The organism is Natroniella sulfidigena, assembly GCF_023223645.1.
Classification (GTDB): domain Bacteria; phylum Bacillota; class Halanaerobiia; order Halobacteroidales; family Halobacteroidaceae; genus Natroniella; species Natroniella sulfidigena.
Genome location: NZ_JALKBY010000010.1, coordinates 1 through 115,343, shown reverse-complemented (window position 1 = coordinate 115,343; position 115,343 = coordinate 1). Strand labels below are relative to the sequence as shown.

Below are 115,343 nucleotides of genomic sequence, written 5' to 3'. Positions count from 1 at the left end.
TCCGATGGGACTTTCGTGCCCGTGTCGGTTCGAGTCCGACCCCCGGCACCATCTTTAAGAGCAGTGTATAGTTGATAATTGATAGTTGATAGTTGCTAATTAAAGTTCAAAAGCATAAAAAGAATTTGACTTTAACTATAAATTATACACTATAAACTATCAACTGAATTACTGTCGCGGGGTAGAGCAGCTGGTAGCTCGTCGGGCTCATAACCCGGAGGTCGTTGGTTCGAATCCATCCCCCGCAACCAATAAAAAAACAAATTGACAATTTACAATTGATAATTGACAATTAAAGGTCAAAGTCTTAAAAGATCTTAATTGTAAACTGTACATTATCAATTGTCAATTGAATTTATATGGCGGTGTAGCTCAGCTGGCTAGAGCATGCGGTTCATACCCGCAGAGTCGGGGGTTCAAGTCCCTCCGCCGCTACCAATTAAAATATAATAGTTATTAGTTACTTCCATTCCATTAAGAATGGATTTTTTTTATTTAATTAAAAAAATATACAGGAAAAAAGATAGTTAACCTTGAATTGTTATAATATACTAGATGATAAAAAATAATGATAAACAGAAAGGGGTGGTTAAGATTTCTTTTTATTTACAATTATTGGCTGAAGATTACAATTACCTACTGTTAGTTGCAGGTGGTATAGTTATTATTATAAGTTTGCTTTTATTATTAAAAAAGAAGAAAACAACAGAAAGTAATGATATAGATAAAGATTATAAGAATTTAATTCATTTGATTGAAACTGACTTTAAACAAGCATTGAATAAATTAGATCAAATAGAAGATATTGAGTTTAAAGAAGAGTTAATCTTAAAAGGTAAAAAAGATTTAAAAAAGAATTCTTATCGACAGATAAAAAGCTACTTTGTCAATCATGCTTTTTTAAAAGAGTTATTAGAAGAAACTTTTGCTCAAGATGTAGAACGAAGAAAAAAAGCAGCTTTTGTCTTATTAGAAATTGGAACAACTCAAGCTATTGATTATTTAATACCTCTCTTATATGATGAGGAGAGTGAAATTAGAAATTTAGTGATTCAAAACTTATCAAAACTTGATAACCCTAAAGTAATTACTACTTTGATTAACTACTTAGATTCTTGTGATGACTTAGCAACTTTAAATGTTTTAAAAGAATCTTTTCTAGAGCTTGGTTCTGTTAGTGTATCACAACTATTAACTTTACTAAAATCAAGGGATAAGTCCTATCTAAATTGGGTTGTAGAAATATTAGGGGACATTGGTGATAAGCAAGCTATTGATCCATTAATAAACTTGCTATATCAGCATCCTGATCCACAAATTAGAGTTATGGCAGCTAAGAGTTTAGCAAAGTTTGAGGATGAAAAGGTATTTAAAGCATTACTTCATAAAATTGAAGATGATAACTGTAATGTAAGAGCACAAATAGCTAAACTATTAGGGGAGTTTGATCAAAAAGAGGTTATTCCTTATTTATGTAAAATGTTGACTGATGATAGTGGGATTGTCAGAAACAATGCCTGTCAATCTTTACTTAAATCAGGAGATGAAGGGATTAAGTATCTGATTTTAGCAATTGAAACCAATGATTTAAAGCCTGATGTTATAAATAAAGTAAGAGGCTTAGATTCATTGAAATTATTAAAAGTTGCTAAAGAAATTTATCAAACTTCTAATAATGACGAAACTAATAAACTAAAATTAATCAAACAAAAACAAGAACAAGAAGATGAAGAACAAGAAGAACTAACCGGATAATTATCCAGTTAGTTCTTTTTTGTTTACAGAATAAATAAAATTTATTCTATTTTTTGAAGGAATTTACATATGGATCAAGAAAGATAAACTAAGAACAAATTCCTAAATTTTTTTAATAAAATATTAAATAATTGGGGCATAATAAGCAATTGTAAGAGTTTTAAACTAGATTAATTGGGAGGAATATGTAGGATGAAAAAATTAAAGGTATTATTTATATCTTCAGAAGTAGACCCTTTTGCTAAAACGGGTGGCTTAGCAGATGTAGCAGGTTCTTTACCGCAGGCAATTAAAGAATTAGGTCATGATATTAGAGTAGTTATGCCAGAGTATAGTCAAATCTCTGATGAATATCTTGAAAATTTAGAACATATACTTCATTTTAGGACTAAGGTTGGTTGGAGGGATAATTATGTAGGAGTTAATCAATTAAATAATAATGGAGTAACTACATACTTCATAGATAATAAAAACTATTTTGATCGTGAATCTCTCTATGAAAATCCCGATCAGCATATTCAATTTACTTACTTTTGTAGAGCTATTTTAGAGATGTTACCTAAGATTGGGTTTAAACCAGATATTATTCATTGTAATGATTGGCAAACAGGGCCACTAAGTATTATGTTAAAGGATAATTATCAACTGTATGATTTCTATAAAGATGTTAAAACAGTCTATACTATTCATAATTTGCGTTATCAAGGTCGTTTTGGAAAAGAGATCTTAAGTGATGTACTTTGCTTAGATAGTAAGCATTGGGATTCAGGGGTTCTAAAGCATGATAATTGTGTCAATTATATGAAAATGGGAATTAATATGTCAGATATTGTGACTACAGTCAGCAAAACTTATGCTGAGGAGATTAAAACTTATTATTTTGGTGAAGGGTTAGATTATGTAATGCGAATGAATGGTGATGATTTATATGGGATAGTGAATGGGATTGATTATGATACTTATGATCCAGCAACTGATCAAAGAATTTATGTTAATTATAGTGTTGATAATTTAAATGGTAAATATGAAAATAAAAAAAGGTTGCAAGAAGAGATGGATTTGCCAGTTAGAGATGATATTCCAGTGATTGGATTGGTATCTAGGTTGGTTGATCAAAAAGGACTTGATTTAATCGAAGAGATAATTTATGATCTGTTGCAAGAAAATGAACTTCAATTCATAATGCTCGGTACTGGCCAAACTAAGTATGAAGAGATGTTTAGTAGAGTAGCTCAAGAATTTCCTGATAAAATGGCAGCAAATATTAAATATGATGTTGCAATAGCCCAAAAGATCTATGCAGGCAGTGATATGTTTTTAATGCCTTCAAAATACGAACCATGTGGTTTAGGGCAACTATTCAGTTTAAGGTATGGTACCATTCCAATTGTAAGAGAAACTGGTGGTTTAAATGATACTATTCAGTCTTATAACGAAATTACTGGTGAGGGTAATGGATTCAGTTTTAGCAATTATGATGCTGACGATTTATTATATACCATTAGGCAAGCTATGTTAATTTATCATCAGCCAAAAATTTGGAATAAGCTTGTTAAAAGAGCAATGAGATCTGATTATAGTTGGCAAAATTCAGCTCAAGAATATGTGGAACTTTATTATAAATTAGTTGGAACTGATTCTAATTTTGATTAATTAGAACTAAGAATATAAGTGGAATGAGAAATTAATTTTAAGGAGGGAGTTGGAAATGTCAAAAATGGAAGGATTAAATTTAGATAAAATGCAGAACCAAGAAGAATGCTTAACAAGCTCTAGTGGGAATTTAAAGGAGTCAATTGAAGAGATTGAGGAAAGTAATATTTGGAGTCAATATCAACTAGCAGAAGAGTATGGTGAAAATAAAATAGTGATGCAGGTTAAAAACCCTACTTCAGCTCATATTTATTGGGAATTTACTACTGAACAGGCTAATCATATCTTAGCTAAATTAGGTTATCAGGACTTATCCCAGGTAGCGCTGATTTTAAGGTTGTACGATTTAACAATTAGTAAAGAGTATGATATTAATACTACGTTAGAGCATAGAGACTGGTATATTAATGAGTTGAATCCTGGACATAACTACCTAGTTAAATTAGGAATCATTGATAATGAAACAAAATTTCATCCTATAGTTGAATCTAATCCAATTAAAACACCTCGTAATACAGTCAGTGATAACTTAGATGAAGAGTGGATGATTGTAGAAGATAAATTAGAGAAGATTTATCTCCTCTCTGGAAAAGAAGAGTTAGCAGAAAGAGGATATAGTTCTCCAGAAGTTATCAAAAAAGAAGAGAGAGTGTTTAATTTATCAAGATTAGAGGAAGGATATAGTTCTTTTTCAATATTAAAAGGTAGTTCAGAAATAATCGAATAAATTAGATTCATGATTAATAAATCTAGATAATTAATTTGAGGAGTGATGACTATGTCGGAGGAGAAAGGTTATTTATCTTTAGTTTTACATGCTCATTTGCCTTTTGTACGCCATCCTGAAGAAAAAGATTTTTTGGAAGAAAGGTGGTTATTTGAGGCAATTACAGAAACTTATATTCCATTGTTAAATCATTTTGAAGGTTTACATCGAGACAGGGTAGATTATAGATTAACAATGTCTTTAACGCCCCCATTAATTTCGATGTTAACCGATTCATTATTACAAGAACGTTATATCAATTATCTTGATAAATCAATAGAACTTGCTTATAAAGAAATAGAACGAACTGCTAATCAGTCTAAAATTAATCGAACTGCAAAGATGTATTTAAATCAATTTGAAAAAAGTAAAGAAATTTTTATTAGCCAATATAATAAAAATCTAGTTAATGGTTTTAAGAAGTTTCAAGATTTGGGTTATTTAGAGTTGATTACTTGTGGAGCGACTCATGGGTACCTTCCTTTAATGCAAGAATATCCAGAGGCAGTTAGAGCTCAAATAGAGGTGGCAATACAGACCCATCAAAAGCATTTAGGAAGAAAACCTAGAGGTATTTGGTTACCGGAGTGTGCTTATTATCCAGGAGTGGAAAAGATATTAAAAGAGTATGATCTAAGATTTTTCATTGTAGATACACACGGTATTTTACATGCTGAACCACGACCTAAATATGGAATTTTTGCTCCTATTTATACCGAATCAGGAGTGGCTGCTTTTGGAAGAGATCAGGAGTCTTCTAAACAAGTTTGGAGCTCACAAGAAGGGTATCCTGGTGATTATAATTATCGGGAGTATTATCGTGATATTGGTTTTGAACTACCACTAGATTATATTCAACCATATATTCATGAAGATGGGATTAGAATTGATACAGGTATGAAATATTATAAAATCACAGGAGAAGATTGTGAAAAAGAACCTTATGATCATCAAGTAGCTAGAGAAAAAGCAGCACTTCATGCTGGTAATTTTATGGATAATAGAATTAAGCAGATTGAGAATTTAAGTAGTTTGATTGATCGTAAACCATTGATTGTATCTCCTTATGATGCTGAGTTATTTGGACATTGGTGGTACGAAGGGCCAAACTTTTTAAATTTCTTAATCAGAAAGATTGCTTATGATCAAGATAGTATAAAGTTGATCTCGCCAATTGATTATTTAGAAAAATATCCTAAAAATCAGATTTGTCAACCTCCAATGTGTAGTTGGGGAGCGAAAGGATATAATGATGTTTGGTTAGATGGCAGTAATGATTGGATTTATCGCCATTTACATCAAGCTACAGAAAAAATGATTGAGTTAGCTACAGAAATTAATGAGCCAGATGAATTAACTACAAGAGCTCTTGATCAAGCGGCTCGAGAATTATTGTTGGCTCAAAGTAGTGATTGGGCATTTATTATGAAGACTGGTACTATGGTTGAATATGCTGTAAATCGAACTAAAGCTCATATACATCACTTTTTTGATTTATTTAATCAGATCAAAGGTGAAAGTATTGATCAAGAATGGTTAAATAAATTAGAACATAATAATAATATCTTTCCTGAAATTAATTATAAAGTATATAGTGAGTTGTATATGCCTCAAATTAAGGGGCAAGGCGAAGAAATAGAGGTTCTTAGTTGAAAATTGTTTAAATCTATAAGGAATTATACAAATAGATGGAGGGGTAGAAATGAAAACTTTAGCATTAATTTTAGCTGGCGGAAGGGGAACAAGACTTGATATTTTATCTGATCATAGAGCAAAGCCTAGTGTGCCTTTTGCTGGAAAATATAGAATCATAGACTTTACTTTAAGCAATTGTGTTAATTCTGAAATTTATAATATTGGAATTCTAACACAATATTTGCCGATGTCATTAAATAATCATATTGGGATTGGAAAACCTTGGGATCTTGATCGTAGGATTGGAGGTGCAACCCTATTACAGCCATATACAGGAAAAGAAGGTGGTTGGTATGAGGGGACTGCTCACGCAGTCTCTAGAAATATTAATTTTATTAAGAATCAAAATCCAGACTATGTCATTATTTTATCAGGCGATCATGTTTATAAAATGAATTATAATAAATTAATATCTTATCATGAAGAAAAGCAAGCTGATTTAACTATTGCTGCCCAAAGGGTTCCTATAGAGGAAGCAAATCGCTTTGGAATTTTAGAACCAGATACCGAGATGAAGATCATTGATTTTCAAGAAAAACCAGATAACCCCCCAAGTAATTTAGCTTCAATGGGGATTTATGTCTTTTCTACTGATGTCTTAATTTCAAAGTTAAAAGAATATTGTAGTCGGGAATGTTCTGATTTTGGACATCATATTATTCCTAAAATAATTGAGCAGGATGATGCTTATTTATATGAATTTGAAGGTTACTGGAAGGATGTTGGTACTTTAGAATCATTTTGGGAGACAAATCTTGGCTTATTGAATTCTAATGAAAATATTAATCTATATGATGAAAATTGGAAAATTCATACAAGGAGTGAAGGGAAACCTCCTGTTAAATTTGGGAAAAATGGCTTAGCAATTAATAGTTTAGTATCAAATGGTTCTATAGTTAAAGGGGAAGTAAAAAATTCTGTTATTTCACCGGGAGTAGTTGTTGAAGAAGGAACTGTAGTTAAAGATTCTATAATCTTTAACGATACTGTAATTAAGAAAAATGCTATTATAGATCAAGCTATCATTGATAAAAATGTTACTGTCGGAGAAAAATCTCAGATAGGATTTGGAGATGATTTAACATCCAATTTTGAAAAACCTGAGTTGCTTAATAATGGCTTGAATGTGATAGCTAAAGGGGCTAAAATTCCTTCTGGTGTTAGAATTGGTCGTAACTGTAGGGTTGTTTCATATGTCAAGAAGAGTGATTTTAACAGTAAGAATGTAGCAAGCGGTAGTACTATTAGACCTCGTTACTAACTTTTATAAGTTTTTTAGTTAAAACTATATTCTTTTCTTGAATTGACTGAACTTTAATAGGTTATAATAATCATTAATAATGCAAAAAGAAAATAATTAAGACAGAAGAATAAAAATTAAGTTAATAAGATGGAGGGGTATAATGAAATTTTATGGTAGCTTTTCTATTACTCCAGAAATACCAATTGAGATTCAAGGATTAAAAAGGCTAGCTTATAATCTGTGGTGGTGTTGGAATCCAGAAGCAGAAGAATTATTTAAAATTATTGACTCTAAATTATGGGAAGAGGTCAATAAAAATCCAGTTGTATTTTTATCAAAAGTTGATTATGAGCGTTTAAAAGAAGTAACTAATAAAAAAGAGTTTATTAGAAATTATAAACAGGTTATAAATAACTTTGATAATTATTTAAAAGAAGAAGATACATGGTTTAATAGTAATTTTTCTTCGCTGATCAATGATGAGCAAAAAGTAATTGCTTATTTTTCAACTGAATTTGGTTTTCATGAGTCATTACCAATCTATTCTGGAGGATTAGGTGTTTTAGCTGGTGATCATTGTAAATCTGCAAGTGATTTGGGATTGCCTTTTATTGGGGTTGGATTGTTATATAGACATGGTTATTTCCGACAAAAAATTAATAATAAAGGATGGCAAGAAGCATTACATCCTAATTTGAATTTTAATAGGTTGCCAATTACTACAGTAAAAGATGAAGCTGGAGAGGAGTTATTAATCGAAGTAGATTTATTAGACAGAAAAGTTTATGCTAAAGTATGGGAGGTAAAGGTAGGGCGAATTTCTGTTTATTTATTGGATACTGATTTGGAAGCTAATCAAGGTCATGATCGCCAAATAACTTCTAGATTATATGAAGGAGATCAAGAAAAAAGAATTTGTCAAGAAATAATTTTAGGTATTGGTGGGGTTAAGGCATTATCTAAAATGGGATATGAACCCGTTGTCTGGCATATGAACGAAGGACATTCTGCTTATTTAGGACTAGAGAGAATAAGGGAATTAATTCATGAAAAAGGTTTGAATTTTGAGCAAGCTTTGGAAAAAGTAGCATCAAATACAGTTTTTACAACACATACACCGGTTCCAGCTGGAAATGAAACATTTCCTTTTGAACTTAAAGAGAAGTATTTTTCAAAGTACTGGAATCAATTAGGGATTAGTAAAGAAGATTTTATGCAATTAGGTTGTGTAGATTATCAGAAGTGTGAAGATTTTGGTTTGACTGTTCTAGCCTTAAAGTTAGCTAGGTTTAATAATGGAGTTAGTAGATTACATGGGAAGGTAGCTAGTGAAATGTGGGAGTCATTATGGCCTAATGTTCCAGTGACTGAAAATCCAATAACGTATATTACTAATGGAATCCACACATTGACTTGGTTAGCACCTGAGTGGAAGAAGCTCTTAGATCATTATTTACCGATTGATTGGAAGAATAGAATTAAGCATTCAGAAATTTGGAAGAAGGCTAAGGAGATTCCTGATAATAAATTTTGGCAAGTCCATCAAGATTTAAAGGTTAAGATGATTGATTATATTCATAAGAGTAATTTAGAACGAAAAAGAAGGTATGAAGTTGTGGAAGATGAAGATGAAATAAAATTAAACAAAGATAAATTAACTATCGGTTTTGCACGTAGATTTGCTACGTATAAAAGGGCCAACTTGATCTTTAGTGATTTGGAGCGATTAAAAAAGATTTGTAATCAAGAAGGAAAAGAAGTGCAAATTATCTTTGCAGGGAAAGCTCATCCGGCTGATGTTCCAGGACAGGAACTAATTAAAGAAATTCATGATATTGCAGAAAGTGATGATTTCAAAGGCAAAGTAATTATTTTAGAAGATTATGATATGAATTTAGCGAGATACTTAGTTCAAGGGGTTGATGTCTGGCTGAATAATCCACGTAGACCATTAGAAGCAAGTGGTACTAGTGGTCAGAAAGCAGCAGCAAATGGTGGTCTTAATTTTAGTGTATTAGATGGATGGTGGTGTGAAGGATATAATGGTAAGAATGGCTGGGCGATTGGGCATAAATCTGAATATAGTAATAATCAAGAACAAGATTTGATTGACAGCAATTCTATTTATAAAATATTAGAAGAAGAGATAATTCCATTATATTATGATCATAATGAAGATGGTATTCCTGAAAGATGGATCAAAAGAATGAAAGAAGCAATGGTTACTAATGCCCCTGAATATAGTACAGATCGAATGGTAGAAGAGTATACTGAAAGGTTATATATTCCAGCATTAAAACGCGGTAAAGAGTTATGGAAACATGATTATCAACAAGCTAAAGAATTAGCTGAATGGAAAGCTAAATTAAGAAATAATTGGCATGAAATAAACCTTTCAGTTCAAAAACAAGCAGATCATAATTATAATATTAATGAAAATATTAACTTGAGTGTTCAAGTTAAATTAGGATCTTTAAAGCCAACTGATGTAAAAGTTGAGGTTTATCTAGCAACTGCTAAAGATGATGAGAAAATAGAAAGTATTCCTATGAAATTGAAGGAAGAAAGGAAAAATGGGATCTATATTTATAATGCTAAAGTCAGATTATGCCAGAGTGGAACTTATAATTATACATTTAGAATAACTCCAAACCATAAAAGATTAACCCAAAAGCATGAACTTGGTTTAATTAAATGGCTTTAAAAAACACTGGTCTTCCAGTGTTTTTTTTATGGCAAAACAATTTCACATTTTCAGTGTATAAAATTGTTCAATTTGTAAAAAATATTAGGGTAGAGTTATTTTAGGGAGCGATAAAATGTTTCAATTATTTTTAAGAACAGTCTTTATATATTTTTTGACTTTATTTGCTATTAGATTGATGGGTAAAAGAGAGATTGGAGAATTATCACCTTTTGATTTAGTAGTTTCCATTATGATAGCTGAATTAGCTGTAATTGTAATAGAAAATAGAGGCTCATCATTATGGGATGGAGTTATTCCACTTTTAACTTTGGTAGGAATAGAGATTGTTGTTTCCTATTTATCATTAAAGAGTGAATTTATTAGAAAGACAGTCAATGGAACCCCTAATATTATAATCAAAAATGGAGAAATCATGAAAGAAGAATTAAAAAAATCAAGATATACAATTCATGATTTGTTAGCACAGTTGCGGCAAAAAGATATTTTTAGGATTAATGATGTCGAATTTGCTATTTTAGAAACTTCTGGTGACTTAAGCATTATTCCTAAATCTCAAAAGAGAATGGTAACTCCTGAAGATTTAGATTTAGATACTAAATATGAAGGGTTACCAATAGTATTAATTGCAGATGGAGTGATTAATTATAAGAGCTTAGAAGAAGTAGAACTTAATGAAGAGTGGTTATTAAATAAATTAAGAGAACATAATATTAATCATCCATCTGATGTATTGTTAGCTACTTTAGAAACTAATGGACAGTTTCATGTTACTGAAAAATAGTTTATTTTTAACTTATTCCCAGTTATATTATTTCTTCAAAGTGTAAAGCTAAAGGTATAAGGGGGAATAATTAAATGGCTAAAGATTCTAAGCGTAATCAAGAGCAAGAGAATTTAAAGAGGCTTGAAAATAAGGAAGGAAGTAGATTTGAAGGAACAAGAGATTTGAACCCAGATGATTTTGAAGACTTTGAGGCTAGAGAAAAAGGAGTTACAGCTGAAAGTGAATTTGAAAGAATAAGAAATTTGAACCCAGATGATTTTGAGGATTTTGAAGCAGCGAAGGACTTTAAGACAGAAAAAAGGGCCAACAAAGATTCAAATAAAAAGTAATTTTAAACAGTGATTCTTCTGCTAAAGAAAGAGTCGGCACTTTAAATGCCGGCTCTTTTATAATCTATAACAATCAATTCTAGTGAGTGGAATTATTAATCTAATTGAAATTGAAGGAATTTATTATTAATTCTTGAATAAAGTAAGTGATTATTTTAAATTCAGGAGGAATGATAAAATGAAAACATCCGAAAGAAGAGAGGAACTTTTAAACAGGTTAATTCAAGAACCCAATTCAATTACTGGGTCTAAATTAGCTGAGATATTTGATGTTAGTCGCCAGGTAATTGTACAAGATATAGCTTTATTAAGGGCCAAAGGCCATAAAATAGTAGCTACCTCTCAAGGTTATGTTATGTCTCAGACTACAAATAATATGGTACAAAAGACGATTGCTTGCAAACATAAAGAAAAAGAAATAAGAGCTGAGTTAGAAACAATTATTAAGTATGGTGGAAGAGTCAAAGATGTAATTGTTGAACATCCAATCTATGGCGAATTAAAAGGGTTATTAATGATTCAAAGTAAAGCTGAATTAGAAGAGTTTTTGGAAAAAAGCAGAAATGAATCTAGTAAACCATTATCTTTTTTAACTGAAGGAGTTCACTTACATACAATTGAAGCTTTAAATCAAGAAGTTCTAGATCTAATTGAAAGTAAGTTGCAAGAAAAAGGGTTTTTATTAAGTGAAGATGAGTGATTAAGGATTTATTAAGTTTGTACAGTTGGAACATGGTCACTTATGAATATATAAAAACATAAAGGTGTCTTTACACTTGACATAACAACAATTAAAGTATAAAATTAGTAATTGAAAAAGCACTAAATATTACTTAAGGAGGCTATTATGAAATCAAAATTAATTGAAAAAATTAAAAGATTAAAACAAGAGAAAAATGCGGTAATTTTGGCCCATAACTATCAAATAGAAGAAGTTCAAGCTATAGCAGATTATACTGGAGACTCTTTAGGATTGAGTCAGAAAGCAGCAGATATAGAAGAAGATGTGATTGTATTTTGTGGAGTGGATTTTATGGCTGAAAGTGCAGCTATATTAGCACCAGATAAAACAGTCTTATTACCAGAAATAAATGCCGGTTGTCCGATGGCAGAAATGATAACAGCTGAAAAGCTAAAAGAAAAGAAAAAAGAGTATCCTGATGCTGCCGTTGTTTGTTATGTTAACTCTTCAGCGGCAGTTAAAGCTGAAAGTGATATCTGTTGTACGTCATCTAATGCATTAGAGGTTGTTGAAGCAGTTGATAAGCAACAGGTTTTATTTGTACCAGATCAAAATCTAGGCCATTATGTAAGTCAACAAACTGACAAAGAGGTCATTTTATGGGATGGATACTGTATTACTCATCATCGAATGTTACCGGAGTATATTACTGAGGTTAGAGAGGCTCATCCCGAAGCTCCAGTCATTGTTCACCCTGAATGTAGACCAGAAGTAGTAGAACTAGCTGATTTTGTAGGGAGCACAGGACAATTAACCAAATATGCTAAAGAATCGACTGCTGAAACAATTATTATTGGTACTGAAATGGGGATTTTATATAAATTAAAACAACAGAATCCAGATCAAGATTTTTATCTCTTAAATCAAGGATTAATCTGTCAAAACATGAAATTAACTTCACTGGAAAATGTAGCAGAAGCCCTAGAAAAGATGCAATATAAAATTGAAGTTGATTCTCAAACTAGAATTAAGGCTCGAGAAGCACTGGATAAAATGTTAAAAATCAGTGGATAATTATGGGGGTGAATAATATGATCCCAAGATATTTGACTAATTTTAATTTACAACAAATTGAGCAGATAAAGACTGATTTTTTAGTAATTGGTAGTGGAATCGCTGGTTTATATAGTGGATTAAAATTAGCTAACAGAGGAAAAGTAAGATTATTAACTAAAGGAAAGCTTAAGGATTGTAATACCGAGTATGCTCAGGGAGGGATTGCTGCTGCAATTGCAACTAATGATAATCCTAAGCTACATTATCTAGATACTTTAAGAGCGGGAGCAGGCCTAACTAATTCAGAAGCTGTAAGTACTTTAACTGATGAAAGTCAAGAAAGAATTGAAGAGTTAATTGAAATTGGAGTTGAATTTGATCAAGCCAATGGAGAGTTGGCTTTGACTAAAGAAGGAGCTCATAGCTGTTGTCGGGTTTTACATGCAGGTGGTGATGCTACTGGTGCTGAAATTAGAAAGGTTTTGGGCCAACAAGTTCAAAAAAATAAAAGAATTAAAGTTGACAGTGAGATCTTTGCCATAGATTTATTGACAGAAAATAATAGATGCTATGGTATTTTAGCTTATGATCAAAAGCAAGAAAAATATCTAGCTTATTTGGCCCAAGCAGTGATCCTAGCTACTGGAGGAGCAGGACAGTTATATGCTAAGACTTCTAACCCTGCTATAGCTACTGGAGATGGGATTGCTATGGCCTATCGAGCCGGGGTAGAGGTGATGGATCTAGAGTTTATTCAATTCCATCCAACTACGCTAGAATTAGCAGAAAGAGAGAACTTTTTGATTTCAGAAGCAGTTAGAGGGGAAGGTGCTATTTTACGTAATCAAGCTGGAAAGGCTTTCATGACTGATTATCATCATTTGGCTGAGTTGGCCCCTCGAGATATAGTAGCAAGGGCTATCTATCAAGAGATAAAAAATAGCTCAGATGATCATCTCTATTTAGATGTGACCGAATTAGACCCTAACTATATTAAAGAAAGATTTCCAACAATTTATCGAACTTGCTTAGAGGCTGGAGTTGATATTAGTAAAGATTACATCCCTATAGCTCCTGCTGCTCATTATCTGATGGGGGGAGTTAAGGTCAATTTGAATGGAGAAAGCAGTCTAGCAGGTTTATTTGTCTGTGGCGAAGCTGCTGCTATGGGATTACATGGGGCCAACCGACTTGCCAGCAATTCATTATTAGAAGCTTTGGTATATGGGAAAAAAGTAGCTGATCGAGCAGCTACCTTTTTAGATGAGCCTAAAATGGACTTTAATTGGTTACAATTTAATTATGATCAACAAGTAAGAGGAGATATCCCAGCTGAAAAGATTAAAAATCAGATTCAGAGTTTGATGATGGAGCAGGCAGGAATTGTTCGTAATGAATTAGGATTAAAAAAAGCACTAGCCCAATTAAGTAAAATGACTGACTATTTAAAAATGACACTTTTACAGATAGAAGAGGTTGAGGTACAGAATTTAATTATCGTAGCTTATTTGGCCGTTAAAGCAGCCTTAATCAGAACGGAGAGTAGAGGAGCACATTATCGATCCGATTTTCCTGAGAAAAATTCTAAATGGAATAAGCATATTTGTTTAAAAAAAGAGAATAGACAGGAGGAGTTTAGAGTTGAGGTTAACTAAAAGAAACATTTTAAAGATAATCAAGAATGCACTTACAGAGGATATCGGTAGAGGGGATATTACTACAGAAGCATTGATTGGAGAGGATAAAGAAGGGGTAGGTCAGATAATTGCTAAGGATTGTGGAGTAATTGCTGGTCTAGATGTTGCTAGTTGGGTTTATAAGGAGTTAGATTCTGATCTTAAATTTGAAGCTTTAGTAGCTGATGGGGAGCGAGTTGAACCAGGTCAAGTAATAGCTAAAATTTCTGGTTTCGTTGGCCCGATCTTAACTGGTGAACGGGTAGCACTCAACTTTTTACAGCGAATGTCTGGAATAGCTACTAAGACTGCTAAGTATCAAGAACAAGTAGCAGATTATGATCTAAAAATCGTTGACACACGTAAGACAACACCAGGGTTGAGGGTTTTAGAAAAGTATGCTGTAAAGGTAGGCGGAGGTGCTAATCATCGTTTTGGATTATATGATGCTGTAATGATTAAGGATAATCATATTCAGGCAGCTGGTAGTATTAAAAAGGCAGTTACACAGATTAAAGAAAACCTTTCTCATACCACAAAGATTGAAGTAGAAGTAGAGAACTTAACAGAAGTTGAAGAAGCTTTAGCAGAAGATGTTGATATTATTATGTTAGATAATATGTCCTTTGAGTTAATGGAAGAAGCAGTGGAGTTGATTGCTGGAAAAGCAATTGTGGAAGCTTCAGGAGGAATTACAATAGATGATCTAGTTAATGTAGCTGAAACAGGAGTCGATATTATTTCTTTAGGAACTTTAACCCATACAATAAAATCATTGGATATTAGTTTGGATTTAAAGGGGGAATAATTTGATGGCTCAAAGCATTAAGAATTATTTAGAACGCAAAAATATTGAATTTTCATTAAAGCGGTATGGTATTGAAGCATTAGCTGCTATGACTAAAGGGTTGTTTGCTTCTTTAATTATTGGGTTGATTCTGGAAGTTTTAGGAGAACAGTTAGGTTTATCATTACTAGTAGAGTTTAGTGAAGTAGCAATGGATATGATGGGGCCAGCAATTGGTGTTTCTGTAGCTTATGGATTACAAGCACCACCACTGGTCATCTTTACTTCAGTTATTACAGGAGCAGCAGGGGCCGAGTTAGGAGGACCCGTAGGAGCTTTTCTAGCAGCTGTAATTGGAGCAGAGTTTGGTAAGTTAATCTCTAAAGAGACTAAGCTTGATATAGTACTAACTCCAATGACAGTAATTATTACCGGATTATTAGTAGCTGATTTTGTTGGCCCGGTAATTGATACCTTAATGACTGGACTAGGTCAATTGATTGTTCAAACAACAGAGTTACATCCAATTCCAATGGGGATTTTAGTTTCAGTATTGATGGGTATGGCTTTAACTTTACCAATCAGTAGTGCTGCTATTGGATTGATGTTAAATTTAAGTGGTTTAGCAGCTGGAGCAGCAACAATTGGTTGTAGTGCTCAAATGATTGGTTTTGCTGTAATCAGTTTTCGTGAAAATGGGTGGGGTGGATTGATAAGCCAAGGATTAGGTACTTCTATGTTACAGATGCCTAATATAGTTAAGAACCCTTATATCTGGGTACCACCGACTTTAACAGGTGCTATTTTAGGGCCAATAGCCACTACAATTATTCCTTTAGAGAATATTCCAATCGGTTCTGGAATGGGAACTGCTGGATTAGTAGGACAGTTTGGAACTATTGAAGCAATGGGAACTGAAGTGATCGGAGCAATTATTTTATTACACTTTATTTTACCTGCAGTTTTAAGTTTAATAATTTATAAAATTATGTATAAGTTTAATTTAATTAAAGATAATGATTTATTATTAGATATTTAGCTAATTTAAAATTAAAATATCTATAATCAATTTTTAGTAATATTTTCCCTTTCTAAGAATATTATGTATTAAAGAGCAGTAAAGAAAGGGTGAATATTAATGAAAACTTTAGCATTAATTTTAGCTGGAGGTAAAGGAACTAGACTGGATATTCTTTCAGGACATAGAGCAAAGCCGAGTGTTCCGTTTGCAGGAAAGTATAGGTTAATCGATTTTACTTTAAGCAATTGTGTTAATTCTGGCATCTATAACATTGGAATTCTAACTCAATATTTGCCATTAGCTTTAAATACTCATATTGGAATAGGAAGACCTTGGGATCTTGATCGTAAAATAGGTGGTATAACCTTATTACAACCATATACTGGAGAAAAAAACAACTGGTACCAAGGTACAGCACATGCTGTTTATCAAAATATAAATTATATTAAGAAAAAAGATCCAGACTATACAATTATATTATCTGGAGATCACGTTTATAAAATGGATTATAGTAAATTGATTTCATTTCATCAAGAACAAGGAGCTGATTTGACTATTGCAGCTCAGCGTGTTCCAGAACAAGATGCAAGTAGATTTGGAATCTTAAAACCAGATAGTACAATGAAGATCTTAGATTTTAAAGAAAAGCCTCAAAACCCTCCTAGTAATTTAGCATCAATGGGCATTTATGTTTTTTCTACTAAGGCATTAGTCAAAAAATTAGAAAAGATTTGTGATCAAAAACATTCTGATTTTGGGCACCATATTATTCCGGAGATGATTGAAGAAGATCAAGTTTATGCTTATGAGTTTGAAGGTTTTTGGAGAGATGTAGGTACGTTAGAATCATTCTGGAAGACTAATTTAGATTTAATAAAAACAGAACTTGAAATTGATTTATATGATCAGGAATGGAAGATTTATACTCGAGATCGTGAAGAACCACCTGTTAATTTTGGAGAGCAGGGAATAGCAACTGAAAGTTTAGTTTCTAATGGAGCAGTAATTAATGGTAAAGTTGAAAATTCAGTTATTTCTCCAGGAGTAATTATTGAAGAGGGAGCTGTAGTAAAAGATTCGATCATTTTTCATAATACTAAAATCCAAAAGAATACAGTAATTAATAAATCGATAATTGATAAGAATGTAACTGTTGGCCCTGATGCTCAAGTAGGATTTGGAGATGATTTAACTCCAAACCAAGAAAAACCTGATATTCTTAGACATGGCTTAAATATAATTGCTAAAGGCATTCAAATTCCACCAGAGATAAAAATAGAACGAAACTGTAGAATACTCTCTAAGATAAAGTTAAATGATCTAAAAGAAAATATTATTTCAAGTGGTACTACTATTAAATAATAAAAAAAGAACAGTAAAGCTGTTCTTTTTTTATTAACCATAGTAACTTTATGATTAGTCATTTATGAACAAAGAATAATATATCATAAAAACAGAAAAACTATAATTAATAAATAAACTCTAGGAGGATTACTTTGACTCAAAAATCTCATGTTCATTGTACAGTAGATAATTGTCATTGGTGGGAAGAACCTAATTTATGTATAGCAGAAAAGGTATTAGTTGTTAGTGATGATTTTGCAAAAAAGCTACCAAATGAGATGGATGTAGAAGAGACTAATGAAATAGTCAACCAACAAGGTATGTCTCCTGTAACAGAATGTTATCAAAGCTGTTGTAAGACATTTGTACCTCATGATAAATATGAGGCAGGCTTAGGAGGAACTAACCCTAACAATCCTAATTAATAAGAAAGCAACTGGTTTTAAAACCAGTTGCTTTCTTATTTCCTTTATATAAAAATCCATTATTTACTAATTGATTTCAGTTGCAAAAACTTAACCTTTAACATAAATATAATATTGTTGAATAAATAGATTAAAAGGAGGAAAAATATGAGTGAATCAGAAGAAAAATTAGAAAAAATAGCTGAGTTAGCTGGAGTGAGTCCTGATTTAATTAATGATTTAGGAGTTGGAAATCTAACTGAAGACCAAATAGCAATAATAGAGCAAATTTTTGATTTATATCTAACTGATCAAGAATCTTTTGCAGAATTTATTGCTAATAGCGGCTTAGATAACATCGCTAATAATTTAGATGAAGATATGAAAAAAGGCATTGAAAATAAAGATGACTTAGAAACCCTCAAAGAAAAATTAGGAGATATGGTAAAAGAAGAAGATCTAGATTTGGATTTAGACTCTTAAAAATTAATTATATATAAATATACGAGGAGGTAAAGAATGAAAGATTCCATTATTGCCTTACAAGTTGATGAACGAGATAATTTTGCATCAGATGTTCAGAACATATTAACTAAATACGGAACAAATATAAAAACAAGGTTAGGTTTGCATAATAATGAAAAAAATCAAGGTTTAATTTTGATTGAATTTGCTGGTAAAGATAAAGAATTAAATAACTTTAAAGATGAGTTAAAAGATATTAAACCATTAAACTTTAAAGCAATGAATTTAAACTTTAAGCAATAAAGCACATGTGGAAACCACATGTGCTTTATTTTTTTATCAATTATTACAAAAAAATCAGTTTTTTCGCTTAAATATTTAAGTTTGTCATAATTTCGTAAAATTTATCTATTATAATTTTAGTAAGAACTTAAATAAGGAGTGATTGTTTATGGATAGAAATTCAATTAATATATATTTTAAAGAGACAAGCCATCGTTTACTTTCTAAAGAAGAAGAGGTCGAATTAGGAAAAAGAATTGCACAAGGAGATCAAGAAGCTAGAGAAAAACTAATTAATTCTAATTTAAGATTAGTAATCAGCATTGCTAAAAAATATAATAATCAGGGCTTAGATTTCTCAGATTTAATCCAAGAAGGAAATATTGGATTAATTAAAGCAGTCGAAAAGTTTAAATATCAAAAAGGATATAGATTCAGTACTTATGCTACTTGGTGGATTGAACAAAAAATTAGAAGAGCAATTAAACGACAAGGACGAACTATCAGACTATCTTTTCAAGTTCAAAATAATATTAATCAACTTAAAAGAATTCAAGAACATCTACGAGCTCAACTACAACGTGAACCGACTTTAGAAGAGTTAGCAGAAGATATGGATTTAACTGTACAAAAAGTAAGTGAGTTAATTGAATTAAGTCAAGATATATCTTCATTAAATAATAAAATTGGAGAAAATAAAGATAGTGACCTCTTTTCATTAATACCTAGTGAATTTGATTTAATTAAAGTGATTCTTGAAGATGATTTAAAAACAATGATTAATAAGTTATTAAGTTATCTTACTATTCGAGAAGAAAGAATCATTAAGTTAAGATTTGGCTTAGAAGATGGAAGAGAAAGAACATTCAAAGAAATAGCTAAACAATTGGATCTTTCGCGTGAAAGAATTAGACAACTATTAAATAGAGCATTAGAAAAATTAGAACGGCTTAATTATAACAGAAATCTAGATACATATTTGGGTGTAGTTAGCTAATCAGAAACCATAGAATAAAAAACAATATTTCTAAAATATTTACCCTAAAAAAGAACATACTATAAGAAGTACTATTAATTACTTTTGTAGTTTTTGTAAAAAAATGATAACATTTGTTTATAACTTAAGAAAGGGGGCAGCAAATGCAGAAAAAATCCAAAGGTTTTTTAAACACATTAGCCAAAATACATGATGAAGATTTTATTGAAGCACCAACTCAAGATTTAATTTCACTTAAATCTAATTATTTAAAATTACTTAAGTGTATTACATCGAAAGAACCCCTTGTCAAGGAGAGTAGGTTTGAAAGCATAGTAAGCTACATTAATAATTTATTTGGTTTTTCAAATAATACAACCATAAAAGATTTTTTTATCATTAAATTTATTTTGAATTTCTTAAGTAAAGAACCTCAAAATTAAAAAAATAGAATAATTAACAAAGGAATGCTCTCTTAAGAGAGCATTCCTTTTTCTTTAAGTTAATCATTATCTATTTGACTCTTATACTTCTCAACATCTTCATGTTGTTGAACCATACGTCTAACCATTTGACCACCAGCAGAACCACAGGGGCGAGAATCTATATTTTCCCAATAACTAGACTTATATTCATCAGAGATATTAAAATCTTGAGCTGCTTCTAATTTAAATTTATCCAGTGCTTGTTTGGCTGTTGGATCTTCTAATTGCTTGTGACTCAATTTAATACCTCCCTATTTAACTTTTGGAAGTGATCAGTACCAGGTGGGGAGTTTTAGTTAGTTATTGAGATTGTTCTTGGTTAGCCACTTGATTTTCATATTGTTCAATCATACGCTTGACCATCTGACCACCAACAGAGCCACATTCTCTAGAAGTCATATTTCCCCAATAACCAGACTTATATTCATCAGAGATATTAAGTTCTTGAGCTACCTCTAATTTAAACTTATCCATTGCTTGTTTAGCCATTGGGTTGGCCAACTGATTATTATTATTTCTAATACTCATCTCTTTCACCTCCTTATCTTTATTCGTTATTATATTTCCCTAAAAGAAAAGTTGAATACAGTTAACTTTTAGAATAAAAACTTAAATTTTTAAGTTAGAAAAGATAAATTTGTTTAGTACAAAAAAAGGTATTAATAAAAACAACCAAGAACTAGTAAAGAATAAAGGTATTAAAATTCAAATTAACTATTATTTGAATGAACTATAAAAAGTAGGGATATTAATGAAAGAAAAATTAAAATATAATTCAAAAATTGATTATATAATGGAATATTTACAAAGTAAATACTTGAAATGGTATTGGGGAGTAGGCTTATTATTAGGCGGTTATTTTAATACTTTATTGATGTTAATTGGCTTAATTATTCTTTCTGGATGGGAATTTAGAAGTATTTTAGGTTATAACCCTGAACTAATGTTAGCTTTTGCTAGAATAGATCTACAAAACAAAAAACTAGAAAAAAGTAAAGAAAGATTATTTTTTTTAATTAATAGATATCCTAAATTATTAGATGCTTATTTTATTGCTGGTAAAATATTTATTCAGGAAAATAATTATACTGAATCAGAAAAATTATTTAAACATATTATCAATTATGAGAATAAAAAATATGATTTATTGAACTATAATCAAGAAGACGTCTTTAAAAAATCTTATAATTATCTTTGTGACAGCTTTATTAAGTTAGAAAAGTATGAAAAAGCTATTAATTATTTGGAGAAGATGAAAGATAAAGAAATGTTAGATGCCAAAGTTTATATTAAACTCGGCGATCTTTATGATAAATTAAATAATTCTAAAGCATATATTAATTACTCTTATGCTTATAAGTTAACCCAAGATTATACCACTTTAAAAAAATTAGCTGATTATTGTTATAAAAAAGATAAATTTGAGGAAGCACAAAAATATTATCAACATTTAATTGAACTGAAAGAGAAGGAAGAAGACATCTATAAATTATCTAAGATTTCTTTTAAACAAAGAAATTATCACACAGCAGAGAAGTATTTGAAAAAATTGAGTAAGCAAAAAGAAGATGATCCTTATATTTATTTATATTTAGCTTATTGTAAATTTAAACAAGAAGACTATAATAATAGCATTACATACTTAAATAAAAGTTGGAAAAAAAATAAATTAAATGAAAAGAATGATAAAAAAGTTTTAAATAAAACTGATAGGAAAGATCTTTTTTATAAGTTAGGTGCAGCCCATCTAGAAGTAGGTAATTATGAAAAAGCTAAACAGAATTATAGACAAGTTCTTGGATACGATCATAATAATTTTGAAGCCAGTGTTAAAGTTGGAATCTGTTTAGAAAAAGAGGGCCAATATAATAAGGCAATTGAAATTTATAAAGAAGTACTGGAACTAAAACCAAATCTGTTGACAACTTATTATGGAATTATAATCAGCAACTATCAGTTGGGCAATTATCATGAGGTTATTAAATTCTTAAAAGAATTAATTAGAAAGACTAGAAAACCAAAGATCTATCAATTATATAACCAATTAGGTCGAGAGGAAGAATTAATTTCTTGTTTAAAAGAGCTTAAGGAAGAATTTCCTAAAAATTATTTTATTTATATTAATCTAGCTTTAGCTTATGAAAGATTAAATAACCCACAAGCTGCTCAAAATTATCTGGAAGCTTATCGCTTAAAGACTAAAGAAAGAGTCCTAAAAAGATTGGCTATCTTTTATGCTAATAATGAGAAATTTGAAGAAGCTAAGACTTATTTTGCAGAATTATTAGATATTAATTATAAAAATTTTGAGTATATCTTTAATTTTGGAATAGTATGTTATCGTCTTGGGGATTTAAGAGAAGCTATTAATAAATTTAAAACAGCTTTAGATCTTCGAGGAGATAAATATGTTGAATTTTATCTTCACTTAGCTGCAGTTAAATATAGGGATTTACCACTTTCTCCTGATACGGTTGAAGAATATTTAGAGAAGTTAGGGGGTTCTATATCAACTTATATCGAATTAGGAGATTTAGCTTTAGAAAAAACGAAATATGAATTAGCAGAGCTTATATTTAAGCAAGGTATTGAACAATTTGAAGATGATTTTCGATTATACTATAAGTTGGCTCGGCTTTATGCAATTCAAGAAGATTATAATCACTCTTTAAAAGAATTGAAAAGAGCAATTATATTAAATCGAAATCTAAAAAATGAAATTTTAAAAGATGAAACCTTTGCAGAAGTTTCATCTAGTCGACAATTTAAAAAGATATTTAACTAAGGGTCTAGAGATATTTCTGGACCCTTAGTTATTTTAATAAGTAATATAATACCAAATTAAAGTTAACATATTAAAATTATCTAGTGAATAATATTATAAAAGTAGTACATAAAGGAGGACAAATCAAAATGAAGTTACAACAGAATTTAATCTTGATTTTCTTGATCTTTATTCTACTTTCAGCTATTTTAAGTCTTAATACTTTAAATATTATTTCAACAAGTCCTATTAATGAAGAGAATGCGGAATTAGGAAGAGAAATAAAGGTGAATAGTGATTATATTTCAAACAATAGAGTTAATGTTAAAATTATTTGGGATGTTATCTCTGAAGAAGAAGAATATATTGAAACCTCTAAAGAGGTACTAACTACAATTATTAATGATTTTCCTGAAGATGTATATCTAGGTATGAGAGTCTTTGGTACTATTAATCAAATAACAGATAATTCTCTATTGAGATTTCCTTTGACAATAGATAATCAAGAAAATTTAATAAATTTCATTAAAGAGGTTGAACCAGCTAATGCTAATACTTCTACAAGTAAATTGAATTTGATTAAAACTGCTGATAGTTTAATTGATAGGCAAGGCAAGAAACATATTTTATTAATTACAAATAATAATGACAATCAACAGAAAGAACTTATAAACACAGTAGAGAAGTTAACAAGAAAGGGCATTAGGACTCATGTTATACACACTGGGAATATAAATGACTCTAATCAGCCTCAATTAAAATCATTAGCCGAGAGTGGAAACGGAAAATATTTCACATACTTCGAAAAAGATAGAGTTGTCCCTACAATAAATCTAAACTGATTTATTCTTAATTAATTTTTAATGAATGAAGGAAGAAATAGTGCTTTACAGAATATATATAATAGTCATTAACAGCAGAGGAGAGGTTTTAATGTTTATATCTTATATTGATATGTTGCAAGAAATTAACTTTTTTTATTTTTTAATTATCGGTGCCGGAATAATCAGTCTTTTTTTAATTAAGTATTTCAAATCTAACTCTAAACTTGATTACGAATTAGTAGTTGAAAACTTAAAAAAGAATGATTTAAGTATTTTAGAACAAATTGAAGAAAGTAAGATTAAAAAAAGAGTTTTTTTAGATGGAAAAAAGGATTTAGAACCTAAAATTTATTTGGATGTCAAGAAATATCTTTTAGATAATGGCTTGATTAAAGATTGTTTTAAAGACTTAGTATTTGTTGAACAAAAAGAAGAGAAGATTTTAGCTTGTAAGGTATTATCTAAAGTTGGCACCTCCCAAACTATTGATTATTGTGTTACTGCTTTATATGATCAGGATAGTGAAGTAAAAAATAGTGCTATTAAAGCTTTAACTGATAATGCTAATCCTAAAGTGGTTGATACTTTTATTGATTATATAGACCATTGTAATGATGAAGTATTATTGTCAATGTTGACAAATGCATTTGAAAAGATAGGTTATCAGGCTTTTGAACAGTTAAAAAGGGTTGCCTTTGAAGGAGAAGAGATGCATAGAGTATGGGCAACTAAATTATTACGAGATATTGAAGATGATGAGACCAATGATTTATTATTAAGATTATTGGATGATCATTCTGAACAAGTTAGGATTGAAGCTATCAGGGGGTTGGCCCGACATATAAATCAAGAAAAAGTCTTTAATGCCTTAATTGAAAAGCTAAATGATAGTAATTGGAAGGTTAGAAATCAAGTGGTTACAATATTAGGTGAACTCTCTGATCGGCAAGTTTGCTCTCACTTATTTCAATTAATTGATGATGAACAGCGTATGATTAGAGTTAATGTTTGTCATGCTTTAATTAAGTCAGGTTATGAAGGAATTAAGTATTTAATTAAAGCTACTGAAATTAAAGAAAGTAAACAGGAAGCATTGCAAGCTTTAGATGAATTAGATATAGAATTTTTAATGAAAGCAGTTCAAAATATTTATGAAGAAGATGAAGTAACTACTACAGAAATTACTAAACAATTAGCTGGAATCAAAGGGACTAACGAAACTAATGAATCATTGAAATTAATGGAGAGTTAATAATAGTAGAAATTGTTTTATAATTGAAAGGATGGTTTAGTTGAAAAAAAGTTTCAGTTTTATCTTATTTGCATTTACTTTGGCTATAATTTTAAGCAGTAACTTTTTAGAATTAATTGTTAATTTTTATACTGATTGGCTGTGGTTTGAAAGCTTAGAGTTAGCAAGTGTCTTTTGGACTATTTTTGGGACAAGGTTGGGGCTTAGATTGGGGCTTTTGATTTTATTTACTGCAATTACTTTTGTTAATTTATCATTTACTAAAGATAAAATTTTATCTTTTATAAATAATTTAAAAAAGAAAATGCAAAAGAAAGAAGATGTTATTGAATTAAACCCTATATCTTCTAATAATTGGCTTAATTTAATCAACTCCAACAGAATCAGCCTGGTATATTTAGTAGTCAGTCTTTTAATTGGATTTTTATTTAGTGGTGTTGGGACAACTAGTTGGCAGTTGGTACTTAAATTTATTAATCGAACCCCTTTTGAAATTGTAGATCCTATTTTTAGTAAGGATCTTTCCTTTTATATTTTTCAACTCCCAGTATATGAATTGATTTATCAAATGTTAACTGTTTTAGTTATTCTAAATTTAATTATTGTAGGAGCTATTTATCTGTTTATAGGAACTGGAAATTCTAAATTTAAATTTAGTACTAATAACAAAGCAAAATATCATATTTCAATTTTGCTTAGTGCTTTTTTCTTTTTAAAAGCATGGGGGTATAGACTTGATATGTTCGATTTATTATATTCTGAAGCAGGAGTTGCCTTTGGAGCTAGTTATACAGATGTTAATGCTCAGTTGTTAGCTTTAAGAATACTATTAATTATATCGCTGCTATTAGGAATTGTTACGTTAATTAATAGTTACTTTAAACAGACGAAACTAATTATTGGAGGAGTAGGAGCATTAATTTTAGCTTCTATTTTATTAAATGGTATTTATCCATCTTTAGTTCAAAGATATCGAGTAGAACCAAATGAGTTAGCGATGGAGTCTCCTTATATTGAACACAATATCGATTTTACTCAACAAGCTTATAATTTAGACCAAATTGAGCGGAGGGATTATCCGTTAGAGGAAGACATTTCATATAATGATCTTCGCAACAATCAAGAGACGATCGATAATATCAGATTATGGGATCATAGGGCTTTAAAGGATACTTATAGTCAGTTACAGGAGATTAGATCATATTACACCTTTACTGATATTGATGTAGATAGGTATTCAATTGATGAAAACTTACAACAAGTAATGCTTTCAGCTCGAGAATTAGATCAAGACTTATTACCAGAACGAGCTCAAACTTGGGTTAATAAAAGATTGGTCTATACTCATGGTTTTGGGGCAGCTATGAGTCCTGCCAATAAAGTAACAAGTGGTGGCCTACCTGAGTTTTTAATTAGGGATATTCCACCTCAGAGTGATCTATTTGAGATAACAGAACCTAGAATTTATTATGGAGAAGCAACTAATGATTATGTAATTGTTAATACTGAGGCAAATGAATTCGATTATCCTGAAGGGGATCAGAATAAATTTTATAATTATAAAGGCACAGGAGGAGTCAAACTTGATTCTCCAGTTAAGAGATTAGCTTTTGCGTTTAAGTATCGAACACTAAACATGCTATTGAATGATGACTTAACCACTGATAGTCGATTAATGTTTGATCGTAATATTCAGGATAGAGTTCGTAAGGTTGCTCCTTTTTTAAGGTATGATCAGGATCCTTATTTGGTCATTGGTGATGATGGCAATATGTATTGGATTCAAGATGCTTATACAACGACAGATATGTACCCTTATTCTGAGCCTCATAATTGGGGAAATTATATTAGAAACTCAGTTAAGGTTGTCATTAATGCTTATACGGGGGATATGGACTTTTATATTGTTGATGAGGAGCCTATTATTGAGACCTACCAGAGTATTTTCCCCGACTTATTTAAGTCGTTTGAGGAGATGCCTGAGGGAATTAAAAATCATATCAGATACCCTCAAGACTTATTTAATGTTCAAGCTCAATTATATAGTACTTATCATATGAGTAATCCTAATGTCTTTTATAATAAAGAAGATGTCTGGAATATACCTCGTGAACATTATGATGGGAGCTCGATTATGATGGAGCCTTATTATACAGTAATGAGCTTACCAGAAGAGGATGAAGAAGACTTTATCTTAATGCTACCTTTTACACCAGCTAACAGAAATAATATAATCTCTTGGTTAGGGGCCAAATCTAATCCTGCTAATTATGGAGAACTAGTTTTATACGATTTCCCAAAAGGAGAACAAGTTTACGGGCCAATGCAGATTGAATCAAGAATTGATCAGCATGAAGATATATCCCAACAACTAAGCTTATGGGATCAACGCGGTTCTAGAGTAATTAGAGGAAATCTATTAGTAATTCCAGTTGGTCAATCATTACTTTATGTAGAGCCGATCTTTTTACAATCTGAAGATGATCAAATCCCAGAATTGAGAAGGGTTATTGCTTCATTTGGAGATGAGATTGTAATGGAGTCAACTTTAGAGTTAGCTTTATTACGTTTAGTTGGTGATGAAGAATTAAAAGAGGAACTAGAGGATGGCTTAGAAGACGAGCCAACAAAAACAAGAGAAGCTTTTCCAGAAGTGGATATCAATCTTCAAGAAAAGATCAGTGAAGTTACAAGCTTATATAATGAGGCTCAAGAAGAATTGAAAGACGGTAATTGGCAAAAATATGGTGAGTTGGTAACAAAATTAGAGGAGAAGTTATTACAACTGGAAGAAGAGTTGAATTAATTAAAGTTATCAATAGGGGGAGCAGTTATTTAGCTCTCTCTTTTCTACTTTAAATTTATATCAAAGGGTGAGCTGACATGGATGAAAAAAAGCTTGAAATTATTCAAGAAACAATGGAAGTAAAGCGAAATGAGGCTGAAATGGCTCTTGAATTAGCTGAAGGAGATCTAGACCGAGCATTAGTAATGATTGATTATGTTGATAAAAACTTTATTGTTGTTCATGGAAAATTTAATTATGGTAGCTCAAATAATAGAGTTTATGGCTTGTTTAGTCTAATTGCTGATGGAAAACAAGGTGAGTTTATTAAACATGAATTAGCCTTAAGTAAGCAACGAAAAATATTAAATATATCTTTAAATGTAAATAATAAGGTATTCATGAAGACTTTAAATAATCTTGATCCAGAACAGGTTATTAAAGATCAAGCTGTTAGTTTAAACTTTTTTTCTAGCTTTAATCCGACAGAAATCTTTAATTTATTGAATCTGGTTAAGGATAAACAGCAAGATAAGATAAAAAATTTATTTACAGAAAAATTAGAGGATGTTATTGAAGAAGCGGTTGATTTAGAAATCTACACTGATTTAACTACTAAAGCTCAATTAAAAAATTTTTACTCCGATTTATTTCCAACACCAGATTCTTCTCCAGAAAAAGAAGAAGAGGAAGAGGAAAAGGAAAAAGAGCAGAATAAATTGGAAATGGAGATCCGCTTAGGTTGTACTCCAATTGTTTCTCCAACCCAAGGGCAGAAGGTGTCTCAGCTAAAGATTGGAGATAAGCTAGCAGTTAAAATCACTGATGATAGAGAGATTGGACAATACTTAGCTAAATTGTTACATAATTCTGAAGGGATTACTGTAGGAGAAATAAAGAGTATTAGCTTTAATGAAGATTCTGAGCGTTATTTGATCTTAATTCAATTTGGCCCGAGTATTTATGGACAAGTTCTAATAGAACCTGAAATTAAATTGGCAATCATTACAAATAAAGATAAGGGAGTCAATGCTAACCAAGAGAAAAATAAAGGCGAAACTAGAGTTGATCTGAATATAAATAAGGAAACTATAATTATTGGAAGCTTAATTGTTTTAATAATTTTACTATTAATTATGATTTTAAGAATTTATTAAGTCTTTTGTAATTGAATTAAATAAATAACTACATAGCGATCAATAAGATCAGTTAGAATCATTAATTCACTCTCTTTATTATTTACAAAACGAAAATCTTTTACTGGAGGAAAGACAGTAGCATCTTGTCCCGTCGGAACATAGTTTACTGGCTTACTATGGTGATGATGTTCTGTAACTTTTAATTGAGCTTGATCAACTGCATTATAAAGAGTCGAACTAACTTGACAGATTCCTCCTCCTATTGCTGATGAATACTCTCCTGAATCGATAATTGGAGCTTCTTTATATCCTTTACTAGCAGTAGGAGAACCTACTAGTTGATTAAAGGAAAATTCTTCTGCCTTATTTAGTTGGTATTGATCGATTTCTTGTAAAGAAAGTTCAATATTTTTTCTACGATTAGTCTGATTATTTTCCAAGTACGTAGTATAATTACTTAAAACCTTTCCTGTAATGATTTCATCTTCAACTTCAATTTCAAAATATTGCTTCTCTTTTAATTTTTCTGCAGTAATTGTTGGGGGAATCTTTTTGGTTACAAATTGGACATCTGTTCCTGGTTCAGCCGTTAATACTCTTTTTATCGTGGCAGGAATATCTATTTTTTGGCCAAATTGTTCAGAAATAATTACTTCCTTAAAAATGAAAGAATTTTTTGGTTTAGTCTTTTCTTTTTGGGCCAATTGAGTTATAATATTAGCGAGTTCTTCTTTTGTTTTACCACTTATTTCTTCTCCTTGTAGAGTAACTCCAGTATTAACTTGTTGTTGCTCAGGAGGGTTAGCCTGATCATTAGGAGGTTCATTAGATTGATCAATTAAGTTATTATTTCTAATTAAAACGGTAAATAAGCCACTGATTAGAATAAGTGCAATCAAAATTGGAATATATCTTGCTTTATCTTTTAGATCCATCTTGCATCTCCTTTTTAATATTTTAAAGCCTTTAATTTTAGTTTATATCATCTATTTAATATTATGTATCCTAGATTTTGCTTTTTATCTAATTATTAACTGCAATAAATCATCACATTTAATTACCTTAATCATATAATGTAAATAAGGGGGATGAAGATGTCACTAAACTCCGCATTGGTAAGTACTGAACAGACTTTAAGTAAGTTGATTAATCAGTTAGAAGTATTAGATAGTATAAATTTTAAAGATTGTAAAGTTAAAAAGATTACAAACAATTCAAAAGAAATTAGTCCTGGCTCTTTATTTGTGGCAGTAAGTGGCTTTAATACTGATGGACATAAATACATACCTGAAGCTGTTAAGCAGGGAGCAGTAGCTATTATAGGAGAAAAAAAAGTAACTATTCCACAACAGATTCCATATTTAAGAGTTGAAGATTCTAGAAAAGCTTTAGCCCAACTTTCTAGAGAATTTTATAATTTTCCCAGTCAGAGACTGAAGTTAGTTGGGGTTACTGGGACTTCAGGTAAAACAACAATTACAATGATGCTTGATCATATTATTGATCAATTAGAAGAAAAGACTGGATTAATCGGTACTTTACATACTAAGATTGGAGATGAATATTACTCTAACCCCAATCACTGTACAACACCTGAATCTATAGTCTTAAATCAAAGGTTGGCCCGGATGGAACAGCAAGGAGTTAACTACGTAAATATGGAGGTATCTTCTCATGCTTTGAAATTAAATCGAGTTTGGGGATTAGATTTTGATTTAGCTATCTTCACTAATTTATCCTATGATCACTTAAATTTTCATCAAACATTAGAAGATTACTTTCAAAGTAAAGAACAACTATTTTCTACTTTAAATGAAGATAGAATTGCCATTTGTAATTCAGATGATATTTATACGGAAAGAATCATTAAAAATACTCCAGCTATTAGTTATACTTATGGAATTAAGAGTAATGCTGACCTCACTGCTTGTGATATAAAAATTACTAAGCAAGGAATTAAATTTAAGCTAAAAGTCAATAATAACCTTGTAACTATGGCCGGCAAACTAATTAAACCTACTTCTTTAGAAATTACCATTCCTATAATTGGTTATCATAACATATATAATGCATTAGCAAGTTTTTTAGCTTGCTTGTTATTAGGGTTTCCAATGACTAAAATCAAGTCTGGTTTAGAAAGCTTTACTGGAGTTAAAAGAAGAATGGAATTAACTTATGATCAAGACTTTTTAATTATTGATGATTTTGCTCATAACCCTTCTAGTTTAAGTTCTAACTTTAAGACTATACAAGAACTTAATTATAAGAATTTAGTAATTGTTCACTTTTTGAAAGGGAAGAGAGGGGTTGAAGCTAATCAATATAATGCCCAATTGATAAGTAATTGGGCCAACAGATTAAATTTAAAAGAGATTATTACTACTAGAGCAGAGGAAGAAGTGATTGACAAAAATAAGGTATTACCAGCAGAAGAAGCTGCATTTGTCAAGACTATTAAGGAAGAAGATATTAAAATTACAACTACTGCTAACTTAAAACCTGCCTTACAACTAGCTTTAAATCAGATTGAATCAGATGATCTCTTACTGTTATTAGGAGGGCCAGGTTTAAATAAAGGGCAACAATTTTTAACTGAATTAATGAATTAAATTAAGTGGATATATCGTAAAGGAGGCAATAATGAAGAAAATAAAGATTATTACCACAGGTGGAACAATAGCTATGGGAAAAGATCAACAGACTGGACAGATTGTACCTAAATTATCCGGTCTTGATTTATTAAAACAAGTACCACAATTAACAAAAATGGCTGATTTAGAATTGGTTCAATATGCTAATTTAGATAGTTCACAATTAACTGCTCCAATGTTATTAGAATTAGCTGAATTAGTTGAAGAAGCATTACTTGAAGAAGAAATAGATGGTGTCTTAATTACACATGGAACTGATACTTTAGAAGAGACAGCTTATTTATTAGATCTAGTCTTGGATATAAAAAAACCCGTAGTAATTACTGGCGCATTAAGAAGCTTTAGTCAGCTCAACTCAGATGGGGCAGCTAACTTGGTTCAATCAATTCAGACAATATTAAATCCACAAAGTAAAAATAAAGGGGTTTTAGCAGTTATAAATGAAGAGATACATGCAGCTAGATTTTTATCTAAAATGCATACAAACAATCTAAATGCTTTCTCTTCACTAAATTGCGGGCCAATAGGTACTATCGACCACTCTGGAATCCATTACTCATATGATTTACCTGCTCAAATTACAATTCACCCTGAAGAATTAGAGGAGCGAGTGGAGATTATTAAGTTAGCAATTGGTAGTGATGATCGATTAATTCAAGCAGCACTTGATTATGACTGTCAAGGATTAGTACTTGAGGCTTTTGGGTTAGGTACTTTGCCTGAAAAGATAATACCTGGTCTAACTAGGGCCAAAAAAGAAGGAGTTCCGGTTGTGATTACTTCCCGTTCTTATGAAGGAAGGGTCTATAATCTATATGGTGCTTCTGGCGGAAATGCTGATATTAGAGATTTAGATCTAATCTTTGCTGGGAGTTTAACAAGTACTAAAGCACGGCTTTTGTTAATGCTATTGTTAGGAAAAAATCTCTCTCAAACAAAGATTCGGGAATATTATCTCAAATTGAAATCATAATATATAGTATGGTGATGGTTAACAGCTACTGATTATTAAATCGGTAGCTGTTTTTTTATCGTTATTACAAAACAGCTTAAGTCTAAGGCTGAGTTTGAGGTTAAGTCAACCATTAAAACCATAAGGTCTTAGGTTTTACTTAAACTTAGACTTAGCCTTAAACTTAATATCAATTATTCAATATCAACTATACACTACTTTTACCGAGGGGGATAATCGTTGAAAAAATTCAAACCTAAGCGAGTCTTAATAGAACATGATGCTTTAGATTATAAATTAGGCCAAGAACTTGAGAAGAAATTCAAAGCTGAAGAAATACCAATCGATTATATCAAGTCCCATAACCGAGTCAGGGCAGAAAAGGAAATGAGCCCCATTGAACTATTTAACTGGAATAAGCAAACTCTGGTTGTAGGAGTGAAAAAGACATTAAAATTTAAATCATGTCAACCTTCTGCCGATTACAGATTAGTAACCAGTACTAGTTGTCCGGCAAAGTGTGAGTATTGTTATTTAGCTAAAAATCTCGGTTCAGCTGCTTATCTTAGAATTTATGTCAATCTTAAAGAAATACTGAAGGCAGTCAAGAAACATATCAGAAAAGGCCGAGGGGAGATTATTACTTTTGAGGCAAGTAGCTCTTCGGATCCAGTAGCTGTTGAGCACTTTACTGGTTCTTTAGCTAAAATCATAGAGTATTTTGCTAAACAAGATAAAGGTCGTTTGAGAGTAGTTACCAAATTTGCTAATGTTGATAATTTATTAGACCTTACACATAATAATCATACAAGATTTAGATTTAGCCTTAATTCTAGTTATGTAATTAAAAATTTCGAGCATTTGACTGCCTCTTTAGATGAAAGAATTACAGCAGCAAGTAAGATCCAACAAGCAGGTTATCCAGTCGGTTTTATCTTGGCTCCATTAATGATTTATGATGGCTGGCAAGATGATTATTTAGATTTATTAACTGAATTAAAGGAAAGATTAGTCAATCCGACATCCAATAATCTGACCTTTGAGTTGATCATGCACCGTTTCAGTACTAGATCAAAAAACTTGATTGAAGCTAGATTTCCTAATACTAAATTAAAATTAGATAAAGAAGCTTATCATCATAAAGGGTTTGGTAAGTATGTCTATCCACCTCAACAAGCAAAAGAGTTAAAAGAATATTTAACTAAACAGATTAACGATCTCTTTCCTAAGGCTGAAGTGGAATATTTCACCTAATAAAAGGAGGGTCACAAGTGAGTGAGAATTATAAAGCATTACGAATTATCTCTATCGCTTTTAAAGTCTTAGCTGTATTGGTTTTTTTAGGAACAAATTTAATTACAGTTTTAAATTTTATGCAAGGACCACCAGGAGGGCCAAATCAACATATGGCCTTTAACATCTTTAATCTTTTATTTCCCATCTTTATTGGACTATTTAAAACCTTATTTTTATATGCTTTAGGAGAGTTAATTATTTTATTTATTGAAGTAAAAAGCGATTTAGCAAAGATTAATCATTCTTTAAGGAAATAAAAAAAGGAAATAAAAAAGTTGCCTCCAGCAACTTAATTTAAGTCTAAGGTTGAGTTTAAGTAAAACCAACAAATATAATCAACCTTGCTAATTTCCCCATAAATAACAAGTGCTTAGGAATTTTAATCCTAAGCACTTGTTATTTAAACTTATTCTGCAAAAAATCTGTCAATTTCTGCTTCAATCTCTAACCAATTACTAACGCGGATAACATCTCCCTTATAATGTCGATTATGATGCATATCCATTAATAATGCTTCAACACCAGCATCTTTAACAGCAAGAACATTAGCTAACATATCATCAATAAAGAGCTCAATGCCTTTTTGTTGACAAGCTTCAGCTTTATCTTCATTATGAATCAACTCATCATAATGGATTTGATGTTTTTCTAACCAATTTAATGTCAATTGATTACGCTTATCAATTCTAGCTGTAACTAAAATAATTGTAAATCCTTTTTCTTGCAATCTCTTCAAGACCTCTTTAGCATGAGGTCGAGAATCAGCACTTTCATATATTTTAGGACTATGAATTTCCATAAATTCTTCAACCTGTTTATCTGTCAAGCCATAAGCATCTCCAAAATGATAAACATCCTCTTTTCTTTCTGTTAAATTAAAATGATTGCAGATTGTTTGATGCCAAATGTTGTCTTCTCCTTCACCTTCTGCAGTTAAAACTCCATCAATATCAACACCAATTATTTTTTCCATAATTACCACCTCATTATATAAAGTTATAAATTAAGCAATCGGTCTTTCCTGTTCTTTGGATTCTACTCTAAGCAGAACTTCTAATGCTTTCTGAGCTGCTATTAGATGTTTTGAATCAGGTTCAATTGTAGTAAACTTTTGCACCAAATAAGGAAGATATAAGATCACCTTAGGAGCAATTAAGAGAATCTCATAAGCAATTCCGATAGCCACTAAACTCATTAGATAAGCATTAAAACTTAGTCCAAGTCGCTCAAAGGAAGTAACAATGATTAGATAAAATACAACTAAATTGGTTCCACATCTACGGGCCAACCTAGAATAACCAGTTAATTCTCCTTGAGAATCTCCTTGATAATAATTAACCGCCTTATGTTCAGCCCCATGAAATTTGAAAATTTCCTTTAAAATAGTCATTCTTAATACTATTAATATTCCTCCAACTAAAATTAAATAAGTCAGTAGGTTAAATCTTGCAAAAAAACCGAATAATTGAGCACTTTGGGTAGGAAAGAATCTATATTGAACCTGAAGACCAATCTCTAAAAAAACAAGCAAAATTACGGGCCAAAACTTCTTGGGACTTCCACTGGCTTCTTTAAAAAAAGCAATTAAGGCAAAGATAATACTGACAATCCCTCTTAGAAAAGGGATCTTTTTTAAGAATAGAAATAACTTATTATCTGCTATTTTATTTTTACTGATCGTATATTTTAATCTGTTATTTTCATAGTAAGCTTTAACAGAATAACGTTTACCAAATAATCTAACTCCATTTTTGTAAGCTCTGCCACCGATCTTCATAGTTAAACACCCCCAACTATCTAATAGTTTACGTTTTTTTTACTTAGATGTCAACTTTAATTCTTGGAAAAAACTACTTATAATTAGCTAAGAAATCTGTTATAATGAATTTAGTTAATTTTAAAGAGTAGGTGATAGTAATGACTAAAAAAGAAGAAGGTAGTACATTATCGCGACGTGATTTTTTAACAAAAACTGGACAGATAATGACTGGGTTGTTACTTACTGGAGTTGGTTCTAGTTGGAATAACTCTGCTAAAGCTTTAAATTCTCAAAGAACAAATAAAAACAAGTATCTTTTATTTCATGTAGATGGAATCTCTTCTAAAGTTTTTCAAGAAGAGTTGACTGCTGGAAATTTAAAGAATCTAGAAAGTTTCTTTTCAGATGGGAGAATAATCAAGCACGGAATTACCTATTATCCTCCTTTTACTCAAGTAGTTGTCTCTAGAATTAGAGAAGGTAAGGGGATTGAGGAAGGAAAATTAATAGATTGGTATCGATATGATCCTAAAACTGAAGAAGCAAGAGACAAATTAGGAGTCTTTAGAGATATGGTATCTACAGTTCAAAGACGCTCTAAAAGTAATTTTATCTATGGAGTACCAATGGCATCAACCTTTGGCGGACTAGCAATGTTAAATTTACCTGATTTAATAAAAAAATATGGTGCAATAGAATACTATTGGTTTGCTACAGATACTTATGGTCATATGTTAGGAGAGCAGGCCTTAAAAGAAAGTTTACGAAAGTTTGATACCTTTTTTGGGTTGTTGACCAATAATTTGAGTGATGATATAAATGTTATTGTTTATTCTGATCATGGTATGAGTCATGATGATAGTACTATAGATATCAATAAGAAAGTAAATGCAGTAGTTAAAGATAAAATCTTAAAATCTGCTCATCCCAATCTTTATCTAAAAGATCCTCAGGATAAAAAAATAGTTGCTGAAAAACTAGTAGCTGAAACTCCACTTGATTATGCCTTCTTTAAAAAAGAGGATAAAATAATTGGAATTCATCAAGAGAGCATTGTTATTTTCAAAATTAAAGAAGGAAAAATTAGTTATTCTTATCAGGGCCAAGATACATTTAATTACTATACAGCAGGTTATCAGGGGGAATTTTTAACTGAAGAAGAATGGTTAGATTTTAGTTATGATCTAAAATATCCTTTAGCACCAGTCAATATCTATAAGTTATTTAATAACCTCTATGCTGGAGAAATAATTACTGTTTTAAATCCTCCTCCAATCATAGGTGGAGGCTATGTTAGAAAAGGAAATCATCATGGATTGACTGCTGAAAATATGACTGTCCCTATTCTACTTAAAGGGCCAAATCTAAAACATCTTTATGGGCGAAAGTATATGCGATTAGATAATTTATTTAATGAAATACCAAAGGTAGATTTTGAAGATGTAAAACCAGAAAGAAATAAGCATTCTATTAATTTAAATCAACAGTTTAATTTTACTTATTCTCCGAAATATCGCTTCAAATTAGGTACTGATGTCACAAACGATGATGATTACAGATTCTGGGGTTTATATGAACTTTATAGTGGGCACCTATCTAAATTCTGGTTAGGTGGTGGAGCAAGTAATCAAGCTGGAGAAGATCTGGAGGCAATGGCTAAATGGAAGTATCAGCTTAAAGTCAATAACTTAGGTTTGAAACACAGTAATTCCACTGTAGATAACTCTACATTAAACTTGTTTTATAAACTGAATCAAAATCTTGAACTTAATTTTATTGATTTTGAATCTCTTGGAGTTAGGTATAGGTGGTAGGTCGCTTTTAATTTTAACTCTAACTTGGTATAATAAGACTGCTAGAACAATAGAGAATCTACATAACTATTTATAAAATTAGAGATAATAAAATTAGGAGGGATAAAATGGCTATTGTAGAGGTAACTGTAGTGCCAATAGGTACAGAACAGCCTAGTTTGAGCAAGTATGTAGCTGGCTGTCAACAGATTTTGGAGCAAGAAGAACGAATTGAATATCAACTTACACCAATGGGGACGATTATTGAAGGGGATTTAGATGATATTTTTGATTTAATCAAAAAATTACATCAACATCCTTTTGAAAAAGGAGCATTGAGGGTAACTACTTCAATTAAGATTGATGAACGATCTGATAAAGAAGCTAGTATGGAACAGAAATTAAATTCTGTAGAAGATAAATTAAACTCTTAAGTAGATAAGAAATAATTATTATGGAGGATCTGATTATGGAAGAGATATATTTAGATAATGCTGCAACAACCAAACCCTATCCTGAAGTCATAACTAAAATGAATCATACTTTAACTAAAGCATATGGCAATCCTTCTTCACTACATGGCAAAGGATTAGAAGCTGAAAAGTTAATCAAGACAGCTCGCAAAGAGATTGCTAATAAGTTAAAGATCAAAACTGATGAAATCTATTTTACTTCTGGTGGTACAGAAGCAAACAATTTAGCAATTAAGGGTACAGTTAATGCCTTACATAGATATGGAAATAGAATTATTACCAGCTCAATTGAACATCCATCGGTCTTAAATGTCTTTAAAAGGTTAGAAGAGCAGGGCTATGATGTTAAATATCTTGATGTAGATCAAAATGGAGTAGTTGATTTAGAGCAGTTAGAAGAATACTTAACTGCAGAAACTATTTTAGTCAGCATTATGGGGGTCAACAACGAACTAGGCTCTATTCAACCATTAGCTAAGATAGGAAAGTTAGTAGCTTCTTTTGACAATCTCTATTTTCATGTTGATGGAGTACAAGCTTTTACTAAATTAGATCTATTTCCAGCTAAATTAGGAGTCGATCTCTATTCAATCAGTGCTCATAAGGTTCACGGGCCAAAAGGAGTAGGAGCTTTATATATTAAGGATGGTACTAGAGTTGATAATTTAATCTCAGGTAGCAAGCAAGAATCAGGGGTCAGGCCTGGTACAGAGAATGTTCCAGGTATAGTTGGTTTTGGAGAAGCAGTAAAAGAGATTGAGCAAGAAGATTTTACAACTAAGATGTACCGTTTAAAAAAGCTTTTGGTTACTAGAATATTAAATGAAATCGAAGATAGTTTTTTAAACGGGCCAACCATCGAGCAGGGAGTTCCTCATATAGCAAATATCTCATTTGCTGGAATTAAAGGTGAAATCTTAGTTCATAGTTTAGAAAGGGATAATATTTATCTTTCGACTGGAGCTGCTTGCTCTTCTCGATTGGATACGCCCAGTTATGTATTAGAGGGGATTGGAGTAGAAGGTGATCTGATTGAAGGAGCAATTAGATTCAGCCTATCTTCCCAAACAACCAAACAAGAGATCAACCATACAGTCAATAAATTAAAAAAGCATGTTACTGTTTTAAAACAAATTATACAGAGGTGATAAAAAATGGAACAGTTATATTTGATTCGTTATGGAGAAATAGGGATTAAAGGAAAGAATAGACCACTTTTTGAAGATAAATTAGTCGATAATATTCGAGAACAGTTAAAGAGAGGAGAACCTAAACAATTAGATGTTTATAAAACGTATGGTCGCATCTATGTTAGAACAGACCTTGCCCAAGAAGAGGTAACTACAAGATTACAGCGGGTATTTGGTATCGTAGGGATCTGTCCTACTAGAAGAGTACCTTTGGATATGGAAGAGATTAAGGCTACTTGTTTAGAACTGGTCAATGAACAGTTGGCTACTAAGGAAGGCAAAACTTCCTTTAAGATAATTGCTAGACGTTCTAATAAGGGTTTTGAATTGGATAGTATGGAATTGAATCGAGAATTAGGAGCCCATGTTCTAATTAATACTGAGGATGGTCGCTTAGAAGTTGATGTCCATGAACCTGAGATTCCAGTCAATGTCGAAATTAGATCAAAATATGCTTTCATCTATACTCAAGATCTTAAAGGATCAGGAGGTCTGCCATTAGGTGTGACAGGTAAAGCAGGCTTATTGCTGTCAGGAGGAATTGACAGTCCAGTAGCAGGCTGGATGACTATGAAACGGGGTGTAGAGATTGTACCAATTTATTTTCATAGTTTCCCTTTTACAAGTGATCGGGCCAAAGAGAAGGTCATTGATTTGGCTGAAGTGTTGGCCCGCTATCAAGGTGAGATCGACTTGCATGTAGTTGATTTTACTGCTATTCAGACTGAAATGAATGATAAATGTCCTGCTGATTTAATTACGATCATTATGCGAAGAATAATGATGGATATAGCTGAAAGAATTACTGCTAAGCAAGGTGGAAAGGCTTTAATTACAGGCGAGAGCATGGGCCAAGTTGCTAGTCAGACCTTAGATTCAATGTCTGTAACCAATCTTGTTCCTGAAATGCCTATCTTTAGACCATTAATCGGTTTGGATAAGCTGGAGATAGAAGAGAAAGCTAAAATGATTGGTACTTATCAGACTTCAATTCAGCCTTATGAAGATTGTTGTACTGTCTTTGTTCCTAAGACTCCAGAGACCCATCCAACTAAAGAACAGGTTCTCGCTGGAGAAGAGGATCTAGAGATTGAAGATTTGATTCAAGAAGCAGTGGAGAGTGTTGAAGTGATTTCTATTGTCGGAGAGTAATTAGTGTAGGGATTAGAGCGAAGCTTTATTACAATAATGTGTCAGTTATGTGTGTGAGTGTGTGAGGTCAAAACCATAAGATCTAAGATTTTACTTTTACTCAAACACACTACTCACACTGACACTAAAAATCAAAAAAGAGGAATCTTTATCATCTGATAAAGATTCCTCTTTTTTGATTTTACTTAGCCTAAAACTTAAGCATCGTATAATCTTAGTTGATTAAACATATTTTTAGATAGGATTATTACTTATAAAGGAGCTTATTAATGTCAAAGAAGATTATATTTTTAGCGATCATTATCATGTTCATGTTGATGACTACGAGTCCTATTTATCTTGAAGCTACTGTTGGCCCGGATTATAATTGTTTAGGTACTCGTCAATTATGGCTGCGGGAACCAAAGATGGAAGGCTATGATATTTTAGAGTTGCAGCGTGAACTGAAAGCATTAGGCTTTTATGAAGGAGAATTGAGTTCAATCTATGACCAGACAACTCACCAAGCTGTTAGAAGGTTTCAACTTGCTAATGGATTGCCGGCTACTGGAATGGTTAAAGACCAGACGTGGGCCCAGATTACCCAAGTAGCCAGTCAATCATTACTACAGACAACAGCTCAACATCTAAAGGAACCAGAAGGAGAGGTTTCCTTACTGATAGATGGTTATAGAAAAGAAATGATCGTCTACTCTGATGGAAAGATTCATCATAAATTCCCGGTAGCAGTCGGCAAGTCTTCGACTAAATCTCCAATTGGTGAATGGGCAATTATTACTAAGGATGCAGATTGGGGAGGAGGCTTTGGAGATCGATGGATGAGATTAAATGTCCCCTGGGGAATTTATGGTATTCATGGTACTAATAAGCCCCATTCGATTGGGACGGCAGCTAGTCATGGCTGTATTAGAATGTTTAATCGAGATGTTAAGGTTCTTTATAATTGGGTTGAAGTGGGTACTCGAGTCAAAATTATTGGTAATAGAGATCCAATTGAGATCACCCATAACTTAAGACCGGGTCAGACAGGTAGAGATGTTCTATTGTTCCAAGAAAAATTAAGGGAACATGGTTTTGATCCTGGTTATACCGATGGAAGATTTGGTGAAGGTACTCAAGAAGCAATCAAGGACTTTAAATATATCTATGGTTTAGAAGATAACCTGATTGCAGATGATAATACCTTCTATATTTTAGGGATTAAATAAGAAAAGAGGGGTTTTAAGAATGTGGGAGAAATTGAAATTTAACCTTAGTTGGGCAGTCATAATTGCGATTATGCTCTTAATAACAGTTATTAGTGGAACTGTCACCCTTTTTGTCAAGTTTAGAACAGAGAGCGAGTTTAGTATTGATCCCACTATAGAGCTTGCTCCTAATCAAGTATATCAAATAACTTACTGGGATTATCCACTTTTTTTCGGCTTAGAAGATGACTATCAAGAGTTTCTAGAAGGTGCAATCAAAGAATTTAATAAGTTTTATCCTAATATTGAGGTCACTTATGAGCTTTTATCATTTTCGGAAGGTGAAGCTAAATTGAAAAATGCTCTAGCTGAAGATAGAGGTCCTGATCTTTATCATGATATCTTTGGAGCTAAATTAATCTCTCAAGAGTTACAACTTCCTGTCAGCCCTTTTTTAAATCTAGAGGATGAAGCTGGGGCCAAAGAATTAGATGATTATGATCCTTTAGCTTTACAAGCATTGTCGGGGAAAGAAGAGATCTGGGGCTTGCCTACTTGGCTAGTTCCCCAGGTCTGGGTAGGTAATAAAGAGTTGTTGGCCCAAACTGATCTAGAGTTAAATAAAGTAGTAGGAGAGGGTTGGAGTTGGCAGGAGTTGATAGAGGTTAGTCAAAGGCTTGTTGAAGAAGATAAAGATATAATATTCAATCCTCATAATCCAGAGTTGTTTTATCAATTATTAATCACAGCAGGTAAGGGGGAATGGCTTTCAGCTGAAGGAGAGTTACTCTTAACAGAAAAAGATCTAACAAAAGCCTTTCAATTTTTAGAAGAGTTACGTGCTAGTGATGCCTTCCCTAGAGAAGAAAAGAGGATGAATGAGAAGTTATTGCCATATTTTTGGGAGAATCAAGCAGCAATAATCGCTCCAGTTAACCTGTGGCTATTAAACAATCTTTATCAACGAGAGCTTAAAGAAGGAGTTGAATTAACCTTATTACCACCACCTTCACCTTCTAAATTAGGCAAAGAAAGTGTTCCTGTAGAGATAAAATCTTTGCTTTTGTTTAGACAAGAAGAGTACCAAGGTGATGACCATACTAAAGCTGTTTATAAATTTGCTCAATTTATTACTCAAAGGAAGAATCAATTTTTGGCCCAAAAATTAAATGTAATGCCAGCCTATTTACCATTACAAGAGGAGTGGTCAACTGAAGTTCGGTTGAAAGAAGAGCTTAAGGTTCAACTCTTAGATTATCTGCAGCGAGGTACTTCTCAAGAAATAGATAGCTTTATCAAATTTGATTTAGAAAAGGGGTTTAAGGAAATAATTGAGCAAGGATACTACAATTTTTGGTTTGAAGATAGAGCAATTTCTGAGATTGTTACTGAAATGATGGTCGCTTTTGAAAGAATTATAGCTGAAAGTGAACAGAGAATGTCAGAAAACTAAAAAGTTTGACATAATTCATATGTTATGTTAGAATTAAATAAATATGTGAATTGTCTTATCAAGAGTGGCTGAGGGATCTGGTCCGCTGAAGCCCAGCAACCTCCTAGATTATAGGAAAGGTGCTACTTCCAGCAATACCTAACTTGGTATTGAAAGATAAGAAGAAAGCTTGACAACAACCTCTTCTTATCAGAAGAGGCTTTTTAATTTTATAAGGGAGGAATTTAAAAAGATGAGTAGTAGAGAAGATTATTCATTTGATACTATTGCTTTACATGGAGGATATGAGCCTAAAAATGATCCGAGTGGCTCTAGAGCAGTACCAATTCATCAAACGACCTCTTATGTCTTTGATGATGCAGATCATGCAGCGAGATTATTTGCTTTAGAAGAAGCCGGTAATATCTATACGAGAATTACTAATCCAACCAATGCTGTCTTAGAACAAAGAATTGCAGCTTTAGAAGGAGGAGAAGCAGGATTAGCTACTTCTTCAGGGATGGCTGCAATCAATTTAACGGCACTTACATTAGCAGAAGGGGGCGGGGAGATTCTATCTTCTAAATATATCTATGGAGGTACATATAATTTATTCGCTACCACTTTACCTAACTATGGTATAGAAACTAAGTTTGTTGATCCTCATGATCTAACTGCTTGGGAAGAAGGGATTACAGAGGATACAAAGTTCTTATATTTAGAATCACCAGGCAATCCAACTTTGGATATTGTTGATATTGAAGCAGTTGCCGAAATTGCCCATCAAAATGACTTGAAATTAGTTGTAGATAATACCTTTAATACACCTTATTTATCCCAACCACTTAACTTTGGAGCAGACGTAGTAATTCATTCAGCTACTAAGTATATTGGTGGACATGGTAGTTCAATTGGTGGTGTGATTGTTGGCCCGGAAGAACTACTCTTTAAGATGAGAACTGAAGGTTATCGTGATACAGGGCCAGCCTTAAGTCCAATGAATGCTTGGTTATTTATTCAAGGGTTAGAGACCTTATCTTTAAGAATGGAAAAACACTCTAGCAATGCTTTACAAGTTGCTCAATGGTTAGAAGAGCATCCTCAGGTAGAATGGGTTAAGTATCCAGGTCTAGAAAGCCACCCGCAACATCAATTAGCTCAAAAACAGCAGAAGCACTTCGGAGGAATGGTCTGTTTTGGAATTAAAGGTGGTTTTGATGCTGGTAAGAAGTTAATCAATAGTGTTGAGCTATGTTCATTGTTAGCTAATGTTGGAGATACTAGAACATTAATTATTCATCCTGCTTCAACTACTCATGAACAATTATCAGCTGAAGAACAACAAGAAGCTGGTATCAGTGAAAACTTAATCAGACTATCAATTGGAATTGAAAATGTAGATGATATTATTGCTGATCTAGGACAAGCTTTTGAAAAAGCAACAAAATAGACTGATTTCTATAACGAGCCTCAAATTTGGGGCTCGTTATTTTAATTTGAGAATGAAATTTTTTTCATGCAATTTATTGCAAAAAGAGTTTAACTCTGCAAAATTTAGCATACTTAAGTTGCTTAGCTTATAACTAAACTTTATTCTTTTTGAATTTAATTTAATTAATCCTTACTGTTATAGCAAGGATCACGGATTGAAAGTTAATAATTTTTTGAAAATTTAGAAGAATGGAACATTAATTGCAATAGTTAAGTCCTACATAGTCTATTAGCTATTAAGGAGGGAGAAGAAATGAAGAAGTTTAGAATTTTAACAATTAATCCTGGTTCAACTTCTACTAAATTAGCAATTTATCATCATCAAGAATCTGAATTAGAGTTTAATCTTGAACATGATCCTATTCAACTTAAGAACTTTGATAAAACAATAGAACAATTTAGATTTAGAAAAGAAGTGATCTTAACTGCTTTACAAAAAGAGGGAATAGATCTTGAAAATATAGATGCAATTTCAGCTCGCGGTGGCTTATTAAAACCACTTGTTGGAGGGACTTATATAATTAATCAACAGATGTTAACAGATTTAAAGGCTGGAAGTTATGGCGAGCATGCTTCAAATTTAGGGGCATTGATTGCTCAAGAGATCGCAAAGGAGTATGATATTCCAGCTTATATTGTAGACCCAGTAGTCGTTGATGAGTTTGAAGATATTGCTAGAGTTTCAGGTCATCCTGAATTCGAACGCAAGTCAGTCTTTCATGCCTTAAATCAAAAGGCTATGGCCAGAAAAGCAGCTGATGAATTAAGGGCCAACTACCAAGAGCTTAACTTGATTGTAGCTCATCTTGGAGGAGGTATTTCCATTGGTGCTCATAAGCAAGGTCGAGTAGTCGATGTCAATAATGCTTTAGATGGCGAAGGGCCTTTTACTCCAGCTAGAAGTGGTACTCTACCAACCGGAGATTTAATGAGATTATCTTCTTCTGGAGAATATAGCCCAACTGAACTATATAAAATGATTGTGGGCCAAGGGGGATTAACAGCATATTGTGGTACTTCTAATGTTAAAGAGATAGAAGAGATGATTGACAATGGAGATCAAGAAGCTGATCTTTATTATCGAGCAATGGCTTATCAGGTTGCTAAATGGATTGGAGCTGCTAGTACTGTTTTAAAGGGGCAGATAGATTCAATTGTGATTACTGGAGGGATTGCTTATTCTAAAAAGTTTACAGTATTGATTAAAGAAAGGGTTGAGTTTTTGGCCCCAGTTAAGATTTATCCTGGCGAAAATGAATTAAAAGCTTTAGCGGAAGGTGCTTGGCGAGTTTTAAGTGGTAGAGAGGAAGCAAAGATTTATAAGTAAGTTTAAGGTTGAGATTAAGGCTAAGTCTACCATTAAAGCAACATTTACAAAAAGGAGGAGGGATTTTAATGATTAAGAATTTTGAAGAATTAATTAAACAGGCAAAAGAAGGTCCACCTTTGAAATTAACTGTAGCTGCTGCAGAAAATAAGACGGTTTTAGAAAGTGTTAGGCATGCAGTAGAGTTAGGGATAGTTGAACCAATCTTGATTGGAGATGAAGATAAGATCAAAGCAGAAGCTAAACGGATTAATTATAAACCGCAACAGATAATTGCTACTAACTCTAAAAATGAATCGGCCCACCGGGCAATCGAGTTAATTGCACAAGGAGAAGCTGATTTTCCAATGAAAGGTTTGATAAGTTCTAAGGTCATGTTAAGGGCTTTATTAAATAAGAAATATGATATGTGCCAAAATCGATTGTTCAGTACAGTAACATTGATTAACCTTGCTAAAAAAGGTAGAATAGTGGCTATCACTGATCCGGGGATAAATATTGCTCCTGACCTAGATGATAAAGTGGAATTGATCAATAATGCTGTTGAGTTGTTCCAGGCTTTAGGAGTAGCTGAGAGTAAAGTAGCAGCCTTAGCTGCAGTAGAAGCAGTAAATCCAGCTATGCCAGCGACTATTGAAGCAGCTGCCTTAGCTAAGATGGCTGATCGAGGACAGATACCAGGAGCTATCGTTGATGGGCCGTTGGCCCTAGATAATGCTATCTGTCGAGAAGCAGCAGAAGAGAAAGGGATTACTAGTCCCGTAGCTGGAGCAGCAGATATATTGTTGGCTGCTAATATTGAAGCAGGTAATGTATTATATAAGTCTTTAATTACTTATTCTAATCTGGAAGCTGCCAGTTTAGTTATTGGTGGCAAGGTACCGTTAGTCTTTACTTCACGGGCTGATAGTTCTAGAACAAAGTTTTATTCAATTGTATTGGGTAAATTATTTACATTAGCTAAATTAAATAAAGAGATTTAACCTAAGGTTGCCATTACTAGGCAACTTTCTTCTTTTAAGAGGATTATTTATCTTGAGCTAGAAATTATAGGATATAGATTAAGTTTGAGTCTAAGTCTAAGTAAGAGCTAAGCCCTTATGTTTCTAAAGGGTTGACTTAAACTCACCTTCGGGTTTATAAAAACCCTTCGTAATAAAAACCATTTACTCAGCCTTAAACTTAGGCTTTATATAAATAAAGTTTTATTTTAGATTAATTATCCTGTAAGGAGGTAGTCTTTAAGTGAAAGAAGCAGTATTCATCCACCAGCAAGAGGCTAATATTGATCTTTTAATCGATAAATTTAGTGAAAATTCAAATATTGAATTAGAAGCTATAACTCCTCTAGCTCAAATTGAAGAACTTAATTTGAATTTAGAAAGAATCAACCTCGTTTTCTCTACTGTCACGCGAAATATTTTAGAGCAGAAATTAGAACTATCTCAAGCTAAATTTGATTTTGTTGGCCCTGAAGTGATGGAATTACTATTAGCAACTGTGGCTGAAACAAAGAATTTAACCGATTTAAAAGAAATAAGAATTATGTTAGAAGCAATTATTAATTCTACCCAAGATGCTATCTCTGTAGTCGATGAAACTGGTAAAGGAATCATGATCAATCCAGCTTATACCCGAATTACTGGATTAAGTGAGGAGGATGTGCTTGGAAAACCTGCTACTGTTGATATTGCTGAGGGAGATAGTATGCACTTTAAGGTTTTAGAGACACGCAAGCCAGTTTCGGGAGTACCGATGAAGGTTGGCCCGCAACGTAAGGAAGTAATCGTTAATGTTTCTCCAATCATAGTTGATGGTCAATTAAAAGGTAGTGTAGGGGTGATTCATGATATATCCAAAATCCGGCGGTTAAGTCGAGAGTTATCAGAAGCTAAACGGATGATTAGAGATTTAAAAGCTAAGTATACTTTTGCCGATATCATTGGAGCTACTCCAAAGATGAAGTTGGCCATTAAAAAGGCTAAGAAAGCTTCTAAGACTCCTGCTACTGTCTTATTACAAGGAGATAGCGGGACAGGGAAGGAGTTGTTTGCTCATGCAATTCACAATGCAAGCAATAGAAAGAATAAACCATTTGTTAGTGTTAATTGTCCTGCAATCTCTGATTCTTTACTGGAAAGTGAGTTGTTTGGTTATGAGGAAGGAGCATTTACCGGAGCCAAAAAAGGGGGCAAGAAGGGACTATTTGAAGAAGCAGATGAAGGAACAATCTTTTTAGATGAAATAGGGAAATTAGACTTTGATTTGCAGGCTAAACTATTGCGAGTCTTACAAGAAAATGAGATCACGAAGGTAGGTAGTACCGAACCTAAAAGTATTGATCTGCGGGTCATTGTAGCGACCAATGTTGATTTAAAAGAACAGGTTAGAAAAGGCAACTTCCGAGAAGATCTATATTATCGGATTAATGTTGTTCCCATCTCTATCCCTCCTTTAGCTGATAGGAAAGGGGATATCCCTAAATTAGTCAAGATGTTACTAGGAAAGTATACTCAAAAATATGGAAAATTAGTTAAGGATATTTCTTTACAAGCTATTGAACGGTTGATGGAGTATGATTGGCCCGGCAATGTTAGAGAATTAGAGAATATAATTGGTAGAACAATCATTAATTTAGGACGGGACGAAGAGATAATTACTGTTAAGCATTTACCTGTACTCAAAAATAGCAAACAAAAATTTAACCAGACACAGAATGAGCTTATTTCTGAGGTTGAAGTTAAGGACAAGACTTTACAAGAAGTGGTTGCTACAGCTGAAAAGAGGGCAATTAAGTCTGCCTTAAGCAAGACTGATGGAAATAAGACTAAAGCAGCAGAGTTGTTAGATATCTCGGTTAGAAATCTATATTACAAACTGGATAAATTTAACCTCAACTAAATTGTAATAATTACTACTTAAACTTGTTCTAAAGTTGTGCTATAATTGATAAACAGTCATATGTTTAATGATTCTTTTTAATGATAAATAGATTTAAAGATTATTTTCAGCCCCTTAAATATCGAGTTTTAATATTTTGAACTTGGTTGTAAATCGTGAATTGTGAATTATCAATTGAGGTGGAAGGAGGTATACAGTGGCTCGTAAAGCAAAGATTGAAAGAGCAAACAAAGAAGCTAAATTTTCTACTAGAGAGGAAAATCGTTGTAAGAAATGCGGAAGACCACACGGTGTCTTGCGTAAGTTTGAGCTTTGTAGAATCTGTTTTAGGAAGTTGGCCCATCAAGGTAAGTTACCTGGTGTGAGAAAAGCAAGCTGGTAAATAAAGTTGTCCTAGGACAACTTTAGGCTAAGTTTAAGTTTGAGTATAAGTAGAACTCAAAAACTCTTCTCAATTACTGAGAAGAGTTTTTGTTATTTGATTTACTTAAACTTAGACTTAGACTCAAACTAAAATGAGCACAGCTCATTTTACGGTTTCAATCGTTCTAAGTCCTCTTTAGTTATCCCATTAGTTAGAACTAAAAAAGTAAAATAAAAGCTACTACTTAACGTAATTGAAACAGCTAAGCTGATTAGATCATTGTTAGACATATAATGAATCAACTTATAAACCTGTGGTAAAATAGCCACTACCAAGCTGCTGGCTAGAATGGGTTTGAGAATTAGATTGATGACTGGTATCTGTAACTTAACTCGCTGATTAATTGATCTGTAATGTAAAAGAGATATAATGACATATCTAATTGCAATTGCTAAAATCATTAGATTAAACCCTAGTTGGGGGACAAGAGTAACTGATTGAATAATAGCTAATTCAACTGCTAATCCTACAATTGAATTTCTAACTACTAAATTAGGTGTGCCTAATCCTTGAATAATTCCAGCAAATATTTGAGATAAGTACATAAAAATAGCCGGTATAGCTAATAATTTTAAATAATCACCTGCTTGTGGATAATTAAAGATTAAATCAGTAATTTCGTGGGGTACTAAAAATAAGATGATTACTGCTAGCCAACCTAAATAAAGTGTTAATCTAATTGCTTCTTGAGACTTTCTTCTGACTGCTTGGTGATTATTTTGAGCGATTGATTCAGAGATAGCAGGGACTAAATTTGACATTAACGCGACTGTGATGATTGTTGGTAAGTAAATCAATTGTAATACCATTCCTGATAGTTGACCATATAATGATGTAGCTTCTGAAATACTATAACCTATCTCTTGTAACTTCCCAGGAATAGCTACTGCTTCTACACTATACATTAGTGAAGCTACAAGCCGACCTAAGGTAATTGGTACTCCAAATTTCAATAATTTCTTAACTAAAGTAAAGTTTGTTTTAGTAGCAGTCTGTTGTTGCTTCTTTCTTATTTCAGGTAGATAAAAGAAGAAAATTATCAATAATGTTAGAAAACCAACTGCTTCTCCTACGGTTACTCCCATTGCTACTCCAGTTGCTTGAAACTGAAGTGGTGCATCAAGTAATTTATATAATACAAATAAAGTTACAAACATTCTTGATATCTGCTCTATTATCTGTGATAAAGCAGTTGGAGTCATAATCCTTAACCCTTGGAAAAAACCTCGTAAAATTGAAGAGATACTGACAAAAAAGAGTGCTGGAGCAACTGCAAGTAAAATAGAATGGGTTCTAGGGTCATTTAATAGATTGTTAGCTATAAACTCAGCATTATTAGTGAAAACAAAGACCATTACGATACTACTAACTATTACTATAGAAAGTGCTAATTTGAAATTTTTTAAAACTGTCTGGTATTTATTATTAGCCATTTCTTGGGAGGTAAATTTAGAGATAGCTACTGGTAGTCCCATTGTAGTAATAATAGAACAGGTTATAAAAACAGGAAATACCATCTGAAATAATCCTAAGCCTTCATCTCCAATTACTCTAACTAAGATCATCCTTAAGATAAAGCCTAATACTCTATTGAAGAATCCAGCTATCATTAAAATAAAAGCTCCCTTAATTAATGAATGTTGTTTTATTTTGTAGTCACTCCTTTTTCTAGTATTTATTAATATATAGTTTATTGGCTCTTAAAGTATTAAAAGTAACAAAAATATTTTACCTTCAATATAATATTAGTGATAAAATAAAGTTGATAAGGGGGAGGAGAAATGAAGGAGGATGAGGTTAAGAGATTAATTAAAATAGCCAAGAATTTAAAAGCGAAAAAGGATAATAATCAAATAACAGACTTTGAAAAGGATGAGTTAAAAGAAATATATAAATTACTGATTGTAGATAATGAGTTAAAAGATGAATTTTGACCTACTTACTTATTCGATATTTTTATGTATGTTGATTAACTAGGTTGGATAAAATAATTTTTAGAGAATATGATACCAATATTGAAGGGGTGAAAGAATGAAGTTAAAGTCAGCAGATAAAACAGCGGATTATGATCAACTAATGGATCAGCAATTCGATTTATTACAACAGATGATAGACTTATCAAATGATATTATCCACCAAGATTATAAAGATGATGAGTTGCTAGAAAAAGGAAATGAACTATTATCAACAATGCTAACTTTAAACAAACTTAACTACTATTTAGTTGAAAACTTTCCTGATGAAAAAGAGATCAGGTTCATTCGTGAACAATATCGAACTTCCGATGTTGGCCCGTTAGATAAGATTAAAGAAGAAATTAATATGCTTAACATACATTTGATGGAATTAGAGACTTTAAAGCAAAGAGAAAAGAGGGAAGAGGACTGGGAAAGAGAAGAGGAACTAAATGATCTTAGATGGATAGCTAATCGCAATCTAACTGAATATGAAACCGCCTTAGGAGATATCTTTAAAGAAAATTCAAATTAAAGCTCGGGCATTTGTTGGACAGCGTTCTTACGCTGTTCTTTATCTGTATGAGTGTAAATTTGAGTTGTGGAGATGTCACTATGGCCTAATAATTCTTGTAACACACGCAAGTCTTTTGTTTTTCGATATAAAATCGAAGCAAAGGTATGTCGTAATTTATGAGGCGTTATTTGGTTAGCATTTTTAATCCCTGCTTTTTTAGCATATTTTTTAACCATCTTTTGAACAGTTCGGGTACTGATTCGATTGCCACGATTAGATAGAAAAAGAGCTTCTTTAGCATCAGCATTACTAGGAGTAATTTGCTTGCGATCTGGTAAATAATTTTTTATAGCAGCAATAACTTCTTGATGTAATGGAACATAACGTTCTTTATTACCTTTTCCATAAAACTTAATTGATTGATCTTGATAATTAATATCATTTACATTTAAGCTTACTAATTCAGAAATACGTAATCCGCAATAAAGGAAAGTTTTAATGATTGCTATATCTCGATTTTTATTTTTAGAATCATAATTTTTAATTGCTTTTAGGTATTCCTTTATTTCTTTATAACTAAGGTAAATTGGTTCAGATTTTAATTTTGTTTTAGTTGGTTCAATTGAATCAACTGGGTTTTTCTCTATTAAATTTTTCTTTTTTAAGAATTTAAAAAAAGAACGCAAACTATATAACTTACGATTTCTTGTTGCAGCTGAGTTGTCTTTAATTAAAATAATATCACCTAAAAATTCAGAAATTTGAAATTCATTAATGTCATCAATTGTTAATTTTTTCTCAGAACAATCAAACTCTTTTTTTAAATATCTAGCAAATACGTTTAAATCAAGTTCATACTCTTTAATAGTTAATTCAGAATAACCACGTTCTGCTATTAAATACTTTAAAAAACTTTTAACGGCTTGTTTATATTTTATGTTTTTCATTAATTGAAGACCTCCCTTTATAAATTATATTATTTTTACATATTTATTTCAATGTTTTATATCAATGCACAAAATGTATCTTTTGTGAAGTATTATGTCAGTTAGTTTTATGATTGATAATTTCCTCCCCCAATTTCTTATTACTAGTCAATCTAAAAATTTCTTTTTTGAATATGTTTCGGATTTTATTAAGTGTTAAATCATTTGAACTATATTTTTTTATCATCTTCTGTATTGTTCTTATACTGATTCTATTATTACGATTTGATATTACAACTGCTTTATTATTATTGTCACTATTATTCAAATAGCTTTCAATTTCATTTTTTATTTCCAAATGCATTGGCATAATATAATTACTATTTTTAATGCGAATGTTTATTACTCTGTTTTTCATATCTATATCACTCCAATTTAAAGAAGCTATTTCAGAGGTTTTTAATCCAGCATAAAATGCCAGTTTAACAACTAATAAATCCCTTGTTTTGTAAAATGAATTAGAATTCAATTCATTTATGTTTTTTCTTATTAATTGAAAAAGTTCTGAATAATTACTATCTATTTTATCAATTAACTTCCTTTTGTTTTCTATATTAAATGTTTTCTTGTTAAGGTTAAATTTTATTTGTCTTTGGTTATATAATTCCAAATAATATTTTATATCTATACCTAATTCACTAATGTTCTTCAAACTTGAGAAATTAAGTTTTTCTAACTCAAGTGTTAATTTGCAGTTGAATTTATTTTTAGTGTTAAATACTGGTTTATGCTTATTTATATAAAAAATTTCATACATTGTTAATTCATATTTATTTCTTATTTTAGCATAATCAAAAAATCGTATTTCTTTTCTCCATAATCCTCTTTCATCATATTTTTTGAGATTAGAAAAATGAGTCCAAATTCTTTTATAAATTTTTAATGTTGTCTTTCCTACATAAATAATTTCTTTATCTTTATTATATAACCTATAAACATACACTAAATTACACTTCCTCTATAATATATTTTAGTTTATTAAAAACACTAAATTTAAAAGTTGTATTTATTTTAATCTAACAACCCAAGAAATAATTTATGGATCCATAAATTATTTCTTGGGTTAAACGATCAGCTTAATTAGATTGCGGCTCATCATACTGAACTTCATCTATTTTAATCCCTCTATAATTAGATTCACCCTCAATACATTTCATACAGTTATCACATTTTTTATTAGAGTTCATATCACAAAGTAAACATTCACCACAATACTCACATGCTTTGTGCTCTAACACACATTCTTTCATGTACACCTACCCCCTATATTAGTTATTACCTAAACAAAGTATTATATACACCAAAATAAAACTAATTTAGGCTTTGTTTTTTTCAAGAAATTCATAGTTTATTGCGTTATTAGGACATAATTTAATACAATGCCCCTCTCCTAGACAATCACCTCGATTAACAACTGTTGTTTTAGTTCCTTTCTCAGTATTAACAAATTTCAAAATCTTATTGGCACAAACTTTAATACAGATTCCACATCCTACACACTTATCCCAATTAACTCCAGAAACAAACATTAATCTGTATTTTGCTCCATCCTTAGTTCTTCCAGTATAATAATCAGCCATAACTCCCCTCACTTTTATTATATAATATTCTGATTAATCAAGTGCGAATTATCATAAGTAATTTACCAGTCTTTAATTTAACTGTAGCTTCCTTTTCTACAATAAAATTTCCTAAACCTAGTGTATTCCCTCTAACCATTACTCCATTTTTTAACTGATATTTGAAACCTGTTAGATCTATCCCTGTAGCTTTAGATGTCAATGGTGAAAAAGATACCCGCTTGTTTTGTTGATCCTTTATTACTTTTTGTTCAGTAATCACTTCTATTATTTCTGAAGGAGTAACTAAACTTATATCAAGATCAAGCTCAGAAAACTTTTCTAATAAATATAAGTTTCCTAAAATATGATCTAGACCACCCCCTAATCCAGCAAAGATAATTACTTTTTGAAACCCTCTTTTAGATAAAAGTTCTAATAAAAGCTGAGTATCAGTTTTATCTTTTTCAGACGGATACTTCTTCAATTCAACCCCTTTGTTTTGATAATAACTCAACACTTCTTTAGAGATCGAATCAAAATCACCCAAGATTAACTCTGGCATCAACCCCAAATTATAAGTATGCTTAGCTCCACCATCAGCACAAAAAACCTTATCTTCTTTTTGGATATATTTTAGATAAAATTCTTTCTTTCCTTTCATTTTCCCATTGATAAAAACAATTGCTCTTTTCATTAAACCAGCCCTCTTTTCAATAATAAAGCTACTTAATAGATTAGATTCAGTGGTTATTATTTAAATTCTAATATAAGTAATTTTAATTGATTATTACCAAAAATTATATCAAATAACTACTGAAATTACAAACTAATCAACCAAATAATTATTAACTTTGTATTCTTATATTGCTTCTTTTTAGCTAATATTTTCTATAATAACACACTTATTCATTTTACTTTTATTGGTTTAAAATAGAATTACTATTGAAAAAAACTAATAATATGTTAAAATGTAATTAACAAACAATAAAAGGGGATGATTTAATGAATACAAAATTTATTATTAGTGTTTCTTTTATATTTATAGTACTTATAGAAGCTATAATTCTTCTTAAAAACTTCTTTAATAAAGATAAAACCAATACACAAAATTCTTTGAATTTATTATTTAGATTTATTTCTAATAGTTTTATTTATGTTTCAAGTTTACTTGTTTTAATTGCTACTTTAACTAATCTGAATTTATTAACTATTGATCAATTAACAGATTTAAATGATATAACCTTAGGGCAAACTGCAATTTTAATTATTATCTTCACTAATGTTATTACAATTGTAAGCATCTTAATTGGAGGGCTTAATAAATTAAAGACTAAAAAGCAAAATAACAAATTAGAACATAATATTGTTGATCAAGAAGAAGCTAAGAAAATAATTTAGAGCTAATTTAAAAAAATAACACTCTTTAAAGAGTGTTATTTTTCTTTGGTTATATAATGTGCATTAAATCTTTCAAAACAAATAACTCCTACTAAAATCAAAGTAACTACTAAACTTATTAAACCAAATAAATCACCATATTTATGATATAAAGTCGTTTTCCTAGTAGGTATTGTTAAATCAAAGGTTTTAGAATCTCTTTTAAAAGTTTCAGTTTTAGTCAGGATTTCACCTTGATTACTAACAACAGCACTGATTCCTGTATTCCCTACTTTAATGATTGGAAAATTATGTTCAACTGCTCTAAAGATAGTTGCTTGAATCATTTGGAATGGTAGATTGCTCTTTCCAAACCAAGCTTCATTAGCAATGGTAATTAATAAATCGGAACCAGGATCTAAGCTCCTAACCAAAGAAGAATTTAAAATTTCCGAACAAATTGGACTGACCCAACTAAAATCATTAAATACAAATTTTTCTTTCTCTATACCTGGTACTAAGTTGTTTAAATTGCCTAGCATACTATCAGGGATCACTTCGGCAAATGGAGTATATTCACCAAAAGGAACTAAGTTCATTTTACTATAACTAGTCATTATATTCCCATCAGCATCTGCTAAAAAACTACTGTTTAAATTTCCTTCACTACTTCTAATAAATCCTCCAAAAAACAAAGGAGTCTCTTCAATAAAATCAAATGGTATCTTTTGTTCTTCATTATAAGTCCTTAATATAGCAGTTTCGGGCCAAATTAACAAATCTGGACTATTCTCTTCTATCTCATGATTTGACAATTCCAATAACCTTTCAGCAATTAAGTCTTGATATGCAGGATCCATCTTTATTTGCTGAGGGATATTAGGTTGAATTATTCCTACAGCCAACTCCCCTTTTTCAGCAACAGGTTGGGCCAACTTTGAACTCCCTTGATAAAAAACTAAGCCAACAATCAATAGACTAATTAAAATATAATGAGCTTTTTTCTCCTTAATAGCTAAAAATAATAACGTATTAACTATTACAATTATAAATGTAACTAAATAAACTCCCCCATACTCTGCTAGCTGAATTAGCTCAGGAAGAAGACTTTGTGAATAACCAAGAAAACCAAATAGATAACTAAAAGAAAAAATTGTTCGTAAATATTCAATCGCTGTCCAACTGACAGGCACAAGCAATAAATAATGCAAGTTAAATCTAGCCTCTAATAACTTTAATATAATTGCAAACAAACCCAAAAAAGTAGCAAGAATAAATAGTGCCAAAACAAAAACCAAAAGAACAACTACGATAGGCAAACCACTAAAATCAAGCAGCGGATAAATTATCCACTTTCCACCAATACCAAAGAAAGTTAAACCCATTAACCATCCTAAGAAAAATGATTCTTTTTTGTTCTCCTCTGCTAAGGAAAATAAAAAAGGAACCAAACCAATCCAAGCTAAAAAGAACAATTCAGCTTTATAAAATGGTAATCCTAATAAAGTACCTGACAAAATTGCTAAGAAATATTTCATAATAAATATCCTTTCTTTTCGAAAATTAATTCTATTATTTAATAATTCCCGATTGATTGCTATTTTCCTCTTTTATTTTTAATATAAAGAACGAGCAGTCAATTGACCACTCGTTCTACTCAAAATTATATAATTTATTAATGATTTTACTTAAACTCAAACTTAATCTTAGGACTTAGTCTATCATCTTACATTTCCAAAGTGATGACTTCCAATCACTGATTCAGTTACCATATTATCGAACATCCATTGTGCTGTAGCTGTAACTGGATTGTAATAATAAAGAGCCCCATTTGATGGATCCCAACCATTTAAAGCATAATCTACCGCTTCATAAGCATCTTCATCTGGAGTTAAGTCAATTTGTCCATCCAAGACTGCAGAAAAGGCATAATGTCCTCCACTAGTTTGTTGGAATACAACCCCTTCAACATCATTAGGAAACTCTGGACTTTCAACTCGATTAATAACAACTCCTGCTACTGCTACCTGCCCTTTAAAAGGTTCTCCTCTAGCTTCTGAATAAACAGCTCTAGCTAAAATATCACGCTCTTCAGAAGTTACATACAAACGTTGATAACTAGATTCAGCCGGTTCTTCATCACTAGCAGCTGACTCATATGAGTCTTCGATATAATCTTCATTACTACTATCACCAGTAAATGAAGAAAAGAAGAATAACATAAGTAAACTTTGCACAACTGATAAAAACCCTTGATTCTCTGTTAAAGAACTTAATCCTCCTTCAGAAGCATAAGCAGGTGCAACCAAAACAAATCCTGATAAAAATGGAAATAAAATCGCAAATACTAGTAAGCTAGCTATTAGTTTATAGTGTTTTTTTCTCATAGGCAGATTTCCTTTCTCTTTTAATAGTGCGACTATGTACCTTGATTTAGAGTTTGAATATTAGAATAGAGTATATATCATTAGTTATAAATATATCATCTTTCCTTACAAATTTCATTAGAAATTATTGTTTTAGAAAATAACACCATCTTATAGTTAATTGCATAAACTGATAAAAAGCAATTAATAATGAAAGGAGGAATTTTAGATGGGAAATTATAGAGATTGCCCCCGCTCCAATCCAAATGAAGCAGATCTACAACAAAGAGTTCCTGATTTTTGTCCACCTCGCTTTGGAGTTTTATACACAGTGAGGCCCGAAGATACCATGTGGAATATAACACGACGCCTACAAAGGCGTGGCATTGAAATCAGTTTAGAAGGTCTAATCGCTGCTAATCCACATATTCCTGACCCAGATGTTCTATTTCCTGGCGATGTGCTCTGTTTACCAGAACCACCTCCACCACCTCCAGATGTAACACCAAGAGTTCCAGCAGAGTGTCCTAGAGGATACGAGTCACGTTACACTGTTAGAGCAGGTGATACCATGTGGAATATCGCTCGCCGTTTTGGGGTCAGCTTAGCTGGTCTAATTCGGGCCAACCCCCACATCACAAACCCAGAAATTATTTATACTGGTGATGTATTGTGTGTTCCATCTCCATTTTAACTAAAAGATAAAAAGTTGCCGAAGGCAACTTAGTTTAAGTTTATGATTAAGTTTAAGTAAAACTAACAAACACTATCCACAATCCCATAATTTAATAAACAATAAAAAACTAGGGCAACTAAAATTGTTTGCCCTAGTTTTTACTCATTTGAAATCTTTCGTTGTAAATCAAGATATTCTTCTTTACTCATCGTCGGTTCAAAATTTGTAATAATCTCTTCAGCCAAACTAGCTTGATCAAATAAGAGATCAATAATAGTTGTAGCCATCGCCTTAGCTGGAGTAATGATTGCTAGCTCTCGATCCTCTAAGCTAAAATCACGAGTATGTAAAGCACCACTAACTCCTGCAAAGAAAGGATGTAAAGTCGGAATCAAATGGGATAGATCACCAAAATCAAAGGAACCGGAAAAATCTGATCCGTATTGGATAGTATCTTGCGGAATGAATTCTGTTAAATTATCGACAAAAAGTTGATCTAATGCTTCATTGTTTAATAGAGGTAAGTAACCAGGCAGATCAGAAATTTCCACCTCGGCTCCCACAGCCATAGCCCCTGCCTGCAAAGCTCTGTCGACCTTTTGATTAGCATCCAAAATACTATCAATCGTCCTTCCTCTAACATAAGTCTCCATCCTTACATCAGCAGGAACAACGTTGACCATATCGCCACCTTTTGTGATGATCGGATGAACCCTAATCCTGTCTTGATCAGCAAAGGTCTCACGTTGAGCATTAATATTAGAAATAGCTAACATAGCTGCATTTAAAGCATTGACCCCTTCTTCTGGAGCTGAACCAGCATGGGACTCCTGCCCAATAAACTTCACCTTCTTACCAATAAAACCATTACCCGTTCCACCGATTAAAGCTTTGTTGGCCCCTAGATCCAATGAATGAATCATCATAGCAAGATCTACATCATCAAACTCACCACGATAGATCAATTCTTGCTTTCCACCAAAAAATTTAATCTTCTTCTCCCGGGCCAACTCCCCTCTATACTCCAACTCTACATATTCCTCTGCAGGTGTTGCCATAAACTCTACACTGCCAGCTAAATTTTCAATTACTTCTGTAGTCGTTAGTCCAATCGCTACAGCTAACATAGTAGCCAGTTGAATATTATGTCCACAAGCATGAACGGCCCCTGTCTTTTGTTTAGCATCTGGATGTTCCTTACAAATTACTGCATCCAATTCCCCTAAAACGGCAACCTTAGGGCCAACCTCTCGGCTTGCAATTGTTGCTTTACAGCCGGTTAAAGCGAAATCTCTCTCAACCTCAAGCCCTAAATCAGCCAATTGTTCAGCTATCAGTTCTGTAGCAAAAGATTCTTTATAGCCCAGCTCAGGATAATCATAAATCTGCTGATTGATCTCGAATATTTCTTCTTTATGCTCTTCAATTACTTGACAGACCCTTCTTTTTAATTTAGTTTTTTTCATTATTCTTCCCCTTCTGTAGCAAGTACTAATTTAATCTGAAAGTAACTTATCTCGTCAGGTAATATCTCTTTTAATGGTTTCAAACGTTCTGCTCCTACTTCTTTTATCTTTTTTCTAATCAATTCTTTCTCTTCTTGTGAAATAAATCGATCAACATCCAATCCAAACCCTTCCTGTAAAGAACGAACCAGATGACTTTGGATCGTTGTTAGAGCAAGATCCCTTAAATCAGCTATTTTCGATAAACTCTTTCCTTCTTGTAATAAATTATAACTTATCAAATGGCTTGGAGTATCAGTTGTAGTTGCTACCTCTTGACTAGAAGCCTCTCGAGTCTTAAATTCTTTGATCTTTTCTAAAAATAACTTACCATAGCGTTTGAATTTAACCGGGCCAACCCCTTTAACCTCTAACATACCTTCTTTGGTAACTGGTTTTCGCTGAACCATCTCCTGTAAAGTACTATCATGAAAGATGACATAAGGTGGTAAATCTTCTTCTTTAGCCAATTTGGATCTGAATTCTCGTAAGATATTAAATAACAAATTCTTTGCAGTAATCTTTTTAATCTTCTTTCTAACCTTATAATATACCTGTTCATTTCCGGATAATACTAACTTAGCTTTATCAGTTAATTTAGTCACAGGATATTTGCTCTTGGTTAATTGGATATATCCTTCCGCAATTAAAAAATTAATCAAATCCTTAATCTCTTTAATAGTATGGTCCCGTAATAAACCATAAGTTGATAGTTGATCAAAACCTAAATTTAATATCTTTTTTTGCTTAGAACCTTTGAGTACACAAGCAACCGTTGTGACTCCAAATCTCTGTTCAGTTTTATAGACACAAGATAAGATCTTTTGTGCTTCTGTTGTTATATCGACTAATTCCCGTTGATCATTACAATTACTACAATTATCACAACCATCAACTGACTGCTGATCATCGAAATAATCTAAAATAAACTCCCTTAAGCATTTTGAGGTATGGCAATAATCGATCATCTTCTGTAATTTTTGATATCTGCGCCTCTTTAATTCAGGATTTAAATTTGACTCTTCAATAAAAAACTTAGGTAATCTAGTATCAGCAGGGTGAAATAATAAGATACATTCACTCGGTTCACCGTCTCGCCCTGCTCTCCCTGCTTCTTGATAATAATCTTCTAAAGTCTGAGGTAGATTATGATGGATTACATACCGCACATTTGATTTATCAATCCCCATTCCAAAAGCATTGGTTGCTACAATAATCTTCAACTCATCAAAGATAAACTCTTCTTGAACTGCTTTTCTTTCTTGATTGCTCAAGCCAGCATGGTATTTACCGGCTGAAAAGCCTTTCTTCCTTAAAAAATTAGTTAACTGCTCAACCTCTTTTCTAGTAGCTGCATAGATAATTCCAGAGTCATCTTGATTAATTTCTACATATTCTGCAATAAAATCCTTCTTATTTTCTCCTTTAATTGAAGTAAACTTTAAATTAGGGCGATCAAAACCAGTTACATATGTGTTTTCTTCTTCAATTCCTAATAAATCACTAATATCTGCTCTAACTTCTTTAGTTGCTGTAGCAGTAAATGCAGTTACTATCGGCTCTTTTGATAGACTTGCTATTAATTTAGGAATCAAACGATAACTAGGTCGAAAATCATGGCCCCAACTTGAAATACAATGGCTTTCATCAACTGCAAGCAAAGAAATATCGGTAGCTTGTAATTGAGAAATAAAATCTTTAGATTGCAATCTTTCAGGAGCTATATATAGTAAATCATATTGGCCCTCGCATGTCTTAGCAATTCTTTCTTTAATCTCTAATCTAGTCAATGAACTATTAATAAAAGTAGCTGCAATTCCTAAAGTGCTCAAAGAATCAATTTGATCTTTCATCAATGAAATCAAAGGAGAAATTACTAACGTAACCCCTGATAAACAGAGTGATGGAATCTGAAAACAGAGTGATTTTCCTCCCCCAGTCGGCATAATCCCTAAAGTATTATTACCGGCTAATATATTTTCAATAATTTCTTCTTGTCCTTCTCGAAATGACGGATAACCAAAATAATCCTGTAATATCTCTCTAGCCTCTTCTAACATAAATCCACTCCTTAAACTAAAACTAATTTAAGATTAATTAGTTAATAATTCCTTTACATATTCTTCGAAAATTTAGTTCAAATTATACGATCTCACTGACTTAATTTCAACTTAGCCACTAATAATTCCTTCTTTAAAATTCAACAATTAAAAGTATTGATCTTTCTCAATAGGTTATATTAAAATTATAATAGAAAATTGGTAATTAATGCAGGAAAACAAATAGCAATAACTAATATCTAAATTTAGAAGATAAAATAAGGAGGCATAAAAAATGAGTTTAAAAGAAGACGCACTTAAATTACACCAGGAAAATCAGGGGAAATTAAAAGTAAATACTAAAGTAGAAGTTAATGATGAAACTGATCTATCACTTGCTTATTCCCCAGGGGTTGCAGAACCTTGTTTAGAGATTGATCAGGATGAAGAAAAAATTTATGAGTATACAAATAAATCTAATTTCGTAGCTGTTGTCAGCAATGGAACTGCCGTTTTAGGTTTAGGTGATATCGGGGCCAAAGCTTCAATGCCTGTGATGGAAGGAAAAGCAGTTTTGTTTAAAGAATTCGGTGGTGTTGATGCTTTCCCTATCTGTATCGATGAAACAGATTCAGATGCATTAATTAAAGCAGTTAAACAGATTGCACCTACTTTCGGTGGAATCAATTTAGAGGATATCAAAGGGCCAGAATGTTTCTATATTGAAGAAAGATTAAAAGAGGAATTGGATATTCCAATCTTTCATGATGACCAACATGGTACTGCTATCATTACCTTAGCTGGTCTATTAAACGCTCTAAAGATAGTTGATAAAAGAATGGAAGATCTTAAAGTAGTGGTCAATGGTGCAGGAGCTGCTGGAGTAAGCATCATCAAATTATTACTATCTGAAGGGGTTCAACAGATCAAAGTCTTAGATAGTAAAGGATTGATTTATCAAGGACGAGACAACTTAGATGAAGCTAAAGAAGAGTTAGCTGAATTGACAAATAAAGAACAGGAACAAGGCAACCTTGCTGATGCAATTGTAGATGCAGATGTCTTTATTGGCGTTTCTGTTGCAGGAGTATTGAGTAAAGAGATGGTAACAGATATGGCTGATGATCCAATTCTATTCCCAATGGCTAACCCTGATCCTGAAATCTGGCCTGAAGATGCTTTTGAAGCTGGGGCCAAGATAGTAGGTACCGGTCGTTCTGACTATCCAAACCAAGTTAATAATGTAATGGCTTTTCCTGGAGTCTTTCGGGGAGCATTAGATGTCAGGGCCAAAGATATCAACCAAGAGATGAAAGTAGCTGCAGCCTATGCCTTAGCAGAGTTAGTAACTGAGGATAAGTTGGCCCCTGACTATGTAATTCCAAAGCCGTTCGATGAACGTGTTGGCCCGCATGTTGCTGCTGCAGTAGCTCAAGCCGCTATTGAAAGTGGTGTAGCTAGAATAGAGATCGATTATGATACAGAATTAGAGAACGCTAAAAAATTGATGGCAAAATAAGGTGAGGTTAAGTAAAAAGCAAAACAGTTATAAAACCGATCGGTTTTATAACTGTTTTTTTATTTAAAGTAAAGCTTAGTTACAAAATAGCTTAACAATTTACAATGGATAGAAAAAATCTAAGAGATGATTTTTTCATCACGAAGGGTTCAAAGAACCCGAAGGATAAGAGCAAGTTCTTAAAAGCTTAAGTTTTTTGAGAAACATTGTGATAATAAACTTTGATTGATTTTGATTATAAGATTTAATGGTTTTAATTGTCAATTGTCAATTTTGTACATTGTAAATTAAAGTTAAGCTTTATATCAATAGTTTTTTTCTTTAGAAGCTCTTTTAACTGTCAACCGTCAACTATCAACTGTCAACTGATATTTAAAGTACAGCCCCGTCAACGGTGGCAGTGTAATCTCAATCGAATGCTCTCGCCCATGCCAAGCAATAGGCTCTGAGTGAACCCCACCTAGATTCCCTAGGTTAGTCCCTCCATAAATCTCAGCATTAGTATTTAATATTTCTTCATAAAATCCTGCTTGTGGTACAGCCAACCTATAATTCCCCCTAGCAACAGGTGTGAAATTAAAAACACAGACCATTCTTTCCTCTGGATTATGACCCTTGCGAATAAAAGAAATAACACTCTTCTCAAAGTCATGACAGTCAATCCACTCAAATCCTGATTGATCAAAGTCCTTCTCCCACAAAACATTATGTTCTTGATAGATAGCATTTAATTCACGAATAAATCTTAATAACTTCTGATGTGGTTTATAATCTAACAAATGCCAATCAAGACTCTTAGTGGCATTCCATTCATTCCACTGCCCAAATTCACCACCCATAAAGAGAAGTTTCTTACCTGGATGGGCAAACATATAAGCATAAAAGAGTCGTAAATTAGCAAATTTCTGCCAACGATCCCCAGGCATTTTCCCAATCATTGAGCTCTTTTCATGGACTACTTCATCATGGGACAATACCAAGACATGATTTTCATTAAATGAATATAATAAAGGAAAAGTCAATTTATTATGATGATACTTCTTATAAAAGGGATCGACTTCAATATACTCTAAAGCATCATTCATCCAGCCCATATTCCACTTCATCGAAAAACCAAGCCCTCCTAGATAAGTAGGCTTAGTTACTCCTGACCAGGAGGTTGATTCTTCAGCAATTGTCAAAATACCAGGATGATTTTGATGGGTAATCGAATTAAAAGACTGTAAGAAATCAATTGCTTCTAAATTCTCTCGTCCTCCATATTGATTGGGAATCCACTCTTCTCGCTTATGATCTAGATAAAGCATAGAGGAGACAGCATCAACTCGAAAACCATCTATGTGAAATTTATCTAGCCAATATAAAGCATTAGAGATCAAGAAATTTCTAACTTCTTCCCGACCATAATTAAAGACATATGTACCCCACTTTTTATGTTCTCCTAAGCGAGGATCTAAATGTTCATAGAGAGCAGTTCCATCAAATCTAGCTAAACCATGAGCATCTTTAGGAAAATGCCCCGGTACCCAGTCTAAAATTACCCCAATGCCATGTTGATGGAACTGATCAATTAAATACATTAAATCTTCTGGCCTGCCAAATCTACTAGTTGGAGAAAAGTATCCAACTACTTGATAACCCCAGGATTCATCCAACGGATACTCTCCTAAGGGCATTAACTCTACATGAGTAAAGTTATTCTCTTTAACATAATTAACTAATTTAGTAGCCAACTCACGATAAGTTAAAAATCTATTATCTTCTTCTGGAACTTTGGCCCATGAGGCTAAATTCACCTCATAGATTGAAATCGGTCTCTCTAACCAATTGATTTCTTCTCTTTTTTTCATCCACTCTTCATCTTGCCACTGATATTTATTGGATAGATCATAAGTCAGTGAAGCATTATCCGGCCTTAATTCACTATAGACAGCGTAAGGATCCGATTTGATTAATCTCTGCCCTAACTTAGTCAAAATCTCAAACTTATACAATTCTTCTTCCCCTAAATCTGGAATGAATAACTCCCAAACTCCAGAGTCTTCTAATAATCTCATCTGATGAATTCGCCCATCCCAACTATTAAATTCACCAACTACGCTGACCCTCTTTGCTTCTGGAGCCCAGACAGAAAAATGAACTCCTTTACTCCCTTCGTGGGTCATAATTTTGGCCCCCATCTTTTCATAAATACGATGATGATTCCCTTCATTAAATAAATGCAAGTCATTGTGAGATAAAACAGGGCCAAAGCTATAAGGATCTTCTTCTAGCCAACTCTTCTGTTCAGTTTTAAACTGTAATTGATAATCAAATATCTCTTTTCTTTCAATCACTTTCTCAAATAACCCAGCTTCTGTTATCTTATCTAGTTTAATTTTCTCAGTTAAACAATCAGAAACAATAAAGACACTAACTACATCTGGACGAAAAACCCTAACCACCACTTGCTCTCGATTGATCAGATTAATCCCCAGAAATTTAAATGGACTCTCTAATCTAGCATTAACAATCTGCTCTATTTCAGTTTGATTTAATGTACTCATTATGTCCTCCCTTCTCACTATGAATTTCGCGAATAACTATTTTTATCCTTTTATTTGAAAAAGATTAAACCAAATCAAAATAATCCTATAGACTTAACATCTATAGGATTACACTTAAATTCAAATCTTTAATTATTAATTTCATCTCTATAAAATACCCCTTCTAAATCAACAGCATCCCAATCTTGCTCCCGGATTGGCTGCCCTTGATAAAGAAATCTAACTCCATCAATCCAATCTCCGTCATACTCTGGTTGCAAAAAAGAACTGATTAAGGTTTCCGATGTAAAATATCCAGTAGCTGCCCCCTGAAAATGATCTAAATACCAGGTAACCCCAGCATTTCCTCTAAATTCAGGTGTTTCATCCCCATTTCGATTCCATTGATGCTCTTCTAAATTTATAACTGCTATCTCTCTTCCGTTCTCTTCTTCTATCTCTAGGACCTTAATTGGCAAAAAATCAAATCTAAACCTTGATAATCTATTAGCAATTACCTGTAATTTTTCAAACTGCTCTAAATCATCAGCAAGCTGAATATAAAAGTTAACTTCAGTCTCATCAAGATTTTCATCTGGCCCATAAATAGGAAAAAGAGTACCTTCTACCTCTTCAGTATCAAAACCAACTATATTTCCAACTTGGCCATCACCAAAATTAACTTTATAAAAGATTGCTCCTAATAAAACTAGTACTAAAAAGACTACTACAGTTAGTGGATAATTATTTTTGTTCAATATTTTCCCACCCTCTTTTAAAATTTTCAGCTCAGTATTATTTTTAGCTTAACTAAGCTTTTTATGTAATAAAGGGTAAGAACAATAATTAATTTTCAGCTAAAAATCTCCACAATTCATCCTGAGGAGCTTGGTTGAGTTCAATCTCTCCTTGCTCTGTAACAACTACTCTCTTTTGTGCTGTAATTTCTCCAATGGTTGTAGCATTAATTCCAGCAGTAGTTAATTTATCTACAACCTTTTCTCCTTCTACAGCAGTTAAGAGCATTGCTCCGGAACCGATTAATTGATAAGGGTTGATATCTAACAGTTGAGTTATCTTTTTAGTTGTCCGATGTAAGGGAACTGAGTCTTCTTCTATTTCAAATCCAACCTCAGCTGCTTCAGCCAATTCAAACAGCGAGCCATATAAGCCTCCTTCAGTAACATCATGCATTGCATTGACCTTTAACTCTGCTCCTAATAAACCTTCTGGAATTACACTTAAGTACTCAGTTAATTGTTGGGCTTCTTCTATTATTTCAGTTTCCATCCCTAATTCTGACAATTGATCAGAAAAATCTGTAGCCAAAATAGCAGTCCCTTCTAAACCAGCCCATTTAGTAAGGATTATTTGATCCCCTATTTGAGCATCAGCCGAAGTTACAAAGTTATCTTTAGTGGTTTTGCCGATTGCAGTACAAGAAACCAATGGTTGTTTAACGATATCAGTTATTTCTGTATGTCCGCCCAAGATATCAATTCCTAAATCTTGAGCAGCTTGATTTATATCTTTTACAATTGCTGTTATTTCCTCTTCGGCTGTAGTAGGCGGAAATAATAAAACCTGTTGAATTCCGATTGGTTGGGCACCATTAGCTGCTATATCATTACAAGCAACATTAACTGCTAAACTTCCCATCCCTTCTTGTACACCAGTAATTGGATCGCTAGACATGACAGCAACGAATTCTCCAAAATCAATTACAGTCGAATCTTCACCAATTTCTGGTCGAACTAAGACATCTTGATTGTTTGAAGAAATTTGATCTAGAATTAACTCTTTTAAATTATTAATATCAATCTTACCTGCCTTCATAAATTATCACCTTCAAATCAAATTATATATTATCTCTTATACTTTCTAAATCCTCTATTAGTTCTGTCTTTAAAAGTGCAAATAATATTGGAAAGGCAATGATTGCTCCCATACCTGATTGAATTACATTCCATGTAATGCTTTGTAAAGGTACTATCAGACTACCTACCATAATACCTTCCGCAAAATAATAACCAGCTATCATCCAAATAGCACCTATTAAGACACCTAAAATATGCTTTAGCTTTAATGTTTGCTCTTCTTTAGTCATAAAAGCAATCTTTCCTATAATCAATCCCATAAGCCCTTTAATAATTAAAGTAAATAATGCCCACTGACTATACCCTGATAAAATATTTGCCATAGCAGAACCAACTCCTCCTGCTAATGCTCCAAATTTACCTCCAAATAAGATAGCAATTAAATAGATCATACTATCTCCTAGGTGTATGTAACCACCTGTAGTTGGCATTGGAATATTAATGGCCATAGTTGCAATTGCTACTAATCCGATTAATAAGCCGCCTAATGTTAATTTTTTAGTTTCATGCATTAATATAACTCCTCTCTTAAATTAATAATTATATCAATTCATCTTAACATAAAACTAAAAAATTGTCAAAATACAACTTATTTGAGTTGTTTACTCAGGGATTAAAAATTGGTTAGCATTGCTTCTTTTAACTCTAAAGCAGCATCTTGGTTAGCTAGATATTTAACTATTGTTAGGACAAACTCTAAAGCAACTCCTGGACCACGGCCTGTAATTAAGTTATCATCAATTACTACTCTATCTTCTTGGTACTTACAAGATTTCATTCTAGGTTTAAAACCTGGATAACTTGTAGCTTCTTTATCTTTTAAAACTCCAGCCTCTTCCAAAACAATTGGTGCAGCACAGATCGCAGCAATTAACTTGTTATCGTCAGCAAGTTCTTGAATTAAATTGATTACCCGTTCATCCTCTCTTAAATTAACTGCTCCTGGCATCCCACCTGGCAAAATAATTCCTGTTAAATCAGTGCTTGTTATCTGATCAATACTTTGATCTGCTTCAATTGTAATTTCATTAGCTCCAGTTACTTTTAAATCACCTAATGATACAGTAACAACTTCAATCTCTGCTCTTCGTAAAACATCAATACTGGTAACTGCTTCAATTTCCTCAAAACCTTCTGCTAAAGGAATAACAATTTTGCTCATATAAACCTTCTCCTTTCTTATTATATATATCATTGACTTATCCTTAATCATATATTACTGTTTCACTTATAAACCTCCTGCAAATTTAACAAATTTTTAATTAATTAAACAAATATTCTAGTTATATTAAATCAGGCTCTAGGTTATTATAACTAATGTGCTGAAAGGAGGTGTTTAAATGACAGTAGGTGACGATTTACACCAAGCCTTAACAGGATTAGAAACTGCTAAAAACACTTTAGAAGGATTCTCTCAAGATACTAATGATGACTTAGCTCAAGATATGTATACTCAATGTGCTCAACAGATTCAACAGGTAGCTCAACAATTAGAAGAGAGAGTCAATTATGTTGAAAGTGAAGAACCACAATATAAACAAAAGCAACAAATGCAAAATCAACAGGGACAAGGACAACAGCAAGAACAACAGGGCCAACAAGAACAACAAAACCAACAACAATAAATTTAAACATTAAAGAAGAGTAAGAGGATTAATCCTCTTACTCTTCTTTTTTATCGTTAGGAATTTATAATTTTTAGAGACTATAGATAACTTTAGACTTAAGCTGAGTTGACGAAGCCTTTTAAATCATTTGGTAATTTATTACAGGTATATTTCTTAATCTTCCACTCCAAAATAATATGAGAGGGAGGTAATTTTATGAATACAGAATCATTAGCTATTTTAATAGATAGAGTTTTGAAAACAGTTTTATTTACATTAATTATTATTACAATTTTTATTTCTATCCAATTAGTTATGGATAATTTAAATAATAATCCTGAATTTTTTAATCAACTACCTGCCAAATTGGCTTCACTTTTAAGACAGCTCCCTCGACTCAATGGATAACAAAACTAATCTAATAATTTAATTTGCAATCTTTGTTGTAACCTTTCTAAAGAATTTCCTTCTTTCTTCTTTTTCTTCATACTATCTTCTACTTTTATATCTGACCTTTTATCTTCAACATAAATCTTAACCTGATCTCCATCTTCTAAAGGTTCAATCAATTGGGCAGCTTGACCATTCTTCTCAATGATCAACCTTCCATTGATATTAGTAGGAAGTTCATAATTAATATGGCTTAATAACTGATTTAATTGTACAGTGCCTGGTTGATAAACGATCTCATCACCAGTAAAGATTTGATCCTCCAACTGAGCCGTTTTGCCATTCTTTAATAGCTGAAAATCAACAAGTGGTACTTCAACTGGCTGATTATTGAAAGTAACATTAATTGTACTATTAACTTTTACCTCATCTAAAAGATCTTTAATCTTTAGATCACTCTTATTAACTTCTTCAAAGCTCAAATGATCTCCACTATCCACTTCCTGATCTAATGAAACTTCCTTCCCATTGAGCAAAATACGATAATTTTGGTACTGATATTCCCTTTCTGCTCCATTGAAAGTATAACTGATCTTTCTTTTTTTTATCTGCTCAACAGGAAACTCTAAGATTTGTTCAACCACCTCTTTGACAGTCTGAGGTAGTGTATAAGTAATGTTGGCCCGATCTTTAAGCTCCGTATCTGCACTGACTGGTTTCTCATTCATATAATAAATCGGTTCTAAAACAACTTCTGTTTCATTAATATATATCTTACGACTTGGTAATTCAGGAACTACATCTGCTATCACGCCATACGCATTTTCACCTTGTTCACCTAATTCAACTGTTAACTGATCGCCATGACTGATTTCATCTTCAAGCTCTGCTTCTGTTCCATTGACTAAGAGCCGTCCAGCTGTTCCTAATGAACCTCTAATCACCTTTAAATCACCATTAACCTCTACTGAAATAGCTAGTCCAGGATTTGGTTTTAAAGCTGTAATATCAATTTCTGCTGCTAAAAGTGCATCAGATACCTTAGGTTTTCTTAAAGTAAATAAGTGAATTAGATCTCCATTAACCTCTATATCTATAAAATTAACTTGTTTATTATTTTTATAACAAGTAATCCCAATCCCAAAAGGAGTTATTGACTGTGTCTCTGTCACTCCATCAATTGTTCCTTCAATTTCATTAACTTCTTGACAATCCTTAACCCCTACTCTATTTACGGGCAACTCTAATTTTTTAGCCAGCTTTTCTTTCAATAATGGAGTTAAACTCCCTCCTCCAATACAAATAACTGCCTGAGGTTGTTGTTGATTTAAACTTAATATCTCATCAGCAATCTGCTGGGCCAAACTCTCTACTTCATCTTCTATCATCTTAATAACACTACTAGTGGCGACTGTTGTTACTTGATCTAAGATGTCTTTTATCTCTACTTTATCTTCTACGAGTAGCTTCCTTTTAATCTCTTCAGCTTTATGATAATCAAGCATATAGCTTTGACAGATAGCTTCAGTAATCTCATCTCCTGCTACTGGAACCATGGCATAACCAATAATCGACCCTTCTTTAGTTATAGCAATATCTGAAGTTCCTGCCCCAATATCTACTAACGCCAAATTGAAGTTATACATCCGCCGGGGTACAATTAGATTAGAAGCAGCAATCGGCTCTAAAGTTAAATGATCTACTTCTAAATCTGCTTGACGAATGACAGTCAATAAAGAATCAATTACTATCCGTGGCAGAAAAGTAGCTATCAAGTCAACTTCTATCTTTTTACCACTCTGCCCTACTAGATTACCAAGCTTCATTCCATCTAACATATTCTGTAATAAAGTATAACCTACAAAATGATAACCTTCAGCTTGATCACCTTTACTAACTAACTTCTCTTGAGCATTTTGAACAGCAGAAAATTCTAAAGTTTGCACATCACTAGTAGTTACTTCTCGTTTATTATCAAATTCTAATTGACAATGACCAGTCACCGTCTTTAGAGCACGTCCTGCAGCAGCAATTCCAACCTTATTTAAAGTGGTATCACATTTTCTTTCTAAACTTGTTTTAATCTTTTCTACTTGTGTAGCAACCTCTTCTACATTATGTATTTGACCATCAATCATTGATCTATTTTTATGTTCAATTACTTCAGATGCTTTCACAATTAATCTATCATCAGCAGTAGGTTCTAATAGAACACCAACCACCGTTCTAGTTCCAATATCTAAAGCAAAAATTAAGTCATCCTTTTCTTGCATTTAGAAAACCTCCTAATTTATAGTGTACAGTTTACGGTTTACAGTTGACAGTAGATACGATCTTTGTGGATATGATTTCTATGATTTTCACGAAAGGGCTGATAAGCCCTGTAGGGGTTTCATGGAGGGTCTTGATAAAGACCCGTAAGGATAGAAAAAAATCTAAGAGCGAATTTTTTCATCACGAAGGGTTCAAAGAACCCGAAGGAAAACCATTAAAAGCCTAAATTCAAAACAATCAAAAACCGTATCCACTGTAAATTGTACATTATCAACTGTACATTGATTTTTTAATCCACTTCATAATAAATCTTTAACGTTGGTGTTAAAGCAAAATAATTGCCTTCATACTTTAACTCTTCAACATAATAACGTATCGACCATTCTTGCTCAATAGATGCTCCGTTGAAAGCTGTAGTAGTTCCCTCAGCTACAAACTGATCAATATTCAACTCTACCTCTTTCTTTTGATTGGAAACTACTACTGTTAATCCCGTATATTCTTGAGTAGATAAATTAGTAAAAATATCCCATTCCACTTTTAGTTTACTAATAGTAGCTTCTTGTGGTAAACTAAGATTAGTTAAATCCCATTTTGCCATTGGCGACCAGCGATTTGATTGATAAATAACCAAATTAGCTGGCTCAGAGTTATTTCTAGTAATACTCCCACTTGCTAAAGTTGGAGTGACAAATAAAAGAATAATTAGCACTAAGAAAAATAATTTCTTCATTATGTACCCCTTTATCTAGAATTTATTTGCTAGCTTATTCAATTATTTAACGATTTATAGTATATTTCCTGCTTGTAGCGATATATATTTGATAAATTCCAATAAATTTGTTTAATAATTCAAAAGTAGCTGTTATAATAATAATATTCCTTATCTTCCACAACATAAATTACTTTAAGAAATTTAACAATATACTTAATAAATTATTAAGGAGGAGAAACTAATGAAGTTTGTACTTTTTAAATATCAAGGTTCCGTATCATATGGACTACTAAAAAATGAAGAAATTCATGCTATCGAGGGCCAAATAACTGAAGAGTATGATTTAATTGATCAACATTATCAACTATCTGAAGTAGAGTTATTAGCTCCCTGTAAACCTAGCAAAATTGTTTGTGTAGGAATCAATTACAAAGACAATGCTAAACAAAATCGCAAGAAAAAAGAAAATAAAAAAGTAGGGGTTAAAATACCCGATGAACCACTTACTTTTCTTAAACCAGAAACTGCTGTCGTTGGCCCTAACCAAGATATAACCTATCCTCAAATGGCTAATGAAGTACATTTTGAACCAGAATTAGCAGTGGTTATTAAAGATACTGTTAGAAACATCAAAGAATCTGAAGTAGATCAACATATCCTAGGATATACATGCTTTAATGATCTAACTGCTATTGATTTAATAGCCAAAGATGGAATGTTTACTCGGGGTAAGTCTTTCGATGGTTTTGCACCTTTAGGGCCAACAATTGTAACAGATATCGACCCTAGCTCACTTAAGATTCAATCATTTATCAATGGCAAATTGAAACAAGACTCCAATACGTCCCAAATGATCTTTAAGATTCCAGAGATTATCAGCTTCATTTCTAAAATCATGACTCTTAGAGCCGGTGATGTAGTTACTACTGGCACACCAGGAGTAACTAAAATAAACCCTGGTGATCAACTTGAAATTAAAATAGAAGAGATCGGTAGCTTAAAAAACAAGATAATAGAAGAATAAAAAAGTTGCCTCCAGCAACTCAGTAATGATAAATAAGATACCCAGTCTATAATAGACTGGGTATCTTATACCACTTTATTTCTAAATCTTCTTATAAATAAAACCACTATATGGTGGCAGATTAAAATCAACCTTTTTATTTTCTCCTATAATTAATGTATCCATCGGGCCAACTTCATCTTCAGCAGAAAAATCATTTACCTGATCAAGATCAGCAAGCTTACCCCACTTTCCTTCAAAATCAAACTTTAATTCTACTTTAATCTCTTCCCCTTCAAAGTTAAGCAGAATCAACATCTCATCGTTATTGTTTTTATCCTTCGTTCTCCAACCGATCAATCGTCTGTTCTTTCCTTGCTCTGGAGGTAACCATGGCCCTAACATCCAATTAAATTCACCAGTCTCAATTGGATTGTCTCCAGAAATCTTTAAAGCTCCATACTTTCTGCGCAGATTAATCAATCTCTGCGTCCAATCAAAGAATTGATTATACTCAAATTCTGGACAATTAGGATCAGGGCTGACTTTATTAAGATCAATATTATTGGCATCTCGATTGACCCCAAACTCTTGGCCCATATAAAGCATTGGCTGACCTAACGCAGTCATAGTGGCCATCATGGCCAGTTTAGCTTTTTTATCCTTAACATCACAATCAGTTATTTCATTAGTCTCAATTTCAAACTTAACACTCGGTTCATCATGGCTTTCACTATAATTAATCACATTATTTGTATGATCAGCAAATCTATTTTTGGAAAAATAAAAGATATCCCCTAAACCTTGTGGTGTATTATAGCACCAATCTCTATAAACCCCTTCCCTTAATAATGCTTTAATCTTATCATGGAACATATCACTCCATTGTGCATAACCATTATACCCTTCAAAATTTAAATCTGGTTCATTTGGTAAGTTTTCAGCAATTAAAATTGTATCAGGTTTAAATCCACTATCCCTAATTTCATCTTGAATCTCATATAATAATTGATGATCTAAATAATTGCTATGGGTAGCATCAAACCTAAATCCATCCACATGATATTCTTCAATAAATAATTTGCAAGAATCAATCAACATATTGTCAACTTCTGGTATACCTGTAGCAACTCGATTACCCCACTTAGTACTCCCAGAAAAATAAAGACCACCTGGCCCTGAACCATCATCAATTAGATCCCATAAAGGGTTAAATTGATTAGATGTATGGTTAAAGACTTGATCGACAATTACTGCCAATCCATGATTGTGAGCAGTATCAACTAACTCTCTAAAATCATCTAAATCACCAAAGTCCTTCTCGATTGACATAAAGCTACATGGATCATATCCCAAACCAAAATGGCTCCAAGATTCAGAAGTTGGCATTAAAGCTAAAGCAGTAACTCCTAAATCATCAAAATAACCCTCCTCAATTCTACGAATAACTCCTTTAAATGTACTCTGCTCTTCTATAGAAAGATCAGAATCTTCATCTGTAAATCCATAAACATTCAATTCATAAATAATCAATTCACTAATATCAGGCGTTTCCCAATCATCATCTGTCCATTCAAAGTTGGTCGGATCTGCAACTACACAATTTTCTCGTTGGTAGTTATCACTATAAACTCTAGTATAAGGATCCCAAGCCCATCTTTGATTTCCCCCGATTCCACCTTGAACAAAGAATTTATATTCAATCTCCGAAACTTCAGAATCGATTCGCTCAGCTGGCACCCTTGTCCACCAAATATTCGGTTGATTATAATAACCTTTATATAAATCAAGCTCAATAAATGAGTCTTCTTCATCAGCACAAGCAGGACAATTGCCAGGTGTTTGAAACTTATTAAGATTAGATCCTAAATAAACTCGACCTGCTCGCGGGTGAAAGAGAGCAAAACTGACTGAACCATCAGTTAATTTATGAGCTCCTAATAAAGAAGGAGTCTTAAATTTCGATACATCTGTACCTGGCAGATAAAAATTTTCTTGAGGAATTAAATCTTTAATCTCTTGATATGCATCTTTAATATGCCCTACAGGCTCTGCTGGTCTGACATTATAGACATTATGCCAGCCTGCTTTACACCAAATCTCCCCCCCTAATCCAGCATTATAAAAGCGGTTGTTTCGTTCATCTTCCCAGATCGTATGATCACCTAACTCATCCTTGAATTTAAAATTAAAGTTGGCCCTATTAACTACTAAATCATAATAAAATCCATAATCATCCCTACCATCAGGATAGACCTTTTTTTCAAATCGCCCCGTTCCATCCAGCCACGCCCATAGGACTGGATTTCTAAAATTATTTTTATTGTCATAATGAATCCGTACCTTTGTCCTCATCAAATCCTCCTTTAGTCAATTATTACTAATCCTTCTTTATCGTTTATATTATTAACCAAAAGGAGATAAATAATTAATTAAGTTTAAGGCTAAGGTTGAGTTTGAATAAAAACAAAATTTCTACTTTTTTAACCCCTTAAAACTTTAGTTTTAATCTTAATCATTAAGTTTGATAATAAACCCATTGGACAAAAAGCACACCAAATTCTCTCCTTAAAAACCAATCCCAACAAAATTCCAAATAATGTAGTGGCTAAGATCAAGCGATAAAAAATAAAGCCAATCTGTACCCAATCTCCCGCAGCTAAATAAATTGCTAGCAATAAATTCCCCATCAATAATCCTAAAAAACCAACTTTAAAATATGATTTTTTAAAAATAGAAGGTATTTTTCGCCGTAAACTGACCTTTTCTATTAAGTTGTCATATAAGCTACCCCGTGGACAAAAAAAGCCACACCAGACCCTTCTTCCTGTTATAGCAGAAGTAAATAATGGGGCCAACATACAAATCACAACTAGATTTCCTAATAAAAAATTCACTCTTCCCAACAGCAAAAATAATACTAATAAAACCCAACTAACACTTCTAATTAATCGCATTAATTTATCTTTCAATTTCATCCCCCAGTATACATTAATTACTTAATATATACTATAATAAATCAAGGGCTATACTTGAACCCAATTAAAAAAGTTACCTCCGGTAACTCAGTTTAAGTCCAAACCTCTAAAAAACATAATTTCCTTAATGACAAAAAACCTTCAATTTTTATATTGAAAGTTTTAATCTCTTTACTAATCACTATTCATTAAAATCTATCCTATCAGAATGAGTATAGACATTTAATCTCCTTCCTCTTGCAAAACCGATCACAGTCAAATTCAACTCTTCAGCAATCTTGACTGTTAAATTTGTAGGTGCAGACCTAGAAGCTACAATTGGAATTTCTTGCTTAGCAGCCTTAAGTAGCATTTCTGAAGAGATCCTTCCACTAGTTAGTAATATCTTATCTTGTAGATCATTTCCTTTCATAAAGGCCTCACCAATAACTTTATCTACTGCGTTATGTCGCCCTACATCTTCATGAAAAATAAGAATTTCTTCTTGCTTTGCCAAACAACAGCTATGTACTCCACCAGTTTGTTTAAAGAGTTCAGATTGCCGACTCATCTTTTTGATTAAAGTTAAAACCTCTTCAGCACCAATTTTTAGATTATCTTTATTAAGCTTTTTAGTTCCTAAAGAATCTAATACATTATAAAAAACAGTTCCTTTACCACAACCAGTAGTCAAAGTTCTCTTCCCATGTAATTTTTCTCTCATATCTAACTTTTTATTGGTTTCTACTCTAACAACTCCATCTTCTGCAGCAACCTCTATTTCTTTTATTTCTTCAGGTTTTTTTAATAAACCTTCTGAAACTAAAAATCCAACAGTCAAATAATTAAGGCTTTGTGGTGAACATAATAACGTAAGAAACTCTTTCTCATTTAAAAATATAGTTAAAGCATATTCTCTAATTAAAAAATCATCTAATTCTTCAATCTCACCCCTATTATAACGAACAATTTTATTTTCAATTGATAAATCCATAATAAGACCACTACTCCCTCTCACATTGATTCATTTTATTATTAATTAAACCAAATAAATTAATTAAATGAAATAATTATTAATTTTCTTAGTATTAAGTATCATATAATAATTATAGTATAATTACTAGTAATAAGTCAATTATCTTCAACTAACCATTTAACTTTAAATTTTAACTAGAAGGGAGGATTTTAATGCACTTAATAGAGTGTTTAAAAAAGAAGGATAAAGAGGATTTAAGCCAAGTTGCAACCCAACACCATATTTATTATAACCCTAATTTTTCAAAAGCATGGGTTAGTAAAGAGATAAAGCAAAAATTATCTGACCCTGTTTATCTTAAAGAGTTCATCAAAAAAGAATTGAAACCCAAAACTCTATCTACTATAAAAAGGTTGCTTTCAACTGAGCCAATTAATAAAGAGAGTTTACAACTTTCTACTTATCAAAGATTAATAGAATTAGGTTTAATTTATGAACAGAATAATTTTTGTTATTTTCCCTACGAGATCAAAAAAATCTTAATAGACCTTTTTTCAGATGACCAACCGCAAAAGACAGTTTCAGAATCTAATCCTACTGAAACTAAAACTACTAAACAAGAATCTTACTCAGAAGCTCCTGAGGTAAGAATTAAATGTACACCTTCATTTTTTCATTACTTATTGCTTTTTCTAGGTCATATTCATATTTCAGATGATTCAAATAAAGATAAATTACAAGCTTTCATCAATAAACTTAATCAAAGTTCCATCTCCAATTCAAAATTATTTAACTATCTTAAACAATATTCAGCACAGAATCAACTTTTGGAAAAATCAAACTATACCGTAAAAGATAATATTGATAAGTGGCTTGATACTTCATATAAACAAAAAATATTAACTGGAATTGAAACATTCTTTCCTCGATATGCTCAAAAGTTAAGAAATACTATCGCTGTCTTGAGTTATTATCCATTACAGCAACAAATCCCTTTCAACTTCTTCATTAAACAAGTTGATTATCATCACTCCAACCTTGAACAACTTAAATTATTAGAATTAATTAACATCTTCATCATTGAAGATAAACATATTAAGTTGACTCCATTATGTTGGAAATTATTCAATTCCAAAACCAAATGTAATCTAAGTAAACCTAAAATTAATAATCAGCAACTCATAATTGCTGGAACTACAGAATTAAAATCACTTTGGCCCATCTTCCAAATGAATTCATCTCTAAAGATAGATAAAGATGATATTACAATGAAAATAGATGCCAGAAGTAATTTAAGCCTATAAACTTTCAAAAAATTCACCCCATCTATGTAAAGACGGGGTGAATCAATCTATTTTTCTGCTCTAACAACTAATGGAAAAGATTCTAACGGTTTATAATCATCAAGTTGAAAACTACCATATAACCTTACTTCTTCAAAACCAACTTCAAATAATATCTCTTTTAACTTATCACTAGTTAAAGGATACAACAAGACTGAATTATTAAATTCACCTTCATCTGTCTTTAAAGTAGTCTTAAATTCAACCCTTCCTTCTTGGAGTTCATATTTCCTAGTCAATTTTACACCATTTTCTGCTTCAATAGTAGGCAACTCTGTAATGTTTTTAGCTAAAATACGATCATAATTAACAATCTGTAAAGCAAAAGTTCCTTCCTCTTTCAGTAATGAATAAATCTTAGTGATAACCTCTGTAAGCTCCTTTATTCCATCCAAGTGAACTAAAGAATTTCCAATACAACTAATCAAATCAAAATCTTCGTTAGAATATAACTGATCAATTTCTTTCATATCTGCATTCTGAAAATCAATATTGACCCCTTCTTGTTCCGCCTTTTTATTAGCAATATTAATCATCTGCTCACTTAAATCAATTGCTGATATTTGATACCCTTGCCCAGCTAAAGCTATTGGATAAGTCCCCGTACCTGTAGCAAGATCTAACAACCTTCCTTTCGCAGGTAATTTTTCTTGCAAAAAGTTTAATTTAACCTCTTTGAAAGGAAAGATGAAATCATAATAGCGACTAAATTCTTGATAGAACTTCATTATTCTTCCTCCTCCAGAACAAAAATATCATCATAATACTCCTTTTCAATCTGGCGTTGATAGTTAATTGATGGATTAATTGCTTCTATAAAACCTTCTATCCAAATTTGATATAATTGATGCATTAATTTGATTGAAACATCAGTTTGACTCCAAAATTCAGTATGTAACCTTGAATCATGACGCCAGACAATTTTATCTTCTTCTTTTACAAGAATGGTTGACAATTGATCACAAGGCATTCTTTCCAAAAAATTATTTTTTAATGCCCTAAAAGTTAATTCTAAATTATTTTCTTCATTTTTCTGCCAAACTTTCCGGGCCAACTCTCGCCCTTGATTATAATATACTTTTCGTAAGAGGGTTTCATTAGAAAACTCTTCAAGCAACCTCTTAACACAGACTGCTTCTCTAATCTGAGCAGTGGTAATTGCACCTTCTAGCCAAGGATGAATATGTTCATCTCCGATCAAATCTTCTAATGGCTCTTCAGATTTCAACTCTCCATACTCTGCCCGCAACTCCTTTGCTAGCTTACCAACCTCTTGTTCACCATAACGTTCTTTAAAAGCAGTTATTAATTTTACTTCACGCTCTTCAATAATCTTAATCTGTCTATAAAGCCAATAATGAATTTCACCTAATCTTAAACTCATTCTTCCACTCCTTATTTCGATTATTAATCCATATTATTAAGGTTTAGTATAAGTCTTATTACTTAATATTATAATCTAAATCAGACAATTTGAAATTGATTTAAATCACATCAATTAATTATTAGAATACTTTATCTAAATTAAGCTAATAATAATTATGACTTTGAGAGGAGGAATAAAAATGCGTTTTAGGAGTTTATTCAATCGCAGACAGGGCTTTCTAGATAAAATCTTTAATAGAAAGCCCCAAACTTCAAAACCACTCTACACTAAAGCCCTAGCAGTTACAGGAATTTATCTGCTCAGGCGAATGATTAAAAAGTAACCTTCTTTCAAAGAACAAATAACCCAGGGGAAAACCCTGGGTTTTATTTATTATAGTAAAAAGTGCATAATTTTTCAATTTATTTTAAATACTAAAGTTAGCTTTTAACACAATCAAGGAGGTAGATTAATGGCCAAATCAATACCAGGTATTGAAGAATTAACTGATGGTAAGGTTAGTGTTCATGAGACAGTTAATGAAATGTATGAAAAGATCCATCAAGATGGACTAAGCAATGTCTTCGATCGTTTTGATCCTCAAGAGAAGATCCGCTGTGGATTCTGTAGTGATGGAGTAAGTTGTCAATTATGTACAAATGGTCCGTGCCGAATCTCAGAAAAAGTAGGAGCAGACCTTGGTGACTGTGGAATTGATCCCGATGCAATGGCAATGCGTAATATGTTGCTTAGAAATATTATGGGAACCAGTACTTATGCTCATCATGCCTATAATGCTTTTAGAACTCTTAAATCTACTGCAGAAGGAAAGACTCCTTTCGGAATTACCGATGAAGAGAAATTAAATTGGATGGCAGAAGCTGTAGGAGTCGATACTTCCCAAAGTAAAGAAGAAGTTGCTATTCAATTAGCAGACTTTTTAATCGATCAATTAAGCAGTGATTATGATGATCCTCCTGCAATGGTCGAAATCTTTGCTCCCGAGCCCCGTAAACAAGTATGGCAAGACTTAGCCATCTATCCTGCAGGAGTAATGCATGAAATCAAAGATGCTACTGCTAGTTGCTTAACAAATGTCGATGGAGACCATGTCTCAATGGCAAAAAAGGCACTAAGAGCAGGAATTGCTACAATTTATGGGGCCCAATTAGGATTAGAGATGGTACAAGATATCCTCTTTGGTACTCCTACTCCTCATGAAGTCGATACAGACATGGGAATTTTGGATCCTGATTATGTAAATATCATGTTTAATGGACATGAACCGTGGACAGCAGTTGCTACTATTTATGCTGCTCGTGATCCTCAAATCCAACAGAAAGCTAAGGATGCTGGAGCAAAGGGTATTAGGATCATTGGATCGATTGAAACTGGACAAGAACTTCTACAACGCTTTGAAATAGATGAAGTCTTTAGGGGACTAATCGGTAACTGGTTAGCAATTGAACCTGTTCTAGCCACCGGTGCAGTAGATATCTTTGCTATGGATGAAAACTGTTCCCCTCCTAATTTAAAACCTTACGAAGAGAAATATCAGGTCAAACTCGTTTCGGTTAATGATCTAGTAAGAATTCCAGGAGTAGAAGATAATTATGACTATAAACCTACAGAAGTAGCAGATACTGCTCAAAAATTGATTGATATGGGAATCGAGAACTTTAAACAACGAAGCGAGAATGTAACTCCACATGTACCTCAAAGAATTCAAAAAGCTATTTCAGGTTTTTCTACTGAAGCAGTTGTTAATGCTTTAGGAGGTAAACTAGATCCTTTAGTCGATGTTCTTAAAGCAGGTAGCATTAAAGGGGTTGTAGGATTGGTCAATTGTACCAGCTTAGCCAATGGACCACATGATTACATGACAGTCAATTTAGCAAAAGAGTTAATTAAACGAGATATATTAATTGTCAGTGGTGGATGTGGTAATCATGGATTAGAAGTAGCCGGTTTAGCTGATCTTAAAGCAATGGAACAAGCTGGTGATGGATTAAGAGCTGTCTGTGAGCAACTCAATATTCCACCAGTCCTTAGCTTTGGAACCTGTACTGATACTGGAAGAATTTCAATGTTAGTAACTGAACTTGCTAACTTCTTAGAGGTAGATACTGCCCAATTACCGGTAGCAGTAACAGCACCTCAATATCTAGAGCAAAAAGCAACTATCGATGCTATGTTTGCCTTAGCATATGGATTATACACTCACCTATCTCCTACTCCCCCAGTCGCCGGCGGGCCAAAGTTGGTTAAATTACTGACTGATGATTTAGAAGATTTGACAGGAGGAAAGGTTGCCTTAGGGAATAATCCTCAAGAAGCTGCCGATGGAATCGAAGCTCATATTATGAAGAAAAGAGAAGAACTTGGTATTTAACTAGTAAAACAAAAAGTTCCCTTAGAGGGGGCTTTTTGTTTTTTTAAGTTGTGCTTTATTACAATTTTGTGGCACAAAAGTGCCACAAAATAATGTACAGTTGACAATGTACAATGTACAATTAAAGGTCAAAACCTTGAAAAAATAAGATCTCTGAAAAACCTATATATCTACAGGTTAGATTGATTTTGATCTTTAGGGTTCTAATTAGGTTTCAGGAAAATTTTGTTTGAGCTGAGCATAGATTATGCAATTAATTTACTTAATAGTAATTAATTTCAAATATTAGGTAGTAAGATTAGCTTGAAGTAAAGAGTTAGCTCGGGTAGCGAGTTTAATTTTCCTTTGGTTTTTTAGCTTTTTTTCCTGACTTTTTTTACAGTAAAAAAAGTTAGTCGAGGAAAGGCTGGTTTTTAGCCACCTCGAAATTGATTTTAGGTTTTATGTTTTAAGATTGTAATTTTAAAAGTTAAGCTATATATCAAAACTTACCAAGAATAATCTAACCCTTACTTTTCGATACTAAATCTAAAGGTTAATGTCAGGGGGAGATCAAAATCACAGATAAATCACAAGTTGAAGAAAAGATTATCAATCTAATTGATACAGCTAAAGAAGCAGAAGCTCAATTAGCACAGTTAAATCAAACTGAAATTGATCAAATAGTTCGTCAAATGGCTCTAGCAGGCCTTGAAAATCATATGAATCTAGCTAAATTATCTGTTAAAGATACGGCTATGGGACTTTATGAAGATAAAATTGTGAAGAATATATATGCAATCGAAAATATTTATAATGATATCAAAGATAAAAAAACTGTAGGAGTAATTAAAGAAATTCCAGAAGAAAATTTAATTGAAGTGGCTGAACCAGTAGGAATTATTGCTGCACTTGTTCCAATGACCAACCCTACTTCAACAACAATGTATAAAATATTAATTTCCCTTAAAGCAGGAAATCCTATTATCTTCAGTTTTCATCCTAAAGCTCAAACCTGCTGTGTAAAAGCTGCAAAGATTTTAGAACAAGCTGCACTCAACGCTGGGGCTCCAAAAGGTTGTATTCAATGGATCGATCCTCCTTCAATTGAAGCAGCTAATAGCTTAATGAACCACAGTGACGTAAGTCTAGTCTTAGCTACAGGTGGAACTAAGATGGTCAAAGCAGCTTATAGTTCTGGTACTCCTGCCATTGGTGTTGGCCCGGGTAATGTTCCTGCTTATCTAGAAGAAAGTTGTGATTTAAAACAAGCGATTAATGATATTGTAATGAGCAAGACCTTTGACCATGGGACTGTTTGTGCTTCTGAGCAGACCTTACTTGTGGATCAAAAAATAATGGAAGAGACTAAACAGTTATTGACAAAATACCATGCTTATATTTTAAGTCCTAAAGAAAGTAAGAAATTAGAACAAGTAGCTATTGATCCTAAAACCCATGCTATGAATCCAGCTACGGTTGGAAAAAGTGCTACGGATATTGCTCAAATGGCAGAAATTGAAGTCCCTTCTAATACAAGTTTGCTAGTAGCACCACTAGAAGGTATTGGCCCTAATTATCCTCTCTCCCGTGAAAAGTTAAGCCCTATTCTTGGCTTAATGCAGGTCAAAGATTATCAAGAAGGAATCAAGCAGGCAATTGCAGTTACTGAATTTGAAGGCTTAGGTCATACTGCAGCTATTCATTCTACTGATCAACAAATAATCGATCAGTTTAGTAAGCAATTACAAGTCGGTAGATTATTGATCAACACCCCTACCACTTTTGGAGCAATTGGAGATCTTTATAATCATTTAACACCATCTCTAACCTTAGGCTGTGGTACTTATGGTGGAAATTCAACTACAGATAATGTCAGTGTAGAGCATTTATATAATATTAAACGGATTACAGATAGAAAAAGGGAACGTAAATGGATTAAGATCCCTTCAGAAATCTACTTCGAACCAAATTCTTTATTTCAACTGCGTAATTTAGAAGGAAATAAAGCTGTAATTATTACTGACCAAGTGATGAAGGATTTAGGATATGTTAAGAAGGTAACTAAGCACCTAAAAGAAGCTGGCATAGATTATAAAATCTTTAGTGGCGTTGAGCCTGATCCTTCTGTAAAAACCGTCTTAACAGGGACAGAATTTGTTAAGAATTTTGAGGCTGATTTAATCATTGCCCTTGGCGGAGGATCTCCTATGGATGCAGCTAAAGGCATTTGGCTCTTTTATGAAAATCCTGAGCTCGATTTTGAAGATTTAAAATTACGCTTTGCTGATATTAAAAAACGAACCTATCAATTCCCTAAATTAGGACAGCAAGCTAAGTTAGTCGCAATCCCAACTACAAGTGGTTCAGGATCTGAAGTAACCTCATTTACTGTAATTACTGATAAAGAGAATAATATTAAATACCCCTTGGTTTCTTATGAGTTGACACCAGACATCGCAATTATTGATTCTGAATTGACTATGACTTTACCCCCTCAAGTAACTGCTCATACTGGATTAGATGTCTTAACCCATGCCATTGAAGGTTATGTCTCTATTTTAGCTTCTGATTATACAGATCCATTAGCACTAAAGGCAATTAAATTAGTCTTTGATTATCTACCTCAAGCTTATCAAAAGGGCCAACATAATCGCTTAGCTAGAGAGAAGATGCATAATGCATCATGTATAGCAGGAATTGTCTTTACTAATGCATTTTTGGGGATCAATCATAGTTTGGCCCATATCTTAGGAGGTAGATTTGGAATCCCTCATGGTTTAGCAAATGCTATCTTATTACCCCATGTTATTAGATATAATTCAAAGATGCCAACTAAAATAGCTCATTATCCTAATTATTCTTATCCTCAAGCTAATAAAAAATATAAGGAAATTGCTAACTGGTTAGGACTAGATACTACAGGAGATGAAATTGAAAGTTTAATTTCTGCTATTAAAGGTTTAATGAAGGAGCTAAATGTACCTTTAAACTTAGCAGAAGCAGGTATTAAAGAAGAAGAGTTTAAAGCGGAATTAGAGGATATGGCAACCTTTGCCTATAGCGATCAATCAACAGTTGCTAATCCAAGACGACCTTTGATTTCGGAGTTGATAAAGATTTATAAACAAGCCTATCAAGGGTTAGACTAAATTAAAAAGGAGTGAGATAATGAAGAAAGTTCAATTTTGTGAAAATAATTTGTCAACTGGTAGTGGTCAAATAGCTGAGAAGATTCAGCGTGAAGTAGAAGATATTCAACTAGAGGTCAAGGCTTGTTTAGGCCTTTGTGCTGATTGTGCCGTTGGCCCTTTTGCTTTAGTCGATGGTGATCTAATCCAAGCTACAAGCACTGATGAACTCCATCAAAAACTGCTTAAGGAATTAGAGCCTACTACTGTCTAAACAGGAGGAAATGAAATTATGAGTTCAATAGATTTATTAATTGAAGAACACAACAATATCAAACGTGTTTTAAAAGTTATTAGAAAATTATGCTTGAAAATTTTAAATCAAGATCTAGTAGACTATCAAAGTTTTTATGATGCTATAGATTTTGTTAGAAATTATGCCGATCAACATCATCATAATAAAGAAGAAGAAATCCTATTTGAAAGAATGAAACAAAAATTAGATCAAGATCTAATTACTGAACCAATTAGGGGAATGTTTTCTGAACATGACTTAGGCAGACTCTTTATTAGCAACTTAGAACAAGCCCTAACTGCTGTAAAAGAAGGCAACAATGATGCTAAAGTTGACATTATTGCCAATGCAATTGCTTATACTGATCTGCTTTATCGCCACATAGATAAGGAAGATAACGCCATTTATAAATTTGCAGAGAACAATCTTCCTCAAGAAATTCTTGAAAAAGTTGAGAGAGAATGTGAAGTAGTTGAACAGAGTGCTCAAGACAAAAATTTACAACAAAAATATCTTGACTTGATTGATAAATTAGAAAAAAAGACTTAAAAGGTTAACCTTTTAAGTCTTTCATATTATGGATAATTATTTGTTTTTAAGGTCTTTGGTCTTTAAATTGTTTACTTAACCTTAGACTTAACCTTAGACTATATTATTCTTAAATAAACTCTTTTAAGCCTTCTAAATCTGTAATAATTATCTTCTGTCTTGAAGTATCAATTAACTCTTCTGTCTTAAATTTATTCAAAACTCTAGATACTGTCTCACGTGAGGTTCCAATCATACTAGCCAATTCTTGTTGAGTTAAAGATAAATTTATTTCTAATTGATCCTGATCAGTAATTCCATGTTCTTTTACTAAGTAAACTAAAATACTAGCTGTTCGACTGGTAGTATCTCTTAAGCCTAGATTTTGAACCATTTTTTGAGCTCTTCTTAATCTTTTACTCATCACCTTCAATATCTTTAAAGCAATATCGGGGATTCTTTCTATTAGCTCTATCATATCCTTTTTATTAATAACTCCAATCATCGAATCTTCTAAGACAATAGCAGTAGCAGGATATGTTCCTCCATCAAACAAAACAACTTCAGCAAACATACTACCTTGTTTCAAAATATTAAGGATTTGTTCTTCACCACTCTCTATCATCTTAATCAATTTTACTCTGCCTTCTTGAACTAAAAATAATGCCTCCCCTGGCTCTTCTTCAAAGAAGATGATTTCCCCTTCTTTATATTCTTTAATATGAAGAATGTTTTGGATCTCTTCTAATTCATCAGCTGTTAATTCAGAAAAGTAATTATAATCTCGCAATGAGATTTCAGCCATTTAACTATCCCCCCTTTTATTTATTATTATAACATAAATAAACCCCTTTTCAGGGGTTTAAATTAATAATCACTAAATCTTTTTGTTTAAAGCTGACATTAATTCTTCTAAATCAAGCCCATGAACTTGAGCAGCTTGCTCAATAGATTCTCCTGTAGCAGTTGGACATCCTAAGCAGTGCATTCCAAATTCTTGAAAAACCTCAGCTGTTTCTGGATGCTTCTGCAATACTTTAGATATGATTTCATCTTTTTTAATCTTCATCTATAATAAACCTCCCTTATTAATTATAATATTTCTTATTTAGTAATTATTTATTCTTGTTAACTCTCTTTTGAACTGCTCCATCCCTTTTTCACTTAACAGACTTCCAAACTTCATATGCTTGTCCAATTGATTTAAGTACCATTTCAAGCTATCTTCTAGTAGCAATACTAAATTTTGTTCATTTATAAGATCAGAATGTATCTTTTGAGCAAATCTAGGATGGCGACCTAATTTCCCCCCAATTAATAACTGGTAACCTTGCTTTTCTTTTTCTAAAGCTTCTACAGGACAGACCGCTTCACATTGTCCACACTGAAGACACCTCTCTGAAATAATTTGTTGATTAGCTAGATCAACAGCTCCTTCTTTACACGTCTTGACACACTTTTCACAGTCAATGCAGTTGCCTTCTCTAAATTTTATCTTCTTGTTAGCTATAATTCCTACATCTTTGATCTGAGGTCTAGCACAACCATTAGGACAGGCTGCAATTCCAATTTTAAGTAGGTGATGATGCCTTTGCGGGCCAACAATTGTAGCTGCTAATTTATTTGTAAAATTAAGTTGATCTAACATTTCTTCAATTTTTTCTTCCAATCCTTCGAGATTAGCTAATCCATTAGAGCAATTCCCTTCTAAACCTCGACAACAATTAATCTGATACATCTCTTCCATTTTACCCCTCCGTTTATTATCTTGATCTTTTATTAGTATTTATCATCTCTTTAATTATAAAGAATAAGTGTTCCTTCTTATATGATTAAAATCACATTATTATTTTAAAATTAAATCAAAAATAAGGGGTTGAGCACTGTCAACCCCTTATTTCAAGGAAGTTATGCTTTTAAAATGGGTTAGTTAACTTAAGTCTAACCTTAAATATGGCCAGAGAGAGTATTCTCACTAAATTCCTATTTATTTTCCTCCTTTTTATCCTATGTGATAAGATTTAATTGAGAACTACCTCTTTGATAAATTACCAAATTCCTACTACTAATAAAATCAAGATCAAAAAGAGCATAAACGCAAATTCATCACCAACTACAGGTCTTCTTCTTCTTTGGCTTTCGGCCATGCTATTCCCCTCCTTTTTCATAAATTCATTATAATATATGTAATTGTTATTAATTGTGTTAGTAAAAATTTTATTTATCAACTAAATCGCTAACTCCTATAAATTCTATTCCTTTATTATCTAATTCAGGTAATAATCTTTCCAATATAGCTAGAGTTTTTGCTCCGCCTTGCGGGCCAACGTGTCCAATTCCTATTGCTTCCCCCTCTTTAATAGCCATTCCTACTAAAGTTAAAACTGCTTCTTCTACCTGTTTACTCTCTGACTCTAAATCTAGAAAGAGATCCCTTGTTAATACTGGAACATCCAATTGCTCTCCTAGCTCCCCAATCACTGAATCGGGACTGGTTCGACTATCTATAGCTATTAAATCATTCTCTTTAGCAACCTCTAGCACTGCTTTAACAACCCTTTTATCAGCAGTAGCCTTCGAGCCAGTATGATTATTAAAACCAATTGCTTGGGGGATATCTGCAATTGCATCCTTCATTCTTTCCTTTATCTCTTCATTGGATAAGGTTGTCATAATTGGCTTTGGCCCTAACCAGCTTCTTTTTCCATTGTTTGGTTCCATCGGCAGATGAATAATTACATCAAATCCAGCTGCAATCGCTTCTTTTGCCTCTTGTTGGGTTCTTTTTTCAAAAGGCATAATAGCAGTTGTTATCTTCTGTTCTAGATTAAGCATTCCCTCTGTTCCTTCTGCTCTATTTCCAAAATCATCAATCACGATTGCTATCTGAGCTGGCTGGTGACGTGGCTTAATCGGTTTTTTTAAATTTAAATAAGGAGAAATTCTTTTCTTTTCTCCTGCAATTAAAAATTGAATATATTCTATCTGTGGTAGATCTGCTAACGTTGTCAATAAAGATTCAACCAGAAAAAATTGCTCTATTATTTTAAACTCTTCAACTTTAGTTGCTAAATCAAGATAAAGTACCCCTTCTTGATAGCCTATATTTTCTATTAATTTATCTTCTGGTACATTATTTTTTACCGTCTCAACTAATAATTCCTCTTCTTCTCCATTAGTTATAGTTAAATAACTATAAAATGAAAAAAACATCCCCAAAATTAAAACAATTAACAAACACTTTAGATATTTCCCCTTAATAATAAAGATCATTTCATCTCAACACTCCAAACTCCATTTAATTTAAAGTTAAAAACTCCCCGTTAAAAAGCTGAAACTAGAAAAATACTCTTCAACCCCTTCATAGATTGCCTTAGCCAGTGCTTGTTGATAACTATCTTGTTGTAATAACTTTCTATTTAGGTGATTAGTAATGAATCCTAATTCAACAATTACTCCTGGTGTATTTTTAGCTTTTAGGATATAAAAATCTCTTTGGCGAGCTTGATGTGAAGGAGGATTAAAATTAGGATAATCAATCTGATTAAGATACTTCTGTAATATCTCGGCTAGCTTTTGATTTTCTCTATGGCGAGGGTAGTACAAAACCGTTGGCCCTTGCATTTCAGGTTGACCAGTTCGAGCATCAACATGTAAGCTGATAAATAAATCAACCTTTTCTTGATTGACTATATCTATTCTAGCCATTAGATCACGTTGGTGTCTGCTTCTTGAATATTGATTAAGGTGATCTAATGCAGTATCTTCATTCCTAGTCATAATTACAGTTAGATTATCTCTTGCTTCTAATAACTCTCTTAATTTCAAACCAACTTCTAAGTTAAGATCCTTTTCTAATAAGTTATTGTAGCTAGTTCCTCCATCTATTCCCCCATGCCCTGGATCAATTACAATAGTCTTATCAGCGAGTGGATCACTTTCAAAAATTTTTTCAACTAATTTAAATTGTTGTAATGAAAAGAAGAAGATAAGAATAAATAATATAGTCAAATATAACTTCCATCTTTTAAAAATCATAATCATAATTACACGCCCTTATTTATTTTAACTATTTCTTATTCTTAATTCTAAGCTATTCAAGCAAGTTTGAAATTATAATTGATATTAAGCTTAAGTTTAAGTAAAATCTAAACCCTTATGCTTTTAACGGTTGGCTTAGTTTCAAACTCAAACTAAAAGGTTTGTTTTTTATTATAAAAATAGATTTAAATCTATTTTTATAATAAAAAACTTGACTGGAGAGGTATTTTTAATTTTTTATATTCATAAGTGACTACATAAGAAGTGAATATTATACGAGTAGAATAGCTATTAACTATTCTACTCCTCGGTTAAAATGACCTGTAGTATATCCTTCTTTCTTAAACTTATAATTAAGTAGGTTCATTTCTTCAGTAATCATTTCAGGATTATTAATCTTTTGATAATAGTTTTTAATTATCTTGATCACTTCTTCTTTTTCCTCCCAGTTAATATCTAAACGATAAAATTCACATCCTGTATTAACAATTTTAGGTAAGTAATCTAAAACATAAACAGGATAACAATTATAAATAGTAGATCGACAGCAAGTACAATCTGTAGTAATCGGGAAAATATAATCTTTGCGATCCATTAAACCATATTTTCTCTTTGTTACACAGTCTTGATTACAATCTCGCCTAGAATCAAAACCTTTATTAACAGCACCAATTGGACAATATTCACTGACCATGACCGGCAAATAACCATAGACAACTACTTCAGTTTCAATCTGACTATTAGCAGTTATTTCTTTTATCTCCTTCAAATTAAGTTCAGGTGACAGAGTTACTGTTTGATAATCTTTCTGTTGCCAATGATTAACTGTATAACTATTAAAATTATTGAGTGGGTAATCAGCTATTAATTTCTTGTTAGTCTTTGTTAATAATTCTGCCATTCCTAGTTGAGAAACTAAATAACCATCTATTGCTGTTTCTTCTAATAACTCAACTTTTTGTTTGAATTCTATCATCTCTTGTTGACGAGCAACTCGGGGAAATTTAATAAATAACTCTTCTACTTCAGTTTTAATTTGATCAACTAAGGTTAAAATTTCCTGATCAGTTAAATTACCAATTTCATAATAAATTCTATCTACTTCAGATAAACTAGCAATTTCAGTTAGATGATCTCGTTTATTACAACAAACACTTAATTTTGGTTTATCACTAGTCGGTAATTTGTTCTCCAGTTTAGGAAGTTCAATTTCCAAGTCATCCTCAGTCGGTAAAAATTCCTTTAATCGCTTTTCATTTAACCTTTCCACTGCTAGTTGTCGCAATTGGTTTAACTTAGATACTGGAATAAAAATATTTTTATCGAGTTCAATTCCCAAATCAAGTAATTGATAAGGAGTTGAACCTAACCTAGTCAACTGTTCTTTAATCTTCTCTATTGTAACTGGTTCTTTTTTAGCCCTTTCTGGATAAAAGTCACTCTTAACAGTAACATGATGACCTGCTTGGTCCCAGAGGTTAAGCTGTAGTGGTTGATCTAACTGAGCTGATAAATGCCCAAAGACCTCTATCTTCTTCCGCTGATTTAAATCTTGATAACTCTCCTGTAACCTATCTAATAATTCCTTTTGCGAAGTTCGATATACTAAATCCCCTGGTTTTATCTGCCCTTTGGTCTTTACAACCAATAATTCATCAGTTAATTTTTCTGGCTCAGATAAAGTTAAACCAGGGTTTCTACCCTCTTCAGTCCAAATCTCAATCCCATCCCCTTCTTTAACAGCTCGTTCCAATTTAATTCTACATTCCATACTCTGCTGATCATAAGCAATTACCTCTCCAATCTTAACTCCCCAATTTTTTGGTCGTTGATAACTGATCAACTCTAAGTTCTCTTTTCCTAAGTAATAACCGGGAATAAATCCATTGCGATTAAAGAGTTGTTTAACCTCTTTTTGATCTTGATTATCCACTACAAAATTTCCCTGCTGATTAAAATATTGATCTATGTAATTACGATAGTTTTCTGTTACTACTGCTACATACTCTGGACGTTTCATCCGTCCTTCTATCTTAAAGGAAGAAATACCTGCTTCAATTAAATCAGGTATCAATTCTAAAGTATTAATATCTTTAGGGCTGAGTAGATGCTGTTTAGCAAACTCATCATTAATAACTTCTTCAGTTTCTAAGTCAACTAGAGTATAAGGTAAACGACATGGCTGAGCACATAAACCACGATTACCACTTCGCCCTCCAATCATACTACTTAACAGGCATTGACCTGAATATGAAACACATAATGCTCCATGAACAAATGTCTCAATCTCTAATTCAGTATTTTGAACGATCTCCTCAATCTCAGTTAAAGTCAACTCCCTAGCTAAGACAACTCGAGAAAAACCTAAACTTTCTAAGTACTTCACTCCTTCCAAATTATGAACTGTCAACTGAGTACTAGCATGTAACTCTAGGTTAGGAAGAACTTGATTAACTAACCGGGCCAACCCCAAATCCTGAACTATAATTGCATCTATTCCCAATTTATAAACCTCTTTAATAAATTTAACTACATCTGCTAATTCATCATCCTTATATAACGTATTAACGGTCAGATAGACCTCAACCTCTCTTAAATGGGCATATTCAATCGCTTCTCCCAGTTCCTCTAAATCAAAATTATCGGCTCTTCGGCGAGCATTAAAAGCTTTACCTCCTAAATACACTGCATCACAACCATTACTAATAGCTGCTAATAGACTTTCTTGATTACCTACTGGTGATAATAACTCTGGTTTATTTTCTGTATAGTTATACATTTTGATTGTAACTCCTCTCTGTTTTTTTATTATTAACAATTAAAGTTGAAATTATATTACAATATTGTGTAACTTCAATTGATAATTGATAGTTTAAAATTGATAGTTAAAATTTAAAAGCTAACCCTTTTAAAGCCTTTATAACTAAGGGAGAATGTGTTTTTTATGTTTTATGGTTTTAACTATCCACTATCAATTATCAACTATAAACTATTGATATAAAGTGAAGCTTTATATCAATTAAGCTCGAACATATATATAATATCCTACTCTCAACTAAAATTAAAGAATTATTTCCAATTTCAATCAAATTTATTGGATTATTTTTCTATTGTAATTTAAGATAATCCACGTAAAAATAATAAATGAACCCTATTATTTACAAGGAGCTGATAAAATGTTTGATAAAAGAATAACAATTTTAATAATTACTCTAGCTTTAGGTTTGATTTTAGCTGGTTGTAGTACTTCTAGCAGTAATGGCGGTGAGTTAGCTTTATCTTTAGCAGATGCACCCGTCAATGAAATAGCTGAGGTTAATGTAACTTTAGATGAGGTGCAAGTTAAAAGAGATGGGCATAGTTGGGAAACTATTAATGACTTTAATGATCAAGGTGGTGAATTTCGGATTAATCTATTAGATTTAAGATTTGATGAAGAATTACTAGGACAAAAAATGTTAGAGTCCGGTAATTATAATCAAATCAGATTAATCTTAGCCGATGGAAATGAATTAACTGACGATGGAGAACTGAAATCCAATGTAGTCTATAATGAAGATCTTGATCAAGAATCAGAAGGTTTATTTGTTCCAAGTGGAGAACAAACTGGATTGAAAATTAATCACAACTTTACTATTGAAGATGGAACAATTACGCGTTTACTTCTTGATGCTGATGTAAGAGAAATATTAAATTCTAGAGGAAATAGTAATCAAGGTTTCTCATTAAAGCCTACTGCTATTAATGTTATTAATCAAGTTGTTTCAGGTGATATAGAAGGTAGAGTAACAGATGAAGACGGAAATGCAATTACTGATCAAGATGTGATCGTAGAAGCTATAGGAACTGATATTTCTACAGTAGCCACTACAGAAGAAACAGAAACTAAAAATGGTGAGATTAAACCAGTTGGCTCCTTTAGATTACGAGGGCTAGAAGAAGGTACTTATGATATTATAGCTTATATTGAAGATGAAGGTACAACTTATCAATCTCAAACTCTAGAAGTAGAAGTTACTGCTGAAGAAGTAACTAAATTAGAAGAAAAATTAACTTTGGAAGAAACCGAGTAACTCTAAACAATTGATTTAAGTTCAAATATAGACCAATCAAGAAGAGGGGTTAAATCCTCTCTTTTTTACTGTATAAATAGATTTAAATCTATTTATACAGTAAAAAATTTGAGCCTAGGTTATTTTTTATTTATATCTGTTCATAAGTGACCATATAACAAGTAAACATGGCATCAAAAAATTTTGGTTAAAATTACTATAAACCTTTTTAAATGAACTTGAATAAAATAAACTAATACTTCTTTAAGGAGGGATCATCTTGCTTAAATTAATCTTATTATTTACAGTCATTCCATTACTTGAGTTAACCCTTTTAATTAGATTAAGCCATTTGTGGGGGACAACTTCTACTATCTTATTAGTTGCTATTACAGGAATTATCGGGGCCAAATTAACCAAGTTAGAGGGAACATCAACGATTAGTAAGATAAATGCTTCTTTAGAACAAGGAAAGATGCCCACCGATAATCTAGTCGATGGCTTATTAATCCTAATTGGAGGGGCAATGTTAATTACACCAGGTTTATTGACTGACTTAGGTGGGTTTTCTTGTATCATTCCACTAACTAGAAGTAAAATAAAGATATTGACTAAACATAGATTAAGCAAATTAATTACTACTGGCAGAGTTCAATTCTCTTCTAATAATAGTCAAGAAGAAGTAGATATCAAAATAGAAGATGAATAAATCAACCTTGATTTGTTTCTACCTCTAACTTTCTTTTGACATCTACAACTAACTTAACAATTTTAGAATAGGCATTTAAAACACCATTAGTTACAATCGGTCTTCCTACTCCTACTATTCCTAAACTTCGTGATAAAAACCCACCTATCTTCATTGTATAATTAATTGTTGGTTTAGTATCTACTAATAACAGATCATCATTTGCATTTCCTATCAGATTATAAGTGTCTTTAATCAATGGTAAAGCAATTTTACTAGAATACTTATACCCTACTGTATAGACTGAATTTCCAAACTCATCATCACCTTGATATAGTAAGTGTCCATGTTCTTGTTGGTTTACCTTATCAAACCTAGGTAAATTTAAAATTTCTTCTTTCGTAGGCCTTTTATCTGTGGGTAATTTATTTAAATGAATTGCAGAGGCTACTATTACTGAATGAGTACCTCCTACATCATGATAAATAATATCCATTATTTTTCCTCCTAGATTACCAATAATATTTTTTAGTTTATCCTCTAATCCTAAAATTATAAGTAATCTAAGATTCCACGATAAATCTGTTGGGCCAATAACTTTTGAAATTGATGATGAGTCAATAGCCAACGGTCAATTTCCTTATTAATAAAGCCCATTTCAACCAATACACCAGGATATTTAGTATTATTTAAAATATAATAATCTCCCTTACGACTCGGGTTATTAAGCATCTCAACGCCTTCATACTCAATTGAGTTCAATCTTGTCTGTAATTTATCTGCTAAAACTTTATTCTCAGTTTTATGATCTTGATAAAAGACAATTGGCCCTCTAATTCTAAACTTTCTTCCAAAATAATTGACATGTAAACTAATAAATAGATCAGGTTGATTATGGTTAATAATATCAACTCGTGCTTGTAGATCACGTTTATGTCGATTAGTATAAGTTCTATTTTGATCATCTAAAGCTATATCAGATTGTCTAGTCATAATTACTTTTGCTCCTTGCTCAATTAATATTTTTTTCAGTTCTAAACCAACCTTAAGATTTAAATCCTTTTCTAATATATCCTCATAGCTAGAACCTTTATCTATCCCGCCATGTCCTGGATCAATAACAATTTTCTTTCCGTATAGTGGCTTATCAGAGCTAACTGCTGGTATAGTAGTAATTACTTTATCTCTTGTCAAGAGTATAATTCCACTTAAGATAAAAGAACAGGCAAATAAAATAAATAGCTTCTGTTTTCTAATTAAAAGTATCACCTTTCTCCTTTCTTTTGTTTAGATCTGTTTTTAATAAGTATGTTATTGATCTTTTATTTATTAATTTTGGTCATAAGTGACCATTTAACAACTGACTTCTAAGATTAAAATTTTCAAAAATCAACTCTAATACATCACTTAACCTTTAATTTCCAACGATAATAACCTCTGGTTCAGGAGTAAACCCATAATTTTTAACAATTTCATCTGTAATTAAATCAATTAAATATAAAACATCTGATGTTTGGGCTTGATTATAATTGATTATAAAGTTACCATGATATGGTGCAATCATTGCTCCACCATATTTTTTTCCTTTTAAACCTAATTGATCAACTAAAGCTCCTGTAGGAGTACCATATGAATAATTATTCTTAAAGACTGAACCACAGCAAGGATATTCAAAATGATTTCTCTCTTCCCTAAATTGTTCAATCTCTTGTAGATAACTACAGTCAATATCTAATTCACCTTTCAAGTTATTCATTTCTGTTGTAAAAAAGGATTTAAATTCTGTTAATGATGACAAGTTTAATTTCTTATCTCTTACTTTCGCTAATAAACTATCTATTCTTTGCAGCTCTTGTTGACTACAATCAGTCAAATTAAAGTCAGCACCAACGATCAGCCATTGCTTATCCTGAAAAATAGAACTTTTATAATCAAATTCACATTCTTCAACTGCTATCTTTTCTAAGGATAATCTATCTTTAGCTAAATCAAAATAATAAATAGTATCCACTAGATCAGAAAGTTGATCATCATAATATTTAGCATTAATATAAATCCCTGCTCCTACAGAGCCAGGCAATAGATAGGTAAATTGAAAATCAGATTTATCAACTATAATCCCCAACAATGAAATCAATGATAAAGGAATCCCAGCCGAAAGAAATAATTTGCCATTAATCAATCTACTCTCAATATATCTCTTTAGTGAAATAAATATCCTGTCATCCCTAGGTTGATCAGGAAAGAGAATATTAGTACCACAGCCAAAGAGATAATAATCCAATCCAACTTTCTTACAACTATTAAGTAAATCAAGCAACTCTTTTGTAGTTTCTGGTTCAGCAAAATAAGCTGCTTTACCTCCAATTTGATAAGAAGAGTGTAGTGCTAATGGTACATTCTTCTGACAAAGTTTTTCAATCCCTATAGATTTATTCATCTTCTGCCCCCCTAATTATTAGCTATTAATCTTATTATATTTAATTCTGCTAAATTATAATAGTCTTTTATTAATTTATTAATACCTAAATCCATCAATCAAGTGCTTGACTGCTAATATAGGGTGCTTAAATAACATTCTAGGTCCTGCATATCTCATAATTTCAATAACTTTTTCTCTCATTTCAGATTTATAACAATGAATCTCACATTTTCCACAAACAGGTTTTTCTTCACCGTAGTGACAGTTGTCAACTCGCTTAATAGCATACCTAAGTAATTGATTACACTCCTGGCATAACCCCTCTTGTGAACTATGATTATTTTGACAAAATAGTTTAACCATCTTTTTTAAAGTATCTTTTTCTCGGGCTAATCTACTCATATTATAATAGCTCCTTTTCTGATAAGAAATTAAAGTTCTATCTAAAGAATAAAACAATTATAGCTTTTTTGCAATTATAAATAACAATAAAGGTAGCAGATAATCTACTACCTTTATTTCAATCTTTCACTTATTAGTTTAAGTTATATAATTTAAACATCTAATTTTCCACTTTTAGAAGCTTGAATATAATTAGCACAGTACTGATCATGTCCTAATAAAGTCTCAGCAGCAGTTACTAAAGCCATAATCTTTGGATCTAATGGATCTATAATAGCACTATCTAATCCTCTACCCATAGCTAATGTTACAAATGTTCTATTTAATAAATGCCTCTGCGGTAATCCATGAGAAATATTGCTCAACCCACAAGTAATATGAACATCTGAATACTCATTTGCAATCTCTGCAATTGCATCTAGAATATACTGGCCTACCTGTTGGTCAGTACCAATCGGATTGATAATTGGATCAACAAAAATATCAGCTTCAGCAATTCCTGCCGCTGTTAAATCCTCAATCAACTTTTTACCTACTCTAATTCTATCTTCTGCACTTTTAGGCATTCCCTCATCATCCATTGTTAAGGCCACTACTCTTGCATCATGCTCTTTAAGTATCTCTAAAGTTTCAGTAAACCTATCCTCTTCAGCAGAAATAGAATTGACTAATGCTTTACCTTCATGCACCTCTAAACCTCTCTTAAGTGCTTTAGGATTTGGACTGTCAATACAAAGTGGTACATCAACTACCTCTTGAACTGTCTTGACTAGCCACTCCATAGCTTCAACTTCCTCTTTAAGCAAAGTACCACAGTTAACATCAATATAATCTGCCCCTGCTTCCTCTTGCTGCTTAGCTAAATCTTGAATGAATTCCACATCTCTATTCTTTACTGCCTCTTCTAGTCCTTCTCTACTTGTATTGATTAATTCTCCAATAATTATCATTTTGTTATCTCCCCTTATTTTTTTATATTATAGACATTTAGACTCAAAGCGAAATCCAATTAGAATTATGCTGTAGTTTTTACTACAACGTAGTTGACAGTTTACGGTTTACAGTTTACAATTTAATTTCAAAATTTTAGAACTTTAAACTTCTTAGATATTTAGTCTTTTATATGTTTTTAATATTTTATGACCTTAATGTTCTTAACTGTCAACCGTCAACTGTTCACTGTCAACTGATATAAAGTGGCAAAACGCCACTTTATATCTATTTAATTAACAAACTCTCTAGCTATTTCAGTAGCAGTGCTTCCATCTGCAGCATAACCATCAGCATCGATCTCATCTGCAAACTCTTGACTAACTGGTGCTCCTCCAACCATAACCTTAACTTGATCTCTAACCCCTGCCTCTTCTAAGGACTTAATAGTCTCTTCCATAGCTGGCATTGTCGTAGTTAATAATGCAGATAGACCAATAATATCAGGTTGATGTTCTTTAACTGCTTCTACAAATTCATCTGCTGATATATCTACTCCTAAATCAATCACTTCAAACCCTGCTCCTTCTAACATCATTGCTACTAAATTCTTACCAATATCATGTAAATCCCCTTCTACTGTAGCCATAATTACAGTTGCAGCAGAACTACTCTCTCCCTCGGTCAATAATGGCTTAACTATATCCATTCCTGCATGCATCGCTTTAGCAGCAATTAAGACCTCTGGTACAAACATTTCATTCTTCTTAAATCTAGCTCCTACTATATCCATTCCTGCAACTAATCCGTTTTTAATGATTTCACTTGGATTTGTTCCTTCATCTACTAATTCTTGGGCCAACTCAGCTACTCCATCAACATTTCCTGTAATAACTTCTTCAACAATCTCTTCCATTTTACTCATTATTATCAATACCCCCTAGTAATGAATTTATTTAGATAATCTTGTTAGCTTGCTTCTTATTGTAATCAAAAAATAATATTTATTCAAGTTTTAATTGCTCTTTTTTAACTATTTTTCTTCATTACTTTGTATTATCAAAGTATACAAGTAATTTTTATTAATTTTTTATAAGTTTCAATATTTTTAATCAGTAGTATTTAACTTTCTGTACAATTATTTTCATATTTAGGGTCATCCACTTTAAACATTAAAAAGATCGCCCCTAAGCTAATCATCACAAATGTAATGGCAAAGACAAGGCGATAATTATATAAATCAACTAACAATCCTCCTAATAAAGAAATAATAGTTACAGTTAATCCAACAATAGTATTGGTCAATCCAATATAAAGCGGTCGTTCTTCAAGCTCAGGACAAAAGTCAGGAATTATAGTCATAAATGAAACACTATTTCCGCCTAATGCTATTCCAGTTAAGACAAATACCAAATAAAAAGCAAAACGCTGCTGTGCAAAAAAAGCAACCAATACTCCAGTAGCATTAAAGACAGCTGCTAGTAAAATAACTAACTTGTGTCCATAGTTATCCCCTACATACCCCCATAAGATATTGGTTAAACTCTTACTTGCAATTGAAATAATTGTAAAAGTCCCCACTAAATCATTAGCTACCTCTACTGATAAATCCAACCGCTCTATTCCTGCCACTGTAAATAGTCCATTGGACATACCGATAAATTGCACTAAAATAGCAGCTAATATATAGTTGCGATAATTATTCTGACTTTGTAAAATCTCCTTCAAATGTTGTAGATACTCTATAGTACCCTCTTCTTTCTGCTCAATATTATAAGCTGGCTCCTTGATAAAGACTAAAAATAAGTAAGAGATCATCTTACTAATAAATGCTAGAGCAAATAACAAAATAAATCCCATTCTAAATTCGAAAAATTTAATTATATATCCTGCTCCAAATGCTCCTAAAACCTCTAAAATACTACTCATAAAGGTTCGATATCCAAAAAACCGCCCTCTTCTTTCTTGTGGAATAACTTTAAAGACCATATCAAACCATGGCGGGCCAACCAATCCAGAAGAAATATTCTCAAATCCCCATAATATAAAAAAAGCAATCAATAATAAGCTCTGATTATCAGGAAATAATAAATAAGTTAAAACTGCTAAAAACAACCAAGGTAACCTCTGAAAGATACCTATTAACAAGACATACTTTTTCTTTATTTCAGCTCTTTTTATCCATTTAGCAGAAAAAAGCTGTGGAAAATGAATTCCAAACATATGAATTGCTACAATTAGACTTACTAAAAACTTCGATTCAGTCAACTGGCGAACAAACAAAGGTAAAATTGTATTAATCGCTACCAGTCCTAAACCTAGTGTATAAAATGCCCCATCCCCAATATTAATCCAAAAGTTAAATTTATAATTTTCCTCAATCTTTTCTCGTATTTTCTCTTTTTCTTCTTGTTCCATCATATCTCCTGCTTTCTAAAAATTATAACGCTATTATTTATGATTAAACAATTTTTGCAGACTTATACTTGAAATTAAACTTTATTGATATAAAGCTTAAGTTTAAGGCTGAGGAAATGGTTTTTATTACGAAGGGTTTTTATAAACCCGAAGGTAAGTTTAAGTCAACCACTAGAAACATAAGGGCTTAGCTCTTACTTAGACTTAGACTCAAACTCAAACTTAAACTGAATTGTAATTAAGTTTTTCAATCTTCACTATTATCTATTCTTGCTTTTACTAATGAATTCTAAAATTTTCAATTGGCTTAACAGACCAAAATAAGATAAAATATAGTTACCAGCTATCACTCTAAAATCTTAAAAGCTTTTATTGTTTTGTTGACGGTTGATAGCTGCGACACTGAAAGCACCATAATTCTCTAAGGAGGCAACAAAATGCTAAAAAAAACTAATCATCTCCGTTTATTATTTGGCATATTCTTATTAACTACACTCTTACTTACTACAGGCTGTCTTCCGTCCTTCGGTAGAAATGATTCTGCTCCTGCTGTAGAGACTCCAGGGGAGTCGATGGAGTTGGCCCGGAGAGAAAGCGTAGAACCAGCAACTGATGCTATCGCTGAGAATGATGCAACAGTTACTAAATCCGAGCGAAAACTGATCACCACTGGTAATCTAGAATTAGAAATTACAGATTTAGCAGACAGTGAGGATATAGTTGAAGAATTAATCGAAGAGTATTCTGGGTATCTATCCGATTCACGCCAACAACAACTAAGAGATCAACGCCAATCACACTCTTATACCATCCGAGTTCCTGCTGATAACTTCTCAGCACTTATCTCCGACTTACAAAAGCTAGGAGAGCTGAAAGATAAGCAAATCAGCAGTCAAGATGTTACTGATAACTATATCGATCTAGAAGTACGACAAAAAAACCTATCCGCCCAAGAAGATAGGTATCGTAAACTGTTAAATGAAGCTGAAGTAGTTAAAGAGATCTTAGAGATTGAAAAGGAATTAAATCGGGTACGGACTGAAATTGAACGAATCGAAAACCAACTAGAACGTTATGATGATCAAATCAACCTAAGTACAATTCGGCTGAGATTGACCGAGCCAGCACCATTATTTAATAATTATCGACTGCCAGAAACATTCCAACAAGCAGTCCAAGGATTTATTACTAGTATTCACCTAATCATCATTTTCATCGGAAGGATACTTCCTTGGTTACTTATGCTAGTGATAACTATTTTCTTAGGATACAAAGTAATTAGTAAATGGCGGAATTAAATATTAAGTTTAAGGTTAAGTCTAAGTTTAAGTAAGACCTAAACAATTATGTTTTTAATGGTTGACTTAGCCTTAACCTCAACCTTAAACTTAAGCTATTTTCCCTTTAATTCCTGCAATCCCTGCCGACAATAACCATACTCCCTCCACTGGCAGGAACCACAAAACTCCTCTAAATCTCTTTCTGTAAACAGCTTGGCTATTCTCTGCTCAAGCTGTGCTAATGAATAAATCTGACCTTCTGTTAAACCAAGCTTATCGATTACAAACTGATCTAGCTTTTTTATCTCTGCTTCCTGCTCTGAATCTTGATCCTTAAAACAACCTGCCCCTTTTCTATTAGGGCAAGCAGCACAGAGAATATCTGCTTCCTTGACTATCTTCAATTTAAGCTCTGGATTCAGCTTAAAGCTAGCCAATACTTCTTTCATTACTCGAGCAAAACGCTTATCATATCCCAACCCTCGAAAACCTAGTCTACAGATCAAATGATGTGCTCTAAACTTCATTTCTTGCTCCTCCTCTATAGATAAACAACTCTCAATCAGCAACTATCAACTGTACATTGTAAGCTATATTAACTCTTCCCGACATTTCTTTTAAAACCTTTGTTTTTCTTAGACTAGTCTAAATATCCAGGTAAATATTTTGAGATCTAAGTAGTTAATATCTTGTTAATCACTTTTTAGAAAATTATTAATCTTCTATAAGTATATATTTTCGCAGGATTTTGTCATGTTTTGTAGAAAGTTTTTTTATTACATACTTAATTCAAATAATAGTTGTACTAAAATTAGGAGGGCTTTTAAATGATTAAAGAAAAATTAAACAACAGTATTGGCACTAAACTTATGTTGACCATAGCAATTGTAAGTGTTGTACTTTTTCTAGCAATTATACTCATCTCAAATCATCTAGTCAGTAATGGGATACATAATATAATTGACAATACAGTAACAGAAAATACAGAACAAAATGCTGACTATATCAGTGAGTGGTTTACAGATAAAAAAAATCAACTACAAGACTATGCAGCAACCCCTGTTGTTCAGAGTATGGACTGGGATCAAGCTGAAGATTTTCTAAAAGAACGCCATCAACAATACTCTGATATCTATGAAGTATTATTTATGGCAGATACGACTGGAGAATATAATGCAACTGCTGGTGAAGATGGTAATGTAGGTGACAGGGATTACTTTCCACAAGTAATGGCAGGCGAAACTGTACTTTCAGAACCTTTAGTCTCAATTTCAACTGGTAATCCAATTGCAGTAATTGCTACTCCAATCAAGGAAGACAATGAAGTAATTGGATTAATGGGTGCAACAGTCAATCTAAATGTCTTGACCGACTTTATTTCTGATATCAATGTCGATCATGATGACTCTTATTCATATTTAGTTAATAGTGAAGGCCTCTTTATTACCCATCCTGATTCAGAATTGGTCTTAGAAGAAAATCTAACAGAAATAGGCGGTCTTAAGGATGTAGCAGACAGAATACTCAATCAGCAATCTGGAGCAATAGAATATACCTATGAAGGTATCCAAACTCGTACATACTTTCAAGAAATACCTGAGAGCAATGAATGGAGATTATTAACCAGAGTACCACGTGAATTTATTGAAGAACCAATCAGTAATGTTAGAAATATTTTGATTATTTTATTGGTGATTGCCTTAATAATTTTATTAGCTGTCAGCTTTAAGATTGGTAATTACATTACCAATCCTTTAACTATTATCAGTAACTATAGCCAACAGATAGCTAATAAAGATTTCTCAGCTCAATTAGATAGTAAATGGACAGACCGCAAGGATGAATTTGGGACTTTGGCCCGATCTTTTAATACAATGAACAATAATCTCAAAGAGGTAATCAAGGAATTATCAACTAGCGTACAAAATCTATCAGCTTATAGCCAGCAATTATCAGCTTCAGCAGAAGAAGGCAATGCAACGATAGATAATACTAATGGCTTAATTGAAAATATGTCTGCAGCAATCCAACAGATTTCAAGCAGTGCTCAAGAGGTAGCCAGTTACTCTGAATCAGCCACTTTTCAAGCAGACTCAGGGGCCAACGATATCGAAGCTACCGTCGATAGCATCACTGAGATTAATACCTCAGTTCAAAAAACTGTAACTATCATCAATGATTTAGATACCAATGCCAAAAAGATTGAAGAAATCATTGAATTAATTACAAATATCGCCGAACAGACTAATTTATTAGCATTAAATGCAGCGATAGAAGCAGCTAGGGCAAATGAACATGGACAAGGCTTTGCAGTGGTCGCAGATGAAATTAGAGAATTAGCAGAAGAGACTTCACAGGCAACTAAAAACATTTCTGATCTAATCAATAAAGTCCAACAACAATCTAGCAAAGGATTAACAGCAGTCACTGAGGTAGAAGAAAAAACCAAAGAAGGAAAAGAGATTGTGGAAAGAACAGGTGCTAAGTTTAGAGAAATCCAAGAAACAATCACAGAAACCTCAAATCAAATTGAACAGACTGCCAATGCTACCAACGAAATAGCACAAAATAGTAATGAAATAAACAATGCTACAGCAGAAATAAAGAATATGTCTGATGAAGTAACTAACTCATCTCAAGAATTGGCCAAAATGGCTCAAAATTTACAAACCCTCGTGGAGGAATTTAAGATTTGAGGTAGTAATTAGTAACAGTAAGTGAGTATCTTAAATTTGAACTGAATTGATATTTAGTGGCACTTTGCCACTAAATATCAGTGTACAGTTTACAGTGTATAGTGTACAGTTAAAGGACTTAAAACCTTAAGATCAAAACCACTTTAAATCCTTAGATATAAGGTTTTTCAGAGATTTTTGCCTTTTATGATTTTGATCTATTCCTTCAGGTTCTTTGAACCTTTCGTGATGAAAAAATCAGCTCTTAGATTTTTTCTATCCACTGTAAACTGTACCTACGGGTCTTTATCAAGACCCTTCGTGAAAATCACAAAAACCGTATCCACCGTACACTGTCAACTCAATAATGTGGCACGAAAGTGCCACATTATTTAACAATCAGCTACTAACTCCCTTTCTTCTTTCAACTCATACACCTGCTGCCATCTATCAGACTCATATCTCCAAACTAACAAGATCCCCCTTACTACCATCTCACCTGCCATTCCAATCCAAAAGCCTATAAATCCATAACCTAAATAATAGCCAAATATTAGACTCAAAATCAACCTAACTCCCCAATTACCAATAGCAGTAATATACATCGTCCATTTTGTATCTCCTGCTCCTCGTAAGGCTCCTTTCAAAACCATCACCACCGCAAACAACGGCTGCATGAAGATCACACCCCTTAAGACTGGCTCAGCAATCATAACTACTTCAGGGTTATCAGTATATAACTTAATGATCGGTCTAGCCCAAATAAACATTGGAACAGATATTATACTCATCAATACCATCGTTATATAGGTCGACTGCTTGCCATATGCCTTAGCTAGCTGATGTTTTTTGGCCCCTAAGCTTTGACCTACTAAAGTCGTAGCAGCTACAGCAAAGCCAAACCCAAACATCACAGGAATCATCAACATATTGATAATTATAGCATTAGCTGCAATTGTTAACGTACCTAATCCAGCAATCAAAGCAGTATATATAATTTGACTACTCTGTCTAATAGATTGCTCAACTGCCGAAGGAATACCGATACTGAATATCTCCTTAATCACCTTCCAGTCAAGTTTCCACTTAATGTTGGCCCAATTTAATCTAATCGAAGTATCACCCTTAATTAAGACTACAAAACTTACTATCGCTCCTACCAATCTACCAAATCCTGTTCCCAGTGCAGCCCCCATCACTCCCAACTGAGGAAAAACTCCAACCCCAAAGATCAAGATATAATTTCCTATTACATTAGCCAAATTGGTAGCTAACATAATATAAAGTGGAGTCTTCATATCACCAAGCCCCTGTAAGACTGCAGTAACTACCATTACAGGCAAACCAAAGATCATAGAACTAAAAACAATCTTGATATAAGTACTTCCCTCTTCTAAAATAACAGGATCTACCTCTTCCATTAAGATCATCATTAATCTCAACATATCATCTGCAAATAAAAAACCAATCACTACTAAAGTTAAGGGTAATAAAAACCCAATCAGTAGTGATTGCCAAATAACATCATCAACTTTTTGTTGATCGTTGGCCCCTACATAACGAGCTACCAATGCAGTAGAACCGATCGTTAAAGCTGTTAAAGAACCAACAACTAAAAGAACTATCCGGTTACTGACATCAACTGCTGCCAAAGAAGCTGCCCCTAAACTGCCTACCATAATAATATCTATCGTCCCTACTATACTTTCTAATAACATACGCAATACAGCGGGCCAAGCTAACTGAATGATACTCTTTCTCATCTCTTTTAAATTTGATTGTTCCGTCAATTCGATCATCTAAATCTGCTCCTTTTGTTTAGTATTTATAAGTAGTTTATCATAAAAGAACCTATAATTCTACATCTCTTCATAATCACTAAAAATCCACTGCAAAAAGTTTGCATATTCTTCTCTTCTTTTATCAATACTAAAGATATGATTATTAGATTTGTTATTTACGGTTTGCTGGGGTGGTGTCTAGAAGTCTTCTGGACTGGATTAAATTCTTTAATAGAAGGCAATCTCGTTTTAAGAAGTTGGACTTCTCTGTGGATGTTTCCAATCTATGGATTAGCAATCTTCTTAGAACCGATTTATAGAAAGATTAAAGACTGGCCAATTATCTTACGAGGAGGGAGTTATACGGTACTTATCTTTGTCGCTGAATATATTACTGGCTGGTTATTATTGACTACATTAAATGTTCGCCCTTGGGATTATACTCATGCACCTCTTTCAATCGATGGGTTGATTAGATTAGATTACGCTCCATTGTGGTTTATAGTAGGATTATTATTTGAAAGACTTTATAAACTATTGATCAGATTAAAGATTGAAGTTAATTAAATAATTTTAAATTAAAACCAAAGGTAGGTTTATTTTGTAATACTTGAATGATATAATAAAATAAAACTACTGGAGGGATAGCTATGAATAATGAAATATTTAATAAGATTCAGCAGGAGAAATTACATAATCATACTGAAGATGTAGTCTTAGATAAATTAGAAAAACTATTGACAGAAAAAGAATTTGAAAATATCTGTACCTGTGAACAATGTCTATTTGATATGGCTTCTTATGCTCTCAATACTCTTCCTGCAAAATATATTACTACTGCCAAAGGCGATGTAATGACTAGATTAGATGAATTCGAAGAACAGTCACAGATTGATTTCGATTTAAAGGTAATTCAAGCAATTCAAACAATCTCTAAAAACCCTAGCCATGCTTAAATAAAAATAGCCTTCGGCCATAGTCTAAGACTAAGTCTAAGTTTAAGTAAAATCAATAAACATAAACTGAGAAAAGTTATCCATAATCTTCAAAAACATAACTTCCTAATAAAGTAAGACAGCATCCCTAAGGATACTGTCTTATTTCTGCTAAAGTAATTCTTTTCTTAACTCTGCTGCTGATTTATCAGATAAATAGGACAAGGGAACATCAAAGACTGTCTTAGCCCCTGTCTGTCCTTCTTGATTCAAACGATGTATCGCTCGTGCATATGCCACTAAGACACTGGCTGTAAATTCAGGGTTACTATCAAGCTTCAAAGAGAACTCTATAATCTGATTATTCTCTTTATCTTCTCCCGTCTGCCCACTACGAATTACAAATCCACCATGAGGCATTGCAGAATGATCTTCTGCTAACTCTTCTGCACTAACAAAACTGACTGTCGTCTTATAATCTGCAAAATAATTAGGCATCGTCTTGATCTCTTCAGCAATTTTATCTTTATCTGCTCCTTCTTCAACTACTACATAACAATCTCTTAGATGTTTTTCCTTAGTAGTCAATTCAGGATTTTGGCCTTCTCTTACCTTCTCAATCGCTTCATCAATCGGAATAGTATATTGAACTGCATCCTTAACACCATCTATTCTTCTGATCGCATCAGAGTGACCTTGGCTGACTCCTCGTCCCCAAAAAGTATATCCTTTACCTTCAGGAAGAACAGCTCCTGCCAACATTCTATTCATTGAGAATAGCCCTGGATCCCAACCAATACTGATCGCACTAGTGTTCCCATTCTCTTCAGCAATCTGATTCATCTCTTCATAATACTCTGGAATCTTAGCATGGGTATCAAAGCTATCCACCGTATTGAACATTGCAGCGAACTTTGGCCCTTGCACAGGAAGATCAGTAGCTGAACCACCACACAATAACATTACATCTATCTGATCAACATAATCTTCTGCATCAGCTACATTTATAACTTCGACTCCTTCTTCATTAACATCTACAGTATCTACAGGCCTTCTAGTAAATACACCTACCAATTCTATATCTGAATTTTGTTTGACTGCAGACTGAACTCCTTTACCTAAGTTACCATATCCTACAATTCCAACTTTGATTTTTTCCATCTGCTTTCCCTCCTATTATCAATAATATTGCTTAGATCTTAATTTGTTATGTATTTTCCTATAGCACAGACTGTTTTTAGCATAATGAAAATCATTTTCATTATATATAATAATATATTAATATTCCCTTGTCAAGTCTAATCTCTATCTTTTGACTTCATTTAAAAAAGGATACCAGCCTAGACTGATATCCTTCAGTTTCTCTATTTATTTTTAACAGTTTAAATCTCAAATTTATTGACCAATTGATTTAACTCCTCCGCTAGTTCAGTCAAATCTAATGAAGAACTAGTAACCTCATCAGTTACTTTAGTTATCTCATCGGTTGCCTTGACTACTTCATCACTACCTGTAGCCAACTGTTGAATTACAGCGGTTGTATCTTGAAGTTGAGCAGTCGTATTATTAATCTCCTCTACTATCTGATTAAATGCTACTCCTGCTTGATTAATAACCTCTTCTCCTTGCTCTACCTCATCAGCACCTGTTTTAACTGCTGAAATAGCATTATCAGCTTCTGACTGGGTCTGCTTAACCAAACCAGAAATTTTATCCGTAGCAGCAGTAGTCTCTTCTGCTAACTGACGAATCTCTTCCGCCACTACCGCAAAACCTTGTCCATGCTCACCTGCTCGTGCTGCCTCAATTGCTGCATTTAAAGCCAAAAGGTTGGTCTGTTCTGCTATATTAGTAATCAACTCGATAATCTGACCGATCTGATCAGAGCTATCACCTAAATCATTAATACTTTCAACTGCTTTAGTTACAGTTTCTTTAATGGATTCCATCTCAGAAACTGCCTCTTCAATCTTAACTTGCCCTTCTTCAGCACTAACCGCAGTCTCTTCAGCAAAATCATTTATCTTCTCTGTCGTAGCAGATACTTCCTCTATTCCTGCTGACATCTGCTGCATATTTCCTGCTGTAGTCTCAACATTCCCGCTAGCTTCTTCAGCAAGAGCAGATAACTCTTCTCCAGAAGAAGCAAGTGTTTCTGTAACATCAATTATATCAGCAACAATCTCAGCCTCTTCAGTTACCATTCGATTAAAGTTATCAGCTAACTCCCCTATTTCATCACTACGATCAATATCAACTCTAGCTTTTAGATTTCCTTGACCTACTTCCCGCATCTTAGTTACTAGTTCCTGAATCGGCTTTGAAAAATTATTAGCTATAAACAAAGCCACAATTATTGCAATTATAATTGCAATAACTAAAATCAAAATTGTCTGCCACAAAATATTATCAACTTGACTGAAAGCAGACTCAGTAGTAGCCTGAGCAACTACAACCCAATCTAACTGATCAACTGGAGCATAAGCTCCCAACATCTCAACCCCTTGGGTATTGTAATACTCCCCAACTCCACTTCTTCCTTCCAACGCTTCAGCTACTACCTCATTTGCTTCACCAATATTATCTTGGGCCAACACCCTTTCATAATCGGGATGGGCAACCAATGTCCCTTCACTATCAGTAATATAAGCAAATTCATCCTCTTCACTAAAATCATCAATAATCTGCTGTAACTCTGCAAAGCTGACAGTAGCTGCTAATACTCCAACTTGCTCACCATCCTCTTCAATCGGAACAGCTAGACTAGAGGTTGGTAAATCTGTTTGGCGTGAAATCATAGAATCAGAAAAGAAGTGATCTCCCTTAATCGCTGCTTGAAAATAATCTCGATCACTAAAATCTCCTCCTATTAAAGCCTCATTTTCTTCCGATTCTGAACCATGAGCAATCAGTGTACCATCTTGATCAAGAACAAAGAGTAGCTCAAAAATTGGATTGCCTCTCTGAATATCCTCTAAAGTTCCTTCCTGTTGCTCTGGCTCCATACTTACTACCTCACCAATTCCTGCAGTTACCTCCAACAATTCCATTTGAGAGACCATCGTCTCTTCAACTCTTTCTACTAATTGATTAACTATAGCTTCCTCCTGCTCCATTACCCCAGTACGAATATTATTTACTTCACGATTATAAGTAATCCATCCGTAAATCAATAACGGTACTGCTACCAGTAATGAAATAGAAAAGATTAATTTCTGTTTTAAACTTAAATTCAACTTCATCATTCCCCCTCCTAAAGAATAACTATTCTTGATTAATACTTTTTTAGTTTATTCAACATATTTATGTAAATAATTACACAACTTCATATTGTTATTAATTCTACGACAGAAGTTATTTCCCTTTATTTAAATCAAAATATTCAGAAAATAATTTGATTCTAACTAACAAAACCAATTATTATAAAAAATCTCTTTTTTGACAATAAAAATATTAAATGCTAAAATAGTTATTAGTGATTAGTGACTAGTGATTAGTGACTAGTGATTAGTGACTAGTGATTGGTTACTAGTGATTGGTTACTAGTAATTAGTGATTAGTAAAAATCAAAAACATTAAAATCTAATTCTAAATTAAAAACTAGTTATATAAAGGAGGAGTTCACAATGACTACTCAACAAACAGAAACCAAAGAGTTTCAAGCTCAAACAGAACAACTACTAGATCTAATGATCAACTCTATTTATACCAATCAAGAAATCTTTTTACGCGAGTTGATCTCTAACGCTTCTGATGCTATTGATAAGATTAAGTTCAAAGCATTGACTGAACCAGAGTTGATCGCAGATGATTCAGAATTTGAAATCAATCTCGAAGTAGATCAAGAAAATAACCTATTTATTATCTCGGATAATGGAATCGGTATGACTTACGAAGATGTTATCGAAAATATCGGTACTATTGCTCAATCCGGTACTAAAGAGTTTCTCAGAAAGTTAAAACAGGATAAAGAAAATATCGATCTAATCGGCCAATTTGGAGTTGGATTTTATTCTTCATTTATGGTTGCTGAAAAAGTAACATTAATTACTAAAGCAGTAGGTGAAGAAGCAGTCAAGTGGGAATCAACAGGTGATGGTACTTATTCAATTGAAGATGCTGTTAAAAAAGAACGAGGAACTACAATCAAACTCAAATTAAGAGAAGAATTTACTGCTCAAGGAGATGAAGAAGACTTTACTGATCCGCAGACAATCAAAAACTTAGTTAAGCAGTATTCTAATTATGTCAGATATCCTATTACAATGGAAGTTCCTACAGAAGAAGGAACAGAGGTTCAAACTCTAAATAGTATGACTCCGCTTTGGAAGAAGAATGAAGATGAGGTTAGTGAAGAAGAATATACTGAATTTTATAAAAGAAACTTTACAGATTGGCAGGAACCATTAGAGACTATTCATTGGTCAGTAGAGGGTCTAGTCAAATTTACAGGTCTGTTATTCATTCCTCAAACAGCACCTAATGATCTCTTTTCACCAGACTTTAAAACTGGTATCAAGCTCTATTCTAAAGATAATCTGATTATGGAAGAGTGCCAAGAACTACTACCAAATTATTTACAATTTGTTAAAGGATTGATCGATTCACCAGATTTCTCTTTAAATATTTCACGAGAAATGTTACAAAACAATAAACAACTTAAAGTAATTGCTAAGAATGCAGAAAAGGTAATCCTAAGAAATCTAAAGAAGATGCTCAATAACCAACGTGAAAAGTATGAAAAGTTTTGGCAGGAGTTTGGTAAAGCAATTAAAGGTGGGATCTATTCTAATCCTGATAAACAAGACAAATTAGTCGATCTGTTACTTTTCTCCTCTTCACACCTAGAAGAAGAAAAGACAACTCTAGCAGAATATGTCGAACGAATGCCAGAAGAACAAGAGTCCATCTATTATGTAGTTGGTCAAGATCGAACTAGTATTGAAAACTTACCACAAATGGAGTTAGTACAAGATAAAGATTTAGAAGTACTTTATTTACTTGATGAAGTTGCTGAATTTGTAATCAATATCTTAGGTGATTACCAAGACTTTGAGTTCAAATCTGTCCTCCGAGAAGATCTAGATCTAGAAGATGAATCAGAAACGGAGGAAGAAGAAGAGGTTGAAGGATTATTAGAGAAGATTAAAGAACACTTAGCTGATAAAGTAGATGATGTTCGCTTAAGTAAAAGGTTAAAATCAAGTGCTGTCTGTCTAGTCAGTGGTCAACAAGGATTGAGTATGTCTATGGAAAAAGTATTCAATCAGATGGAACAAAATTTAGGTCAAGCCCAACGAATCCTTGAGCTTAATCCTAATCATCAGCTATTTACAACATTACAAGAGATCTATAATCAAGATCCAGAAGCTGAAACTTTACAGGAATATAGCGAATTACTCTATAATCTTTCTTCTTTAGTTGAAGGATTTACCCCAGAAGATCCAGTTGAATTTACTACTAAGATTACCGATCTAATGAGCAAAGCAAAATAAGTTAAAGGCGAGGCTGTTAATAGCCTCGCTTTTATTTATTTTAATTAAGAAAATTATTTTTTATAGTTAAACTCTCAGTTTAAGGTTAAGTAAACCATTAAAAAATAGAGATTTACTCTTTACTTAGACTCAAACTTAAACTTAACAGTAATAAACTTTATTGTGGCACTTTCGTACCACAATAAAGTTTATTATTTATGACTCATATAAATTTTAACCTTCAATATATCATCTTCATATTCAATTTCTGCTTTATCAGTTATCATTCCAATCAAAGATAATTCTGTAGAGCGATTACTCTCACCTACTAACTCCCAATAATACTCTTCAACTTGAGTCACCCGCGCAGTATTTAAGAAATCATCTAACTCATCTACCTTATCAGAAGATAGATCTTCTTTCTGACCTTGAATACAGGTTATCACTTCATCAGGCTTATGTTCTACATCAACTTGAACCTCCTTAATCCCCAATTCAAAATAAAAGCTCATCAATTCACTGACCAATTTATTACTCTTTTTAAGCAACTTCATTTGACTACCTTGTTTAAGGGTTGGAGTTAATAAACTGGCAGATGGAAAGACCATCAGATCTCTTTTAGAGTTTCTAATTACTGCATTTGCTGTACTCCCAATCATAATCTCGCGAAGTTTTCCTGCCCCTGTTGTAGGCATCATAATTAAACTTACATCTTCTTTTTGAGCAACCTTTAAGATGTTTTGAGAAGCTATACCTACTTTAACTTTAGTCTCAACATTAATCTCCTCTTCTTCTAACTGAACTTTTAATTCTTCTAACCGCTCTTTAGTAGATTTTTTTATCTTGTTCAATTTATCTTGATTAGTAATTTGTTCTATCACAGATAAAAGCACAAGATTTTTAATAGTACCTTTAGCACTTTTAACTTTATCAAATAACTTTTCAGAAAGTTTAGAGGTATTAATTGGAACTAAAACCTTCTTAAACTTATTATTAGAAAAAACCTCAATTTTTTCTTTAACCCCTGTATGTTTCTCTATTAGTACAGGAACATTACTAGTTCTTATCACATTGAAGGTAATACTTCCTAATAATAACTCTTTGATATATCCTTTTCCCTGTGAAGCCATTAAAATCAAATCAACACCTTCCGACTCTGCAGTCTCAACTATCTTATCAGCAGGTGAACCAACTAAGACAGAAGTTTTTACATCAAGACCTAACTTCTCAATCTTCTCTTTTTCTTTCCTCAGCAATTCTTTTTCTCGTTCTTTATAGTTAGGATTGACCGAATTAACTGATTCAAAAAATTCAAATTTAACCCTTTCGATCACTAGCGTTGCATCGTTTTTTATAAAAAGTTCTTGAAAAAATAAAACTCCTTTGATTAAATGGATACGTACTCCCCAGTACAAAATCCATGAAATCAAAGGAGATGAAATCATGAATAATTGTACCATACTTTTGACTAAACTTCTAGATG

The 115,343-nt window shown here is 32.5% G+C and carries 104 protein-coding genes, 3 tRNA genes and 1 riboswitch (1 of these 108 running past the window's edge); of the genes, 62 read left to right on the top strand and 45 right to left on the bottom strand.

What is annotated here, in order from left to right; all coding sequences use genetic code 11:
* The 22 genes from MWH28_RS08120 to MWH28_RS08015 form a co-directional block, all read left to right on the top strand.
* Positions 1 to 51 (top strand) — tRNA-Leu (locus MWH28_RS08120) (it extends 39 nt beyond the left edge of the window).
* Positions 52 to 175: 124 nt separating this feature from the next.
* Positions 176 to 251 (top strand) — tRNA-Met (locus tag MWH28_RS08115).
* Positions 252 to 361: 110 nt separating this feature from the next.
* Positions 362 to 438, top strand: a tRNA-Met gene (locus tag MWH28_RS08110).
* A gap of 117 nt (positions 439 to 555) precedes the next feature.
* The gene (locus tag MWH28_RS08105) at positions 556 to 1,755 is read left to right on the top strand and encodes a HEAT repeat domain-containing protein (protein WP_248618860.1); all 1,200 of its coding nucleotides are present in this window, start codon (positions 556 to 558) and stop codon (positions 1,753 to 1,755) included.
* A 192-nt stretch (positions 1,756 to 1,947) separates the two neighbouring features.
* Positions 1,948 to 3,408, top strand: a complete 1,461-nt coding sequence (gene glgA, locus MWH28_RS08100) for a glycogen synthase GlgA (RefSeq protein WP_248618859.1) — start codon at positions 1,948 to 1,950, stop codon at positions 3,406 to 3,408.
* 55 nt (positions 3,409 to 3,463) lie between these two features.
* On the top strand, positions 3,464 to 4,135 hold the full coding sequence (locus tag MWH28_RS08095) for a DUF4912 domain-containing protein (protein ID WP_248618858.1): 672 nt from the start codon (positions 3,464 to 3,466) through the stop codon (positions 4,133 to 4,135).
* A gap of 51 nt (positions 4,136 to 4,186) precedes the next feature.
* Positions 4,187 to 5,827, top strand: coding sequence for a glycoside hydrolase family 57 protein (locus tag MWH28_RS08090; protein ID WP_248618857.1), 1,641 nt, complete (start codon positions 4,187 to 4,189; stop codon positions 5,825 to 5,827).
* Between the two features lie 49 nt (positions 5,828 to 5,876).
* Positions 5,877 to 7,130: a glucose-1-phosphate adenylyltransferase gene (locus MWH28_RS08085; RefSeq protein WP_248618856.1), complete on the top strand. Its 1,254-nt coding sequence runs from the start codon at positions 5,877 to 5,879 to the stop codon at positions 7,128 to 7,130.
* 142 nt (positions 7,131 to 7,272) lie between these two features.
* On the top strand, positions 7,273 to 9,816 hold the full coding sequence (gene glgP, locus MWH28_RS08080; RefSeq protein WP_248618855.1) for an alpha-glucan family phosphorylase: 2,544 nt from the start codon (positions 7,273 to 7,275) through the stop codon (positions 9,814 to 9,816).
* A 115-nt stretch (positions 9,817 to 9,931) separates the two neighbouring features.
* Positions 9,932 to 10,600: a DUF421 domain-containing protein gene (locus MWH28_RS08075; protein ID WP_248618854.1), complete on the top strand. Its 669-nt coding sequence runs from the start codon at positions 9,932 to 9,934 to the stop codon at positions 10,598 to 10,600.
* Between the two features lie 74 nt (positions 10,601 to 10,674).
* Complete coding sequence (locus tag MWH28_RS08070) at positions 10,675 to 10,932, top strand: hypothetical protein (protein WP_248618853.1); 258 nt, start codon at positions 10,675 to 10,677, stop codon at positions 10,930 to 10,932.
* Between the two features lie 178 nt (positions 10,933 to 11,110).
* On the top strand, positions 11,111 to 11,632 hold the full coding sequence (locus tag MWH28_RS08065; protein WP_248618852.1) for a transcription repressor NadR: 522 nt from the start codon (positions 11,111 to 11,113) through the stop codon (positions 11,630 to 11,632).
* Positions 11,633 to 11,779: 147 nt separating this feature from the next.
* The gene (gene nadA, locus MWH28_RS08060) at positions 11,780 to 12,688 is read left to right on the top strand and encodes a quinolinate synthase NadA (RefSeq protein ID WP_248618851.1); all 909 of its coding nucleotides are present in this window, start codon (positions 11,780 to 11,782) and stop codon (positions 12,686 to 12,688) included.
* 17 nt (positions 12,689 to 12,705) lie between these two features.
* Entirely contained in the window at positions 12,706 to 14,325 is a 1,620-nt protein-coding gene (gene nadB / locus MWH28_RS08055) for an L-aspartate oxidase (protein WP_248618850.1), read from the top strand.
* Positions 14,312 to 15,154, top strand: a complete 843-nt coding sequence (gene nadC / locus MWH28_RS08050; protein ID WP_248618849.1) for a carboxylating nicotinate-nucleotide diphosphorylase — start codon at positions 14,312 to 14,314, stop codon at positions 15,152 to 15,154. Before nadB ends, nadC begins: the two co-directional genes overlap by 14 nt.
* A 4-nt stretch (positions 15,155 to 15,158) precedes the next feature.
* A complete protein-coding gene (locus MWH28_RS08045) occupies positions 15,159 to 16,172 on the top strand; it encodes a PTS sugar transporter subunit IIC (RefSeq protein WP_248618848.1) in 1,014 nt (337 codons plus the stop codon).
* Positions 16,173 to 16,271: 99 nt separating this feature from the next.
* Positions 16,272 to 17,516 carry a glucose-1-phosphate adenylyltransferase gene (locus MWH28_RS08040; RefSeq protein WP_248618847.1) on the top strand — a complete coding sequence of 415 codons (1,245 nt, stop codon included), beginning with the start codon at positions 16,272 to 16,274 and terminating at the stop codon, positions 17,514 to 17,516.
* Between the two features lie 134 nt (positions 17,517 to 17,650).
* Positions 17,651 to 17,923: a DUF1540 domain-containing protein gene (locus MWH28_RS08035; protein WP_248618846.1), complete on the top strand. Its 273-nt coding sequence runs from the start codon at positions 17,651 to 17,653 to the stop codon at positions 17,921 to 17,923.
* A gap of 147 nt (positions 17,924 to 18,070) precedes the next feature.
* Complete coding sequence (locus tag MWH28_RS08030) at positions 18,071 to 18,385, top strand: hypothetical protein (RefSeq protein WP_248618845.1); 315 nt, start codon at positions 18,071 to 18,073, stop codon at positions 18,383 to 18,385.
* 36 nt (positions 18,386 to 18,421) lie between these two features.
* Positions 18,422 to 18,670: a hypothetical protein gene (locus MWH28_RS08025; RefSeq protein ID WP_248618844.1), complete on the top strand. Its 249-nt coding sequence runs from the start codon at positions 18,422 to 18,424 to the stop codon at positions 18,668 to 18,670.
* A gap of 148 nt (positions 18,671 to 18,818) precedes the next feature.
* Positions 18,819 to 19,646, top strand: coding sequence for a sigma-70 family RNA polymerase sigma factor (locus MWH28_RS08020; RefSeq protein ID WP_248618843.1), 828 nt, complete (start codon positions 18,819 to 18,821; stop codon positions 19,644 to 19,646).
* Positions 19,647 to 19,789: 143 nt separating this feature from the next.
* Positions 19,790 to 20,068 carry a hypothetical protein gene (locus MWH28_RS08015; RefSeq protein ID WP_248618842.1) on the top strand — a complete coding sequence of 93 codons (279 nt, stop codon included), beginning with the start codon at positions 19,790 to 19,792 and terminating at the stop codon, positions 20,066 to 20,068.
* Between the two features lie 59 nt (positions 20,069 to 20,127).
* On the opposite strand, the gene MWH28_RS08010 is transcribed toward MWH28_RS08015, so the two are convergent.
* Both MWH28_RS08010 and MWH28_RS08005 read right to left on the bottom strand, forming a co-directional pair.
* Positions 20,128 to 20,349, bottom strand: a complete 222-nt coding sequence (locus MWH28_RS08010; RefSeq protein ID WP_248618840.1) for an alpha/beta-type small acid-soluble spore protein — start codon at positions 20,347 to 20,349, stop codon at positions 20,128 to 20,130.
* Between the two features lie 61 nt (positions 20,350 to 20,410).
* Positions 20,411 to 20,638, bottom strand: a complete 228-nt coding sequence (locus MWH28_RS08005) for an alpha/beta-type small acid-soluble spore protein (protein WP_248618839.1) — start codon at positions 20,636 to 20,638, stop codon at positions 20,411 to 20,413.
* Between the two features lie 223 nt (positions 20,639 to 20,861).
* On the opposite strand from MWH28_RS08005, the gene MWH28_RS08000 reads away from it, so the two are divergent.
* The 5 genes from MWH28_RS08000 (at position 20,862) to MWH28_RS07980 (ending at position 28,892) form a co-directional block, all read left to right on the top strand.
* Positions 20,862 to 22,895 (top strand): tetratricopeptide repeat protein, encoded by a 2,034-nt coding sequence (locus MWH28_RS08000; RefSeq protein ID WP_248618837.1) that lies wholly within the window; start codon positions 20,862 to 20,864, stop codon positions 22,893 to 22,895.
* 128 nt (positions 22,896 to 23,023) lie between these two features.
* Entirely contained in the window at positions 23,024 to 23,716 is a 693-nt protein-coding gene (locus MWH28_RS07995; protein WP_248618835.1) for a vWA domain-containing protein, read from the top strand.
* Positions 23,717 to 23,807: 91 nt separating this feature from the next.
* Positions 23,808 to 24,950: a HEAT repeat domain-containing protein gene (locus tag MWH28_RS07990; protein WP_248618833.1), complete on the top strand. Its 1,143-nt coding sequence runs from the start codon at positions 23,808 to 23,810 to the stop codon at positions 24,948 to 24,950.
* Positions 24,951 to 24,990: 40 nt separating this feature from the next.
* A complete protein-coding gene (locus MWH28_RS07985; RefSeq protein WP_248618832.1) occupies positions 24,991 to 27,756 on the top strand; it encodes a UPF0182 family membrane protein in 2,766 nt (921 codons plus the stop codon).
* A gap of 77 nt (positions 27,757 to 27,833) precedes the next feature.
* Positions 27,834 to 28,892 (top strand): hypothetical protein, encoded by a 1,059-nt coding sequence (locus MWH28_RS07980; RefSeq protein WP_248618830.1) that lies wholly within the window; start codon positions 27,834 to 27,836, stop codon positions 28,890 to 28,892.
* Here MWH28_RS07980 and MWH28_RS07975 read toward each other — a convergent pair.
* On the bottom strand, positions 28,889 to 29,809 hold the full coding sequence (locus tag MWH28_RS07975) for a VanW family protein (protein ID WP_248618828.1): 921 nt from the start codon (positions 29,807 to 29,809) through the stop codon (positions 28,889 to 28,891). The genes MWH28_RS07980 and MWH28_RS07975 overlap by 4 nt on opposite strands.
* A gap of 159 nt (positions 29,810 to 29,968) precedes the next feature.
* Here MWH28_RS07975 and MWH28_RS07970 point away from each other — a divergent pair, with 159 nt between their 5' ends.
* From MWH28_RS07970 to MWH28_RS07955, 4 genes are all read left to right on the top strand, one after another.
* Complete coding sequence (locus MWH28_RS07970; protein ID WP_248618826.1) at positions 29,969 to 31,483, top strand: UDP-N-acetylmuramoyl-L-alanyl-D-glutamate--2,6-diaminopimelate ligase; 1,515 nt, start codon at positions 29,969 to 29,971, stop codon at positions 31,481 to 31,483.
* A gap of 31 nt (positions 31,484 to 31,514) precedes the next feature.
* Positions 31,515 to 32,498, top strand: a complete 984-nt coding sequence (locus tag MWH28_RS07965; protein ID WP_248618825.1) for an asparaginase — start codon at positions 31,515 to 31,517, stop codon at positions 32,496 to 32,498.
* Between the two features lie 219 nt (positions 32,499 to 32,717).
* The gene (gene splB / locus MWH28_RS07960; RefSeq protein ID WP_248618823.1) at positions 32,718 to 33,731 is read left to right on the top strand and encodes a spore photoproduct lyase; all 1,014 of its coding nucleotides are present in this window, start codon (positions 32,718 to 32,720) and stop codon (positions 33,729 to 33,731) included.
* Between the two features lie 17 nt (positions 33,732 to 33,748).
* Positions 33,749 to 34,030 carry a hypothetical protein gene (locus tag MWH28_RS07955; RefSeq protein WP_248618821.1) on the top strand — a complete coding sequence of 94 codons (282 nt, stop codon included), beginning with the start codon at positions 33,749 to 33,751 and terminating at the stop codon, positions 34,028 to 34,030.
* Between the two features lie 149 nt (positions 34,031 to 34,179).
* Here MWH28_RS07955 and MWH28_RS07950 read toward each other — a convergent pair whose 3' ends face one another.
* Entirely contained in the window at positions 34,180 to 34,746 is a 567-nt protein-coding gene (locus MWH28_RS07950; RefSeq protein WP_248618819.1) for a 5' nucleotidase, NT5C type, read from the bottom strand.
* Positions 34,747 to 34,776: 30 nt separating this feature from the next.
* Positions 34,777 to 35,550: a DUF1385 domain-containing protein gene (locus MWH28_RS07945; RefSeq protein WP_248618817.1), complete on the bottom strand. Its 774-nt coding sequence runs from the start codon at positions 35,548 to 35,550 to the stop codon at positions 34,777 to 34,779.
* Positions 35,551 to 35,690: 140 nt separating this feature from the next.
* Between MWH28_RS07945 and MWH28_RS07940 the strand changes: the two genes are divergently transcribed.
* From MWH28_RS07940 to MWH28_RS07890, 11 genes are all read left to right on the top strand, one after another.
* A complete protein-coding gene (locus MWH28_RS07940) occupies positions 35,691 to 37,346 on the top strand; it encodes an alkaline phosphatase family protein (RefSeq protein WP_248618815.1) in 1,656 nt (551 codons plus the stop codon).
* Between the two features lie 107 nt (positions 37,347 to 37,453).
* Entirely contained in the window at positions 37,454 to 37,759 is a 306-nt protein-coding gene (locus MWH28_RS07935; protein WP_248618813.1) for an MTH1187 family thiamine-binding protein, read from the top strand.
* 35 nt (positions 37,760 to 37,794) lie between these two features.
* On the top strand, positions 37,795 to 38,946 hold the full coding sequence (locus tag MWH28_RS07930) for a cysteine desulfurase family protein (protein ID WP_248618812.1): 1,152 nt from the start codon (positions 37,795 to 37,797) through the stop codon (positions 38,944 to 38,946).
* Positions 38,947 to 38,952: 6 nt separating this feature from the next.
* Positions 38,953 to 40,140: a tRNA uracil 4-sulfurtransferase ThiI gene (gene thiI / locus MWH28_RS07925; RefSeq protein ID WP_248618810.1), complete on the top strand. Its 1,188-nt coding sequence runs from the start codon at positions 38,953 to 38,955 to the stop codon at positions 40,138 to 40,140.
* A gap of 269 nt (positions 40,141 to 40,409) precedes the next feature.
* Positions 40,410 to 41,348: a L,D-transpeptidase family protein gene (locus MWH28_RS07920; protein WP_248618808.1), complete on the top strand. Its 939-nt coding sequence runs from the start codon at positions 40,410 to 40,412 to the stop codon at positions 41,346 to 41,348.
* 19 nt (positions 41,349 to 41,367) lie between these two features.
* Positions 41,368 to 42,780 (top strand): ABC transporter substrate-binding protein, encoded by a 1,413-nt coding sequence (locus MWH28_RS07915; RefSeq protein ID WP_248618806.1) that lies wholly within the window; start codon positions 41,368 to 41,370, stop codon positions 42,778 to 42,780.
* A gap of 52 nt (positions 42,781 to 42,832) precedes the next feature.
* Positions 42,833 to 42,943, top strand: a riboswitch (SAM riboswitch).
* Between the two features lie 69 nt (positions 42,944 to 43,012).
* On the top strand, positions 43,013 to 44,209 hold the full coding sequence (locus MWH28_RS07910) for an O-acetylhomoserine aminocarboxypropyltransferase/cysteine synthase family protein (protein WP_248618805.1): 1,197 nt from the start codon (positions 43,013 to 43,015) through the stop codon (positions 44,207 to 44,209).
* A gap of 294 nt (positions 44,210 to 44,503) precedes the next feature.
* Positions 44,504 to 45,577, top strand: coding sequence for a butyrate kinase (gene buk / locus MWH28_RS07905; protein ID WP_248618803.1), 1,074 nt, complete (start codon positions 44,504 to 44,506; stop codon positions 45,575 to 45,577).
* Between the two features lie 68 nt (positions 45,578 to 45,645).
* Entirely contained in the window at positions 45,646 to 46,560 is a 915-nt protein-coding gene (locus MWH28_RS07900; protein ID WP_248618802.1) for a bifunctional enoyl-CoA hydratase/phosphate acetyltransferase, read from the top strand.
* A gap of 262 nt (positions 46,561 to 46,822) precedes the next feature.
* Positions 46,823 to 48,478 (top strand): sigma-54 interaction domain-containing protein, encoded by a 1,656-nt coding sequence (locus tag MWH28_RS07895; protein WP_248618800.1) that lies wholly within the window; start codon positions 46,823 to 46,825, stop codon positions 48,476 to 48,478.
* A 196-nt stretch (positions 48,479 to 48,674) separates the two neighbouring features.
* Entirely contained in the window at positions 48,675 to 48,860 is a 186-nt protein-coding gene (locus MWH28_RS07890; protein WP_248618798.1) for a type Z 30S ribosomal protein S14, read from the top strand.
* Between the two features lie 149 nt (positions 48,861 to 49,009).
* On the opposite strand, the gene spoVB is transcribed toward MWH28_RS07890, so the two are convergent.
* The gene (spoVB, locus tag MWH28_RS07885; RefSeq protein WP_345894761.1) at positions 49,010 to 50,533 is read right to left on the bottom strand and encodes a stage V sporulation protein B; all 1,524 of its coding nucleotides are present in this window, start codon (positions 50,531 to 50,533) and stop codon (positions 49,010 to 49,012) included.
* A 150-nt stretch (positions 50,534 to 50,683) separates the two neighbouring features.
* Here spoVB and MWH28_RS07880 point away from each other — a divergent pair, with 150 nt between their 5' ends.
* Both MWH28_RS07880 and MWH28_RS07875 read left to right on the top strand, forming a co-directional pair.
* Positions 50,684 to 50,836, top strand: coding sequence for a hypothetical protein (locus tag MWH28_RS07880; protein WP_248618795.1), 153 nt, complete (start codon positions 50,684 to 50,686; stop codon positions 50,834 to 50,836).
* Between the two features lie 97 nt (positions 50,837 to 50,933).
* Complete coding sequence (locus MWH28_RS07875) at positions 50,934 to 51,392, top strand: hypothetical protein (RefSeq protein ID WP_248618793.1); 459 nt, start codon at positions 50,934 to 50,936, stop codon at positions 51,390 to 51,392.
* On the opposite strand, the gene xerA is transcribed toward MWH28_RS07875, so the two are convergent.
* From xerA to MWH28_RS07850, 5 genes are all read right to left on the bottom strand, one after another.
* Positions 51,389 to 52,321, bottom strand: a complete 933-nt coding sequence (gene xerA, locus MWH28_RS07870) for a site-specific tyrosine recombinase/integron integrase (RefSeq protein ID WP_248618792.1) — start codon at positions 52,319 to 52,321, stop codon at positions 51,389 to 51,391. The genes MWH28_RS07875 and xerA overlap by 4 nt on opposite strands.
* A 97-nt stretch (positions 52,322 to 52,418) precedes the next feature.
* A complete protein-coding gene (locus MWH28_RS12980; protein ID WP_248618791.1) occupies positions 52,419 to 53,303 on the bottom strand; it encodes a tyrosine-type recombinase/integrase in 885 nt (294 codons plus the stop codon).
* Between the two features lie 133 nt (positions 53,304 to 53,436).
* Complete coding sequence (locus tag MWH28_RS07860) at positions 53,437 to 53,610, bottom strand: hypothetical protein (protein ID WP_248618789.1); 174 nt, start codon at positions 53,608 to 53,610, stop codon at positions 53,437 to 53,439.
* Between the two features lie 66 nt (positions 53,611 to 53,676).
* A complete protein-coding gene (locus MWH28_RS07855) occupies positions 53,677 to 53,940 on the bottom strand; it encodes a 4Fe-4S dicluster domain-containing protein (RefSeq protein ID WP_248618787.1) in 264 nt (87 codons plus the stop codon).
* 37 nt (positions 53,941 to 53,977) lie between these two features.
* A complete protein-coding gene (locus MWH28_RS07850; protein WP_248618786.1) occupies positions 53,978 to 54,616 on the bottom strand; it encodes a thiamine diphosphokinase in 639 nt (212 codons plus the stop codon).
* A 308-nt stretch (positions 54,617 to 54,924) separates the two neighbouring features.
* On the opposite strand from MWH28_RS07850, the gene MWH28_RS07845 reads away from it, so the two are divergent.
* Positions 54,925 to 55,320: a hypothetical protein gene (locus MWH28_RS07845; protein WP_248618784.1), complete on the top strand. Its 396-nt coding sequence runs from the start codon at positions 54,925 to 54,927 to the stop codon at positions 55,318 to 55,320.
* A gap of 35 nt (positions 55,321 to 55,355) precedes the next feature.
* Here the strand turns inward: MWH28_RS07845 and lnt are convergent, their stop codons facing one another.
* Together lnt and MWH28_RS12975 are read right to left on the bottom strand one after the other, a co-directional pair.
* On the bottom strand, positions 55,356 to 56,837 hold the full coding sequence (gene lnt, locus MWH28_RS07840; protein ID WP_248618782.1) for an apolipoprotein N-acyltransferase: 1,482 nt from the start codon (positions 56,835 to 56,837) through the stop codon (positions 55,356 to 55,358).
* A gap of 183 nt (positions 56,838 to 57,020) precedes the next feature.
* A complete protein-coding gene (locus MWH28_RS12975) occupies positions 57,021 to 57,686 on the bottom strand; it encodes a cell wall hydrolase (protein WP_248618780.1) in 666 nt (221 codons plus the stop codon).
* A 208-nt stretch (positions 57,687 to 57,894) separates the two neighbouring features.
* On the opposite strand from MWH28_RS12975, the gene MWH28_RS07830 reads away from it, so the two are divergent.
* Complete coding sequence (locus MWH28_RS07830) at positions 57,895 to 58,359, top strand: LysM peptidoglycan-binding domain-containing protein (RefSeq protein WP_248618778.1); 465 nt, start codon at positions 57,895 to 57,897, stop codon at positions 58,357 to 58,359.
* A 140-nt stretch (positions 58,360 to 58,499) separates the two neighbouring features.
* Here the strand turns inward: MWH28_RS07830 and MWH28_RS07825 are convergent, their stop codons facing one another.
* The gene (locus MWH28_RS07825) at positions 58,500 to 59,807 is read right to left on the bottom strand and encodes an amidohydrolase (RefSeq protein WP_248618777.1); all 1,308 of its coding nucleotides are present in this window, start codon (positions 59,805 to 59,807) and stop codon (positions 58,500 to 58,502) included.
* Positions 59,807 to 61,906 carry a DNA helicase RecQ gene (gene recQ, locus MWH28_RS07820; RefSeq protein ID WP_248618775.1) on the bottom strand — a complete coding sequence of 700 codons (2,100 nt, stop codon included), beginning with the start codon at positions 61,904 to 61,906 and terminating at the stop codon, positions 59,807 to 59,809. The genes MWH28_RS07825 and recQ overlap by 1 nt, the downstream gene beginning before the upstream one ends.
* Positions 61,907 to 62,180: 274 nt before the next feature.
* On the opposite strand from recQ, the gene MWH28_RS07815 reads away from it, so the two are divergent.
* A complete protein-coding gene (locus tag MWH28_RS07815; protein ID WP_248618774.1) occupies positions 62,181 to 63,404 on the top strand; it encodes an NAD(P)-dependent malic enzyme in 1,224 nt (407 codons plus the stop codon).
* Between the two features lie 347 nt (positions 63,405 to 63,751).
* On the opposite strand, the gene glgB is transcribed toward MWH28_RS07815, so the two are convergent.
* The 5 genes from glgB to MWH28_RS07790 all read right to left on the bottom strand — a co-directional run bounded on the left by glgB (position 63,752) and on the right by MWH28_RS07790 (position 68,968).
* Positions 63,752 to 65,950 (bottom strand): 1,4-alpha-glucan branching protein GlgB, encoded by a 2,199-nt coding sequence (glgB, locus tag MWH28_RS07810; protein ID WP_248618772.1) that lies wholly within the window; start codon positions 65,948 to 65,950, stop codon positions 63,752 to 63,754.
* A 128-nt stretch (positions 65,951 to 66,078) separates the two neighbouring features.
* Positions 66,079 to 66,687 carry a hypothetical protein gene (locus tag MWH28_RS07805; RefSeq protein WP_248618770.1) on the bottom strand — a complete coding sequence of 203 codons (609 nt, stop codon included), beginning with the start codon at positions 66,685 to 66,687 and terminating at the stop codon, positions 66,079 to 66,081.
* 88 nt (positions 66,688 to 66,775) lie between these two features.
* The gene (locus MWH28_RS07800; protein ID WP_248618768.1) at positions 66,776 to 67,765 is read right to left on the bottom strand and encodes an AIR synthase family protein; all 990 of its coding nucleotides are present in this window, start codon (positions 67,763 to 67,765) and stop codon (positions 66,776 to 66,778) included.
* A gap of 22 nt (positions 67,766 to 67,787) precedes the next feature.
* The gene (locus MWH28_RS07795; protein WP_248618767.1) at positions 67,788 to 68,318 is read right to left on the bottom strand and encodes an ECF transporter S component; all 531 of its coding nucleotides are present in this window, start codon (positions 68,316 to 68,318) and stop codon (positions 67,788 to 67,790) included.
* Positions 68,319 to 68,419: 101 nt separating this feature from the next.
* On the bottom strand, positions 68,420 to 68,968 hold the full coding sequence (locus MWH28_RS07790; protein WP_248618766.1) for a DJ-1 family glyoxalase III: 549 nt from the start codon (positions 68,966 to 68,968) through the stop codon (positions 68,420 to 68,422).
* Positions 68,969 to 69,146: 178 nt separating this feature from the next.
* On the opposite strand from MWH28_RS07790, the gene MWH28_RS07785 reads away from it, so the two are divergent.
* Positions 69,147 to 69,431, top strand: a complete 285-nt coding sequence (locus MWH28_RS07785) for a DUF1657 domain-containing protein (RefSeq protein ID WP_248618764.1) — start codon at positions 69,147 to 69,149, stop codon at positions 69,429 to 69,431.
* Between the two features lie 198 nt (positions 69,432 to 69,629).
* Entirely contained in the window at positions 69,630 to 69,821 is a 192-nt protein-coding gene (locus MWH28_RS07780; RefSeq protein ID WP_248618763.1) for a hypothetical protein, read from the top strand.
* A gap of 5 nt (positions 69,822 to 69,826) precedes the next feature.
* Here the strand turns inward: MWH28_RS07780 and MWH28_RS07775 are convergent, their stop codons facing one another.
* Positions 69,827 to 72,076 (bottom strand): cell division protein FtsA, encoded by a 2,250-nt coding sequence (locus MWH28_RS07775; protein ID WP_248618761.1) that lies wholly within the window; start codon positions 72,074 to 72,076, stop codon positions 69,827 to 69,829.
* Positions 72,077 to 72,366: 290 nt separating this feature from the next.
* Positions 72,367 to 72,810: a hypothetical protein gene (locus MWH28_RS07770; RefSeq protein ID WP_248618760.1), complete on the bottom strand. Its 444-nt coding sequence runs from the start codon at positions 72,808 to 72,810 to the stop codon at positions 72,367 to 72,369.
* Between the two features lie 223 nt (positions 72,811 to 73,033).
* Here MWH28_RS07770 and MWH28_RS07765 point away from each other — a divergent pair, with 223 nt between their 5' ends.
* Positions 73,034 to 73,816 carry a fumarylacetoacetate hydrolase family protein gene (locus MWH28_RS07765; RefSeq protein WP_248618758.1) on the top strand — a complete coding sequence of 261 codons (783 nt, stop codon included), beginning with the start codon at positions 73,034 to 73,036 and terminating at the stop codon, positions 73,814 to 73,816.
* A gap of 81 nt (positions 73,817 to 73,897) precedes the next feature.
* On the opposite strand, the gene MWH28_RS07760 is transcribed toward MWH28_RS07765, so the two are convergent.
* The 3 genes from MWH28_RS07760 to fdhD all read right to left on the bottom strand — a co-directional run bounded on the left by MWH28_RS07760 (position 73,898) and on the right by fdhD (position 77,746).
* Positions 73,898 to 76,150, bottom strand: a complete 2,253-nt coding sequence (locus tag MWH28_RS07760) for an alpha-amylase family glycosyl hydrolase (RefSeq protein ID WP_248618757.1) — start codon at positions 76,148 to 76,150, stop codon at positions 73,898 to 73,900.
* Between the two features lie 128 nt (positions 76,151 to 76,278).
* The gene (locus tag MWH28_RS07755) at positions 76,279 to 76,767 is read right to left on the bottom strand and encodes a 4Fe-4S binding protein (protein ID WP_248618755.1); all 489 of its coding nucleotides are present in this window, start codon (positions 76,765 to 76,767) and stop codon (positions 76,279 to 76,281) included.
* A gap of 187 nt (positions 76,768 to 76,954) precedes the next feature.
* Positions 76,955 to 77,746, bottom strand: a complete 792-nt coding sequence (gene fdhD, locus MWH28_RS07750) for a formate dehydrogenase accessory sulfurtransferase FdhD (protein WP_248618754.1) — start codon at positions 77,744 to 77,746, stop codon at positions 76,955 to 76,957.
* A 194-nt stretch (positions 77,747 to 77,940) separates the two neighbouring features.
* On the opposite strand from fdhD, the gene MWH28_RS07745 reads away from it, so the two are divergent.
* Positions 77,941 to 79,032: a hypothetical protein gene (locus MWH28_RS07745; RefSeq protein ID WP_248618752.1), complete on the top strand. Its 1,092-nt coding sequence runs from the start codon at positions 77,941 to 77,943 to the stop codon at positions 79,030 to 79,032.
* Between the two features lie 47 nt (positions 79,033 to 79,079).
* Here MWH28_RS07745 and MWH28_RS07740 read toward each other — a convergent pair whose 3' ends face one another.
* Both MWH28_RS07740 and MWH28_RS07735 read right to left on the bottom strand, forming a co-directional pair.
* On the bottom strand, positions 79,080 to 79,799 hold the full coding sequence (locus MWH28_RS07740; protein ID WP_248618750.1) for a class I SAM-dependent methyltransferase: 720 nt from the start codon (positions 79,797 to 79,799) through the stop codon (positions 79,080 to 79,082).
* The gene (locus tag MWH28_RS07735; protein WP_248618749.1) at positions 79,799 to 80,455 is read right to left on the bottom strand and encodes a hypothetical protein; all 657 of its coding nucleotides are present in this window, start codon (positions 80,453 to 80,455) and stop codon (positions 79,799 to 79,801) included. Before MWH28_RS07735 ends, MWH28_RS07740 begins: the two co-directional genes overlap by 1 nt.
* Positions 80,456 to 80,909: 454 nt before the next feature.
* Between MWH28_RS07735 and cooS the strand changes: the two genes are divergently transcribed.
* The 4 genes from cooS to MWH28_RS07715 all read left to right on the top strand — a co-directional run bounded on the left by cooS (position 80,910) and on the right by MWH28_RS07715 (position 86,783).
* A complete protein-coding gene (gene cooS / locus MWH28_RS07730; RefSeq protein WP_248618747.1) occupies positions 80,910 to 82,829 on the top strand; it encodes an anaerobic carbon-monoxide dehydrogenase catalytic subunit in 1,920 nt (639 codons plus the stop codon).
* 551 nt (positions 82,830 to 83,380) lie between these two features.
* Complete coding sequence (adhE, locus tag MWH28_RS07725; protein WP_248618863.1) at positions 83,381 to 85,960, top strand: bifunctional acetaldehyde-CoA/alcohol dehydrogenase; 2,580 nt, start codon at positions 83,381 to 83,383, stop codon at positions 85,958 to 85,960.
* A 19-nt stretch (positions 85,961 to 85,979) separates the two neighbouring features.
* Entirely contained in the window at positions 85,980 to 86,213 is a 234-nt protein-coding gene (locus MWH28_RS07720) for a DUF1450 domain-containing protein (RefSeq protein WP_248618746.1), read from the top strand.
* A gap of 18 nt (positions 86,214 to 86,231) precedes the next feature.
* Positions 86,232 to 86,783, top strand: coding sequence for a hemerythrin domain-containing protein (locus MWH28_RS07715; protein ID WP_248618745.1), 552 nt, complete (start codon positions 86,232 to 86,234; stop codon positions 86,781 to 86,783).
* A gap of 109 nt (positions 86,784 to 86,892) precedes the next feature.
* Here the strand turns inward: MWH28_RS07715 and MWH28_RS07710 are convergent, their stop codons facing one another.
* The 6 genes from MWH28_RS07710 to MWH28_RS07685 form a co-directional block, all read right to left on the bottom strand.
* Positions 86,893 to 87,567 (bottom strand): Crp/Fnr family transcriptional regulator, encoded by a 675-nt coding sequence (locus tag MWH28_RS07710; RefSeq protein ID WP_248618743.1) that lies wholly within the window; start codon positions 87,565 to 87,567, stop codon positions 86,893 to 86,895.
* Between the two features lie 72 nt (positions 87,568 to 87,639).
* A complete protein-coding gene (locus MWH28_RS07705; RefSeq protein WP_248618741.1) occupies positions 87,640 to 87,831 on the bottom strand; it encodes a DUF1858 domain-containing protein in 192 nt (63 codons plus the stop codon).
* A gap of 39 nt (positions 87,832 to 87,870) precedes the next feature.
* Entirely contained in the window at positions 87,871 to 88,509 is a 639-nt protein-coding gene (locus tag MWH28_RS07700) for a 4Fe-4S dicluster domain-containing protein (protein ID WP_248618739.1), read from the bottom strand.
* A gap of 470 nt (positions 88,510 to 88,979) precedes the next feature.
* Positions 88,980 to 90,035, bottom strand: a complete 1,056-nt coding sequence (locus MWH28_RS07695; RefSeq protein ID WP_248618737.1) for a divergent polysaccharide deacetylase family protein — start codon at positions 90,033 to 90,035, stop codon at positions 88,980 to 88,982.
* A gap of 36 nt (positions 90,036 to 90,071) precedes the next feature.
* The gene (locus tag MWH28_RS07690; RefSeq protein ID WP_248618735.1) at positions 90,072 to 90,806 is read right to left on the bottom strand and encodes an N-acetylmuramoyl-L-alanine amidase family protein; all 735 of its coding nucleotides are present in this window, start codon (positions 90,804 to 90,806) and stop codon (positions 90,072 to 90,074) included.
* Positions 90,807 to 91,098: 292 nt separating this feature from the next.
* Positions 91,099 to 93,582, bottom strand: coding sequence for a U32 family peptidase (locus MWH28_RS07685; RefSeq protein ID WP_248618733.1), 2,484 nt, complete (start codon positions 93,580 to 93,582; stop codon positions 91,099 to 91,101).
* A 397-nt stretch (positions 93,583 to 93,979) separates the two neighbouring features.
* Between MWH28_RS07685 and MWH28_RS07680 the strand changes: the two genes are divergently transcribed.
* Positions 93,980 to 94,876 (top strand): DUF4382 domain-containing protein, encoded by an 897-nt coding sequence (locus tag MWH28_RS07680; RefSeq protein ID WP_248618732.1) that lies wholly within the window; start codon positions 93,980 to 93,982, stop codon positions 94,874 to 94,876.
* A gap of 259 nt (positions 94,877 to 95,135) precedes the next feature.
* Positions 95,136 to 95,564 carry an FxsA family protein gene (locus tag MWH28_RS07675; RefSeq protein WP_248618731.1) on the top strand — a complete coding sequence of 143 codons (429 nt, stop codon included), beginning with the start codon at positions 95,136 to 95,138 and terminating at the stop codon, positions 95,562 to 95,564.
* 1 nt (position 95,565) lies between these two features.
* Here the strand turns inward: MWH28_RS07675 and MWH28_RS07670 are convergent, their stop codons facing one another.
* The 7 genes from MWH28_RS07670 to MWH28_RS07640 all read right to left on the bottom strand — a co-directional run bounded on the left by MWH28_RS07670 (position 95,566) and on the right by MWH28_RS07640 (position 101,715).
* Complete coding sequence (locus MWH28_RS07670) at positions 95,566 to 96,039, bottom strand: DUF3189 family protein (protein ID WP_248618729.1); 474 nt, start codon at positions 96,037 to 96,039, stop codon at positions 95,566 to 95,568.
* A gap of 56 nt (positions 96,040 to 96,095) precedes the next feature.
* Positions 96,096 to 96,812: an N-acetylmuramoyl-L-alanine amidase family protein gene (locus MWH28_RS07665; protein WP_248618727.1), complete on the bottom strand. Its 717-nt coding sequence runs from the start codon at positions 96,810 to 96,812 to the stop codon at positions 96,096 to 96,098.
* A gap of 145 nt (positions 96,813 to 96,957) precedes the next feature.
* Positions 96,958 to 97,983: a UDP-N-acetylmuramate dehydrogenase gene (locus tag MWH28_RS07660; protein ID WP_248618725.1), complete on the bottom strand. Its 1,026-nt coding sequence runs from the start codon at positions 97,981 to 97,983 to the stop codon at positions 96,958 to 96,960.
* 78 nt (positions 97,984 to 98,061) lie between these two features.
* Complete coding sequence (locus MWH28_RS07655) at positions 98,062 to 98,367, bottom strand: nitrous oxide-stimulated promoter family protein (protein ID WP_248618723.1); 306 nt, start codon at positions 98,365 to 98,367, stop codon at positions 98,062 to 98,064.
* A 152-nt stretch (positions 98,368 to 98,519) separates the two neighbouring features.
* Positions 98,520 to 99,317, bottom strand: a complete 798-nt coding sequence (locus MWH28_RS07650) for a methyltetrahydrofolate cobalamin methyltransferase (RefSeq protein WP_248618722.1) — start codon at positions 99,315 to 99,317, stop codon at positions 98,520 to 98,522.
* Positions 99,318 to 99,589: 272 nt separating this feature from the next.
* Positions 99,590 to 100,222, bottom strand: a complete 633-nt coding sequence (locus tag MWH28_RS07645; RefSeq protein WP_248618720.1) for a corrinoid protein — start codon at positions 100,220 to 100,222, stop codon at positions 99,590 to 99,592.
* Between the two features lie 197 nt (positions 100,223 to 100,419).
* A complete protein-coding gene (locus tag MWH28_RS07640) occupies positions 100,420 to 101,715 on the bottom strand; it encodes an MFS transporter (protein WP_248618719.1) in 1,296 nt (431 codons plus the stop codon).
* A gap of 437 nt (positions 101,716 to 102,152) precedes the next feature.
* Between MWH28_RS07640 and MWH28_RS07635 the strand changes: the two genes are divergently transcribed.
* Complete coding sequence (locus MWH28_RS07635) at positions 102,153 to 103,013, top strand: DUF4349 domain-containing protein (protein WP_248618717.1); 861 nt, start codon at positions 102,153 to 102,155, stop codon at positions 103,011 to 103,013.
* A gap of 95 nt (positions 103,014 to 103,108) precedes the next feature.
* Here MWH28_RS07635 and MWH28_RS07630 read toward each other — a convergent pair whose 3' ends face one another.
* The gene (locus MWH28_RS07630) at positions 103,109 to 103,522 is read right to left on the bottom strand and encodes a DUF1284 domain-containing protein (protein WP_248618716.1); all 414 of its coding nucleotides are present in this window, start codon (positions 103,520 to 103,522) and stop codon (positions 103,109 to 103,111) included.
* Between the two features lie 300 nt (positions 103,523 to 103,822).
* Between MWH28_RS07630 and MWH28_RS07625 the strand changes: the two genes are divergently transcribed.
* Positions 103,823 to 105,691 (top strand): methyl-accepting chemotaxis protein, encoded by a 1,869-nt coding sequence (locus tag MWH28_RS07625; RefSeq protein WP_248618715.1) that lies wholly within the window; start codon positions 103,823 to 103,825, stop codon positions 105,689 to 105,691.
* A 371-nt stretch (positions 105,692 to 106,062) separates the two neighbouring features.
* On the opposite strand, the gene MWH28_RS07620 is transcribed toward MWH28_RS07625, so the two are convergent.
* Positions 106,063 to 107,469, bottom strand: a complete 1,407-nt coding sequence (locus tag MWH28_RS07620; protein ID WP_248618714.1) for an MATE family efflux transporter — start codon at positions 107,467 to 107,469, stop codon at positions 106,063 to 106,065.
* A gap of 138 nt (positions 107,470 to 107,607) precedes the next feature.
* On the opposite strand from MWH28_RS07620, the gene MWH28_RS07615 reads away from it, so the two are divergent.
* Together MWH28_RS07615 and MWH28_RS07610 are read left to right on the top strand one after the other, a co-directional pair.
* Positions 107,608 to 108,018 (top strand): putative ABC transporter permease, encoded by a 411-nt coding sequence (locus tag MWH28_RS07615; RefSeq protein WP_248618713.1) that lies wholly within the window; start codon positions 107,608 to 107,610, stop codon positions 108,016 to 108,018.
* Positions 108,019 to 108,101: 83 nt separating this feature from the next.
* Complete coding sequence (locus tag MWH28_RS07610) at positions 108,102 to 108,407, top strand: late competence development ComFB family protein (protein WP_248618712.1); 306 nt, start codon at positions 108,102 to 108,104, stop codon at positions 108,405 to 108,407.
* A 150-nt stretch (positions 108,408 to 108,557) separates the two neighbouring features.
* Here MWH28_RS07610 and MWH28_RS07605 read toward each other — a convergent pair whose 3' ends face one another.
* Both MWH28_RS07605 and MWH28_RS07600 read right to left on the bottom strand, forming a co-directional pair.
* Positions 108,558 to 109,547: a diaminopimelate dehydrogenase gene (locus tag MWH28_RS07605; protein ID WP_248618711.1), complete on the bottom strand. Its 990-nt coding sequence runs from the start codon at positions 109,545 to 109,547 to the stop codon at positions 108,558 to 108,560.
* Between the two features lie 221 nt (positions 109,548 to 109,768).
* Complete coding sequence (locus tag MWH28_RS07600) at positions 109,769 to 111,628, bottom strand: methyl-accepting chemotaxis protein (protein ID WP_248618710.1); 1,860 nt, start codon at positions 111,626 to 111,628, stop codon at positions 109,769 to 109,771.
* Between the two features lie 384 nt (positions 111,629 to 112,012).
* Here MWH28_RS07600 and htpG point away from each other — a divergent pair, with 384 nt between their 5' ends.
* Complete coding sequence (htpG, locus tag MWH28_RS07595; RefSeq protein ID WP_248618709.1) at positions 112,013 to 113,881, top strand: molecular chaperone HtpG; 1,869 nt, start codon at positions 112,013 to 112,015, stop codon at positions 113,879 to 113,881.
* Between the two features lie 191 nt (positions 113,882 to 114,072).
* On the opposite strand, the gene MWH28_RS07590 is transcribed toward htpG, so the two are convergent.
* Positions 114,073 to 115,343: universal stress protein (locus MWH28_RS07590; RefSeq protein WP_248618708.1), on the bottom strand; the 1,271-nt coding region annotated here is incomplete at its 5' end.

What these genes read in the sequence shown, in the direction of transcription:
- MWH28_RS08040 (WP_248618847.1), top strand. Translation starts at nt 16,272, where the DNA reads ATGAAAACTTTAGCATTAATTTTAGCTGGAGGTAAAGGAACTAGACTG.
- MWH28_RS08095 (WP_248618858.1), top strand. Translation starts at nt 3,464, where the DNA reads ATGTCAAAAATGGAAGGATTAAATTTAGATAAAATGCAGAACCAAGAA.
- recQ (WP_248618775.1), bottom strand. Translation starts at nt 61,906, where the DNA reads ATGTTAGAAGAGGCTAGAGAGATATTACAGGATTATTTTGGTTATCCG.
- MWH28_RS08085 (WP_248618856.1), top strand. Translation starts at nt 5,877, where the DNA reads ATGAAAACTTTAGCATTAATTTTAGCTGGCGGAAGGGGAACAAGACTT.
- MWH28_RS07785 (WP_248618764.1), top strand. Translation starts at nt 69,147, where the DNA reads ATGACAGTAGGTGACGATTTACACCAAGCCTTAACAGGATTAGAAACT.
- MWH28_RS07610 (WP_248618712.1), top strand. Translation starts at nt 108,102, where the DNA reads ATGAATAATGAAATATTTAATAAGATTCAGCAGGAGAAATTACATAAT.
- glgB (WP_248618772.1), bottom strand. Translation starts at nt 65,950, where the DNA reads ATGAGTACATTAAATCAAACTGAAATAGAGCAGATTGTTAATGCTAGA.
- MWH28_RS07855 (WP_248618787.1), bottom strand. Translation starts at nt 53,940, where the DNA reads ATGGCTGATTATTATACTGGAAGAACTAAGGATGGAGCAAAATACAGA.
- MWH28_RS08065 (WP_248618852.1), top strand. Translation starts at nt 11,111, where the DNA reads ATGAAAACATCCGAAAGAAGAGAGGAACTTTTAAACAGGTTAATTCAA.
- MWH28_RS07845 (WP_248618784.1), top strand. Translation starts at nt 54,925, where the DNA reads ATGAATACAAAATTTATTATTAGTGTTTCTTTTATATTTATAGTACTT.
- MWH28_RS07970 (WP_248618826.1), top strand. Translation starts at nt 29,969, where the DNA reads ATGTCACTAAACTCCGCATTGGTAAGTACTGAACAGACTTTAAGTAAG.
- MWH28_RS07745 (WP_248618752.1), top strand. Translation starts at nt 77,941, where the DNA reads ATGCACTTAATAGAGTGTTTAAAAAAGAAGGATAAAGAGGATTTAAGC.
- MWH28_RS08000 (WP_248618837.1), top strand. Translation starts at nt 20,862, where the DNA reads ATGAAAGAAAAATTAAAATATAATTCAAAAATTGATTATATAATGGAA.
- MWH28_RS07780 (WP_248618763.1), top strand. Translation starts at nt 69,630, where the DNA reads ATGAATACAGAATCATTAGCTATTTTAATAGATAGAGTTTTGAAAACA.
- MWH28_RS07760 (WP_248618757.1), bottom strand. Translation starts at nt 76,150, where the DNA reads ATGAGGACAAAGGTACGGATTCATTATGACAATAAAAATAATTTTAGA.
- MWH28_RS07600 (WP_248618710.1), bottom strand. Translation starts at nt 111,628, where the DNA reads ATGAAGTTGAATTTAAGTTTAAAACAGAAATTAATCTTTTCTATTTCA.
- MWH28_RS07860 (WP_248618789.1), bottom strand. Translation starts at nt 53,610, where the DNA reads ATGAAAGAATGTGTGTTAGAGCACAAAGCATGTGAGTATTGTGGTGAA.
- MWH28_RS07765 (WP_248618758.1), top strand. Translation starts at nt 73,034, where the DNA reads ATGAAGTTTGTACTTTTTAAATATCAAGGTTCCGTATCATATGGACTA.
- thiI (WP_248618810.1), top strand. Translation starts at nt 38,953, where the DNA reads ATGGAACAGTTATATTTGATTCGTTATGGAGAAATAGGGATTAAAGGA.
- MWH28_RS07940 (WP_248618815.1), top strand. Translation starts at nt 35,691, where the DNA reads ATGACTAAAAAAGAAGAAGGTAGTACATTATCGCGACGTGATTTTTTA.
- MWH28_RS07615 (WP_248618713.1), top strand. Translation starts at nt 107,608, where the DNA reads ATGATTATTAGATTTGTTATTTACGGTTTGCTGGGGTGGTGTCTAGAA.
- cooS (WP_248618747.1), top strand. Translation starts at nt 80,910, where the DNA reads ATGGCCAAATCAATACCAGGTATTGAAGAATTAACTGATGGTAAGGTT.
- MWH28_RS08070 (WP_248618853.1), top strand. Translation starts at nt 10,675, where the DNA reads ATGGCTAAAGATTCTAAGCGTAATCAAGAGCAAGAGAATTTAAAGAGG.
- MWH28_RS07945 (WP_248618817.1), bottom strand. Translation starts at nt 35,550, where the DNA reads ATGAAGATCGGTGGCAGAGCTTACAAAAATGGAGTTAGATTATTTGGT.
- MWH28_RS07695 (WP_248618737.1), bottom strand. Translation starts at nt 90,035, where the DNA reads ATGATCTTTATTATTAAGGGGAAATATCTAAAGTGTTTGTTAATTGTT.
- MWH28_RS07790 (WP_248618766.1), bottom strand. Translation starts at nt 68,968, where the DNA reads ATGAGCAAAATTGTTATTCCTTTAGCAGAAGGTTTTGAGGAAATTGAA.
- htpG (WP_248618709.1), top strand. Translation starts at nt 112,013, where the DNA reads ATGACTACTCAACAAACAGAAACCAAAGAGTTTCAAGCTCAAACAGAA.
- MWH28_RS08075 (WP_248618854.1), top strand. Translation starts at nt 9,932, where the DNA reads ATGTTTCAATTATTTTTAAGAACAGTCTTTATATATTTTTTGACTTTA.
- MWH28_RS07815 (WP_248618774.1), top strand. Translation starts at nt 62,181, where the DNA reads ATGAGTTTAAAAGAAGACGCACTTAAATTACACCAGGAAAATCAGGGG.
- MWH28_RS08020 (WP_248618843.1), top strand. Translation starts at nt 18,819, where the DNA reads ATGGATAGAAATTCAATTAATATATATTTTAAAGAGACAAGCCATCGT.
- MWH28_RS08045 (WP_248618848.1), top strand. Translation starts at nt 15,159, where the DNA reads ATGGCTCAAAGCATTAAGAATTATTTAGAACGCAAAAATATTGAATTT.
- lnt (WP_248618782.1), bottom strand. Translation starts at nt 56,837, where the DNA reads ATGAAATATTTCTTAGCAATTTTGTCAGGTACTTTATTAGGATTACCA.
- MWH28_RS07800 (WP_248618768.1), bottom strand. Translation starts at nt 67,765, where the DNA reads ATGAAGGCAGGTAAGATTGATATTAATAATTTAAAAGAGTTAATTCTA.
- MWH28_RS07660 (WP_248618725.1), bottom strand. Translation starts at nt 97,983, where the DNA reads ATGAATAAATCTATAGGGATTGAAAAACTTTGTCAGAAGAATGTACCA.
- MWH28_RS07915 (WP_248618806.1), top strand. Translation starts at nt 41,368, where the DNA reads ATGTGGGAGAAATTGAAATTTAACCTTAGTTGGGCAGTCATAATTGCG.
- MWH28_RS07645 (WP_248618720.1), bottom strand. Translation starts at nt 100,222, where the DNA reads ATGAGTAAAATGGAAGAGATTGTTGAAGAAGTTATTACAGGAAATGTT.
- MWH28_RS07630 (WP_248618716.1), bottom strand. Translation starts at nt 103,522, where the DNA reads ATGAAGTTTAGAGCACATCATTTGATCTGTAGACTAGGTTTTCGAGGG.
- MWH28_RS07975 (WP_248618828.1), bottom strand. Translation starts at nt 29,809, where the DNA reads ATGGATCTAAAAGATAAAGCAAGATATATTCCAATTTTGATTGCACTT.
- nadA (WP_248618851.1), top strand. Translation starts at nt 11,780, where the DNA reads ATGAAATCAAAATTAATTGAAAAAATTAAAAGATTAAAACAAGAGAAA.
- MWH28_RS07625 (WP_248618715.1), top strand. Translation starts at nt 103,823, where the DNA reads ATGATTAAAGAAAAATTAAACAACAGTATTGGCACTAAACTTATGTTG.
- MWH28_RS07715 (WP_248618745.1), top strand. Translation starts at nt 86,232, where the DNA reads ATGAGTTCAATAGATTTATTAATTGAAGAACACAACAATATCAAACGT.
- MWH28_RS07825 (WP_248618777.1), bottom strand. Translation starts at nt 59,807, where the DNA reads ATGAAAAAAACTAAATTAAAAAGAAGGGTCTGTCAAGTAATTGAAGAG.
- glgP (WP_248618855.1), top strand. Translation starts at nt 7,273, where the DNA reads ATGAAATTTTATGGTAGCTTTTCTATTACTCCAGAAATACCAATTGAG.
- MWH28_RS07930 (WP_248618812.1), top strand. Translation starts at nt 37,795, where the DNA reads ATGGAAGAGATATATTTAGATAATGCTGCAACAACCAAACCCTATCCT.
- MWH28_RS07775 (WP_248618761.1), bottom strand. Translation starts at nt 72,076, where the DNA reads ATGCAAGAAAAGGATGACTTAATTTTTGCTTTAGATATTGGAACTAGA.
- MWH28_RS07900 (WP_248618802.1), top strand. Translation starts at nt 45,646, where the DNA reads ATGATTAAGAATTTTGAAGAATTAATTAAACAGGCAAAAGAAGGTCCA.
- MWH28_RS07880 (WP_248618795.1), top strand. Translation starts at nt 50,684, where the DNA reads ATGAAGGAGGATGAGGTTAAGAGATTAATTAAAATAGCCAAGAATTTA.
- MWH28_RS07680 (WP_248618732.1), top strand. Translation starts at nt 93,980, where the DNA reads ATGTTTGATAAAAGAATAACAATTTTAATAATTACTCTAGCTTTAGGT.
- xerA (WP_248618792.1), bottom strand. Translation starts at nt 52,321, where the DNA reads ATGAAAAACATAAAATATAAACAAGCCGTTAAAAGTTTTTTAAAGTAT.
- MWH28_RS07690 (WP_248618735.1), bottom strand. Translation starts at nt 90,806, where the DNA reads ATGATTATGATTTTTAAAAGATGGAAGTTATATTTGACTATATTATTT.
- MWH28_RS08030 (WP_248618845.1), top strand. Translation starts at nt 18,071, where the DNA reads ATGAGTGAATCAGAAGAAAAATTAGAAAAAATAGCTGAGTTAGCTGGA.
- MWH28_RS07635 (WP_248618717.1), top strand. Translation starts at nt 102,153, where the DNA reads ATGCTAAAAAAAACTAATCATCTCCGTTTATTATTTGGCATATTCTTA.
- MWH28_RS07700 (WP_248618739.1), bottom strand. Translation starts at nt 88,509, where the DNA reads ATGGAAGAGATGTATCAGATTAATTGTTGTCGAGGTTTAGAAGGGAAT.
- MWH28_RS08015 (WP_248618842.1), top strand. Translation starts at nt 19,790, where the DNA reads ATGCAGAAAAAATCCAAAGGTTTTTTAAACACATTAGCCAAAATACAT.
- MWH28_RS08025 (WP_248618844.1), top strand. Translation starts at nt 18,422, where the DNA reads ATGAAAGATTCCATTATTGCCTTACAAGTTGATGAACGAGATAATTTT.
- nadB (WP_248618850.1), top strand. Translation starts at nt 12,706, where the DNA reads ATGATCCCAAGATATTTGACTAATTTTAATTTACAACAAATTGAGCAG.
- MWH28_RS07620 (WP_248618714.1), bottom strand. Translation starts at nt 107,469, where the DNA reads ATGATCGAATTGACGGAACAATCAAATTTAAAAGAGATGAGAAAGAGT.
- MWH28_RS07605 (WP_248618711.1), bottom strand. Translation starts at nt 109,547, where the DNA reads ATGGAAAAAATCAAAGTTGGAATTGTAGGATATGGTAACTTAGGTAAA.
- buk (WP_248618803.1), top strand. Translation starts at nt 44,504, where the DNA reads ATGAAGAAGTTTAGAATTTTAACAATTAATCCTGGTTCAACTTCTACT.
- MWH28_RS07705 (WP_248618741.1), bottom strand. Translation starts at nt 87,831, where the DNA reads ATGAAGATTAAAAAAGATGAAATCATATCTAAAGTATTGCAGAAGCAT.
- MWH28_RS07720 (WP_248618746.1), top strand. Translation starts at nt 85,980, where the DNA reads ATGAAGAAAGTTCAATTTTGTGAAAATAATTTGTCAACTGGTAGTGGT.
- MWH28_RS08090 (WP_248618857.1), top strand. Translation starts at nt 4,187, where the DNA reads ATGTCGGAGGAGAAAGGTTATTTATCTTTAGTTTTACATGCTCATTTG.
- MWH28_RS07935 (WP_248618813.1), top strand. Translation starts at nt 37,454, where the DNA reads ATGGCTATTGTAGAGGTAACTGTAGTGCCAATAGGTACAGAACAGCCT.
- MWH28_RS12975 (WP_248618780.1), bottom strand. Translation starts at nt 57,686, where the DNA reads ATGAGAAAAAAACACTATAAACTAATAGCTAGCTTACTAGTATTTGCG.
- MWH28_RS07640 (WP_248618719.1), bottom strand. Translation starts at nt 101,715, where the DNA reads ATGGAACAAGAAGAAAAAGAGAAAATACGAGAAAAGATTGAGGAAAAT.
- MWH28_RS08105 (WP_248618860.1), top strand. Translation starts at nt 556, where the DNA reads ATGATAAAAAATAATGATAAACAGAAAGGGGTGGTTAAGATTTCTTTT.
- MWH28_RS07670 (WP_248618729.1), bottom strand. Translation starts at nt 96,039, where the DNA reads ATGGATATTATTTATCATGATGTAGGAGGTACTCATTCAGTAATAGTA.
- MWH28_RS07655 (WP_248618723.1), bottom strand. Translation starts at nt 98,367, where the DNA reads ATGAGTAGATTAGCCCGAGAAAAAGATACTTTAAAAAAGATGGTTAAA.
- MWH28_RS08005 (WP_248618839.1), bottom strand. Translation starts at nt 20,638, where the DNA reads ATGAGTATTAGAAATAATAATAATCAGTTGGCCAACCCAATGGCTAAA.
- MWH28_RS07920 (WP_248618808.1), top strand. Translation starts at nt 40,410, where the DNA reads ATGTCAAAGAAGATTATATTTTTAGCGATCATTATCATGTTCATGTTG.
- MWH28_RS07850 (WP_248618786.1), bottom strand. Translation starts at nt 54,616, where the DNA reads ATGAAAAGAGCAATTGTTTTTATCAATGGGAAAATGAAAGGAAAGAAA.
- MWH28_RS07685 (WP_248618733.1), bottom strand. Translation starts at nt 93,582, where the DNA reads ATGTATAACTATACAGAAAATAAACCAGAGTTATTATCACCAGTAGGT.
- MWH28_RS07990 (WP_248618833.1), top strand. Translation starts at nt 23,808, where the DNA reads ATGTTTATATCTTATATTGATATGTTGCAAGAAATTAACTTTTTTTAT.
- MWH28_RS07710 (WP_248618743.1), bottom strand. Translation starts at nt 87,567, where the DNA reads ATGGCTGAAATCTCATTGCGAGATTATAATTACTTTTCTGAATTAACA.
- MWH28_RS07830 (WP_248618778.1), top strand. Translation starts at nt 57,895, where the DNA reads ATGGGAAATTATAGAGATTGCCCCCGCTCCAATCCAAATGAAGCAGAT.
- glgA (WP_248618859.1), top strand. Translation starts at nt 1,948, where the DNA reads ATGAAAAAATTAAAGGTATTATTTATATCTTCAGAAGTAGACCCTTTT.
- MWH28_RS07965 (WP_248618825.1), top strand. Translation starts at nt 31,515, where the DNA reads ATGAAGAAAATAAAGATTATTACCACAGGTGGAACAATAGCTATGGGA.
- MWH28_RS07980 (WP_248618830.1), top strand. Translation starts at nt 27,834, where the DNA reads ATGGATGAAAAAAAGCTTGAAATTATTCAAGAAACAATGGAAGTAAAG.
- MWH28_RS07950 (WP_248618819.1), bottom strand. Translation starts at nt 34,746, where the DNA reads ATGGAAAAAATAATTGGTGTTGATATTGATGGAGTTTTAACTGCAGAA.
- MWH28_RS07795 (WP_248618767.1), bottom strand. Translation starts at nt 68,318, where the DNA reads ATGCATGAAACTAAAAAATTAACATTAGGCGGCTTATTAATCGGATTA.
- fdhD (WP_248618754.1), bottom strand. Translation starts at nt 77,746, where the DNA reads ATGGATTTATCAATTGAAAATAAAATTGTTCGTTATAATAGGGGTGAG.
- MWH28_RS07995 (WP_248618835.1), top strand. Translation starts at nt 23,024, where the DNA reads ATGAAGTTACAACAGAATTTAATCTTGATTTTCTTGATCTTTATTCTA.
- MWH28_RS07875 (WP_248618793.1), top strand. Translation starts at nt 50,934, where the DNA reads ATGAAGTTAAAGTCAGCAGATAAAACAGCGGATTATGATCAACTAATG.
- MWH28_RS07770 (WP_248618760.1), bottom strand. Translation starts at nt 72,810, where the DNA reads ATGAAGAAATTATTTTTCTTAGTGCTAATTATTCTTTTATTTGTCACT.
- MWH28_RS07740 (WP_248618750.1), bottom strand. Translation starts at nt 79,799, where the DNA reads ATGAAGTTCTATCAAGAATTTAGTCGCTATTATGATTTCATCTTTCCT.
- MWH28_RS07735 (WP_248618749.1), bottom strand. Translation starts at nt 80,455, where the DNA reads ATGAGTTTAAGATTAGGTGAAATTCATTATTGGCTTTATAGACAGATT.
- MWH28_RS07650 (WP_248618722.1), bottom strand. Translation starts at nt 99,317, where the DNA reads ATGATAATTATTGGAGAATTAATCAATACAAGTAGAGAAGGACTAGAA.
- MWH28_RS07910 (WP_248618805.1), top strand. Translation starts at nt 43,013, where the DNA reads ATGAGTAGTAGAGAAGATTATTCATTTGATACTATTGCTTTACATGGA.